The following is a 115343-nucleotide window of genomic DNA, read 5'->3' as shown; positions in this document are numbered from 1 at the left end:
CGGCGCTCCCGACAGCATCGAAACGAGCATCGGCACACTGGATTTCAAGGACGGCGCGCCAAGTGCCGAGACCGCTCGGAAGGTCTTTGACGCACTCGACTTCACCCGTGCCCTGAACGTCTACAACAACAGCTTTCGCGGTGCCTCGGCCCTGGGATTCCACAAGGGCTTCCAGAGCATCGGCGCCAACTACAACGATGTTGTCATCACGTCCGAACTGCTGGATTCGACGTCGCTCTTCCTGACCGGCAACGCCGACACCGTCTATTACCTCTCCGTCGTCGATCTCTCGAAGGGACCCATGGTAATCGAGCAACCTTCGGACGGCGTGGGCACCATCAACGACATGTGGTTCTCCTGGATCATCGATGTCGGCGGGCCGGGACCTGACCGCGGTCAGGGCGGAAAGTACCTGATCGTCGGGCCTGACTATGATGGCCCGCTGCCTGAAGGCGGCTACTTCGTCGCGCATTCCAAGACCAACCGTATCCTCTATGCCTCTCGCGCCTATCTGGTGGACAACGACCCCAAGCCTGCGGTCGAGAACATCAAGACGCACATGAAGATCTATCCCTATGCCGAGGGCGCCTACGGGACGAGCATCGCCGAGGCGTTGACCGGTGCGGTGCGTCTTGGGGAAGATCCGAAGGTCCCCGACACAAAGTTCATCGAGGCGAGCGACCTCTCGTTCAACACCATCCCGCCCAGCGGTTTCGGCTTCTATGAGTGGATCAACGAGAACGTCCAGGCCGAGCCCGCCACCAGCTACGACGTGGAGCTCTCCGGACAGCTCGCCGCCATCGGCATCGTCAAGGGCAAGGAGTTCGCGCCCGACGAGCGGATGAAGAAGATCCTCGCCGATGCCGCGGCTGTCGGCCAGGCTGCCGGCCGGGTGCTGAACTGGCTTCCCTACAGCGCGCATCCGGACTGGGCCTACTACCCGGGCTCAATGTGGGGAAGCATGCTCTGGGAAGGCGGAGCCTTCTTCGAAACCCCGCCGCCGGCCTTCGTGGACGGAAAATTCAAGCCGCTGGCGCCGACCGGTGCCCGCACGCTGGATTCGCGCACGGCCTTCTACTACGGCTACACGCTCGACAGCCCCGGCATGATCATGAACATCCCCGGCGTTGGATCGCAGTATCTGATGGGCTTCACGGATGCCGACGGAGAGCCGTACGACGGTGCGAAGACCTACAAGGTGACGCTGCCCAAGAATATCCCGGCAAAGGCGTTCTGGTCCCTCACAGTCTATGACAACCAGACACGGTCGATGCTGCAGACACCGCAGAAGTACCCTCGCGCCGGATCGCAAAGCTATCCCTCGCCTGCGTCGACTGCGGCCGAGGACGGCTCCACCACGGTCTGGTTCAGCCCGCAACAGCCTGATGGCGTCGAACGGGGCAACTGGATCCAGACAGACCCGGAAAAGGGGTGGTTCACGATCCTGCGCCTCTATAGCCCGCTGCCGTCCTTCTTCGACAAGTCCTGGCGGCCGAGCGAGATCGAACTGGTGCAATAGGATTGCACCCGGAGGCACCGGCCCATCGACGGTGCCTCCAAATTCCCAGCCTTTCATGGAGAAACAACCCGAATGAAATCCCTTCCCACGCTTTCGCTGCTTGCCGCGATGGCGGTCCTGTCGGCGCCGCTGGCGGCCGTGGCCGAACCTGTCATCGTCAATGTCGATAATTTCGACAGAGCGCAGACCGACTTCGAGTTCGCCGGCATCGTCAAGCTGGCAGACGGCGTCAACAAGCTGCACCACAACCGGACACCGACGCCGATCGACAAGCAGAACGTCATCCGGATGAACCGCGACACGCTGTACAGCCTCGGCGTCGTCGATATTTCAAAGGGAGCGACCGTGACCATGCCGGATGCCGGAAAGCGATACATGTCGCTGATGGTCATCAACAACGACGGCTATGTGAACAAGGTTTTCTACGGCGCCGGCGCGCATCAGCTCACCGTTGAGGAATTTGATACGCCGATGGTCGGACTCGTCATCCGGACGCTGGCCGATCCGGAGAGCGAAGCCGATCTCGCCGAAGCCCACAAGCTCCAGGACATGATCGAAATCTCGGCCGGTTCCGATACTCCGTTTTCAATGCCCGACTACGACAAGGCAAGCTACGAGGCGACCCTTGAGCCGGTTCTCGACCTTGCCAAGGGGCTGAAGAGATACATCAACACCTTCGGTTCCAAGGAAGAAGTCAATCCGGTCCATTTCCTGATCGGCTCGGCCTCCGCCTGGGGAGGACTGCCGGACAAGGATGCCGTCTATGTGAACGTCGAACCCGGCCTGCCGGTCGGCGAATACGAACTGACCGTCAAGGACGTGCCGGTCAAGGGCTTCTGGTCGATCAGCCTCTATAATGCCAAAGGCTATTTCCAGCAGAACGACCTGCACGCCTACAGCCTGAACGATCTGACCGCAAAGCCGAACAGCGACGGGTCCTACACTCTCCGCTTCGGAGGCTGCGGAGCGGGCGTGGAGAATTGCCTGCCGATCATGGAAGGCTGGAACTATGCGGTGCGCATGTACGAGCCGGGCGAGGCAATCCAGAACGGAACCTGGACATTCCCAAGTCCGCCGACACCGCGGACAAAGTGACCGGATTGGCCGGTTGCCCGATCAATCTCGTGATTGGGGCCTGTCCGGCACAAGAAAGATGCCCCGAACGAAACACGGTCGCGGCAGGAAATCATTCGGGCCCTGATATCAGGGCCCGATCCGAAACGAGCGGCGATTGCGGCTCAGTATCAAACCTGGCGGGAGATTTCCGATGAAAAAGCAGGAACTTGCAGTAAACAGACGAACACTGGTCATGAGTCTCGCCTCAACCGCCGTGATCGCGGCAGGATCACACTCCTCCGCACATGCCGCGGAAGACCATGCCGACTTTCTTTTCGTGCAGACCTCAAAAGGCATGACCTTCGATGCGGCGACAAAGACGCTGACACTCAAGGACGTCAGCCCGACGACGCTGTTCTTTGCCGACCGACCAGAACGCATCGCCGGCAACATGACCACGGCTGCATTTCTTCCCTTTTGGGGCGAAGGCGCCGACAGCTTTCTGTCGGATCCGCCGAATGCGGATATTTCGGTTCTCGATGGCGAGACGCTGCATCAAACGGTTGCGGTGCTGATGGATCCGCGTCTCGACGGCAGCGATCTGATCTACACGGTAAAAACGATTGAAGGCACGTTCCCTGCCACGGGTGAAAACGTCTCCGTATTCATCGACGTCATCGGCATGCCCCTGACCCCTCTTTCCTTTGCAGGTGCCCGTCGTCGCGGTTTTCGCCGCGCGTATATGTACCGGTAAACGCAACCCGCAGTGTGGCGCGGGCGAGAAGATTGCCTGTGCCCTTGAAACCACCTTGTCCGCCGGACTTGTGATCGCAGGTCATCATGGGGCTGTTCATGAAAGTTGATTTGTTGCAAGGCTTCGATATGTGGAAACGGGTGCTGAAATCGGCTGCGGCGAGCGGTCTTCTGATCTGCCTCGGATCTACCGTGATGGCCGACGAAGGCGGGCCGGACCTGGCACCGGAACCCTTCCACGGATGGCAGTTCGAAGCCGGTCTATACGGCTGGCTCCCGGACATCGACATGACCACGTCCGCCGGGGACAACATTGAACTGCCGCTCTGGCAGATACTGCAAAATCTGAACTTTACCGCGATGGGCCAGGTCTCGGCCGAGAAAGGCCGCTTTGGAGGCTTCTCCGATTTCGTCTACATGAACCTGCAGGGCACGGAAACCTCCACGGCGAAAATTGTCGGCCGGTCGGTCGAAACTGGCGTCGGCGTTGCGATTCAAGCCTTCATCAACACTTCCGGCATCACCTATGCGGCGATTGACACGCCCCGGACCAGAATCAGGGCGCTGGGAGGTTTCCGGTATACCTGGATCCAGTCCCAGTTGAGTTTCAATATCGGCAGGCTGGGCGGCGAAGTGAATGCGGATGGCCACGTCCTGGACGGAATTGTCGGCTTCAAGGGGGAGACGAGCCTGACGGACAGGTTTTACGTTTCCTACTACGGAGACATCGGAACCGGCCAGAGTGATCTGACCTGGCAGGCCTTTGGCGGTCTCAACTACCGTTTTGACCGGTTCGATGCCGTTCTGGGATATCGCTACCTGGACTATGATTTCGGCTCCAATTCAAAGCTCAGCGACATGACCGTAAACGGGCCTCTCGTTGGACTGAAAATGAGGTTCTAGACCGGCCTCTCTGAAGCAAGAACAAGATCTCATCCTTTTAGAAACCCCAAGTGCACATGCCCCGGAACGGAAGCGCTTGACCTCGTCAAGCGGCAGCAAAAGCGCAAGGCGTGTTCCGGCCGTCCTGAAGCAACGCGTCCGCCGAAGGTCCCCCGGCGAGGAGCTGAAAATCGTGCATGCATGAAATGACACCGACAGGAAACAGGGAGTTGCATCCATGGGCAGAAGCCTGATCAAACAAGCCTTGCTGGCAGTCACGCTGCTTTGCAGTGCCGGTTCCTACGCAACTGCGCAAAACGACGACCTGGCAAAAAAGCTCTCGAACCCCGTCGCTGCCCTGATCAGCATTCCCTTCCAGTGGAACTACGATCAGGGATACGGGCCGTCGAAGGGCAGCAAGATGACGCTGAACATCCAGCCGGTGATTCCGATTACGCTGAATGAACACTGGAACGTGATTTCGCGGACGATTGCTCCCGTGGCGTGGCAAAATGATATTGCAGGAAACTCCGGCACCCAGTTCGGATTGGGAGACATCACGCAAAGTCTGTTTCTGTCACCTCAGCAGCCCGGCTTCGGCGGCCTGATCTGGGGCCTGGGCCCGGTTCTGCTCGTTCCGACAGGTACCGACAGTCTCCTCAGCTCGAAGAAGTGGGGCGCCGGCCCAACCGGAGTTGTCCTGCGTCAGCAAGGTCAATGGACATACGGTGCACTGGCCAATCACGTGTGGTCATTTGCCGGGGACGAAGCCAGAAAGGACGTGAATTCGACCTATATCCAGCCGTTTCTATCCTACACGACCAAGGACGCCTGGACATTCACCCTGAACGCCGAGTCCTCCTATGACTGGACCTCCGACGAATGGTCTGTCCCCATCAATGCAATGGTTTCAAAACTGGTCACCGTCGACAAGCAGCCCATCAGTCTGCAGGCCGGTGTGCGATATTATGCGGCCAGCGCGGACAACGGCCCCGACGGCTTTGGTGCAAGGGCGGCCGTGACGTTCCTTTTTCCAAAATAGATTTTTCCTCCACCGTTGATTGGACCCCGCCCCAACTCGAGAACGGAGAATGAAGCGAACGAGATTCACGGACGGGGGAAAAGACGAAGATCGAATGCACCAGTAAACTCTCCGATGAAATCAGCCAGAAGGTCACCCAGGAGCGTGTGAAGTATGATGTTGTGGCCGACTGTGCGAAGCTGATGGATGTTGTGGGGACGACTTCTGCTGCTTGAAAGGGCTGAACAAGTGAGCTGGCTCGGGAAATCTGAACGGCCAGGATAAGTGGAATTCGTGCCTGCGTTTGGCCTGGATGCCGGAAAAAGGAGAACCCATCACGAGACGATGCCATATTGCGCAGACAATTATCCGCGCTTTGGCATCATTCGGGCCGAAAGTGTAAGTATACGCCACTCCTTTGAATGCCTGTATCGTCCAACAGGCTACCGAAAGCGGCCAGTCCACTACCTGCCACTTTTCGGTTATTTGTTCTCATCGCCGTGAACGCTTTCTTCCAGCATTCTGCTCTCCCGCCTGGTCTCAGGGTTCCCGATCAGCACACCGGCAGCGAAGACCAGGGAGCCGCCGAGGACGACCTGAAAGGCAGCGCGCAGGAAGGGGGGCATGAAGCGGTTCTGGATCCAGGCGATCGCCCACAGTTCCACGAAGACCACCATGGCGGCCACCGTCGTGGCGCTCTTCGAATTTAACAGCAAGCGTCTGAAATAGCCTTTGACGTGGCAATGACCCTTTGCTGAACCTCGCGCAGGCTTTTCAGGTCATCATTGTTCCTTCGCGCAAGACAGCCAATCGATCCTATCACGCCGCCGGCGGGGTTTCGAATGGCAGCAGCAAGACTGAATACGTCAGTGCTGTACTCCCCCGCGTCTACTGCAAAACCGTGCCGGCGAACCTGCCGAAGGCTTTCTACAAGATCTCCCAACGAGACGATGGTCAGGTCGGTAAAGCCTGTCAGGCCACGGTCAGCCACAACCCGTGCAATTTGTGGCTCCGGTAGCCATGCCAAAATCGCTTTTCCCAGTGCCGTGGCATGCGGTGCGCGGCTCAGGTGCTGGCGATAGGCGATTATGGAAATGCCGCTTGCGGCTTCAACATCAACGGTAATCGTCAGCTCGGTGCCTGAGAAAACGGCCATGCAGGCGGTATGTCCGGTGTCTTCCGCCAGCCTTTCCAGGTGTGGAATGGCTGTTTGCCTGATTTCGAAATGGGAGCGCTCACGGCGGGACATTTCGTTTATTTTAGGGCCCAGCTGATAAGTGCGGGGATGCTGGTTTCGGGTGACGAAGCCGCGTTTCACAAGCGAATTCAGCAAGTGGTAGCAGGTCGGGCTTTTCAGATCCAAGGCTTCCGCGATTTCCTGAAGCTTGGCCGGTCGTGTTGCGCCTGCCACATGTTCCAGGATCGATAGGGCCCGATCGACCGATTGTATCGTCACCCCTTCGCCGGCGCGTTTGTCATCGGTGGGCAGCTCCAGCCGATTTGTCTTTTCGGGACTGCCATGGTCCAGGACGATCTGTGTCTTGTCATCCGTTATATCGACAGGTTCAATCCGTCTTTGTTCCAGTGCAAGGGCATTTTCGTTCTTGTTCATCCGGCCCAACCGTTCATCCTAATTTGCAGGTCGTGTTTCCGGCCAATCCCGGACCGGAACATGCCGTGGTCTATGGATTACGCATCTGCCGAAGTTGAGCCATAGGCATTGATCAGCAGTGCAATGAGGCAAAAAGAAAATCCGGCTGCACAAACCGTAATCCAGCCACCGTGATGCCAGGAATAGCCGCCAACAATGGTGCCCACGGCGCCGCCAAGAAACCGAATGACCATGTAGGTCGTATTCAACCGGTTTGTTGAATTCCTGTCCAGAAAGAGAATGGTGGACATGCTGGTTACATGGCTCATTTGCATCCCCAGGTCGAGAAGAATCACCGCCGGTATTAACCAGACGAGGGTGTCCTGCGCCAGAAAGAACATCGCAAAGGCTGCCAGCATCAGACTGCCGCTGATGATCAGAACCAGCCTTTCGCTATACCGCTTGGTAAATTTTCCGGAGACGAGAGCGCCCAGAACGCCAGTGGCGCCAATCAGGGCAAATGTTCCCGCGACCTTCGCTGAATAGTGTTCCGGCATCGCATTGAGATGAAAGGCCAGGGTCGTCCAGAACAGACTGAATGCGCCGAACTGAAGTGCTGCGGCGAGCGATATGGTGCGAAGCGTGGCATGCCGCATATATATGTGCTTCAGGCTGAGTATGAGTTGATAGTAGGACCCCCTGAAGGTCGGGGCGACAGGGGAAAGCGATTTTCGCAATACCACCATCAGTATGAGCATCAGGCCTGCAGCAAGACCGTAGACTGCCCGCCATCCAAGCAGGTCACCCAGCCAGCCGCCGACAAACCGGGAAAGGACAATCCCGAGCAGCAGACCGGCCATCACCTTTCCGACAGCATCGGCTGCCTCGTTCGCGGGTACGCTCTGGCTGGCGATCGGGGGCAGCATCTGGGGGACGATACTTGTCAGGCCTATCAGGAAACCGGAGGCCAATACCGAAGGGTAGCTGTTGGAAAGACTGAATAGAACAAGCATCAGCGCTGACAGGAACATCAGGACTGTGATCATGTGGCGGCGGTCCAACCGGTCGCCGAGAGGAAGGAGCAGCAACAAACCCAAGGCGTAGCCGATCTGGGTGATGCTCGCTATCCAGGAAGCTGCCTGCGCGGAGATGTCCAGACTTTCGGACATTTCCTGAAGCAGAGGTTGATTGTAATAGTTGTTGGCAACGACCGCCCCGGCAGCGAACGCCATGAGCCAAATTGTCCGTCCGGAGTTACACGGCCCGTTTCGTGTCATTTTTATTGGCCTTGCGAGAGAGGACACCCCAGCACCTGGGGTGCTGGAGCGACGCCAGTTTCCGTGTTCCTACAGGACCCCGGCTTCGTGGAAGAGATTCCGGATATCGTCTACCGTTTCCTCGAAAAAAGGATCCCGCCTGACGGCAGGAGTCCGCGGCTGCGGCAGATCGATCGAATACCGACGTAAAACCCTGCCCGGTCGGGGGCTCATGACAATCACCTGATCTGCCATGCTGACGGCTTCTTCAATGTCGTGCGTGATAAACAGCACTGTCTTGGTATCTTCCGCCCAAATGCGATTCAGGTCTTGCTGCATTTTTTCTCGGGTCAGGGCATCCAGTGCTCCGAAAGGCTCATCCATCAGGAGGACAGACGGTTTGGCCAGAAGCGCGCGGCAGATGGAAGCCCGTTGCCGCATTCCGCCGGAAAGTTCCCCGGGATAGTGATTGCAGAAGTCGTGCAAACCGACATCGCGCAAAAGCTGCCTGCCTGTTGTGCGCGCCTGTTCCATGTTCAGCTTTTTCACCTTTGCCGGGAGAACCACATTCTCCAGGACCGTCAGCCAGGGAAGAAGCACGTCGCTTTGAAAGACAATGCCAACATCGTGGAATGGTCCTGTGAGCGGATTGCCGTCAAGCGCGATAGTTCCACGAGTAGGGCTGGCGAGACCGGCGACGAGGGAGAGCAAGGTGCTCTTGCCACAGCCGGAGGGCCCCAGCACTGAACAGAAGGTGCCGGCGGGAATTTCCAGATTGACATCTTCCAGGGCAGTTACAACGCTGCCGCGGCGGGCGAAATCCATTCCGACGTTTCGAATGGAAATCGAAGCGCCTTTGTTATCTGCTATGGCAAGAAGTTCATCGGTCTCGCTCATCGGCGTGCCTCGTCGTTTTCTTGGGATCGCAAGGGCGCAGGAAGAATGAGATGTTCGACGAGGACCACTGCGTAATAGATCACTGCCCCGATCAGGGACAGGAGAACCAGGCACGCAAACAGGAGCGGAATTTCAAGGTTGTTGTTGGCAATGAGCTGCAGATAGCCAAGCCCGCTCGTGGCAGCGATGAACTCTCCCACGATTGCTCCAACCACTGCAAAGGCCGAAGAAATCTTGATGCCGGCAAATATGTAGGGCGTTGCCATGGGGATGCGCACCCGCAAAAAGGTCTCGACAGAAGTGCTTCCCAGGGATTGCATCAGGCGGATCATGTCGGGAGGCGTTCGAGATAAACCCACCACCGTGTTTACGACCACCGGGAAAAAGGCAATCGAGAACGCGATCAGGACTTTCGGCAGCAGTCCGAAGCCGAACCAAACGACAAAGATTGGAGCGAGTGCCACCTTCGGTATGGACTGGCTGGCAACAAGAAGGGGGTATATCGTTCTTTCAAGCCAGGGTGAGCAGGAAATCAGAATCGCAAGAGGAAGGCCTACGGCGATCCCCAGGAGAAACCCGAGAACGGCTTCCACAAGAGTGACGCCGCTATGTCGCAGCAGGGATTGCCAATGATCGGCAATTGCAGCGCCGATGGCACTGGGAGCTGGCAGGACGTATTGTGGTACATCGAAATAGTCGACGCCGAATTCCCAAAAGCCAATGAGCGCGAGAAACGCGAAAATAGGTGGGAGCACCTTGTAAATGCTGGGGGGAATCAAGACTGTTTGCTCCTGACGGCGACAAATTCTATTTCCATGTCATCTTGTTGATTGAGGCCCGAGACTTCCACAATGGAGCGCGTGGGCCATTCAGGTCCGAAGAACGCTTCATACGCCTCGTTGATTACGGGGCGCAGCCTGGCCATGTCGGTGACGAATACAGTTGATGAGAGTACCGACATGGCGTCGCTGCCATGGTGGGCAAGTATCAGACCGAGCTGTTCGAAGATGAGCTCAATCCGTTTCTCGACCGTTTCGGCGGGAAGGCCGGTTTCCGTCTCGATCCCGCGGATGCCGGAAATGAAAATCATGCCGTTCCACTCGACGGTACGCGCCCACGGACCAGTTGCCGTGGGTACGCCGTCAATCGCAAAAGTGCGCTTGATCCCGCTCATTTGTCGAGGAACTCATTGGTGAAGTAGGCGGAAGCTTCTTTCTTCGTGTCGATCACCCCCGCGCTTTCGAGTGCGTCAAGTGTCGCCTGCCATCCCTCAATGCTGCCTTCAAAGAGTGTGGAGGGTTCACCCATGTTCAGAAAGCCGACAAGCGCCTCAACCTGTCCTTTTGTTGCTTCCGGTTGAAGAACGTCCGGATAAGCGCTGGTTGCGATGCTTATGGCTTCGTCAGGGTTGTCGAGAGTGAACTGGAACGCTTCCTTCGCACCAGCCAGAAAGGCGCTGACCTGTTCCGGTTGGTTCTCGATCATGTCGGTCGATGTGACCAGGGTATATCCGATGATCCGGAAGCCGTAGTCACCGACCGCGATCGAATTCAAATCTTCGCCGGCTTTCGATTTCAGTACCGGAAGTTCGTTGGTCAGGAAGATGTCAGCCAGGATATCGACCTGTCCGCTCAGGAGCAGATTGAACCGGGCGCCGGGGTTGACGCTGACGACTTCAACCTTGCTGACATCGATGTCATTGGTCGCAGCAAAGGCTTCCCAGATGTTGTTGAAAGTAGAGGCTGACGCAATTTCCACGGTCTTGCCTTCGAGGTCCTTCGGGGACTGGAGCGAGATACCGGGGCGTGCAACCATGCCCATGGAGTCGACCTTCGACACGGTGGCGATAGCCTTGACCGGCATCCCGTTGTTGACGGCCTGGATCAATTGGACAGATGGAACATATGCGAAGTCGTCTTCGCCGGTCGCTACCGACTGCAGGGCAAGCGTTGCACCGCTGCCTTCCTCGACCGAAACGGTTGTTCCATTTCTAGAGAACATCCCTTTGTCGGAACCGACGACAAAAGGCGTGAATTCACCCTTCATCTTCCAATTCAGCCGCAGGCTCAGATCATCGGCCATTGATGGTTGACTGAAGGCAAGCAGCGCCGCACTGACGCCCAGAAGTGCAGAAAGTTTGAATTTTTTACGCTGGATCTGCATGTCTATCTCCGTGTGTGTTCCAACGGATGAGGGGCTTGAAACCGACGGAAGCGGCTGGCAGTTGCGGGGAGGGCAATGCTCTTGGCCGTGTTGGTTCTTCGCTTTAGTCCTGACATCGCGTCTCGTAATTTCATAATGCCAGTATGAGTATTCAGATTATTTCTTCATGTTAAATGCGTAGGGTGCTCAAAATCACTCAATCCTGCGGGTTTGCTCAAAATAAGTGCGTAATGTTCAATGACATAACACCAAATGTTGCCCTGCTGTGCAGAGTGCTATTTGCCCATGTTAATTATTTTATATTATAAAATATCTGTATTTTGACGCTGTTTGTCCTGATGCCCGGATTGTCATCGAAAAAGAAGCGGTTCACGAGGGAGGTGTGAATGCCATTGCGAGCTGGAGTGAAAAGTCCCGCCGTCCCTTGAGGAGGGGCAGCGCTGACGGGATCGAACTCACGTCAAACGCTATGCCCAAATGGCAACAGGGCCGTCGCGTCAGGTAGCGATATATCGCGCCAGGCACAGGCCGGACCGTGAAGAGAAGAGTTAACTTGTAAATCCGGACAATCGGGAAGCAGGTCGCCCCGCTCAGGCGTTCCCGATCAGAACGCCGGCGGCGAAGACCAGGGAGCCGCCGAGGACGACCTGGAAGGCAGCGCGCAGGAAGGGGGTTTCCATGAAGCGGTTCTGGATCCAGGCAATCGCCCACAGTTCCACGAAGACCACCATGGCGGCCACCGTCGTGGCGGTCCAGAATTGCGGGATCAGGTAGGGCAGGGCGTGGCCGAGACCGCCGATGGCGGTCATGATGCCGGAGGCAAGGCCGCGCTTGAGCGGCGAGCCGCGGCCCGACAGGACGCCATCGTCATGGGCCGCTTCGGTGAAGCCCATCGAGATGCCTGCGCCGACCGAGGCCGACAGGCCGACCAGAAAGGTCTGCCAGGTGTCCTGGGTGGCGAAGGCAGCGGCGAAGATCGGTGCCAGCGTCGACACGGATCCGTCCATCAGCCCGGCCAGGCCGGGCTGCACATAGGTCAGGATGAACTGGCGGCGTTCGCTCTGGCGTTCCTCCTCGCGCACATCCTCGGGCGTGTGCTCGTGGCCGAGTCGCTGCGCCAGGCTCTCGTGGACCTTCTCGGCGGCGGCGAGGTCGCCCAGAAGCTTGCGGGTGCCCGCGTCGGACGTCCGTTTGGCGGCCTCGACATAGAAGCGATAGGCCTGATCCTCCATGGTCTCGGCCATGGAGCGGACCTTGTCGAGGCCCAGCGGGCGGACCAGCCAGTCGGGCTTGCGTTCGTAATAGCCGCGCACATGTTCGCGCCGGATCAGCGGGATCGTCTCGCCGAACCGGGCGCGGTGCTGCTCGATGAGGCGCTGACGGTGGGTGTTTTCCTCCCTGGCCATCTCCTCGAAGACCTTGGCGGAATGCGGATACTGCTCGCGCAGCCCTTCGGCATAGGCGGTGTAGATACGTGCGTCGTCTTCCTCGGAGGAAATCGCCAGCGCGAGGATCTCCTGCTCGGAAAGGGTCGCGAAATCCCGTTTTCCCAATCCGAAAACCCGTCCGAACATGCAAGCTCTCCTGTTGCTGCTTCCGTCCCGATTTGCCGCCGGCGCGTTGCCGTGGTCCGGCCCCCCCTCTGCGGTCCGGTCAGTACCGTTCGGGGGATCCCGGTCAAGAATGGCAACAATCCGCGACCCCTGCAGCATGCACATTGACACAGGTCATGCCCGGCCGGATCCGCCCCCCGGTTGTGGCTCTGCTCGTCGCCGATGCCGTTGCCGGCCCCGACGCCGCCGTCAGCCCCCTGCCATCACCCCAGCAGGCCATCCCGCTTCAGGATCTGGAACGTATCGTCCAGGGTCTTCTCGACGGTCTTCACGAGGAGATCCGCCTCTTCGTGGGTGAGCACCAGTGGCGGGGAGATGATCATGCTGTCGCGCACCGCGCGCATCACCATGCCGTTTTCGAAGGAGATGTCCCGGCAGATGGTGCCGGCGTTGCCCGGGTCGCGGAACGGCTTGTAGGGGCTGGTCTTGTCCGGTACCAGTTCCAGCGCGCCCATGAGGCCGGTCATGCGGGCCTCGCCGACCAGCGGATGGCCGGCGAGCTTGCGCCAGCGCTCCTGCAGATAGGGGCCGATGTCGGTTTTCACCCGCCCCACGAGACCTTCCCGCTCGATGATGTCCAGATTGGCGAGGGCCGCCGCCGCGCAGGCCGGATGGCCGGAATAGGTGTAGCCGTGGTTGAAATCCTCTCCGGCCAGCATCAGCCCCTCGGCGATCCGGTCGGAGACCAGGACGCCGCCCATGGGCAGGTAGCCGGAGGTCAGGCCCTTGGCGATGGGCATCAGGTCGGGCTCCATGCCGTAATAGGAGGAGCCGAACCATTCGCCCATGCGGCCGAAGCCGCAGATCACCTCGTCGGAGACGAACAGGATATCGCGCTCCTTGAGGATACGGCGCACTTCCGGCCAGTAGCTGTCCGGCGGGATGATCACGCCGCCCGCGCCCTGGATCGGTTCGGCGATGAAGGCGGCGACCTTGTCCTCGCCGAGTTCGTCGATGGCCTGTTCCAGCTTGCGCGCGGCGGCGATGCCGAAGTCCTGGGGGCTCATGTCATGGCCTTCGCCGAACCAGTAGGGCTGGTCGATGTGATGCACGCCGGGAACGGGCAGGTCGCCCTGCTGGTGCATGCCCTTCATGCCGCCCAGGCTGGCCCCGGCCAGGGTGGAGCCGTGATAGCCGTTCCAGCGGCCGATGATCACCTTCTTGTCCGGCTTGCCGAGCTTGTCCCAATAGGTGCGCACCATGCGGAACACGGTGTCATTGGCCTCGGACCCGGAAGAACAGTAGAACACCCGGTTGATGTGATCGGGCGCCAGCTTCGCGAGCCTTTCGGACAGGGCGACGGCGGGCGGATGGGTCGTCTTGAAGAAGGTGTTGTAATAGGACAGCTCGACCATCTGCCTGTGCACCGCGTCGGCGATCTCGGTGCGCCCGTGGCCCACCTGCACGCACCACAGGCCCGCCATGCCGTCGAGGATCTTCTTGCCTTCCGAATCGCGCAGCCACACGCCGTCGGCGCTGGTGATCACCCGCGTGCCCTCCGCGTTCAGCGACTTCATGTCGGAAAACGGATGCCAGTGGTGGGCGGCGTCGAGGTCCTGCAGGGCCTTGGTCGGATAGACGTTGGAATGGGCCGTCATGGCGGAAGCTCCGGATTGAGGTGGACGGGATCAGACGTTGAGCAGGAGATACTCCCGCTCCCAGGGGCTGATCACGGACATGAAGGTTTCGAATTCCTCGTATTTGATCGCCCGGTAGGTGGCGACGAACTGTTCGCCGAACACCTCGATCATCTCGTCGGACGTTTCGAATTTTCCCAGCGCTTCGGGCAGGCCGCGCGGCAGGGACCGGGCCCTGTCGGTGCAGTCGTCCGCCTTCGGCGCATCCGGCTTCAGGCCGTTGACGATGCCCAGATAGCCGCAGGCAAGGCTTGCTGCGATGGCCAGATAGGGATTGGCGTCGGAGCCGGGAATGCGGTTTTCCAGCCGCCGCGCCTGCGGATTGGAATAGGGTACGCGCAGGCCCACGGTGCGGTTGTCGTAGCCCCAGTAGACATTGACCGGGGAGGTCGAGGTTTTCGAGAACCGCCTGTAGGAATTGACGAAAGGCGCCATGATGCAGGTCGCCTTGGGCAGAAACTTCTGGTGCCCGGCGATGAAGGAGAGAAAGGCGGGAGTTTCCTCGCCATTCTCGCCGGAAAAGATGTTCTGCCCGGTTTCCCTGTCCACCACCGACTGGTGGATGTGCATGGCCGAGCCGGGCTGGTTGGTCATCGGCTTGGACATGAAGGTGGCATACATCTCGTGCCGGAGCGCCGCTTCGCGGATGGTGCGCTTGAACAGGAACACCTGGTCGGCCAGGGCGAGCGGATTGCCGTGGCGCAGGTTGATCTCCATCTGCGCCGCGCCTTCCTCGTGGATCATGGTGTCGATTTCCAGGCCCTGCTTGTCGGACAGGTCGTAGATGTCGTCGATCAGATCGTCGAATTCGTTCAGCGCGGAGATGGAATAGGACTGGCGGCCCACCTCCGGGCGCCCGGAGCGGCCCGTTGGCGGCTCTAGCGGATAGTCCGGGTCGGTGTTGGGCCGCACCAGGTAGAACTCGATCTCCGGGGCGATGATCGGATCCCAGCCCTTGTCCTCATAGAGTTTCAGGACCCGCTTGAGGACGTTGCGCGGCGCGGTTTCCAGTGGTGCGCCCTCGCGCGTGTAGGCGTCGTGGATCAGCTGGGCCGTGGGGTCGGTTTCCCAGGGAACCGTGGTCAGGGTGCTGTAGTCCGGCCGGAAGTACAGGTCGCCGTCCGTGGGGTTGTGCTTGAAGCGCTCGTCGTCTTCCGGATAGTCGCCGGAAATCGTCTGGGCGAAGATCGACGCGGGCATGGTCATCACCGGTCCGGAAAAGAACTTGCCGGTCGGCATCATCTTGCCGCGGGCGACGCCGGCGATATCGGGAACGATGCACTCGATGTCCTGGATATTGCGCGCGTTCAGCCAGTCCCGCGCCGCGTCGACATCGGGGACACCGCGCAGGCTGTCCGTCGGGTTCTGGGGTTCACTGGCAGGCGTGTCAGCAGTCACGGGAGGCTCCATCTGTTTGGCACCGGGAAGGAAATCGGGCTCCCGGCATATAGCCGCTCGCCAATCCTGTGTCCGGTGCCTGTCCTGGTCGCAGGATTTTGTGATCACAAAATGACACGGGACGGGGAAGGGATCAACAGGCTCATGCGCCCGCGAGAATTTCCTTGCCCAGAAGCCCCATGCCGTCGCGGATATCCGCTGCGATGGCCGCGTGCAAGGCGTCCTTGTCACCCAGCTCGATCGCCCGGATGGCTTCCTTGTGCCGGTCCACCAGACTGGCCGTGCCCACCCGGCCGTAGACCGTGCGCATGAAGGGGGCGAATTGCAGCCACAGACTGTCGATCAGCGGCAGCAGGACCCGCGATCCGGATGCCCGGTAGATGCTGAAATGAAAGGCATGGTTCAGCCGCAGATAGGCCTCCGCGTCGCCGTCGACGAGGCAGCGGTCGATGTCGTCATCGATGGTCTGCAGCCGGCCCGCGTCGCCGGCGGCGAGATTCGGCAGCGCCAGTTCCGCCAGTTCCGGCTCCAGGAGCAGCCGGGCCTTGAGTACCTCGTCGAAGCGCGTCGGCGTCATGTCCGGCACCTGGATGCGGCCGTTGGATTTGACTTCCAGCGCGTTTTCCGCCGCCAGTCGCTGCAGGACCTCGCGCACCGGCATGGGACTGACCCCCAGCTCCGCCGCAAGCCCCCGGATCGTCACGGATTTTCCCGGAATGAAACGCCCGGTCAGCAGGCCCGTGCGCACCGCCGCATCCACCTGCTCGCGGGTCGCGCCACGCGACGTGGCCGGGCCGGGTTGCAAAGCGGAGCGCCGATGGGGCAATGAGGTGATCCTCGCAGTGTTGAAAGACCGATTTGTGTGATCCGCCTTGACAGGCTCAGGGGAAAGTGATCACATTTTTCACAGTCAAGCAAACAAAAGCCGACGACCGGGCGCGACGTATCGTCCGGCCGGTGCCGGCAGAGGCAGGGGTTAAACGGACTCTCAATGAACGAGCTTCCCCACCAGACTCTCGAACATCCGGCCGAACCCGGATGGCAGACCGACTTCAACTCCTTCATGGCCGCGCATCCGGATCTCGACACGCTGGAGGTCGTTCTTCCCGACACCAACGGGGTCCTGCGCGGCAAATGGCTGCCCGGCAATGCGCTGCCCAAGGTGTTCGAGGGCGGCGTCGCCTTTCCCTATTCGCTTTTCGGGCTTGATGTCTGGGGCCGCGAGGTCGAGGCCACCGGCATGCATCTGGAAACCGGCGACAAGGACGGCGTGTGCTGGCCGATCCCCGAAACCCTGAAACTCGTGCCCTGGGCCGACCGCAAGACCGCCCAGGTGCTGCTGTCCATGTACGACCGGGACGGGCAGCCCTTTCTCGCCGATCCGCGCCACGTGCTGGAGAAGATGGTGGGGCGGCTGCAGGACGAGTTCGGCGTCACCGCCACCTGTGCCTTCGAACTGGAATTCTATCTTTTCGAGGAAAGCGACGGCGACTGGACGGAGCCACCCAAACCGCTGTTTTCCACCCATCTGGGCCCGGCGCGCCAGAACATGTACGCATTGTCGGACCTGGAGGCGCTGCTGCCGGTGGTCGACGATCTGCGCCGGGCCTGCGAGGCCCAGGGCATTCCCGCCGATGCGGCGGTCTCCGAGGCAGCCCCGGGCCAGTTCGAGCTGAACCTTCATCACCGGCGCAATCCGCTGCTGGCGGCCGATGACGTGGTGCTGCTGCGCCGCCTGGTGGCGGGCGTGGCCCGCAAGCACCAGCTGAAGGCCTCCTTCATGGCCAAGCCCTTCGTCGAGTGGCCTGGAAACGGCATGCATGTGCATGTGTCCATGGAAGACGGGAAGGGCAATCTGTTCGCCGATCCGGACAAGGGCGGCGAGCGGCTCGGATATGCCATCAACGGCCTGCTCAAGACCATGCCGGAGTCGCTGCTGCTGTTCATCTCCACCTTCAACGGCTTCCGCCGCATGCAGCCGGGGTCCTACGCGCCGGCGTCCATCTGCTGGGGCTACGACAACCGCTCGGTCGCCCTGCGCGTCCCGGCCTCCACGCCGGAAGCCGCCCGGGTGGAGCACCGGATCGCGGGCGCCGACGCCAATCCCTATCTGGTGCTGACCGGAATCCTGGCGGGCATGATGGAAGGCCTGCGCCTGAAGAAGGACCCGCCGGCTCCGGTCACCGGCAACGCCTACCAGAAGCGCAGAAAGCGCCTGACGCCCTGGATGGACGAGGCCATCGATGCCTTCGAGGCCTCCAAGCTGATGAAACAGGCAGTCGGCAAGGAAATGCACAAGGTGCTGACCGAGATCAAACGGGACGAACTGAACGAATTCGGCCGGGAGATATCCTCCCTGGAACGACAGACCTATTTGTGATGCAGACGGTGCCCAAAATCGGCGCTGGACAAAATCCCGGACCATCGCCAAGGTTCGGGAAAGACAAGGTGAGACAAGCGGCTACGGCCGTTTGCAAACAGGAAAAGGGCCCGGATCGGGTCACGGAAAACCTCTGAGGGGAGTTTCAGAATGTCATACAAATCCATGTTGACCGGAGTCGCCGTGCTCAGCCTTCTGGGCAGTGCGGCTGTCGCCCAGGACCGGGAGGTCCGGGTCTACAACTGGTCCGATTATATCGATGAGTCGATCCTGGAGGAATTCACCGAGGAAACGGGCATCAAGGTCGTCTATGATGTCTTCGACAGCAACGAAGTGCTGGAAACCAAGCTGCTGGCCGGCGGCACCGGCTACGACATCGTCGTGCCGACCGGAACCTTCCTGGCCCGCCAGATCCAGGCCGGTGTCTTTGCCGAACTGGACAAGTCCAAGCTTCCCAATCTTTCCAACATGTGGCCGGAAATCGAGGAACGGGTTCAGAAATACGATCCGGGCAATGCCTATTCCATCAATTACATGTGGGGCACCACCGGTCTTGGCTACAATGTCGAAAAGGTGAAGGAAGCTCTTGGCGAGGACGCGCCGGTCGACAGCTGGGACCTGTTCTTCAAGCCGGAGAACATGGAAAAGCTGGCAGATTGCGGCGTTCATGTCCTGGACGCGCCGACGGAATTGTTCCCGGCCGCGCTCAAATATCTCGGCCTTGATCCGGACAGCAAGGATCCGGCGGAAATCGAAAAGGCGGGCGAACTGCTCAAGACCATCCGCCCCTATGTGCAGAAGTTCCATTCTTCCGAATATATCAACGCCCTGGCCAACGGCGACATCTGCCTGGCGATCGGCTGGTCCGGCGACGTACTGCAGGCCCGTGACCGCGCAGCGGAAGCCGACAATGGCGTGACCGTGGAATACGCGATCCCGAAGGAAGGCGCCCTGATGTGGTTCGACCAGATGGCGGTTCCGGCCGATGCCCCGCACCCGGACGAGGCACATGAGTTCCTGAACTACATCATGCGTCCGGACGTCATGGCGAAGGCCTCCAACTATGTCTATTACGCCAATGGCAACAAGGCGTCCCAGGAGCTGCTCAACGACGACGTCATCGGCGATCCGGCGATCTATCCGAGCGAGGAGACGGTGGCCAATCTCTACACCGTGACCTCCTATCCGCCGAAGGTGAACCGGATTGTCACCCGCACCTGGACATCGGTGAAAAGCGGTCAGTAGGCCGCTGCCCGACCGCCGGGCCTGCAGCAGCGGGCCCGGCGGACCGGTCACTTGGGGTTTCTCTTGGGGTGGGGGTGTGTTTTGGCGAAAAAATCGATCGGGCCCGTACGGCGGGAATTCACGCCCTGGGAAAGCCCGGACCATCCGCCTTTCATCGAGTTCCGCAATGTCACCAAGAAATTCGGTGACTTCACGGCCGTCAACAACCTCTCCCTGAAAATCTACGAGCGTGAGTTCTTCGCGCTGCTCGGCGGCTCCGGCTGCGGCAAGACCACCCTCATGCGCATGCTCGCCGGCTTCGAAACGCCGACAACGGGGCAGATCTTTCTGGACGGCCAGGACCTTGCAGGTATTCCGCCCTTCCGCCGCCCCTCCAACATGATGTTCCAGTCCTATGCGCTCTTCCCGCATATGAGTGTGGAGAAGAATATCGCCTTCGGCCTCAAGCAGGACAGGCTGGCGCCCTCGGAGATCGGCGACCGGGTTGCCGAGATGCTGCGGCTGACCAAGCTGGAGCAATTCGCCAAACGCAGGCCGCATCAGCTGTCAGGGGGCCAGCGGCAGCGGGTCGCGCTCGCCAGGTCCCTGGCGAAACGCCCCAAGGTGCTGCTGCTGGACGAACCGCTCGGCGCGCTCGACAGAAAGCTGCGCGAGGAAACCCAGTTCGAGCTGATGAACATTCAGGAAGAGCTCAAGACGACCTTCCTGATCGTCACCCATGACCAGGAAGAGGCGATGACGGTCGCCGACCGCATCGCGGTGATGGACAAGGGGGAACTGGTCCAGGTGGCCACACCGGCGGAAATCTACGAGGCGCCGAATTCCAGGTTCGTGGCCGATTTCATCGGCGACGTGAACCTCATCGAAGCCACGGTGGTGCGGAAATCCGAGGCGGGCACGCGGCTCGACTCCGTTTGCGAGGGCTTCGCCATCGAGACCAACCAGACAACGGATGCCGGCATCGGCGACCGGGTCTGGTACGCCATCCGGCCCGAAAAGGTCCGCATCGCCCACGGCCGCGGCGAACCGGACGCCGCCAACCAGATCGATGGTCTTGTCTGGGACATCGCCTATCTCGGCGATGTGTCCATCATCCATTCGAAAGTCGGCAAGGGGGACAGGGACACCATCCTGCGGGCCACTTTCGCCAATGTGTCGCGCATGGTGGAAAATCCCATCACCTGGGACGATGAGGTGGTGCTGTCCTTCGACCGCGACGCCGGCGTCATTCTGAGGGGATAGGAGCGCGCCATGGACAAACCCGCCCCCGTGAAACGAACCCTTGGAGGCTGGGCGCTGATCGCCGTGCCCTATGTCTGGCTGCTGATCTTCTTCCTGGCGCCCTTCCTGATCGTCTTCAAGATTTCCCTCTCCCAAGTGGCGGTCGCCATTCCGCCCTATGTCCCGACCTTCGATCTCGCCGGCGGCTGGCAGGCGTTCGTCGAAAACCTCGGCGACCTCTCCCTGGAAAACTATCTCTGGCTGACGGAAGACGATCTCTACTGGAAATCCTACCTGTCCTCGGTCGTCATTGCCGGCATCTCGACCTTCCTGACATTGCTGATCGGCTATCCGATCGCCTATGGCATGGCCCGCAGTCCCCAGTCGCTCCGCCCGACGCTTCTGATGCTGGTGATCCTGCCGTTCTGGACCAGCTTCCTGATCCGCGTATATGCTTGGATCGGCATCCTGAAGAACGAGGGCCTGCTCAATCAGCTTCTCATGGCAATCGGTATCATCGACGAGCCCCTGGTCATCCTCAACACCAACACGGCGGTCTACATCGGCATCGTCTATTCCTATCTGCCGTTTCTGGTCCTTCCGCTCTACGCGAGCCTTGAACGGCTGGACGGCAGCCTGCTGGAAGCCGCCGAGGATCTCGGCTGTCCGCCGTGGAAGGCCTTCTGGAAGATCACGCTGCCCCTGTCGCTTCCCGGCGTGATCGCCGGCTGCTTCCTGGTCTTCATCCCCGCCGTCGGCGAGTTCGTCATCCCCGATCTGCTCGGCGGATCCGACACGCTGATGATCGGCAAGACCCTGTGGACCGAGTTCTTCAACAATCGTGACTGGCCGGTCTCCTCGGCGGTTGCCGTGATCCTCCTGATAATCCTGGTAATCCCGATCGTGCTCTTTCAGAACCAGCAGCAGAAAATCGCGGAGAAACAGGCATGACGCGCGGCCCGACCTGGTTCAACATCACCTCTCTCGTCATGGGCTTTTCGTTCCTTTATCTGCCCATCGTCCTGCTGGTGATCTATTCCTTCAACAAGAGCCGCCTGGTGACCGTCTGGGGCGGCTTCTCGACCGAATGGTACGTGTCGCTGCTTCACAACGATCAGCTTCTGGATGCGGCCTGGGTGACGCTGCGGGTGGCCTTTGTCTCCGCCAGCGTCGCGACGGTGCTCGGCACCGCGGCCGCCCTCGTTCTGGTGCGCTCCGGCCGCTTCATCGGACGCTCGCTGTTTTCGGGCATGATATTCGCGCCGCTGGTGATGCCCGAAGTCATCCTGGGCCTGTCGCTGCTGCTGCTCTTCGTGGCGATGGACCAGTCGCGCGGGTTCTGGACCGTGATCCTGGCCCATACGACCTTCGCCATGTGCTATGTGGCCGTCGTCGTGCAGTCGCGGCTCGTGGGCTTCGACAAGTCCATCGAGGAGGCTGCGGAGGATCTCGGCTGCCCGCCGGTCAAGACCTTCTTCCTGATCACCCTGCCGATCATTCTGCCGGGGGTCGTGGCCGGCTGGATGCTGGCCTTCACCCTGTCCCTGGACGATCTGGTGGTCGCCAGCTTCACCACCGGTCCGGGGGCCACCACCCTGCCGATGAAGATCTATTCCCAGGTCAGGCTAGGCGTGACGCCGGAAATCAACGCTGTCTGCACCATTCTCGTTGTCCTGGTCACCTGCGCCGTGATCGCCGCTTCCCTCGTGACCCGGCGACAGCAGGTGCAGAAGGAACGCGACGAGCGCACGGCGTTCGGGGCCGAGGGCTGACGTCAGGCGCTGGGCGGCCTGAAGAGATTGAGATAGATCCACAGCGCCTCGGGACCGAGGCCGACCGTGCTCAGGATGTCTTCCGCGGAGATGTCGATCAGGGACAGGCCCGCGCCGGCAAGCAGCGAAATGACCGCCATCTTGATAATTGTCGACAGGAACTGGTACACGGGCCGGAGTGTCTTTCTGGAAGGCGTTCCTGGCCGGTGAAAAGCTCATGCCATATTCTGCCGGGCAGAAAACCGGGAAGACTTCGCAATGACTGACGGACGGCCCGGGTTCTGAATGTGCATTCATGTTTTTCGCTGCAATGCATCAATGAGATCTTGACCGCAGGGGGGCAAGCGGTAAATGTGCCGGTCATGCGCCTAACGACACTGATTGGGAGTGACAGATGAACAAAATCTACCCGGATGCGAAGGCAGCCTTGGAGGGGCTGACCTTTGACGGCATGACGGTGATGGCCGGAGGGTTCGGTCTTTGCGGTATCCCGGAAAACCTGATCACCGCGCTTCGCGATTCCGGAGCCGGGAACATCACCGCCATTTCCAACAATGCCGGCGTGGATGATTTCGGGCTGGGCCTTCTGCTGCAGACGCGCCAGATCAAGAAAATGGTGTCTTCCTACGTTGGCGAGAACGCCACCTTCGAAAAGCAGTATCTCAACGGTGAGCTGGAACTGGAGTTCAATCCGCAGGGCACGCTGGCCGAACGGATCCGTGCCGGAGGCGCCGGCATTCCCGGCTTCTACACCAAGACCGGTGTCGGTACACTGATCGCGGAAGGCAAGGAACACAAGGATTTCAAAGGCGAAACCTACATCCTGGAAACAGGTCTGGTCGCCGATGTGTCTCTGGTCAAGGCCTGGAAGGCCGACAAGGAAGGCAATCTCGTCTACCGCAAGACGGCGCGCAACTTCAATCCGATGATGGCGACCGCGGGCAAGACCTGCGTGGTGGAAGTGGAAGAGCTTGTCGAGATCGGTGAACTCGATCCGGACAATATCCACACCGCCGGGATCTTCGTCGACCGGATTGTCGTCGGCAATCACGAAAAACGCATCGAAAAGCGCACCACGCGCGCAGCCTGAGGAGGACGCATCATGGCCTGGACACGTGATGATATGGCAAAGCGCGCTGCGCAAGAGCTTGAAGACGGCTTCTATGTGAACCTGGGGATCGGCATTCCGACCCTGGTGTCGAACTATATTCCCGACGGCGTTCATGTGACCCTGCAGTCGGAAAACGGCATGCTCGGCATGGGGCCGTTCCCCACGGACGATGAAGTCGACGCAGACCTTATCAATGCCGGCAAGCAGACCATTACCGAATTGCCGCAGACCAGTTACTTCTCCTCGGCCGACAGCTTCGGCATGATCCGGGGCGGTCATATCGACCTGTCGATTCTCGGCGCCATGGAAGTTTCGGAGTCGGGCGATCTTGCCAACTGGATGATCCCGGGGAAGATGGTCAAGGGCATGGGCGGTGCCATGGATCTGGTCGCCGGCGTCAAGCGCGTCGTGGTGATCATGGACCACACGTCCAAGGCGGGGGATCCGAAGCTTCTGAAGGAATGCTCGCTGCCGCTGACTGGTGTGAAATGCGTCGACCGCATCATCACCAATTTCGGCGTGTTCGACATCGCCGAAGGCGGTCTGAAGGTGGTCGAGCTGGCACCCGACGTGACACTGGAACAGGCGAAGGAAAACACGCAGGCGACCCTGCTCTAGAACTCTCGCCGGCGACCGCGTGAGCGCGGGGCCGGCTTGAAAGCGGGTGACGATCCCTGACGCGTTTTCGCGCAACCGATCCCGGGCGCCGGTGACAATCACCGGCGCCCTTTTCGTTGGCCCCGATGTCGGGCGAGACCACTGTCGCGGAAATTATGAAGAACCTTCCGGCAGTCCCATCGCCGCAGACCCTTCAGTGTCCCGAATTGGAACGAACTGTTAAATTTACAGATAAAAAACCCGTGTTGATTAACCGTGGCGATTGCGAAAATGACCAATAAAAAGAATAAATTCCGGCTCTTTCCGTCAAAGATCGCTGCGTAAAGTTTTGTCGGCTAACGAGTGCGCTAGCGTTTACGAATCCTGCCTGTCCGTCCACGACACGATCAACCGGCCTTCAAGGATTGTCATGTAATCTCCCGCTGTATTCTCAGGGGGAGCCGCGTGCCGGGAACGCCGAAGACAGTCACAAAATTGCTCGAGGTCCTGTCGTCCTGGCTTCCCAGCCTGAGGACCCGCTTCGTGCTGCTCGTGGCGGGTCTGTTCGTGGTGCTGTCCGTCGTCATGATCATGGTGGCCAGCTATCTGGATCTGAAGGACGAGGAGCAACGGGTCGTCTCCGACGCCAGGGCAATCGGCGCGACCGTCAGCCGCCTGGCTGTTCCCCATCTGACCAATCATCACTATCTCATTCTCGAGCAGGAGCTTGAGAGCATCGCGGCAAGCGGTGTGGTGGAACTTGCGCAGGTTCTCGATCCGTCCAGGGCCGTGACCATCGACAGCGATCCGCAGACCAGCTATTTCGACGACCGGGAAACCCTGCCGCTGGTGCGCAAGGCCTTCGAGACCGGTGCCGAACAGATGCACCGTTCCGGCAAGAGTGTCGAAATCGCGCTTCCGGTAAGGGACATGAAAGCCGATCAGGTTCTGGGCGTTGCCTATGTCTCCGTGACGCGGGCGTCCATGGACGGGATGCTCTTCGCCATCTGGGGCCGGAACATGATCATCACGCTTGTTCTGCTGATGGTTAGCGTGCCGGTCACGTTCCACTTCGCGGAAAGCTTCGTCAGGCCGATCAAGGAACTCACCCAGACGGCCCATACGGTCAGCGCCGGAAATTTCGACGCGCCGTTCCCGGTCGAACGCACCGATGAAATCGGGGTTCTGGCCCGGGCCTATCGCGACATGGTCGCAACGATCCGCAACAACATGGCCCGCATCCACGAACTTGCCTATGTGGATTCCGTCACCTGTCTGCCGAACCGGGAAAGCTTCCGCCAGCACTTCAACGGCTGCATGTTCGCGCCGGACGGCAGGGCGAACCGGCTGTCGGTTCTGTTTGTCGATCTGGACCGGTTCAAGCGCGTCAACGACAGCTACGGCCATGACCATGGCGACGCGCTTTTGCAGGAGGTGGCGGCAAGATTGCGCGATCTGCTGAACACGGTCGGTTCCCCGACCGGGTCCGCACCCGCGTCGGCACAGACCGTGCAGGTTGCGGGTCAGGGCACCTCGGCGCCGGCGCCGCTGGTGGCAAGACTGGGAGGCGACGAATTTGCCATCGTCCTGCCGACCGGCAAGTCGGGTGCCGCCATTCGCACCCTGGCCGAAGATCTGGTGCAATGCGTGGAACAGCCGCTGGAGATCAACGGTCTCACCATGACGGTGGGGGCGAGCATTGGTGTATCGACCTATCCGGATGACGGAGACGATTATACGGCCATCCTGAAGAACGCCGATATCGCCATGTATGCCGCCAAGCGGACCGGGGGCAACCGGGCCTGCTTCTACAACGAGATCGAAGGCGATACCCGCGCCGGAGAGCGCATCCGCCTTGAGGCGGAACTCAAGGTCGCGCTTCTTCGCGACGAGATAACGATCGTCTTCCAGCCGAAAATCGACTGCGCGTCCCTGAAGGTGGTGGGTGCCGAGGTTCTGGCCAGATGGAACCATCCCGAGCGGGGCATGCTGCTGCCCGGCAGCTTCATCGATGTGGCCGAAGAAAGCGACCTGATCACCAGGCTGGGCGACCGGGTCATGGACCTTGCCTGCCGCCAGGGGCGCGTCTGGCTGGATCAGGGACGCTCGGTGCCCATCGCCGTGAATGTCTCGATCCGGCAGCTTGAGAAACCCGGCTTTACTGCGCGGGTTCTGGAGATCCTCGACCTTACCGGCTTTCCGGCGGAGCTTTTGCAGTTCGAGGTGACCGAGACCGTGGCGATGGCGGATCCGGAGCGGGTGACGGCAGCCACCAGGCCCCTTCTGGATGCCGGCATCACCTTCGCCATTGACGATTTCGGCACCGGCTACTCCAGTCTGGCGCATCTGCAGCGTCTGCCGTTCAACACCTTCAAGATAGACCGCAGCTTCATCAGCGGTCTGGCGGAGGACCATCACAGCCGCTCTATCGTCCAGACCATCATCGCGATGGCAAAGAGCCTCAGTTACGAAGTGGTCGCCGAAGGCGTGGAGACCGAAGACCAGCTTGTCTTCCTGAAAGAGAACGGTTGCACGACGGCACAGGGCTTCCTTTTTGCCAGCCCGATGCCCGCGGACCGGTTCGAGAGCTGGTCCGGGGCGTTCCTGCAGCCGTCGTCATCCGCTGCGGGGAATGGCAAGGACGGGGAAACAGGCGCCCATTTCGCAGCCTGAAGCCGGCCGTTCCGTCTATTCGGCAGCCGCCTGCTTGCTGCGTTCGGAAAGCGGGCGTATCGGGGGAAACTCCTGGTCGGTCAGCGTTTCCCTGGCGAGCAGCAGCTGCGCGCCTTCGTCGAGTTCCTTGCGATGGTCGGTCAAAAGCTCCTTGGCGCGCGTGAAGGCGGTTTCAACGCGGGCCTTGATCGCCAGATCGATTTCCCGCTGCGTCTGTTCCGAGACTTCGGTCACGTCTCCGGCGGGCATTCCCAGGAAGTTCTGTCTCTGCGTGGAATAGACCCGGTTGCCGAGAGAGCTTTCCATGCCGTAGCGCATGACCATGTCCCGGGCGACTTCCGTCACTTTCTGCAGATCGTCCGACGCGCCGGTGGAGATTTCTCCGAAGACGATTTCTTCCGCCGCCCGACCGCCCATCAGCACCGTCATGCGGTTCTCCAGGTCTCTGGCGGCAAGCAGGAAGCGGTCTTCCGACGGCCTTTGCATGGTGTAGCCGAGAGCACCGATGCCGCGCGGAATGATGGAGATCTTGTGCACCGGATCGCAGCCTTCCAGATTTGCGGCAACGAGCGCGTGGCCCATCTCGTGATAGGCAACGGTCTTGCGTTCCTTGTCCGAGAGAATCCGGCTGCGCTTCTCAAGACCCGCGACCACCCTTTCGATGGCTTCGTTGAAGTCCTGCAGTGTGACGGCGTCCCCGTTCCGGCGGGTCGCGAGCAGGGCCGCCTCGTTGACGAGGGTCGAGAGATCCGCCCCCGAAAAGCCCGCCGTGAGCTGGGCGACCTGATCGAGATCCGTGTCCGGCGACAGCTTGATCTTCTTCACATGCACGTCGAGGATCGCCCGGCGCCCGGACTTGTCCGGGCGGTCGACCAGGACCTGGCGGTCGAACCGGCCGGCGCGCAGCAGGGCGGGGTCGAGGATCTCCGGCCGATTGGTCGCGGCCAGCAGGATAATGCCGCCGGAAGGGTCGAACCCGTCCAGTTCGGTCAGCAGCTGGTTGAGCGTCTGTTCCTTTTCGTCGTTCGTCCCCATCGGACCGCTGGCCCGGGCCCGGCCGAGGGCATCGAGTTCGTCGATGAAGATGATCGCCGGTGCGGCCTTGCGGGCCTGTTCGAAGAGGTCGCGCACCCTTGCGGCGCCGACGCCGACAAACATCTCGACGAATTCGGAGCCGGAAATGGAGAAGAAGGGAACGCCGGCTTCACCGGCCACCGCGCGCGCCATCAGCGTTTTGCCTGTTCCCGGAGGTCCGACCAGGAGAATGCCCTTGGGAACATGCGCGCCCAGGCGGCCGTAGGCGGCAGGGTTCTTCAGAAAATCGACGACTTCCTGCAGCTCGCGCTTGGCCTCGTCGACACCGGCGACATCTTTGAAGCGTATGGAGATATCGGTTTCGACGAAGACCTTGGCCTTGGACTTGCCGACGGTCATCATGCCGCCGAAGCCCTGTTTTTCCGCCAGCCGGCGAATGAAGAACATCCACAGGCCGAAGAGCAGCAGCACCGGCAGGACCCAGGACAGGATGTCCCTCAGAAGCGTGCTCTGCACGACGCCGGTGAACTTCACATCGTATTTGCTGAGTTCTTCGGCGAGCGCCAGATCGACGCGGGTGGTGATGAAATACAGTTTTCCGTCCTTCAGAGGCTCCTTGAACTTGCCCCTGATGGTGTTTTCCTCGATCGCGATCTCATCGACCTTCTTGTCCTTGAGATACTGTTCGAACTCGCTGTAGGGGATCGGCTCGACGGTCTTGTAGGTGGTCCACCAGCTTTGGAAGAGAAACACCAGCATCATGGCTATGAAGGCATACCAAAGATTGATCTGATGCTTTTTTTCCATCGAATTGCCGTCCTGACGAGATGCAAAAGGAAAGGGTTTCTGCCGTGCCTCATTGGGGCGATTTGATCCGCCGCTGTCAAGGTGCTGCGGTGCAGCAGCCGGTTCAGATCACGCCGCCGGTCTGCCGCTTCGAAAGTCTGGTCCGGAACGAGGTGGCGCTGGAGCGGGCCAGATAGATGACCGGAATGAGACCGACAAGAACGATGGCCAGCGAGGGGAGGGCGGCTTCCTCGAACGCCTCGCGGGAGGCGGCTTCGAAGACGGTGGTCGCCAGGGTCTCGAAATTGAACGGCCGCAGGAGGATCGTCGCCGGCAGTTCCTTCATGCAGTCGACGAAGCTCAGCAGCACGGCCGACAGGAGGACCGGTTTCAGGATGGGCAGATGTATCTGGCCGAGGGTCTGCCGGCTGTCCCGGCCCAGTGTGCGGGCGGCCATGTCCAGATGCGGCGTGATCCGGCCGAAACCGCCTTCCACCTGACCGTAGGAAACGGCCAGGAAGCGGACCACATAGGCATAGACCAGCCCCGTGCCGCTTCCCAGCAGCAGCAGGCCGGTGTTGATGCCGAACCAGGCCTCCATGCGGCCGTCGAGGAAATTGTCGAATTGTGCGAGGGGAACCAGGATGCCGATCGCAAGAACCGTTCCCGGTATCGCATAGCCGATGGACGCAAGGCGCACGGCGGTGCGCAGAGGGCCCTTGTTGTTGAGCCGTAGCGCATAGGCCAGTGCAACCGATATGACGACGGTCAGGAGCGCGGCGACGGCCGCCAGGCTGAAACTGTTCCAGGCGGTCTCCAGAAACCCGCCGGACCAGAAATCGTCCAGCCGCCGGCTTGCCCGGTCGGCCAGGAGCAGGCCCGGAACGACAAAGCCCAGAAGGATCGGCAGCAGGCACAGGCCGAGCGCAAGAAGGGATCGCCCGCCGCGCAGGTCGAAGCGTGTCGGCGGATGGCTCTTGCTGCCGCCGCTGTCGAACCGCTGCTTGCGGCGGCCGAAGCGCTCCAGCCAGAGCAGGAGGAACACCATCAGCAGCATGGCCAGCGCGAGCTGTGCGGCGCCGCCCAGACTGGAGCGGTTCAGCCAGGTGTCATACACGGAGAACGTCAGCGTCCGGACACCGAAAAAGGTGACCGCGCCGATATCGTTGAGGCATTCCATCAGCGCCAGCGAAATGCCGATGGCGATTGCCGGTCGGGCGAGCGGCAGGGCGATGCGGAAGAACAGGCGATAGGGCGAGGCCCCCAGTGTGCGCGACACATCCAGGGTCGAAGCCGACTGGATAAGGAAACTGGCTCTGGTGGTGAGATAGACATAGGGATAGAGCACCACGCCCATGACGAAGATGGCACCGCCCAGGGAACGGATTTCGGGAAACCAGTAGTCGCGCGAGGTCGTGAAGCCGAAGATCTCGCGGATCAGCCCCTGAACGGGGCCGGTGTATTCCAGAACCTCCACATAGGAAAAGGCGACGATATACGTTGGCACGGCAAGCGGCACCAGAAGTGCCCAGTCCAGCACCTTCCGTCCCGGAAAATTGCACATGGTCACGAGCCACGCGGTGCCGACGCCCGTAATGCCGGTGATCAAGCCGACGCCGAGCAACAGCAGCAGCGTGGTCCACAGGGCACCCGGCAGGACGGTCTGCAGCAGGTGGGTCCAGACATCGGCTGCCGGCGTCAGGGAAATCCAGACAATGGCGCTCAGCGGCAGCAGGACGAGGGCCGCGATTAGGATTGCCGCGACCTGCCAGAACCGGTCGACAAAGGAAAGGGTGGGCGTGCGCAGCAAGTCGGGACTGTTCGTTGGGGGTTATCTGCAGAAGCTCTAATAGCTATCGCGTAAAAAAGCAAAAAGCGCCGTGTTTCGATACACGGCGCTTTCCGGCACTGCTTGTCACACTCTAGGACGCGGGACCGTCGTCAAACCCGACCTTGTCCACCAGTTCGCTGGCGGCCTTGCGCTGTTTGGCGATTTCCGCCAGCGGCAATGTGTCGGCCTTCAGCTCGCCCCAGCTCTGAACACGTTCGGCCACGGGAACGCCCGGGGTGACCGGATATTCGAAGTTGGTTTCCGCATAAAGCCTTTGAGCCTCTTCGGACGTCAGGAACTCGATCAGCCTGATGGCATTGTCCTTGTTCGGGGCATGTTTTGTCAGTACCACGCCGGAAAGATTCACGTGGCTGCCGCGGCCGTCGGCATTGGGAAACAGAATGCGTACGCTTTTCGCCCACTCCTGCTGTTCCGGCTCTTTGTCGTTGGTCTCCATCAGACCCATGTAATAGGTATTGCCGAGGGCGATGTCGCACTCGCCGGCATAGATGGCCTGAGCCTGGGCGCGGTCGTTGCCGGCGGGCTTGCGGGCAAGATTGTCGCGCACCTTCGCGAGCCATTCCTCGGTTTCTTCCACGCCGTGATGAGCAATCATCGAGGCGATCAGGCCGATGGTGTAATCATGCTGGCCCGAGCGGGTGCACAGACGGCCTTTCCACTTCGGATCGGCAAGGTCCTCATAGGTGATCGTGTCCTGATCGACCCGGTCCCGGGAGGCATAGACGATGCGTGCGCGGGTTGTCAGGCCTATCCAGTTTCCGTCCGGGTCGCGGAAATGGTCGGGAATATTCGCGGTGACGGTTTCGGAGACCACCGGCTGTGTGATGCCGAGCTGCTTGGCGCCATCCAGACGGCCGATGTCGACGGTCAGCAGAACGTCCGCCGGGGAATTCTTGCCTTCGGCGGCGATCCTTTCCCCGAGCCCCTTCGAAGCGAAGACCACATTGGTCTTGATGCCGGTTTCGGCCGTGAAGGCTTCCAGAAGCGGTTCGATCAGGAAGGGCTGACGGTAGGAATAGATGTTCACTTCGCCGTCGGCGGACGCCGGAGCGGCCGCGAAGGCCGCCGTGGTCAGAGCGAGGGCGCCAGTGAGTGCACGGAGTGTCTTGCGCATGTATTTCTCCCGAAAATCCGGCCTGCTGCCGTCGAGGCATATTGGCTCATGTGTTTGAGCAGGAATATGGCGTGCAGGGTCGGGCAAGTCAATAAATACAGTAAAATCAATAGTTTGGAATGATTCAAAACTAACTGGAGGAATATACTCCACTATTGTCGCGAAAAGTGCCGCAAAAACAGGACTTTAAATCTCAGCTATTATTATCCGCCCGCGGCCGGGTGGCCGGCCTGTTCACGAAAATGTTTGCTCCGGGCCCGGACAACGCGGCAGCAGGCCGCAGGGTCCTGCCGGAATTTATTCCGACAGGACCCGTTGTGTGGGAAAGACGATCTCCACGAGCGTGCCCTGATCCGGCGTGGAGTCGATATGAAAGCTCGCCCGGTTGGCCTCGACCAGCGCCTTGGTGAGCGGCAGTCCAAGTCCCGTGCCACCGCCCCGGCTCGCGGTGTGGAGCTGGCGGAAGGGCTCGAGGGCAGCCGCAAGCTGCTTCGCGGTCATGCCTGTTCCTGTATCGCGGACCCGGAGCGCCACCTCGCCGTTGCTTTCCAGCGCCGTGGACAGGATCACCTGGCCGCCGGACTTGTTGTACTTGATCGCGTTGGACAGAAGATTGAGCACGATCTGGCGCAGGGAGCGCGGATCGGCGACCACGTCCGGCACGGAATCCGGCAGGCTGGCCCGGATGATGACCCGTTCCCGGTTCGCCTGGGGCTGCATCAGCGCCACGCATTCGTTGATCACGTCATTGGTCGAGACCGCCGAGAACTTCAGGTCCAGCTTGCCCGCCTCGATCTTGGAGAGATCGAGAAGATCGTTGATCAGGCTCATGATATGCGAGCCGGACGTGCGGATGTCCTTCAGGTAGTCCTTGTAGCGGTCGTTGCCGATGGGGCCGAAGCGCTCTTCCATCATGACTTCGGAAAATCCGATGATCGCATTCAGCGGCGTACGGATTTCATGGCTGATCTTGGCGAGGAAATCGGATTTCTGCGAGCTGGCATTTTCCGCCTGGCGCTTGGCCTGGGTCAGTTCCTCTTCCGCCGTCTTCCACTGGGTGATGTCCCGCAGGACCGCGCAGTATTTGGGGTCGTCATTGCCGTTGGTGATCCGGCCTATGGTCATGAAAAGCGGAATGAGGCCACCCGACGGAACCTTGCCGAGCACTTCCCGACCGTCATTGAGAATGCTGGCGACGCCGTTGCGTGTCAGTCCGTCCAGATAGTCCGCCGCCGCCCGGTGGCTTTCGGGCGCCAGAAAATCGGTGAACGGCGCGCCGATCATGTCAGAGCGGTTCGCGCTGAACAGGGCTTCGGCGGAGCCGTTGACCTTGAGGATCGTGCCGGTCTGGTCGAGGACCAGCACGCCGTCCGTCGCCGTTTCCAGGATCGTGTCCATTTCGGCGATCTGGCTGCGGGCGCTTTCCAGCTCGGAGCGCACTTCGGCAAAGAAGTTCGGTGCGGTTTGCGGGGCGGCAGCCGCCGGAGCCTGCTTGCCCTGCCGCTCCGTTATGGAAATCATCAGGCCACGGCTCCCGTTCCACGGAACCGAATGCATATGCGCATCGACGGTCAGCACGCCGCCGCCGGCCAGACGCAGTTTCATCGCTTCGTCCAATTCACCGTCCATGCCGATGGCATCGGTCAGGTCTTCGGTGTCGTCAATGAACAGCGCTTCCAGGCCGCCAACCTCGGAAAGCGCGGCGATCGACCTGTAGCCGAGCATGCCGAGAAGAACCTTGTTGGCATAGAGCACTTCGCGGTCATGAACGACCGCGATGCCGATCGGCAGGCGGTCGAGCAGGCTCGGATCGATCGGACCGGCTTCCGGCTCTTCCGGCGGCAGGTCTTCGACCTCGGGACTGTCCGAGCCATCGAAGTCGTCCAGGTCGCCTTCGAGCCGGGCACCGAGCGCTTCGGCGATCTTGCGGAACGCCTGGCGTTCCGGGCGCGAAAGGCTTGACGTGTCGACCGGCACGACCCGGGGGCGTGCGGTCGCAAGCGGAATGACCTGACCGGTCGGCTTGTCCGGCTCCGGTACGGCCGTTTCTTCGTCTTCAGTTCCGTCTTCCTGCGGAATGTCCCTTGCCTCTTCTTCCACCCCGAATGCGGCGGTTTCCTCGTAGAACTCGCGTTCGTCGGCGGAGTCATCCTGGGTATCGAGGGCTGCGGCCACCTCTTCCATCCTGCGGCCCTCTTCCTCGATGATGTCGAAATGGGCATCTTCCAGGGGCGGGACCGGTTCGAACGGGGCGTCATCGACGGCGTTATCGACAGGATCTTCGGCGGCCACTTCCGTGCTGGCGGAAACGGTGTCTTTTTTCGTCGCGGGCGTGTCCTGGTCGAACAGGTCCCGGGACCTCTTTTTCGCCCGGTCGTAGTTTTTCGCCAGCGACCTGACCGCGTTTTCGATTTCCGCAGGCTCCAGGGCTGCGGGGCCGGCAATCCCGGCAGGTTCCTCGCTGTCGGTGGTCTCCGCCCGGTCTTCCTTGACGGCCGCGGGAGCCTCCTGCGTCGGGACATTCGGCACCGGATCCGGGGCATCTGCCTCCGGGCTGCTTTCCGCGACTGTCTCATCGGAAAGCGCGCTTTCGGCAAGCTCCGGCGAAGAGGCCTGCTCTTCAAGGGGCTCCGGCGTGGGCGAGGGGGCGGAGCCGGTCTCGAGGGCTTTCAGCTTGTCGTCCAGGGATGCTGCGATCCGCCGCGTATCTTCGTAATCCTCGGTGCTTTCCTGCCGATGGACCGGCCTTGCCGCCTCTTCCGGTTCGCTTGGCGGCCTGGAGGCGGGCGCTCCGGTGAACCGGGCGAGCGAGCCCACGAGGGCCGCCGCGCTTGCTCCCAGGAATGTCTTGCCGCCGAAGGTGTCGGGCTGGGCCGGTTTCAGATCGGCAAGGCTGTCTTTCGGGACATCGGCGGCTTCCGGCACGGCGCTGTCATCCCCGGTCTCCGGTAAGGCCGTTTCGGCGGATTCGTCTGCCGCCTCATGTAGCGCGCTGTCTTCCCCGGCCGTTTCGTCTTCTGCCGTCGTCTCATCCGGCTCTTCCGCATCCGGGCGGTCGTCCCCTGCAAAACCGGCTTCGGCAGCGGAGGGAACCGTCTCGGGCATATCCGGGGCCAGGGGCATTTCATCGCTGCCGGCGTCAATCTCCGGCGCGGCGGCTTGATTTTCCTCGGCAGTTTCCTCCGGCTTCTCGTCGACAGCCGATGGCTCCGCATCGGGTGCCGTGGCCAGTGTGTCGTCAAAGGCGGTCAGGGCAGGGCTGAGGACGGCGTCCCCGACTTCAACCGCATCGGCGGTGCGGCAGACGCCGAAGCCGCGATAGCCCTCGAATTTCCGGTTCCGGTCGAAGGCGGGCAGGGCCGCCATGTCCACCGGAACTCTCAGAGGCGCACCGCTGACAGGCCAGTCGACCGTCTTGCCGCTCCATGTGTCCCGCCGGTCGAGCGCCCGCGCGATATTGCCGCGCGGATCCAGTTGGAACTTCTTCGAGACGTCCTCCCAGGTCAGGCCAACGATGTCGGTCGCCTCGGGGCCGAGCACTTCGGCAAATTCGTCGGACAGGAAGGTGAAGCGCTGGTCGATGTCCATCTTCCAGGCGAAGCGCACGGGACGGCGGCGTGGCTGAAAGACAAACATGTCGTCCCCGGCTGTGTCCGGCTGGGTCTGTGAAATCTCTGCGCTCTCGCGCAGGTCGTCGTCCTCGGCCGTCAGGTCATCGGGCTCTGGCGCGGCTTCCGCGCGCTCGCCTGTTTGGTCTGAAGGCGTGACTTCGTCCGAAGCGGCCAGGCTTTCGTCCTCGCCGTCCGCCTGGGGGGCGAAGGCTGGCATCTGTTCGGGCAGGTCTCGGTCGCCGGACGGGTCCGTCGGAAGAGGGGCTTCGCTTTCGGACAGCGCGCCGGGCGCGTCCTCCGGATCGGCTCCGGCGGCAGCGTCGCGCGCGGGGCTCGCGGCGGTCTGTAGTGTCGGGCCGTCTTCCGTCTCTGGTATCAGATCCCCGGATGCCGCGCGGACGGTCTCCTCCGCTTCATCGGACACTTCGCCGGCACCGTCTGCCGCATCCGCCGTTTCCGGCATGTCGTCCGCAAGGGGCGCATCGTCCAGGACGATCAGGCGCCGGCCGGACGATACTTCCAGAACAACACCTTCATGGAAGCTGCCGTCAAGCTCGAGCGGGCCGAAGAGGGCCTTCTGGTCTTCCGGCAGATCGGAATCCTCGGGAGTGCCTTTGTGCTCTCCGATGCGCTCTTCGACCGCGCCGTCGCCGGTCAGGAAAACCGTCTCACCGGGAGCGGCCAGCATGTGGGCAAAGGCCGAGACCGGCTCCTGGGGAGTGGAAAGGCCCTTGTCGCCGCACACGATCAGGGCGGCGGACTCGCCGTTTTCCAGATCGATCCGCTTGCACTGGCAGGTCAGCAGCATCACCCGCAGGCCCCGATAGAACCGCAGGCGGTCGATGCTGAACTTGTCGGTGGCGCCCGATTGCGCGATGCGGGCGATGTGCGGGCGCGCGGGCGAACGCTCCAGGGCGCTCAGCCCGGCGAGGTCGGAAACGGTGGCAGCGGAAAAAAACGATGCACCTGCGGCATTGGCCCAAAGGATGCGTGCGCCGTCGGCCGACCAGAGCCAGGCGGCTCTTTTGTCGGCAACAAGCTGAACCAGATCATCCATGGCGGTCAGTTCCAGGAATGATTGGGTCCGATTGTCCATGGCTCTGCTCCAAACTGGTCTGCAACACCCGTTTACGGTGCTCGCGGCTGCCGGATCTGCCTGCGGTGGTAAACAACCCGTTAATACAAGCAAACTCACGCGTCGTCCACGTAAAGCACGGTTGTAAAAGGGCTTACATGAAGGCGTGGTTAATCCGGACGATGAACCTGCGCCGGATCCGGGGTGTATTTCCGCACGATGAGAACGCCCTGTCAGGCGTCCCGAAACGACGTTGCGGAAGCCGAAAGGTCGGGCGGTACGCGTCTGCGGAACGTCCGGTCGTGCAGCCCTGCAAAACGGCCGGCCTGACCCAATCCGCGCCTTGCGTCCGGACGGAAACCGCCTTGCCGTTTCTTTCGCGTTGCGCGGGCATCATCCAAAGGCACAGGTTTGCCGGATTGTCATCTCCATGCTACCTGTTTTTGGCAGGAAACGAGTTCAGGATTTCCACCCACCTATCTTCCTGCAATCCGAGGAGCGCCGATATGAGCACTGACAAGACCGGTTTTGAAATCCCCGAACAGATGCGTGATTTTGCCGACAAGAGCGTCGACCAGGCGCGCAAGGCCTTTGACGATTTCATGGGAGCGACCCAGAAAGCGGTGTCCAATGTGGAAGACAGCGCCAGCGCCGTCCAGGCCGGAGCCGCCGACGTGAACAAGAAGGCCCTGAGCTACGCCGAGGAGCATGTCGACGCGGCGTTCAAGTTCGCGCAGCAGCTCGTCAAGGCCGACAATATCGAAGACATGATGAAGCTTCAGCAGGACTATCTGCGCAGCCAGATGGAAAACATCGGCGAGCAGGCGCGCGAGTTTTCCAACTCGGCGACCAAGGCCGTGCAGGACGCGGCCAAGGCGGCCCAGAAAAAATAGTCCGCCGACGGGAGACTGCTTGACCGCGCGGGGCTCTGGCCCCGCCCGGATGGAGACTGTCCACGCAGGGACAGTCGTCCTGCGTGGTACTACTTAGCGCGACTGTGTAGACTGCATGTTCCAGTTGTAGTAAATTGAACAATGTCTTTTCGGGCCGGGCGGGCCGGAGCTTTCTCCCCTGTCGCGCCTCTGCGTCATCGACGCGGCGAAACCCGATTGCCCGGCACCTCTCCAAATCCCAGTTTATTGTGCAGTGCAAAAAAATGTTGCAATGCAGCATTAGGTGCCTTATGTATAGGCTGCGGATGACGACAGGGTCCGCCGGCAAACGTTCCGGCGGAAAGAAATCAAACCAATGATCGCATCCGACCTCAAGGAGATGAGATCATGACTGAGACAGCTACCAGCACCACCACTGCCAAATCGGCTCCGAAAGCACGTGCCACCAAAGCAAAGGCTGGCCCTGCCGGCGCAGGCTTCCCCGAGTTCGAAGCTTTCGCAATGCCGAAGATGGAAGTTCCCGCCGCATTCCGTGAAGCAACGGAAAAGGGCATCGAGAACGCCCGTGAAGCTTATGCAAAGGTGAAAACCGCTGCAGAAGACGCGACCGACATGATGGAAGACACTTTCGAAACGTCCCGTCAGGGCGTCGTCGAGTTCAACAGCAAGGCTGTCGATGCGGCCAAGGCCAACACCGACGCGGCTTTCTCCTTCTTCAAGGATATCATGTCCGCGAAATCTGTGGCTGAAGCCATCGAACTGCAGTCCACATTCGCACGTGAGCAGTTCGAAGCGCTGAGCGCCCAGACCAAGGAAATGCAGGAACTGGCGACCAAGCTCGGCACCGAAGTTTCCGCTCCGGTCAAGGAAGCCTTCGAAAAGTCCTTCAAGGATATGAAGCTCAACTGAGCCGTTTGAACGGACCTTCAGGACCGCAATCGGATGTCATGCCCGGAGTTTTCTCCGGGCATTTGCTTTTCAACAGGCCGTTTTTTTCGGAAAATTCGGACTTGCCGGTTGAAGGAAACGGCGTTAGAAGACGCCCTTGCAAACGGTGGTCCGGGCCGCTAGGTTCCGCACCGCTTTGAACGCCCTTATGCAGACGTAGCTCAGTTGGTTAGAGCGTCGGATTGTGGCTCCGAAGGTCGGTGGTTCGAACCCACTCGTCTGTACCATTCCCCAGTATATATCATTCCTGAATTCGATACCTTATCGCTCTGCAGGACACGCTTGCGACCACTGATGCGGCTGACTGCTCCGGCAATGGCTGCGGAAGGTGTCTGGTCATGCGCGTGTATGCTGTGGTGCCTGCCAGGACTTCGCAGAGGCGTGCTGCAAGCGCGAGGAACCGCTCATGCTCCGACCCGGGGGGCATGCCGAGGCTCCCCGTAAGGTGAGTATCAAGGTCGTTGGGAGCGACAACAGGTTCGACGAACACCGGCGCTCAATAATGCGCGCGAAATGGCTCCCGCCGTCGATGAGCTCCCACAACCGGATCGAAGCCATCAGGGCCAACTGTCATGCTATCCTGCTGGAAGAGAATGAAGCTGTCCACTTGGAGGGTTTCCGGAAAGATATTGAAAGAAGCCCCAAAGCGGCGTTTGCTTGCAGCTGCAATCGACAAGGCAAGGGTGTGCTTTCTTCGCGTCAGGCACAATTGCGCGACGGATATGGCTATGGCGAGGTGTTTTTCGGGATGCTGAAAGAGAGCGTTCATCAGACCGGATTCTCGCGCATAGACTTTGGTCATCTGAAGAGCAGAGCTCGGTTGCTGACCGCTGACAGCCAAAGGAAAACAGGTGGATAGGCTTGGATTGTGTCAGGTCAGGATACGGTTCGTTGATTCTTGTAGGAGGCAGTTCGGGCAGTTTACGCAGGTGGTGTATCGCTAATTTGGATGCCGCATTACGCGAAGTTTTGTTGCAATACCTAACGTCAGTCGAATACAGTGAACTGCGGTATTAGTAAATTGTATCTGAATGCGAATGTCCATGATCGTCCGAGTCATTACACTGTTGGTTGTCGTCGCTTTTTCATCTGTGGGAAAAGCCGAACTGTACTTCAAGGCCGATGAGGGTGAAGATGGCCTCAGGTTTGTAATTGTTGCTGGCACGTTTTCCATTGACGATGACCTTGCTGACTTTGAGAGCGTCATTCGCGCTCATAGACCCAAGATCGTCGGCTTCGACAGCGAAGGAGGCAGCATTTTCAAGGCCATGGAGCTTGGCCGAATGATCAGGCAACATGGCTTAGCCACCGTGCAGTTGCGCGAGCTTGAATGTGCATCCGCTTGTGCCTTAGCATTCATGGGGGGCAGATCGCGCTATGCCGCGCCTGGTTCCATTGGCGTCCACAAGTCGTCTTTCGCGCCAACAACGCCCTTCAACAAGGAAGAGGCGGTTTCTGCCGTTCAAGACGTCACAGCAGACATCATCGGCTACATGGTGGAGATGGGAGTAGACCCGGCACTCTTGCAACTCGCGTTCAAAACTGAAGCAGATGACATCAGATATCTCTCCGGACGGGAGATGGCTGACTTTGGAGTGACACTGTCTGAAGGGCGCACAGACACCGGCGTGATCTCAAGGCCATCGGGCCAAGTAGCACCTGGTTTCTCTTCTCCAGCGCCACAAGTATCGACGGACCCAAAGGTTTTTGCACCAAGCAGGACTTCCATTCCTGTCGCTCGATCTGGACGCGTCCGACACCCCAAGGGATCTGTTCTGATGAAGGCGGCACCCGACGCCAAAGCCCAGAGCATTCGTCGCCTCTCCAACGGCGCAGCTGTGCAGATCATCGGTGAAAAAGACCGTTGGTATAGCGTGAGTGTTTCCGGCGTAACCGGTTATATGCACCATACCTGGATACGAGTTGATCAGTTCGATGCCACACCCGGGCAACTGCGGCTCATACAGATCAAAAGTTTCGACAACATCGAGGATGCTGTTGGCTATGCGACAGCAAGGGATCTTCCTTTGTCGGTCTACCTTGCGACCAATGGATGGTACGCGGTGACGATTGCGAAGCCGTTCGACAAAAAACAGGCTCTCTATTTCGCCAAGGGCTTGAAACGCGAAGGCGCCATCCCGCAGGACAGTTTTGTCACCTTGGGGAACACCTATGTGATGAAGATTTGTTGCGGAACAGATACATCATATGCCCGGGCATCGGGTTACAGCCAGTAAATCCAGAGGCTGCGTCAGTTTCGAGGCTCGTTGTCATCGTGGTTGAGGGGCGGCTTGTGTGCGGGTGCTCCTTCCGTCGGTGGCCACATCAGGCCAGCTCATGGGTCATCTTCCCGTACTTCTAAGGTGCCAACATGGTGACCTATAGGCGAAGGCGACACGTAGTTGTTCTGAACCGCAGCGACCTCGCCGGAAGGTCGGCATCTCGACGAGATCGGGCAAGTCCTGTTCAAAGTCCGGAACGATCCAACGCGGTCGTTTGGCCGCGATAGTCGGTTGGCGTCATGCCGGTGAAGCGGCGGAAGGCGCGGGTGAAATGTTGCGGGCTCTCGTAGCCCACACTCATGGCGACATCTATGATCTTCAGTCCGGGGTCTCCCAGGCGGATACAGGCAAGCTCGAAGCAGGCTTCCTGGAGGATCTGCGAATAGGAACTTCCGCACAGCTTGAGCCGCCGTTGCAATGACCGGGTGCTCATTCCGGCCATCTCGGCGGTGAAAGCGATATCGGCGCGCCCCTCGCTCAGATAGGGCTGAAGCATCTTTCTTAGCAGTTTGACGAACTCCCAGCTCTCTGATCGGCCCAATTGCTTATCTTCTGAGGTTTCGGTGGTCGCCCGGCAGGGTGTCGACCGGCTCGTTGAGAGTGCGAGATACGCGCTTTCGACGACAACAGAAGTCTGCGGCTGGCCAACAAGTATGCGCGTATCGGGGAGCGCCGCATGCACGGCCGCGGGCGGACAGTTCGATGAGAAGAAACACATCTCGCTCGGCTGCCAGGATGGCCCCGCAACACTGCGTACGACCGAAATGATGGCCTGAAGGTTCAGCCATTCGGCGAGGCATAACAGTGGATGGTGATCCAAACCTGCCATGGTGCAGATAACACGAACATTCCCGGCCTCGCGCCGGACCCGCATTTCGAGAACGCTGTCTTCGAACCGCGACACGTCGGCCAGCGCCCTGAGACGTGTCAGGCCGGTTTGCGCCGCCATCACGGCAGCTTGCTGCGGTGGACGCAAAGTGGACAGGGACGCTGCCTGCGCACCCAGCAGGCCCAGTTCCATGAGGTCCAGGTCGCGGCCGGTCCGTGCGACCCAGTCCATTGCGATTGGCACACTGACGTAGAGATCCGGTGTCTCTTCGATATAGCTGGGCAACTTCGACCGATCGAGTTCGCGGTCAACCGGTGCTCCGATATCGCGCAACACCGATATGTAGCTGTTCAGATGTGTCGCCCGGACCAGGGCAAGCCTGTTTTCCAAACGCAATCTCCTTGGTCCCCCCGCCAGTGATCTGGCGCGAAATGGGCAGAAGCGATGCCGAAATCAGGCAACATATCTGCAAGACGTACTGCAATGGGATGTAAGTAACATGAACCATTCAGCAAAGGTAGATGCCCTTGGACTAATTGCGGACAGGTCACTGTTCACCGGGCTTTCCCTGACCGGATGGGTCGCGCCTGTTCCGGTGGCAAGATGCCTCGGGCCGTCCGGGAACGCCGCAGCGAAGGGCGAATGGTACCAGCGTCGACTTGCGCAGATTGGTTGAGCAAAGCCGTTACAAGCCGGTCGGAGCCTTGCTGTGAAAGGTGGATCAGAATGCGCAGGCCATTGCCGCTCCAGACCATGCTCCGGCGCAGCAAGCGTCTTTTCCCGCGCCCTTGTGCGGTGGCCGGTTGCACATCGACTGCCTGCAGGAGCACCTGCGCGGGACCATTCAAAAGGACGCAAATTTGGCGCGAAATGGGCAGAGAGGGTGCGCAGGCTTGTGTAATTTTCGCTGAAAACAAAGACCTGACCGGAGGTGGTGACAAATGACATATTCGGCTTCCCTGAACATATCTGAATTTGTCCTTGCCGTGAAACCTGCGGTGGAGGACATTACCTCTGCGGAATTCGATTTGATCCACATTCCCGACAAGATAAAAACCTTCTGCCGGCGTGCTCGAATTCTTGGGAAACATGCCAAAAAGGGACGGCCTTTGCCGCGGTTTGTCACAATCCGGACTGCATGCGCTCGGGTCTGGCGACCGGGTGAAGTCGAGTAGGCAGGGGGCGGGCCAGGTCCGCGGGATGACCGCGCAGACAACTGTTTTTTGGAAAAAGGAAATTTGCAATGCACAGACTCTCCCTAAGTTGCGGGCTGGTTCTGGCCATGTCCCTGTCGGGGGCCTCCCAGGCTGAGGTCTCCAAAGAGGTCGTCCAGTCGCTGGGCGCGCCCGACAGCATCGAAACCTCGGTTGGCACGCTGACCTTCAAGGACGGCGCACCGAGTGCCGAAACCGCGCAGAAGGTTTTTGACGCGCTCGACTTCACCCGGGCGCTGAACGTCTACAACAACAGTTTTCGCGGGGCGTCGGCACTCGGCATCAAGAAAGGGCTCGCAGGTATCGGCGCCGAGCCCAATGATGTCGCCATTACATCCAAGTTGATGGATTCGACCTCGCTGTTCCTCACCGGGAACGCCGACACGGTCTATTACATCTCGATCCTGGACCTTTCCAAGGGACCGATCGTGATCGAACAACCGTCCGATGCGGTCGGAACCATCAATGACATGTGGTTTTCCTGGATCATCGACATTGGCGCTCCGGGGCCGGATCGCGGTGAGGGCGGCAAATACCTGATCGTGGGGCCGGACTATGACGGTCCGCTGCCCGAGGGGGGCTACTTTGTCGCGCATTCCAAAACCAACAGTGCCCTCTATGCGTCGCGCGCCTACCTGGTGGACAGTGATCCTGCGCCGGCCATCGCGAACGTCAAGGACAACATGAAGATCTACCCCTATGTGGAAGGCGCCTTCGGAACATCCATTGCCGAGGCACTGACCGGGAAGGTCAGGCTGGCCGGTGAACCGAAGGTTCCGGAGATGAAATTCGTTGAAGCCAGCAACGTGTCCTTCAACACGATCCCGCCCAGCGATTACGGCTTCTTCGAGTGGATCAACGAAAACGTCCAGAATGAACCCGCCACCAGCTATGACGTGGAACTCGCCGGGCAACTTGCCGCCATCGGCATCGTGAAGGGCAAGGAGTTCGCGCCCGACGACCGGATGAAGAAAATCCTCGCCGACGCTGCCGCGGTCGGCCAGGCCGCCGGCCGGGTGCTGAACTGGCGCCCGTTCGATGTGCATCCGGACTGGGCCTATTACGAGGGGTCGATGTGGGGCAACATGCTCTGGGAAGGCGGCGCGTTCTTCGAAACACCGCCGCCTGCGTACAAGGACGGCGGGTTCACGCCTCTGGCTCCGACGGGTGCCCGCACGCTGGATTCGCGTACCGCCTTCTACTATGGCTACACGCTCGACAGTCCGGGCATGATCATGAGCATTCCCGGTGTAGGATCGCAGTACCTGATGGGCTTTATCGATGCCAAGGGCGATCCCTTCGATGGTGCGAAAACCTACAAGGTGATCCTGCCCAAGGATATTCCGGCCGCGAAGTTCTGGTCCTTCACCCTCTATGACAACCAGACCCGCTCGATGCTGCAGACACCGCAGAAATACCCGCGGGCCGGATCCCAGAGCTATCCCTCACCGGCGGCAACTGCAGCCGAGGACGGCTCGACGACCATCTGGTTCGCCCCCGAGCAGCCCGAAGGCGCGGAGCGCGGCAACTGGATCCAGACCGATCCCGAAAAGGGCTGGTTCACGCTCCTGCGTCTCTACAGCCCGCTGCCGTCCTTCTTTGACAAGTCCTGGCGGCCGAGCGAGATCGAGCTGGTTCAATAGGACAGGCACCGGGAGGCACAGGCACATCGCCTGTGCTTCTCCTATCCGGGCCGTTCACAGCGAGCGGGCTGGAATGAAAGCCCTGTCTGCGCCGTCATTGCTCGCTGCGGTGACGGCCAGGCCGGGGCAAGGGCTCCACCCGACATGCACCCTCAATTCGACCGGTAGACATACATCGGGCTCGTCCAGGCGCGGGTGCCATCCTCGAGCTCGACGCGGACATATATCGGATTGTCGCCCTCGGCCTTCAGTGCAACGGGGCGAGAGAAGGCGAGGGAGCGGTGCGGGTTGCTAAGTGGAAGCCGGCAGATCTTCAGGAAACGCGGCAACTCTCCGGAGGCATCGAAGGTCAGTTCGTCCAGTCCGATGTCGGCGATGGGCAGAACGAAGGACACAAGCGGCGTCTTCACCGAAATCGTCCCTGCGTCTGCTGAGGTCAGATAGAGATCGGCCCCGCCGAAATTGCCGGTCGTCAACGCCTTCCAGCTGATCTCCGTCGCACTGAGCGCATCGATCCTCTTGTCCGGGTTGAAGAAATTGACCGGCGTGAAGTCCGTGATGCTGTTTCCGGAGACCGACGCCTTGCCGTCCCAGATGACTTCCCGGAACCGGCCCCGGTATTCCGCCCCTTCCCAGTGCAGCCTCAGACGCGCGCCCAGGTCCTCCTGCGCGTAGGGTCGTATGGTCTCCACCAGGTCGAGACCGTTGAAGAGGTCGATCTTCAGGATCGGGGAATTGCTGTCGACGGAAACCTTCAGCTCCATCTCGCCGGCGGGCAGGTGAACGATATCGCCCATCATCGCCGTGCGCGCGGCAACCGGCGCGCTGTCGAACAGCTTCGGATCGTCGTGATACAGGGCGGCCTCCTCGCTGAAACAGGCCTCCAGGCTGATGGCCATGCGTCCGCCGTCGCCGCCGGTGGTGCCGTAATGGCGCCGCTTGCGCATGCAGTCGAGAAGCGCCTCCCGGCTCAGCTCCGCGGTGTTGAAGCAGGTGAGGCCGCCGATTGCGCCGAATTTGCCCGCCCCGGGGTAGCTGGCGCCGGGACGGCCCTTGTGCCCGTCCGAATTGCACACCACACCGACGCGGTAGCCGAATTTCAGCGCATCATGCAGCAGCCATTCGAAGGTTCCCCAGGAGGAATGGACCTCGACGGATCTTTCGAAACGCCCGTCGTGAGCAAGGCCGATATCCGCATAGCGTCCGCCACAGTGGGCGTAGCACACCACGTCGGTCTCACCGTTCTCGGCGAAGGCCTGAAACAGCTCGCCGGCGGTGAAACAGTCGGTATCGGCTGTGGTCGTGTCCTCGACCAGCGCGTGGGAGGAGCGCCGGATAATGCGGTCGTCGGTGGGAAAGAAGACGTTCCGGTCGCCGCCCAGGGCGGTGTTGCCGGACCATTCGTAGCCCGGCATGGCGACGAATGTGCCCGGGTCATCGAACTCGGCGGTGATCCGGTTCAGTTCGGCCCAGAACCTGTCGGTGATCTGGAAATCATTGCCCTGGTGGCCGCAGGCATCCACCCAGGCCCTGTCGCGGGCGAAGGCGAAATAACCATAGGCGCTGTTGGTGCCGATGGTCTCTTCCGACTGGCCATGCATGTCGCCCCAGAAGTGCACCAGCTCGCGGTCTTCGGCGATCACCGGGCTGGTCCGCGCGACGATGCTGCCGCTTTCATCCCTGATGATCACGGCCGCCTTGCCGGGCTCTTTCAGGGAAAGGCCGCCGATCGTGATGCCGAAGGTGCCGTCTGTCATGTCGACGCTGTCCGGAAGCCCGGCAAGCGGGCCGTCGGCTTCCAGATATAGTTTCCCGGACCAGCGGTCCGTCGGATTGCCCCATGTGTCCTCGCCCTTGATCTTCAGCGAAAACGTCTCGCCAGGCCGGCGCAGGGTCGGCATGACGGCGGCATATTTGACGGCCGGTCCCGGAACGATGGAGATCATCGGCTGGACCGGAAGGGTCTGGAAATTGAATGTGGCGATCGGGTCGACCAGCACCCTGAATTCGAACGTCTCCTCGCAGAAGGTCTGCAGCCGCATGCCCGGCCCGCCGTGATCCGTGACGCCGAAGCGGATGGTGATGCTGTCGCCCTCCTGCAGGAAGCCCTTCACCACCTTGATCCAGAGCGTGCGGTCCCAGGGGCGCACATTGCCCTTCGGATCCCAGCGGAGCTGCAGCACGGCTCCGTTGGAGGCTTCCACGGTGCAGTAGTTGGCGCCGGACGGATTGTCGAACTGGGGATTGCCCTGATCGGAGGCGAAGCGGAAGCACACCCTCAGACTGCCGGAATCGTCGACGCCGAAGGTCCCTGCCGTATAGACGAGGGTGAAGGACGCATAGGACCCCGCAACGAATTCGCCGGCCGGCGCGATGGTCGCATGTCCGAGAAGGGAAGGGCTGATCGGGTCGCGGATCACACCGCTGTTCATGGCCTCCCAGGGACGGTCCTGGAAATCGGTCGCTGATGGGCTGGCAGACATTTGACACCTTCTTTTTGTTGATCGGTTGGCCGAGGGGTGCGTCAGGTCACGCTCAGCCGAACAGCCAGACAGGAAACAGGGAAACGGACGGGTAGTAGGTGATGATCAGAAGATCGAGGAGCAGCACGCCGATATAGGGCCAGATCGTGGTCACGATCTTCTCGATGGGGACCTTGGTGATGGCCGAGGCAATGAAGAGGTCGACGCCGAGCGGCGGCGTGACGGTGCCGATGCTCAGGTTCACCGAGACGATGATGCCGAAAAGCACCGGATCGATGCCGAAGCTCATCGCCGCCGGATAGAGGATGGAGGTGAAGATGACGATGGCGGCGGCGGCATTCATGATGCAGCCCACGAACAGCAGGAAGACGTTCACCAGAAGCAGATAGACGATCGGCCCGCCTGCCACTTCGGCCAGATAGGCGGAAATGCTTTGCGGGATCTGGTTGATCGTGACCAGCCAGGCAAAGACACCTGCGGAATTCATGATGAACATCACCACGGCGGAGGACAGCACCGCCTTGTAGAACGCCCTGTAGAGATCGGTCAGCGTCAGTTCCCTGTAGAGGCAGCCGACGACCAGGCCGTAGAGCACGGCAACGATGGCCGCTTCGGTCGGGGTGAAGATGCCGCCGTAGATGCCGGACAGGATGATGACCGGCATCAGGAGCGGCAGGAAGGCGGCACGGAAACTGTCCCATATGCCCGGCAGTCCCTGAAACTCGGTCTTCTCGATGCCTTCCCGCCGGGTGATGAACCAGTTCAGGGCCAGCATGCTGGCGCAGATCACGATCCCCGGCACCATGCCCGCGAGGAACAGGTCGGCGATGGAGACCCCGGTGACGACACCGTACAGAATGAGCAGGATGCTCGGCGGAATGATCATGCCGGTGACGCCGGCCGCGGCGATGGTGGCGGCGGTGTACTGGGGGCGATAGCCCTTTTCCTCCATCGGCCCGTTCATCACGCCGCCAATCGCCGCGACCGTGGCCGCGTTCGATCCGGACAGGGCGGCAAAGAAGCTGGAGCCGAGAATGGCGACGGCGCCGAGACCGCCGGTCAGATGCCCCACAAGCGATCCGGCGAAGTTGACCAGCCGGCGGGACATGCCGCCGGTCGACATGATTTCGCCGGCAAGGATGAAAAAGGGAATCGCCAGCAGCGGGAAGGAATTGTTCGTCGACAGCATGCGCTGTGCGGCGATCTGCAGATCGATGCCGCTGAGCACCAGCCCCAGGACGCTCGACAGGCCCAGCGCCACCGCGATCGGCGTGCGGATGAGCATGAGCAGGATAAGGGATCCGAAAATCGCGGCTGTTACCATGGCTGTCTGACCGTCCCGGCTGAAATGGGCTTACTGGCTTTCCGCAAGCAGCTCGGCGGCGGGCGCCCTGAGCTGCTTCACGGCAAGTTCCAGCGAATAGAGAATGAGAAAGGCCATCCCGACCGGAATGGCGCCGTAAACCCAGGCCATGGAGATTTCCAGCGCGGGTGAAATCTGCGTCTGGACCCGCAGGGTCAGCCGGAGGCTGTTGACCAGGATCAGCGCGAAGAACACGATGCCGAGCAGCGTGGCGCTCACCACGGCCGCGCGGTGCAGCGCGAGGGGGAGACGCGAAACGACCACCCCGATCGCCGCGTGAAGTTTCCGCCGCAGCGCGACGGCCGACCCGAGGCTGATCATCCAGATGAAGAGATAGCGGATGAGCTCGTCGGGAAAGGCCAGCGAACTCTCGATGATGAAGCGGAAGACCACGGTCGCGATGCCGAGAACGAACATCGCGACGAAGCTCAGGACGCATACCACCGACAGGGTGGTTTCGGAGAGGTCGAGGATTTTCCTGATGACCTGCATGACGTGAATTTCCCTGCCGGTGGTTTCGCCGATTACTTCGTGTCGACTGCGGACTGGATCAGCTCCGCACCGATCTTCTCGCGGTATTCGTTCCAGACCGGCTCCATGGCGGCCTGAAAGGCGGCGGCCTGCTCCGGTGTCAGGCGGGTGACGGTCATCCCGTCGCCTTCCATTTCCTTCAGGTAGGAGGCTTCCACCGCATTCAGGGCCTCGCGCTCCCAGTCCTGGGTCTCGAGGGCGGTCTGCGAGAACAGCTCCTTCACGTTGTCCGGGGCGGACTGCCACAGCCTGTCGCTGGCGAGGAACATGATACCGGCCCACTGGTGGCGGGACAGGGTGATGTTGCCCTGTACCTTGTCGAAGCCGAAGGCCTTGACGTTGCCCACCGGGTTGTCCTGCCCGTCGACCGTGCCCTGCTGCAGCCCGGTGAAGACTTCCGAAAGCGCCATCGGCGTCGGGTTGGCACCAAGGGCCTTGAAGGTGGCCACGTTGAGCGGGTTGTTCACGACGCGAAACTTGATGCCCTTCATGTCGTCGGGCATTTCGACTTTTGTTTCGCGCGTCGTGATGGTCCGGAAACCGCTTTCGTACATGGCGAGCGTGTGGATGCCGGTTGCCTTCTGCAGGCCTTCATAGAGCGACTGGCCGACCGGTCCGTCGGAGACCGCATAGGCGTGCGCGCTGTCACGGAAGAGGAAGGGGAGATAGAAGATGTCCAGCGGCGAGTAGAAGCTGGCCACATTGGTGGTCGGCACAAGGGCGAAGTCGACCACACCGATCTGCGCCGCTTCCACGAGTTCGCGGGACGAACCGATCGTGCTGTTCGGATAGACTTGGATCTTGATCTTTCCGTCGGTCTTTTCGCCGATCTCGTCCGCGAACTTCTGCGCGCCCTGGGCGAGCGGATGATTTTCGTTATAGGGATGCCCGAATTTCAGGGTCATATCCGGATAATCGTCGGCGCCTGCCGCGCCCAGGGTGATCAGGCCGAGGCAAACAGCCGTGACGGCGGTTCGTGCGCTGCGAAACAGTTTGCCGGTCAAGCTGCCGGAAGAAGGGTATGTCAGGTTCATGGAAGGTGCTCCTGTCTGCGTTTGAAAAATCCGCATGATGGGCTTCAGTGCCCATTCTCGTTTTTCTCCCCGGCGCCCGGACGGGCGCCGTCATGTCAAAACACTTCCTGCAGCGGCGATTGTTCGGCCGCGTTCGTGGGGACGATCTCGATGACCCTGTCGCTCGGCGGCACGAAAATCCGCTGCCAGGTTATCGGGGTGTTGCGATAGCTCAGTCCGCCAATGGACCAGACGATGCCGTATTGGCCGTGCGGCACATTCAGCGCCCGTGTCACCCGTGGCGGCAGGGGCTGGCAGGCCATGGTCTGATGCGTGTTGATTGTCGGTGCGTTGAAACGTTCGGTCAGGAAGTCGCGGAAGGACACGCCGTTCAGGGTCGCTTCGCTCATGCCGGCGATTTCGGAAAAACGGCTGGCGGGCAGATAGATCTCGCTGAAGACATCGAACTCGTCATTCACGTTCACCAGGCGGTGGATGTGAATGTAGTTGTCCTCGCGCTTGCCGAAAAAACTGCTCCAGGGGCCGCTTTCCCGGACGGTCTCGATGCCGACGATCTTGAAATAGACCGGCAGAAGCTGCGTGCCGCCCTCGGCGGTGAAGCGGAAGTGCCGCAACTGGCCCTCCTGGGCGCGTGCTCCGGTCACGAAAGTGCCGCGGCCGTGATGGCGCTCGACCACACCCATCTGAACCAGGGAGCGCAGGGCCCGCTGCACGGTGCCCAGGCTGGCCTGCATTTCCACGGCCAGCTGGTCTTCCGCGGGCAGGCGGTCACCAGGCAGCCAGCGCCCGCTTTCGATGGCGCTCAGGATCTCTTCGGAGATCCTGCGGTGCTTGGCCTTTGCGCCGCCCGATTTGCTTGCGGGAACGACTTGCAGCGATTTTTGCATCATGAACAATGTCCTCTCTAGGACTTCCTTGAAAGAACTATAAATCAGAACAGAACCGTATCAAGTCCTATATAGGAATAGAGGTGATTTGAATATTTTATAATCATGAAGGTCAAAAATGATGCGGATTTTCGGCCGGAAGTGGCCAACTGCTATGCAGGAAGGAACGAAAAAGGTTGCTCCTCTATAGGATGTGGGGCGAATGTCTGCGACCCTGCGCTGCAGACGGGCGGTTTCCGGTGTGCCAAACGGTTCCAGCCGGTGCCGTCCGTCCGCAGCCGCCTTTCCGGAAACCGTGTCCGCAACTCTTATGCAAACGGAGTTGTATGCCGGCGCCCCTTGGGGCTGAATGAGCTCGGCAGACCGCTGCTCACAAGACGGGACTGCTTCGGATGAAACCTGTCCCGACAAAAGGAACGCATATGCAACAGGATGCAGGAAGCTTGAAACACAGACTGATTAGGCTGCCCGTCCAGTTGCTGGTGGCCTTGATCAATGCAATGGCGGTGTTGCTCATAGTCGCCTGCGTTCTGGTGATCGTCGTGCTGAACCGCGTGGATACCGCAAGTGAACGGATCACCGCGGAGGTGACCGGTGCAGCCCTGGCCCGACTGCAGATAACACCCGCCGCGTTCAAAAGCCGCCTGGACTCCCTGGAAGGGCAGATCGCGACCCTGTCCGCGCAGCTCGCCGACCCGGATCTGGGAAATCGCGGCGACCTGACCCGGCAACTGGTGGAGCTGAACGGCAACCTGTCCGGCATCCGGCAGGCCGCCAAGGGTCTGGGGGCCGCCGGACCGCAGATTACCGCGACCGCCTTCGAGCAGGCCGGCGATCTGCTGACCAGAGCCCTGTTCGCCCTGCGCGGCTGCGCGCCCGTGTCGGGGCCGGATACTCCCTCAAGCTGAAGAGGCGACGTGCCGACCGGCGGAGGTCCGGCACTTTACCGCGCTCTCACGACACATTGCCCGCAATGACGGCTGGAAAAATTCCGCGCGTTGGGCTAAGCGCTGGAGACGGAATTTGGCGGGTCGGGCTTGGGTGAACCGCCGTGAACAAGGATTTCAGCGTGGAAGATCTCAGTCTTTTCTCCCTTGGCCTGCTGGCCGCCGCCCTTCTGGCGACAGGTCTGGTGGCGGGGCTCATCGCGGGACTGCTCGGTGTGGGAGGCGGGATCGTCATCGTTCCGGTGCTCTTCTACATGTTCACCGCGCTGAAGATCGACTCCTCGGTGCTGATGCATGTGGCGGTCGGAACATCGCTCGCCACGATCCTGGCAACCGGCACCTCCTCCGCCCGTGCCCATTACAAGCGCGGCAGTGTGGATGTGGATCTGCTGAAACGCTGGTGGTGGGCCATCGCTCTGGGCGTTCTCGTCGGCGGCACCCTGGCGGGCAACATCTCCGGAGGTGCGCTGACCTTCGTTTTCGGTATCGTCGCCCTGGCCGTCTCCGCCAACATGATGTTCCGCAGGAACAGCGCCGCCCTGGCCGATAGCCTGCCGGGAAGTCCTCTGAAGGAAGTGCTCGGTTTCCTCATCGGCGGTATCTCGGTGATGATGGGCATCGGCGGCGGCACGCTGGGCGTTCCGACACTCACCCTTTTCAATTATCCGATCCACAAGGCGGTCGGGACCGCGGCTGCCATCGGCCTGATCATCGCCATACCCGGGACCTTGCTGTCGATCTATTTCGGCTGGGGCGTGGAAGGCCGTCCGCCATTGTCCCTCGGCTACGTCAACCTGATCGGTCTGCTGCTGATCATCCCCGTCTCGAGCCTGACGGCTCCGCTCGGCGCCAGAATCGCCCACGCGATCGATTCCTCCAAACTCAAGCTGGTCTTTGCCCTGTTCCTCGGCGTCACCGGTGTGCGGATGATCTACGGCGTTCTTTCCTGAGGGCACTGCCCGGGGACCCGGTATCGGACCTCTTGTCCCGACGTAAGCATCGGTGATGGGTGGATCAAAAGGTTTCATTGGTCCGGAGAGACGATTTGCGGAATAGTGAGTGTTCCTTCCGCGGCCAGTCCGCGGTCTTCTCAACTCATGGACAGCAATGCCTGAGCAAAATGTCACTGTCAGCCTGAAGGGCTGCCTGCGGGGCGCCATGATGTGCGTCCCGGTCTTCCCCGGCATCATCGCGCTTGCCGCCGTCTTCGGAACCGTCGCGGCGCAAAAGGGGCTGACCTTCCTGGAAACGGTGATGATGAATTCGCTGGTCTTTGCCGGCGCCAGCCAGTTCGTCGCCATGGAAGTCTACGGCGACCCGCTGACCCTCGGCACGCTTGTGGCCATGGTCGGGGTCACGGGGGCGGTCAACATGCGCATGCTTCTGATCGGGGCAAGCCTGCGGCCGTGGCTCGGCAAGGTTCCTGCGTATCAGACCTATCCGGCGCTGTATCTCCTGACCGATCTCAACTGGCTTCTGGCCCTGTCCGAATACGGCAAGGGAGAGCGGGACTGGGGCATCTACCTCGGCAGTGGCGTGATTGTCTGGACGGTGTGGTCGCTCGCCGTCATTCCGGGATATTTCGCCGGAAGCCTCATTTCCGATCCCAAAGCCTTCGGACTGGATGTGGTCCTGCCTGCCTTTTTCGCCGCGCTCCTGGTGCCCCTTTGGAAGGGCAAGCGCCAGACGGTGAGCTGGCTGGCGGCAGGCATTGTTGCTGCCGGGACCTGGTATCTTGTCGGCGGCTACTGGAGCATCTTCACCGGCGCTCTGGCCGGCGCGTTCGCGGGAGCCTATCTCGATGACTGATGCCGCGTTTTCCGCCGACCGGTTGTTTGTCCTGGCCGTGTTATGCATGTCCGTCGTCACCTATGCGCTGAGAGCGGGCGGCTACTGGGTCATGGGGCGCCTGCCGATCACGCCGAGAATGCGCCGGGGCCTGGAAGCCCTGCCGGGAGCGATCATCGTGTCGACGGTGTTGCCCATCGTTTTGCAGGGCGGTCTTGCCGTCGGCCTCTGCCTCATCGTGGCCGCAGCGGTCCAGGTGCGGCTGCGCAAGGAATATATTGCAGTCTTCTGCGCTGCCGCTGTGGCGGCCGGACTGAGGGCCACGGGTCTCTAGGGTATGTATCGGTCCAGGCAGGCGCGTGCCTTCTGCGTTGTCTCCTCCATGCTGCCGCCGGCGTCGATCTCCGTCCATGTCATCCGGCCCAGATCGTAGCCGAGCTGCTTGTCGACGACATCCGTGGTGGCATCCGAGGCATCGCCAGCGCGCGCGCCGACCCGTGCCTTGAGGGTTGCCGGCGGAGCCGTCAGCCACAGGCCCTTGAAGCCGGCCTCCGCATGGCGCGCGATCGTCTCGATCCGTGTCCGTTCGTCCTGGGCGGCGAACACGGCGTCGTAGATGGCGCAATGACCGGCCGCCAGCACGTCCCGGATCGTCTCGTCCAGAGCCTCGTAGACCCGGTGGCTTGCCTTCTTCGTATAGGCTTCCGCCGGTGCCTTTTCCGTCTCCGGGAGCCCCAGCAGCCGTTTGCGCATCACGTCCGTGCGCAGAACCCTTGCACCGGGTGCGCGGCCGATTCCCGGCGCGAGACTGTAGGCCAGGGTGGTCTTGCCGGTGCCCGAAAGGCCGCCGATGGCGACAAGATGTGGCGGGCAGGGATCCAGGAACCGGAGAGCATATCTGAAGTAGGTGCGCGCCTGGTCCCTCTGGGCCTCTCTCTGGTCCGGATCCTGCTGGTTGAGCGCTGCGCTTGCGGCGATCTTGGAGCGGATCGCCGCGCGCATCATCAGATAGAATGGCAGGGCCGCAAGTCCGTCCGGACGATCGTCCAGCCGGGTCTTGTCCAGATAGCGGTTGAAAATCCGGTTGGCGCAGCGATGCTGGCCGCGCTCCCAAAGGTCCATCAGCAGGAAGGCGAGATCGTACAGCACGTCGCCGGTGGCAATGGCATCGGAAAATTCGACCGCGTCGAACAGGACCGGGTTGCCGTCGATCAGGACGATATTGCGCAAATGTGCATCGCCGTGGCAGCGTCGCACCAGACCCCGCTCGCCCCGTTTCAGGATCAGTTCGCGCAGCGTGGACAGGACCGCCCGGGACATTTCGCTCAGGTGGCGCACCTCCTCGGAGGGAAACAGCTCCGGAAATTCGTGAAATGCCGCATCGTTCTGCTCGACATAGGAGGCGAGTTCGTCATGAAAACCGGCGCCGCCGCGCACGGGCGCCGCGTCATGGGCATCCGCCATCATTTGCGCGAGCCTGTCCGACAGATCGTCGGAAATCGGAGCCTTTTCCGCCAGAACGTCCAGCTCGTTGCTCCGGTCGAAGCGGTTCATTTCAACGGCCCATTCCACCGGTTCTCCTTCCCCGTCGAGCGCCAGCCGGCCATCGCTCTGGAGGGTTATCGGCAGGGCCCTGAGGTAGATCTGCGGCGCATTCTTCCTGTTGCAGCTGATTTCGGCCCGGCAGGCCTCCTCGCGCAGCTTCAGGGTGGAGTAATCGAGAAAGGGGAATTTCACCGCCCGCTTGACCTTGTAGGCCTTGCTGCCGGTCAGGAAGACGATGTTGGCATGGGTATCGATCCGCTTGACGCCGCCGGAGCCTTCCGGGGGCAGGGTTTCCAGGAATTTCAGGACCTCGTCCTGGGAGGGGGGCGGAACCATGATGTGTCCTTCTGCTGACATCGGCAAGACTGTGCCCTGCGGGCGCCGTCACCGGTTTGATCCTGCTCAATGTGACGTTCCGGCGATGTGGCACATATAAACCGGATTGTCAGCAAAGGAGGAAACCATGGGCGACTATCCGGCTTTGAAAAAGATCAGGCTGAACCTGGCCAGAACGAAAGAATTCCCGCAAGGCTCGGCGCGCCATGGCTACGAGTTTACCGCTCCGCTGGATGACACCGGCCACATCGACGCCACGCAGTGGAAGAAAGACCGCGATCACTGCCGCGTGCGCCGGTTCTGGGGCGGAGAGGAAGAGGAAATCGGCCATCTGATTCACCGCCCCGGCGGGTCCTGGGCCTTTCGCTATGACATTGACGGCGATGACGACGACGAGTCGGGCTACCGCTTCGGCGCGCATGCCTTCAATCCTGGCGAATATGTCTCCATCAAGGATGAGGACGGTGAATTGCACACATTCCAGGTGGTGACGGTTCAGCCAGTCTGACCGTCTTCGCGTGGAGTTCGATCAGCCTGCCTTCACATATGCCCCCTGGATGAAGGTGGAAGGGTTGATCGGTCGTGAAGTGCCCGAGGCACTTTGTCTGTAAACTGCGAGAAAATTGGAGGACGTTGAAATGAGTTCCTTGATTCCGACTCTGTGGAATGATCAGAACAGTCCGGTCTTCTCTCTCCAGAAAGAGATGGACAAACTTTTTGAGGATTTCGGCCGGAAACTTCCGGCGGGCAGTCCGTTCGGGAATTTTCCGTCGATCAATGTGGCGGAAACGGAAACAGGCCTGGAACTGACTGCCGAACTGCCGGGCGTGGCGGAAAAGGATATCGATGTTTCGGTCTCCGACCGCACCTTGACCCTCAAGGGCGAGAAGCACGAGGAAAAGACGGTCAATGAAAAGGACCGGCACGTGAGCGAACGCAGCTTCGGATCGTTCCGCCGGGTCATGACACTGCCTTTCGCTCCGAAGAAAGAGGGCATCGAGGCCCATATGGAAAACGGAGTGCTGACGGTCACGCTGCCGCGTCCGGAGGATGCCGGTCCGCAGCCCCACAAGATCGAAGTCAAGCGCAAGTCCTGATTGCGGGATGATCCTGACCGGATATCTGTCCGGTCGAAAGGCGCCGGGAGACCGGCGCCTGACTTCTATTGAACGTTCAGACCCCGGCATTTCCCGAAGCTTCTTCCATATCGGAATGAAGTCATTGCCAATTAATGTGGTTTTGTCCTCTGACGGGCAGGTCTTCCATACGCTATAGAATGATCCGTGGTTTATTCGAGCAGGAAACGGGACATGGACCAGAAGACCGGCGGCGAATTGTTGGTGGAGGCGCTTGAGCTTCACGGGGCGGAGCGGGTGTTCTGCGTGCCCGGCGAAAGCTATCTGGCGGTCCTGGATGCACTTTACGACGCATCCATCCCGGTCACCGTGTGCCGTCAGGAAGGCGGTGCGGCGATGATGGCCGATGCCCACGGCAAGCTGACGGGCAAGCCGGGAATCTGCATGGTCACGCGCGGGCCGGGGGCGACCAATGCTTCCGCGGGCGTTCATGTGGCCGCACAGGATTCCACGCCGATGATCCTTTTCATCGGACAGATCGATCGCAGCATGCGCGAGCGGGAAGCCTTTCAGGAGGTCGACTACCGGCAGATGTTCGGCGGCATTGCCAAATGGGTCGCCGAGATCGACCATGCCGCCCGTGTTCCCGAGTTCATTTCCCGCGCCTATCACGTTGCCACCTCCGGCCGTCCCGGACCGGTGGTCCTGGCCTTGCCGGAAGACATGCTGACGGAACTAGCGGCCGCGCCCCAGCCGCCGGCGTGGAGCCAGGTGGAAACCCATCCCGGCCTGACGCAGATGGCCGACCTGCAGAAGCGGCTCTGGGCGGCCGAGCGTCCCGTGGCGATCCTCGGCGGCAGCCGCTGGTCGCAAGAGGCAGTTGCCGCCTTCACGAGATTTGCTGAACGCTTCGACCTGCCCGTCGCCTGTTCCTTCCGCCGCCAGATGCTGTTCGACAACCTGCATGCCAATTATGCCGGCGATGTCGGCATCGGCATCAATCCGAAACTGCTGGCGCGCATAAAGGCGTCCGACCTGGTTCTGCTGGTCGGCGGGCGGATGTCCGAAATGCCGAGCCAGTCCTATTCGCTTTTCGACATTCCGGCGCCGGCGCAGCAGTTCGTGCATGTTCACGCAGATGCCGAGGAACTGGGCAGGGTCTACCGCCCCGCGCTGGCGATCCACGCCAGTCCGACAGCCTTCTGCAAGGCTGCGGAAGGTCTCCAGCCGCCGGGCGAGATCAAGGGTGCCGGCGAAGCCGCCGCAGCCCATCGGGAATATCTGGACTGGTCCGGCGCACGTCCGGTCACGCCCGGCAGCCTGCAGATGGCCGGTGTCATGGACTGGCTGGAACTCAATCTCGGCGAGGATGCCATCTGCACCAATGGCGCGGGCAACTACGCCACCTGGCTGCACCGCTTCCACCGCTTCCGCCGCTTCGGCACCCAGGCCGCGCCGACTTCCGGCTCGATGGGCTACGGCTTGCCCGCCGCGGTTTCGGCCAAACTGGCGTTTCCGGAACGGGAAGTCGTCTGTTTCGCCGGTGACGGCTGTCTGCAGATGACCCTGCAGGAATTCGGCACCGCCTGCCAGGAAGGCGCCAACATCATCGTGCTGGCCATCGACAACGGCATGTACGGCACCATCCGCATGCACCAGGAACGCCACTATCCCGGGCGGCCCTCCGCAACACGGCTGGTGAACCCGGACTTCGCCGCGCTCGCCCACAGCTATGGTGCTTACGGTGAAACGGTGGAGGCCACGGATGCCTTCGGTCCGGCGTTCGAGCGCGCCCGCGCCTCGGGGCGTCCGGCCATTCTTCACCTGAAGCTCGACCCGGAAGCGCTCACGCCATCCGCTTCCCTGTCCGATATCCGCGCCGCGGCAATGGAACGGGGCTGAGTCCAGTCACCGTCCAATCGGGGGCCCTGTGGGCTGGTCTGGCCCGAGCCGCGTTCCGGCCGGTCCTCCCGGTGCCGCAGGCCGGTGTCAGGCGTCTTCCGGCAGGTCCGCGACCGACAGGGTGACCAGCGCGATGCCCGGGTCGTCCGGCGAGGTGCCGACGGTGAAACCGAGGTCCCGGCACATGGAGATCATCTGGGTGTTGTCCTTCAGGACTTCCCCCTTGATCGTGGCGATGCCATCGGCCTTCGCATAGCGGATGATGAGTTTCATCAGCGCCCAGCCGAGCCCTATTCCCTTCAGGTCGGAACGGACCATGATCGCATATTCGCCGGTCTGGTGATCCGGGTCCGCATGAAGGCGCACGGCTCCCAGCAGGGCGCCGTCCTTCGGATCGAGAGCGGCGAAGGCGATGGACCTTGCATAATCGAGCTGGGTCAGCCGGGCGAGGAAGCGATGGTTGAAATCGCGTACCGGGGCAAAAAAGCGCAGACGCAGATCTTCCGGTGAAACCGCTTCGAAGAACGTCTTGAAAAGCTCCTCGTCTTCCGGCCGTACCGGACGGATGAAAATATCGCTGCCGTCCTTCAGGGTCTGTCTGAGTTCCCATTCCTGGGGATAGGGCGCAATGGCCAGACGGGAGCCGCCGGTGCGCCCGGGGCGCATCTTCGGTTTGCGCAGGGTCATGCGGGCATCGAGTGCGATCAGCCCGCTGGGAAGCGAGACCATCGGGTTGATGTCCAGTTCCAGAATTTCGGGAATGTCGATGGTGATCTGCGAGAGCTTGACCAGAGCCTGGGAGAGAGCCGCCTTGTCCAGCGCCGGACGGGCGGGGCCGCCGTCCAGAAGGCGCGCGATCCGCGTCCGGTCGATCTGCGCTTCCGCCAGATTGAGGTCGAGCGGCGGCAGTTCCAGGGAGATGTCCCGGCTTTCCTCTATGGACGTTCCGCCCTGGCCGAAAACCAGCACCGGCCCGAACTCCGGCGTTTCGGCCAGCCCCATGTAAAGTTCCAGCCCGTGCCGGTCCTCCAGCATGGGATGAATGGAAATCCCATCGATCCGGGCCTGGGGATAGTCCTTGAGCGTCTTGGCGATCAGTTCGGCGGCGGCGTCCCTGACCGCATCGGGGCTTTCCAGTCCGAGCCTGACACCATCGATGCGGGACTTGAAAGGCTTGTCCGGGGAGATCAGCTTGGCCACGCAATGTCTCGCGGTCTCGAAGAACGGCCTGGAGAGCTTTGCCGCCTCTTCCGGCGTGGCCGCCAGGGCCGTTGCCATGATCGGCAGCTCGTAGGCTTCAAGGACGGTACAGACTTCCGGCGGACTGAGCAGGCTGCGGCCTTCGGCAAGAGCTGCTTCCACGACGGCGCGGGCGCTGGCGACATCCGGAGTGAAGTCGGCCGGCAGGCTCGGCGGCGCCGCCATCAGGAACTTGCGGGCCTTGGCGTCACGCGCCAGATGCATGAGGCTGCGGGCTGCTTCGGCGGGACTGCCGTAATTGGGGATCCGGGCTTCCAGCAGTTGCTCCCGGATGCTTTCGTTGGCGCCGACAAGCCCGGCAACCAGAGCCTTGCGCCGGCCGGTCCGTTTCCGCTCGATTGCAGCCGCCCTGGTGATGGCTCCGGCGATGGCGGGCAGGGACTGGAAGGCGCTGGCCGCCTGCAGCACCAGGACCCCGTCGACGGCGGGATCCTTCAGGACGGTCGTGACGGCGGTGGTGATATCTTCAGGGGAAACGGTCTCCCGCAGCACGACGGTTCCGCCCGCTGCCGGGGTCACCTCGAGATCGGCATAGTCGCGGCTCATGCCGGCAAGGGCTGCGCGTGTCTCGGCGCCGAGTTCCGCGAACTGCCCGCCAAGATCCATGAGCCGGTCGATGGCTAGGCTCGCCAGGCTCCGGCCGCTGGCGATCACCGCAAGCGTCTCGCAACGTGGTATGCGCACATTCGAAAGGGTCTCGAGCGCCTCGAACATTTCATCGAGGTCGTTCACCCGCAGCAGACCGGTTCTGCGAAAAACCGCTTCATAGACCAGGTCGGTCCCGGCCAGGTTGCCGGCATGGGTCAGGCCCGTCCCGCCCGTGTCGCGGCTCTTTCCTGACCGGATGACGATCACCGGCTTGCTGCGCGCCGCCGCGCGTGCCGCCGAAATGAAGCCGCGGGGAAAGGCGATGCCTTCCACATGCAGCATGATCGACCGGGTCCGGTAGTCCTGCGCGAAATAATCGATCAGGTCGCCGACATTCACATCCATGCGGGCACCGAGCGAGACGACGGCGGAAAAGCCGGCATTGTGGGATTTGGCCCACGAAAGGGTCGCGTTGAGCACGGCTCCGGAACGGGAAAAGAAGGCGATATCTCCCTTGTCCGGCCGTTCGGCGCTCAACAGCGCATTCAGTCCGCTTGCCGGCACCGCAAGGCCGAGACTGCCGGGCCCGATCATGCGGATCGTGAATTTCTTTGCAGCATCCCGGCAGGCCTGCATCAGCTCTGCCGGCCAGACTTCATAACCTGGTGAGGGAATGAGGATCGAGCGGGTCCCGCCCGCGCCGAGCTTTTCGATCATGTCCGGCAAGGCTTCGGCCGCGGCCAGATAGATGGCCAGGTCGGGCATGGTTTCCAGGTCTTCCAGCCTGGCGGCCTTCGTTCCCTTGAAGGGGACATCCTCGTCGATCCCCACCAGGGTCACGCCATGTCCGGTCTCGATGTCCTTGAGACAGTCGATCAGCTTGTCCGTCAGGACGCCCGGATGCCTGCACGGTCCGACGACGGCAATGGAGCGCGGTGCGAAAAATCCTTCGATATTGCGAATGGTCACGACGGCGGTCCTTTCGAAAAAGCCGGAGACAATGCCAAACGTAATGAAGTTTCAGGACAACTTGGAGACAAAAATACCCGCGGGTCCGAAACAGCTCCGGAGCCGCGGGTTTCTCGCATTCTGGATTTTGCTCAGTGGGCCATCAGAATGGGGACCGTCATGGCCTCCAGAATTTCCCGGGTGGCGCCGCCGAAGAGGAATTCCCGCATCCGGCTGTGCCCGTAGCCGCCCATGACAACGAGGTCGTTGCTGTTTTCGGACACGTGGTTCAGAACCGCGTCGGCAACACCCGTCTGCGGGTTGGTGAGCACGTCGACCGTGACATCCATGTTGTGACGGGCAAGATAATTGGCGACATCGGCACCCGGCTGGCCGTTTTCCGGTGTCGATTTCTTCTCGATCACCAGCACGGTGATCTTGTCGGCCTTTTCCAGGACGGGCAGGGCGGCGTGGATCGCGCGGGTTGCCGTGGAACTGCCGTCCCAGCCGACCAGCACGTTGCGCGGCTGATAGGCCTCGCTGCCGATGTAGGGCACGATCAGCACCGGTACGCCGCTTTCGAACAGGAGGGTCTCTATCAGAAGTTCGCGCATGGGCTCCGGCCGGTCCGGATTGGCCTGACCGATGACCACGAGGTCCGTCGGACGGCAATGGGCGAGAACGTTTTCCAGCGGGCCGCCCGTAAGGATTTCCGCCATGCGGCTTTCATTTCGTGTGCCCGCGATTCTCGCGAGCTCGTCGAACTGCGACTTGGCGCTCTTGGCGGCCGCAACGGCCTGCTCATGTGCAGCCTGCAGATAGTCCACAGGCATGGGCGCGGCCGCGAAGGCAGGCACCACGGGCTCGAACGACACTGCAAGGCCCGTGACGTGGGAATCATGGATGCGGCCGAATTCCAAGGCGTATTTGGCTGCCGGCTGATCGCCGGCAAGATCCAATACGGTCAAGATATCTTTGATAGGCATTTATCTCTCCTGCGGCTGGAAACACCGTTACCGACCAGCCTTGTCAAAATTCTAGAGGACACGCAAGCCATGTTCCTTGACGCGTATCAAATGGCACGAGAGTTCGGAAACGGTCCGGTTGCCTCCGGAAAGGGCAGGGTTCTGCCGAACAGACAGGCGGTAAGCAATTTGCGCGATTGCACTAAATAGTAAATGTTCAACGAACCTGTCGTCTAGTCGAACTGGCATGAGTCATGCTAAGGGATCAACAACTTGGTACGGGTCCGCTGCGCATTATGCGTCCGGGCTCAGGGACCAGGGAATCGAGTTCATGACCTAAACTGATCTGGGAGGATTTCATGCTCTGTTCACTCAAGACGGCAACCGCGGTTTCTGCGGCAGCGCTGTCTCTTGTTTTCGCGACGGAAACCTTTGCCGCCGACGTCACCTGGAACGTTTCGCTCTGGGGCAAGCGTCGCGCCTTCACCGAACATGTCGAGAAGCTGGCCGAGGAAGTGTCGGCGAAAACCGACGGGAAGTTCGAGCTGAAGCTGAACTACGGCGAAGCACTGTCGAAGTCGCGCGAAAATCTCGACGGCATTTCCTTCGGTGCCTTCGAAATGGCGCAGATCTGCGCCTCCTACCATCCGGACAAGAACCCCAGCCTGACCGTACTGGAACTGCCGTTCCTGGGCGTCAAGGATCTGGACCAGGAAATCAAGGTGTCGATGAAGCTCTATGAGATTCCGGCGGTGAAGGAAGACCTTGCCCGCTGGAACGCCATGGCGCTGATGCCCTCGCCGATGCCGCAGTATAATTTTGCCGGCAAGGGCGACGCACCCAAGACCGTTTCCGATTTCGAGGGCATGCGTGTGCGCGCACTCGGCGGGATCGGCCAGCTGATGAACGCCGTTGGCGCCGTGCCGACATCGGTCACTGCGTCGGAAACCTATCAGGCGATCGATTCCGGTACCGTTGCCGCGGCCAGCTTCGCACCGCACGCGCATCTGTCCTTCAAGGTGGTGGAAGTTGCAGACTGGTGGACCAAGAACCTCAATCCGGGAACGGTCCAGTGCCCGGTGATCGTCAATATCGACGCCTACAACGCCCTGCCGGACGACTTCAAGGCAGCGCTGGACAGCTCCGTCAGCCCGGCGCTGGCCCACTACCTGGAAACCTATGACAAGGTCTACGAAAAGTGGTGGCCGGAACTGGAAAGCCGTGGTGTGACCCAGATCGAATTCTCGGAAGAAGATCTGGCCGCCTTCAGCGAAAAGGCCGGTGCGATCCATGCCGCCTGGGTTGAGGAGCAGACCGCCAACGGACTTCCTGCCCAGGAGATCCTCGACGAGGTCAAGAAGACCCTCTCCGAATAAGCCCGGACCCTTAGGCTTTTGATCCATACGCTCCCCGACGCATCTTGCGCCGGGGAGTCCTTTCTTGGGGCTGACACTCATGACTATGACTGATCCCGGTGGACGGTCCGCTTCGGAACGACCGGTGACCTACATTCGCTTCGACGGCTGGCTCGGCCATGTCGAAAATTTTTTCAATATGATTGCGGCCTTTTCCATCCTGGCCCTGATGCTGCTGGCCGTGGCTCAGGTGATCGGGCGGCTGCTTTTCAACATACCGGTACCCGGTTTCATCGACATTACCGAGCAGGCCATGGCGATCTTCGCTTTCGCAGGCGTGGCCTATTGCCAGCGTGTGGGCGGACATATCCGCATGGAAATCGTGCTCGGCAAGCTGAGCGGACGCACGCTGTACTTCTGCGAGATGCTCGGGGTCCTGCTGGTCGCCCTGACAGTGGCGCTGCTGATCTGGGGATCCCTGTACCATTTCGAACGGTCCCTGATGATCGGCGACAGCACCATGGATATCCGGCTGGCGACCTGGCCCTCCAAGCTGGTGATCCCGGTCGCGCTGGCCCTGCTGCTGCTGCGCCTGCTGATGCAGGTCTACGGCTATGCCCGTCTGGTTGCCGACCCCACACGCGAACCCGTCGCCGTTCCGCTGATCGCGGACGTTGAGGAAACCGCCCGTCATGAAATCGAGGATGCCCTCGGCGAGGATGCCGTTAAAGGAGATGCCGGATGACGCCTTTTGAAGTTGGCCTCCTGATGACCGGCGTCCTGCTGGTCCTTGTCATCATCGGTGTGCGCGTGGCATTCGCCGCCGCCTTCACCGGGCTCGTCGGACTGATTGTCCTGTTCTCCATGAAAATGGGATTTGAGCGCGGCTTCTTCGTCGCCCTGAAAATGGCGGGCACCATCCCGCATTCCAAATCGGTCACCTACTCCCTGTCGGTCCTGCCGACCTTCATCCTGATCGGCTTTCTGGCCTTTTATGCCGGCTTCACCAAGCAGCTGTTCGAGGCGGCCAAGCGCTGGCTCGGCTGGCTGCCGGGCGGCATGGCCGTGGGCACGGTCTTTTCCACCGCCGGCTTTGCCGCCGTCTCCGGCGCTTCGGTGGCGACCGCAGCGGTCTTTGCCCGTGTCGCCATCCCCGAAATGCTTGAAGCGGGATATTCGAAGCGTCTGTCCGCGGCCGTTGTCGCCGCCGGCGGAACGCTGGCCTCCCTGATCCCGCCCTCGGCGATCCTGGTGATCTACGCCATCCTGGTGGAACAGTCGGTCGGCAAGCTGCTGATCGCCGGTTTCCTGCCGGGCGTCTTTTCCGCACTGATCTATGTCGGCATCATTGTCGCCGTGGCCTCCTGGCGCGGCGATGCCCCGCCGGTGAAGGGCTACACGTGGGGGGAACGCTTCGAGAGCGTTCCCGGCACGCTGCCGATCTTCGCGGTGGTGGCGATCATCTTCTGCTCGTTCTTCTTCGGACTGGCTACGCCCACCGAGGCCGGCTCGCTCGGCGCCTTCGTGGTGCTGGTGGTGGCCTTCATGAAGGGCATGAGGACGCGGCAGCTCGGTCAGGCGCTGCATGAAACGGCGAAACTCACCGTGATGATCTTCACGCTCATCTGGGGGGTGCTGCTCTATGTGCGCTTCCTCGGCTTCGCCGGGCTTCCCGATGCCTTCAAGGCCTTCATCGTCGGCCTGGAGTTCTCGCCCTGGATCGTGATGATCTGCATTCTCCTTGCCTATGCGGTGCTCGGCATGTTCATGGATGCGATCGGCATGCTGATCCTGACGCTGCCAGTGGTCTATCCGGCCGTGATGGCCCTCAATGGCGGCGAAGGCGTCTCGGCAGCCGACAGCGCCTTCGGCATGTCCGGCGAAGCCTGTGCCATCTGGTTCGGGATTCTGGTGGTCAAGATGGCGGAGCTCTGTCTGATCACGCCACCCATAGGACTGAACTGTTTCGTGGTCTCCGGCGTGCGGCCGGATATCCCGGTCCAGGAAGTCTTCCGGGGCTGTGTGCCGTTCTTCGTGGCGGACGTCCTGACGATCGGTGGCCTGCTGGCTTTCCCGTCGATCATCACCATCCTGCCGGAGCTGATGGGCTGACCTGACCGGGCGCGGGCAGACCGCGCGCCGGACCTGCAAAAGAAAACGCCGCCGGAGACCTTTCTCCGGCGGCGTTTTCTGTTTGTTGCGGGGACAACAATCTCCAGGATGTGTGTCACGTTCAAGCGGACGCCTGGGGTCGGGCGATTTGCTGCATTTCAATTCAACGCGGCATGCTCTCCAGCCTCTTCTCAGTCGAAGATCGGCGCCATGCCCTGTGCGGTGTCGAACCGGTTGCTTCCCGAGGTTCCCGGGAAAAAGCCGTTCATGATGAAGATATACACGGCGAAGAAAGCGCCGATAACCGGTATGAACATGATGAGCAGCAACAGGCCCGAGACATTCCTGTCGTGGCAGCGCCGGACTTCCAGCGACCAGTAATTGACGAGTCCGGCAATGAAGATCGCGGTGTAAATCAGGCCGGTCCCCGACATCAGAAGGGCGTTGAGGACACTGGCCTGGGTCATGTCCTCCATCCCGGGCTGTGTCGTGCTGACAAACGCGAAGAGCAGGACCGTCATCAGGACAAAGCGGGCAATTCCGATGGTCCAGTATTCCAGTCGTCCGATCCGGCCCTGAAAGCCGAAAAACAGCTTCAGGGTGTGCGTGAACGCCGTCCAGAGAGAAAAGCCGTCGTCATCAAGGGAAAGGGCATTGCCACCCGGTGAGGCATAGCCGGTTGCGACGCCACGGGCGGGCGAAAACGGCGCCTGCCGCTGCCCCCGCTGCGGTGCGGTGTTCTGGGAAAGGCCGCGCCTTCCGAATTCCTTGCGCTGGGTCGACATTCTACCTCCGTAACGGGTGCCGGTTGACCGAATGGAGGTAACGTTACGGTATGTCGCTTGAATATCGCGTAAGGGAGTTCGTTAAAACTGAAGGTAATTGGCAAATTGTGCCCGGAAACCACTAGAAAAGCGTGCCCTGGTCTGTCCGAACCGGTTTGCCCGTCCCGCTTTTCCTGGTCTTCGCCGGTTTCGGGGCGGCGCTTTCACTCATGGCCACCGCGTCGATGCTGCCGTCTGCAAACTCGATCGACAGGGCCGTCCCGGAGGCGACCGTGGCTGCGGAGCGCACCGGTTGGCCGCCTGCGTCGCGCACCACCGCATAGCCGCGCGCCAGAACGTCCTTGTAGGAAAGGGACTTCAGCAGTTTCTGCAGGCCATCCAGCCGCGCTTTCTCCTGACCGAGGCGCGCGAGATAGGCCCGCTCCAGCCTGTCCGTCAGGCCGTTGAGGCGTTCCTTGCCGAGCGCGCTCTGCTGCGCGAGACGGGCCGGTGTCAGGCGGACCGCCAGGGCGGCGAAGGCCTGGCGCTTCTGGGTGACCGCGACATGCAGCGCCCGCTGCTGGCGTTCGCTGTGGGCGGCAAGATCCTGCCTGGCTTTCGACGTCAGCCGGGACAGCAGGACGGGCGACAGGCGGCTCGCCAGGTTCTGGTGGTGGGTGCGGTGGGTCCTCGTGCTGACGATCAACGCCCGCCCGAGGCCGTTCGCCAGATTGTCGAATCTCTGGCGCGGCAGGGCCAGAAGGTCCTGCGGGGCGGGCAGGGCCGCGCTGGCCGCACGCAACTCGGTCCGCCGGCTGGTCACGAAACGCACGAGACCGGAATTCAGCCGCCGGGACCGGTCGTCGACAAGGGCCATCAGCTCGGCCTTGACCGGTACGGCGATTTCCGCCGCGCCCGTCGGGGTCGGCGCGCGCACATCGGCGGCCAGATCGATCAGCGTCCAGTCGGTCTCGTGGCCGACGGCGGATATCAGCGGGATTTGGCTTTCTGCGGCGGCGCGCACCACTGCTTCCTCGTTGAAGCCCCAGAGATCCTCGATGCTGCCGCCGCCACGCGCGACGATCAGCAGGTCCGGTCGCGGGATCGGTCCGCCGGGGGGCAGCGCATTGAAGCCGCGAATGCCGTTGGCGACTTCCGCGCCGCTGGTTTCGCCCTGGACCCGTACGGGCCACACCAGCACATGCAGGGGAAACCGGTCGTCGATCCGGTGCAGGATGTCACGGATGACGGCGCCTGTCGGGGAGGTCACCACGCCGATGACCCGGGGAAGCGGCGGCAGGGACCGCTTGCGTTCTTCGGCGAACAGACCTTCCGCGGCGAGCTTCTTCTTGCGCTCTTCCAGCAGCGCCATCAGCGCTCCGGCCCCGGCCGGTTCCAGCGCGTCGATCACCATCTGGTATTTTGACTGGCCGGGGAAGGTGGTGATCTTGCCCGTGGCTATGACCTCCAGGCCCTGTTCCGGCTGGATCTTCAGCTTGGAGGCGACACCGCGCCAGATCACGCCGGAGAGCACCGAGCGGTCGTCCTTGAGGTCCAGATAGATATGACCGGACCCGGGCCGCGAGATCCGCCCCAGTTCGCCGCGCACCCGCACGTAGCCGAACGCGTCTTCCATCGTGCGCTTGATGGAAAAGGAGATTTCGGAAACGGTGAATTCGGCGGCGTTGGACTTGGTTTCGCTCACGCAGGTGATTCCTTCTGACCGGAGAAAACTGGCCATAAAGCGGAAGGGGGTCAAGAGGCGGCAGGCCCTGAGCCCTGTCTTGCACGGGCGCGCGCGTGATCCGCGCAAATGCGTGGTCCGGTTTCGGGACCGTGCAACGCCCGCCAAAGGCCGGGGCGGAGCCTGTCGCGATGACGCTGGGGCAAAAATTCAACACGGGTGGGGACAGGGAAGGGAATCGAATAGTGTGAACAGCGCCGCGTGCGCCACGATGCGCCTTGAAACCCACACATTCCAGCGACTACCTGAAAGCCATGGCAAAATACGAGTTCAAAATGCAGCGGTTGTTCTTACGGCATATTCTTGCGGACGGAGCGCGGATCGAGGCCGATCGCGGTCAGGCCAACTATCTCCTGAACGTCCTGCGCCTGAAAGACGGCGACTTCGTTCTGGTGTTCAACGGCAGTGACGGCGAATGGCTTGCCAGGATCGTCAGCAACGGACGCAGGGACTGCGCCCTGCAGCTCATGGAGCGCATGCGTGACCAGACCGAACCCAACGATCTTATGTATATGTTCGCGCCGCTCAAGCACGCCCGTCTCGACTATATGGTGCAAAAGGCGGTGGAAATGGGCGCCGGCAGCCTGAAGCCGGTCATCACCCGGCATACGCAGTCGACCCGGGTGAATCTGGAGCGCATGGAAGCCAATGTGATCGAGGCTGCCGAACAATGCGGTGTGCTCTGCGTGCCCGAGGTGCTGGCGCCGCAGCCCCTGAGCGATGTTCTGGCGGTCTGGCCGGAAGCCCAGCCGGGCCGCAGGCTTCTGTTTTGCGATGAGGCGGAAGGCACCCAAAATCCGCTTCTGGCCCTGGCCCAGATGAAGGAGAAAGGCACGCCGCCGCTCGCCGTCCTGATCGGTCCCGAAGGCGGGTTTTCCGAAGAGGAGCGCGCCGAATTGCGTGCCCTGGATTTCGTCACGCCGATACCGCTCGGTCCGCGCATTCTCAGGGCCGATACCGCCGCGGTCGCCGCGCTGACGATCATTCAGGCCACGTTGGGCGACTGGAGATAATCGCGGGAAGCGGGATATTCCTGTCGCCCGACGAACCCACCGGCATCGAACACGCAGGCGACACACCCGATTTCCCGTGTTCAGAATAACTTGAACGCCGGCAGCAGGTGTATTTCCCGGCTTGCATTCTGTGGTCAACAAACCTAAATCACCCAAGCTCGAAAGCGTTTTCGGACGCGCCGGATACATGCGGTTCGCGGGGTGTTGCAAGACTCCGGCTGACGCGCCGCGCAGCAACTAGGACGGCTTCATGGCCCGCGATACGGTCGATACGACACCGATTGAAACTGTTGCGGATCTGGCCGCGACGCTCGACGAGGGCTCGAAGCCGGAAGACCGGTTCCGGATCGGCACGGAGCACGAGAAGTTCGGCTTCTGCCTGAAGGAACTCACCCCCATTCCCTATGAAGGTCCGAACGGCGTCGAAGCCGTATTGACCGGCATGGAAAAACTGACCGGCTGGGAGCGGATCGAGGACGCAGGCCGGATCATCGGCCTTTCGGACGATCAGGGCGGCGGTGCCATTTCCATCGAGCCCGGCGGCCAGTTCGAACTGTCCGGCGCGCCGCTGGAGACCCTCCACGAGACCTGCCGCGAAGCCAACCAGCACCTGGCACAGGTGCGCCAGGTGGCCGAACCGATGGGTATCGGCTTTCTGGGCATCGGCATGGCGCCCACCTGGGCACGTTCCGACATGCCGCGCATGCCGAAGTCCCGCTATGACATCATGACCAACTACATGCCGAAAGTCGGCGGGCTGGGTCTCGACATGATGTACCGGACCTCCACGATCCAGGTGAATCTCGACTTTTCCAGCGAAGCGGACATGGTGACGAAGATGCGTGTCGGCCTTGCGCTGCAGCCGATCGCCACCGCCATCTTCGCCAATTCGCCTTTCACCGACGGCAAGCCCAACGGGTTCAAGTCCTTCCGCGCCCATATCTGGACCGACACCGATGCGGACCGGACCGGCGACATGCCTTTCGTCTTCGAGGAAGGTTTCGGATTCGAGCGCTACGTGGAATGGGCGATGGATGTGCCCATGTATTTCGTCAAGCGTGGCGAGACCTATTACGATGTCACCGACACCACATTCCGCCAGTTCATGAACGGCGCCCTCAAGGGCAGGGTGCCGGATGCCACGCCCACTCTTGGTGACTGGAACAACCATCTGTCGACCCTGTTCCCGGATGTCCGGCTGAAGAAATACATCGAGATGCGCGGCGCCGACGGCGGCCCCTGGCGGCGGATCTGTGCGCTGCCGGCGCTCTGGGTGGGGCTGCTTTACGACAAGGGGATCCTCGATCAGGCCTATGAGCTGGTCAGGGACTGGACCCGCGAGGAGCGCGCCGCACTGCGGAGCGACGTTCCCGGAACGGCGCTGCAGACCCCGTTCCGCAACGGAACGGTTCTCGATGTCGCGCGGGAGGTGCTGGCGCTCTCCCAGGAGGGCCTCAAGCGCCGCAACCGGATGAGCGACGGCGATCTGGACGAGCGGGTACATCTCGCGCCCATCGAGGAAGGGCTCGCCTCCGGCATGTGTCCGGCCGATGTCTTGCTGCAGCGATATAACGGTTCCTGGAACGGCGACGTCACCAGGGTGTTCGCCGACTACGCCTATTGAGGTCGAAACCGGCACGTCAGCCCCCTCGCCGTCACGCTTCCCGCGGGCGGGGGAGATACCCTCTTTCATGCGAGAATTGACCTCGCGCTCGCAAAGGGCCACTCTGCTCAATGTTGGTCTTGTTTCTCAAGGCCTTGCGACACCCCGAGCGGAGCAGTGCGATGACTGGCAGCGAAACGGCAGCTCCCCCTTTTGATATCTTCTCGTTGTCGGAAGATGTGCGCGAGCGGTTCGGCTGGTCGAATCAGGATCTCAACCGGGTCATGGAACAGCTCATGCCGGCCGCGCTCAACGGCTTTCGGTATTTCGGCGGCACGATTCCCGGCTTTGGTGATTTCCTCGGCCAGTCGCCGGCCTCGGCGCCGGGAGCGCATAATCCCTTCGCCGGTTACGGCGGCCTGTTCCAGGGACCTTCGCAGGCGGCGCTAACGCCGTTTTTCGGCCCGGAGGCCGTCCAGAAGGCGCTTGCCGGACAGATCGCCGGCCTGACCGGCCTGCAGGGTGACGCCATTCAGGAAATGATGCCCGTGGCCGCGACTCTCGCCATGGGGCAGGTGGCCCGGCCCTTCGTCCACGGCGAGGCGCGCAACCTTCTCGACGCCTATCTGCGCGGCTTCGCCCGCGGGCGGCCCAAGCCGCAGCCGACACCGGCCGACTATCTGCAGGGCTACGCCGAGGCCATGCAGGCCTTCTGGGGCGTCTTTCTGCAGCCCGCCAGGGTCGTCGAGTCCCCGGATGAGTCCGAGGAAGAGGCGGAGCCGGAGGAAGAGGACCTTCCGCAGGAGAGCGATGCTGCTGAAGGCGATTCGGACGAACCTTCGGAATTCGACGGAATGGTCTCCGACTGGATGGCCGCCGGACGTGACTTCCAGTCCAGTCAGTTCAACGCCTTCGACAGTTTCTTCAAGAAGGCGGCCAGGGATTTCGGGGAAACCTGATCCGGCCGCCACTCGCGCGCAAAAAAAGACCCGCCGGAAGGCGGGTCAGTTGCGTCAGCAAGGCTAATTGCCGACAGGGGCTGCATATCAGGTGTTCCGGACGGGATCAGGCGGCCAGCTGGCCGTTGTCCCTGGGGGCGTCGGTCTCCACGAGGGTGAGATCCGCCCGGGCCCGGGGCGCATTCGCCGGCTGCAACTGCCGCCTGCGCAGAGGCGCCGGGGACGCGTTCAAAAGGGAGGAAGTCGGGTCGCGATAGAAAGGCTCGGCCATGGCTCGGCGAACGTCGCTCCGGGTCAGGCCGACGTCCTCCAACTGCTCGTCCGACCAGTCCTTGAGTTCCGCAAACTGGCGCCGGTTGTTGAAAACACGCCATGCACGGGCAACCATCTGCCCGAAGAGCGCGAAGGACGGAGTGCTTGTGGTCTGTGTCATGGCATAGATCTCCTGTGAGCGGCCGGAGGAATTTCCGGCAGCCTGTTCCCGGCCAGCGATTGGCGGTCCTGTGTGTGGAACACCCTGTAGATGGCGGCTTTTCAAATATTATTCCAACGAATGTTTTTGATGCGATTGATCGAAAACCGTGATGTTATGAGGCGGAGCGTTTCGCCACTCCCGCACCGGCTGTCGGCGAAACGAAGCATTTCGCATTTGAATAGGTTTCGTGGTAAACATCAGTATGGCTTATATTTGAGGCGCTTATGCTCGATCTAGATCAGCTCCGGACATTTGTGGCGATTGCGGAAGGTGGCAGCTTCACCCGTGCCGCGGATAATGTGCACAAGACCCAGTCGGCGGTCTCCATGCAGATGCGCCGTCTGGAGGAACGTGTCGGAAAGCCGCTTTTTGTCCGGGTCGGCCGCCAGTCCCGCCTGACGGAACACGGCGAGCGGCTGTTGCATTACGCGCGCCGGCTGGTTCAGCTCAATGACGAAACCCTTGCCGCCTTCGACGACACGGAACTCGCCGGTCTGGTGCGGCTCGGCACGCCGGACGATTATGCCGACCGGTTCCTGCCGGAGATCCTGGCGCGGTTTTCGAGATCCAATCCCAAGGCGGAGGTGAGCGTGGTCTGCGCACCGACGCCCAATCTTGCCGACATGATCTCCGAAGGCGAGCTGGATGTGGCCATCATCACTCATGTCCAGAGGAAGGGCCGCAAGAATGTCGATCTGGTTCGCCGCGAGCCGCTGTTGTGGGTCGCCTCGGCCCGTCACGCGGTCGAGAACGAATCCCCGCTTCCTCTTGCGCTCGGCCGGGCGACCTGTGACTGGCGCAAGGCGGCGATCAACGCCCTGAGCGACCAGATGCGCGACCACCGGCTCCTGTATTCAAGCTGGAATTCGACTGCGGTCGGCGCGGCGGTACTTGCCGGCCTGGCGATTTCGGTGCTGCCGGAATCCGCCTTGAGGTCGGGCATGCGGGTTCTGACGGAAGCCGAAGGGTTTCCGCGCCTTCCCGATTGCGAGATCGGCATCATGCGGTCCTGGCACAACAGCTCCAGGGTCACCGACGCGCTGGTCGAGCATATCGTGTCCTCGCTCGATAACCTCTCGGTCCCCCTGGCGGCTGAATAGTTTACGTTCCGACTGGCTATAGTCTTGTATTTCAGAGGCTTACCGAAGCCGGTCGCTTTCGGGAGCGCGTAGATTGGCATTGAACTGTAAATGTTTGTGATGTATCGTCACAAGATCAATTCCAATCTCAAATCATCCGGACGGGCCGTGCGCCATCCCCAGGGTCCTAAATGAGTCACGCACTAGACATAGACCAGCTGCGCACGTTTCTGGCGATTGCCGAGCTGGGCAGCTTCACCAAGGCGGGTGAAGCCGTGCACAAGACCCAGTCGGCGGTCTCCATGCAGATGCGTCGTCTCGAGGAACGTGTGGGACAACCGATCTTCATCAAGGACGGCCGCCAGTCCAGGCTGACGGAGGACGGTCTCCGGCTGGTCGAATTTGCCCGGCGGATGATTCTTCTGAACGACGAGACCCTGTCGGCCTTCAATGGCGACAAGGAAGTCGGCCATGTGAAGCTTGGCGTGCCGGACGATTATGCGGACAGGCTGCTGCCGCAGGTCCTGGCAGCCTTCAACCGGCTCAATCCTTCCATCGAGGTTCAGGTGGAATGTTCGAGCAGTGCCAAGCTCACCGAAGCGATCCGGGAAGGACAGCTGGACGTGGCGATCACCACCTCCGGAGACACCCTCAACGTACGCGGGGAGATCATCCGTCGCGAACCGCTCTACTGGGTCACCTCGACCGAGCATTGCGCACACACCCAGGAAGTGGTTCGCCTGGCGCTGGGGCCCGCGTCCTGCAGTTGGCGCCGCCTTTCCATGGATGCGCTCGACCGTGCCGGTCGGCGCTATCGGGTGTCCTACACCAGCGCGAGTGCCGCCGGTCTCGTGGGCGCGGTCCAGACCGGTCTGGCCGTCACGGTCTTTCCGGAAAGCGCCATTCGGGACGGCATGCGCATCCTGGACGAACGGGACGGGTTTCCCTCCCTGCCGTTCTGCGACATTGCGTTGCTGCGCTCCGACGATGCCCGCGAGGTCATGCACGACACGCTCTGCAATCACCTGATTGCGGCCATCGGCAATGTCGGCAATGGGGTGGCCCAGATGGCGGCGGAATAGGTTCCGGCTCTTCGTCCGCGGGAATGTCCTGTGATCCGGCAAACTGCCCTCAGCGGGCGCGCAGCATGATCAGGTTTCCACCCAGAACGCAGAGCACTCCGGCGATCGCCAGCGGCGTCCAGTGATAGCCCTCGAAAATCGTCGACAGGGTCAGGGCGACGACCGGGAAGAGCACGGTCGCATAGCCGGCCCGCGCCGAGCCGATCCGCCCCAGCAGCCTCAGATAGGAGGCGAAGGCGATCACCGAGGCGATGATGGCCAGATAGACAAGACCGCCGAGATAGGTGGCCGACCACTCGATGGCGAAGCTCTGTCCCCTGAGAAGCGACACGATCCCCAGGAACACCATGCCGTAGACCATGCCCCAAGCGGTGGCCGGCGTGACGCCGATGCCGCGTTTCTGTGTGTCGGCGGAAAGCATGTTGCCGAAGCAGAAGGACAGCGTGCCGCCGACGCAAAAGGCCAGCCCGATCGCTGCCTGTGAATTGAATTCGGCGCCTGCGAGCTGCGGCCAGAACATCAGGCCGATGCCGATGAACCCCGCAAGGCCGGCGGTCAGTGCCAGCGGATTTGGCCGCTGACCGAAAAGAAGCAGACCCAGGAACAGGTTGAAGATGGACGTGGTGGAAAAGATCACCGCGAGCAGGCCGGAGGGCAGGTAGGAAGCCCCGTAGTAGAAGAGCGTGAAATTGGTCGAAAACAGGAACGCTCCGAGACCGGCGAAACGCAGATGGTCCCGGAACGGGAAGGACATCCGGTGTCCGCGGGCGGTGGCCCAGACCATCATCACCGCGGCCGCCAGAACGAACCGCCAGAAGACCGAGACTTCCGGCGAAACGTTGATCACCTGGCCTTTCATGGCGATCCAGCTGAATCCCCAGGCGAGCACCGTGGTGGCGTAAAGACCGTAATCGGCCGGTGTAAAGCCGGCGGTTTCCCTGCGCAGGGCAGGTGTTGCAACGCTCATGTGATACCGTCCAGACTGCGATACCGGCAATCTGGTCGCCGCTCGGCTTCAGAACAAGTGATTGTTTTTGATGTTCTCATCAGCAAATGCAATGTGTCATAAGCGACGGCAGCCGGAATGAACTCGAGATCCTCATGACCTTCCTTGTCATCGAAAACTACCCGGAAACCGGGCTCGGTCTTTTCGGAAGAACCGCGGCTGAGGCCGGAAAGGACTGGACATCGGTTCAGGCCCATCTCGGCGAACCGCTGCCGCGCGATGTCGACGGGTTCACCGGGCTCGTGGTGCTTGGCGGGGCACAGGATGCCCTGGCGGACGACGCCTGGCCGCATCTGCCGCTGGTCTGCGACCTGATCCGGACCTTTCACGCTCAGGACAAGCCCGTCCTGGGCATCTGCCTCGGATCCCAACTCATCGCACGCGCCTTCGGCGGCGGCAACATCCTGGGACGTCCCGTCGAGTTCGGTTGGCGTGAGGTCGTTCCGACCGAACAGGGCCGGGAAGATCGGGTGCTCAAGGCCCTGGGCGACGGCGGCCCGCAGTTTCACTGGCACAGCGACACGGTCACCCTGCCGGACGGAGCGGTGCACCTGGCGAAAAGCGCCATGACGCCCCTTCAGGCGTTCCGCATGGGCAGGGCGACCTATGCCATCCAGTTCCATCTGGAAATCGGGCTGGAGGACGCCCGCGCCTGGACGCGCGTCTTTGCCAAGGATATCCGCCGGCACACGCCCGACTGGGACAGGCGGTTCGAAACGCAGGCCCGTCTCCATGCTGCGCGGGCCGACAGCATCGGCACCGCGCTCTCCTCAGCCTGGCTTGCGTTGCTTTAGCGGATCTCCTTAGAGAACCAGATTGTGCCGGCCGACCTTGGTGATGTCGGTCTCGCCGCAAAGGCCCATGGTAATGTCGAGTTCCTTGTGCATGATCTCCAGAACCCTGGTGACACCTTCCTTGCCCATGGCTCCGAGACCGTAGATGAAGGCGCGGCCGATATAGGTGCTGTGGGCGCCCATGGCCACGGCCTTGAAGACGTCCTGACCGGAGCGGATGCCGCCGTCGAAATGAACCTCGATCCTGTCGCCGACCGCATCGACGATATCGCGCAACACGTCGTAGGACGCCAGCGCGCCGTCGAGCTGGCGGCCGCCGTGGTTCGACACCACGATGGCGTCCGCACCGATGTCGGCGGCGATCCTGGCGTCCTCGACATCATTGATGCCCTTGAGGATCAGCTTGCGATCCCAGTGCTTCTTGACCCACTCGACAGAGGACCAGTCAAGGGACGGATCGAACTGGCTCGCCGTCCATTCGGAGAGCGACGACATGTCGTCCACCCCCTTCACATGCCCGTGGATGTTGCCGAACTGGCGGCGGTTGGTCTTCAGCATGTTCCAGCACCAGCGGGGTTTCAATGCCAGATCGGCCAGAACCAGAGGCTTCGGCTTGGGGGGGGCGCTCAGGCCGTTCTTAATGTCCCGGTGACGCTGGCCGAGAACCTGCAGGTCGAGTGTCAGCACCAGGGCGGAACAGCCGGCTGACGTCGCGCGCTGCATCAGGCTTTCGGAAAAGCTCCGGTCGCGCATCACATAGAGCTGGAACCAGAAGGGCGCGCTGGTGTGCTCGGCGATGTCCTCGATGGAACAGATGCTCATGGTGGACAGCGTGAAGGGAACGCCGAACGCCTCTGCGGCCTGGGCCGCGAGGATTTCGCCGTCGGCATGTTGCATGCCGGTCAGGCCGACCGGGGCAAGCGCGACAGGCATTGCCACATCCTGACCGATCATTGTCGTCTTGACGGAGCGGTTGTCGATGTTGCGGGCCACGCGCTGGCGCAGCTTCTGGCGCTGGAGGGCGGCTTCATTTTCCCGGTAGGTGCTCTGGGTCCAGGAGCCGGTGTCGGCATAATCGTAAAACATCTTCGGCACCCGGCGTCTCGCCAGGGCTTGCAGATCCGCGACATCGGTCACAACTGTCATGGGAATTCCTCCAGAGCGTTCGGTTGGCTCAAAATGGATCAGTCTTGGGGCTTCCTGCCGGTTTCGACCGGAGGCCTGCTGATCTTGCGGGTTTCGATAGTCTCAGGCCGGCGAGCTGTTCCCGCCGGTCGGATGCTTCCGTGTCGGCCAGCGCGCCGCGCACATAGTCGATATGCGCTTCCGATGCCCGGCACGCGCTTTCCGGATCCTGGCCGGCAATGGCCGCCACGATGGCCTTGTGCTGTTGCAGCAGTTCGGCCCGGGCGGTCGGAAAGCGGTAGAGGCGGCCGCGATTGTAAAAGACGCCGTTCTCCAGCAGCCGGTAACAGGATCTCAGGGTGTGCAGCATCACCACGTTGTGGGCGGCTTCGCCCACGGCATGATGAAACTCCACATCCAGCCGCGCCTCGGCGGTCAGATCCTCGGTGTCATGGGCGGTCTGCATCCGGGAGACGATATCCTCGAGACGCGCCAGGTCGGAGGGGGCGGCCCGCAGGGATGCCAGCTCCGCAGCCTGGCTTTCGATGCTGCGGCGGAATTCGAAATAGTCGCTGACGGCGGATGGGTGTCGTGAAATCAGCTGGACGATCGCTTCGGAAAAGATCGGGCCGATCAGGTCGCAGACAAAGGTGCCGCCGCCCCGGCGCGATTCGATCAGGTCCCGTTCCTCGAGGCGTCTCAGGGCGTCCCGCAGAACGGGCCTCGACACCTTCAACTGGTCGGCAAGCTCCCTTTCCGGGGGCAGACGGTCACCGGATTGCAGCACACCCTTGAGGATCAGGTCCTCGATCTGATCCACCACCGCATCGGCGGTCTTCTGATGTTCGACGGGCTGAAACACGCAGCACCCCTTTCCTTCACGGGGAAAATAGTCCCGAAACCACAATTGGTCAATTTTCTTATCCAATTTTTCGCTGCGCAAATGTCGCGCCTGTGGCCCATCGCGGCGGGTACCGCAATCGGATAAGCTTTCTGCCGTTTCCGACAGGTGAAGCTGAAGGAGACCGGCTATCGGGATGAATGGGGGGGACCATTTGAAACAGCGCTCAGAAAACGGATCGTCCTTTCCCGCGTTCCGCACGTCTCCATTGCGGGAAAAGGTTCTGGGAGAGGTGCATGCCCGCCCGTTCCGGCCGCTTGCCGGTCCGCGAACCGTCCTTCATTACGCCTTTCTGACCAATGCCGAGCAGGCGGCGGAGGATCACGCCTGGCTCATCGAATTCTGCATTTCCAGGGGAGGTCACGGGCCGGCTGCCGGTGCGCGCCATCACCGGCTGTCTTTCGGTGGCGGCACGCTCAGCTGGGAACAGCATGCGGAATTCACCACCTATACCTGGGACGGTGCGGCCGGACCCGAAACACTTTTCGGCGCAATTCCGGCGTCTCACCCTTTCGGGGCGGCCTTCCGGGCGCCCGGCGATCTGCTGGTTGCGGTCCGACTGGAAGTGCGCGAGGACACCGAGGGTCCGGACTGGCGGGAAGGCTTTGACGCGACCAGTCTGACCGTCTCCGATGTGGAGGACCGGGCCGCCATGGTGGCGACCGACTTCCGCCAGGACGGCGATGGCCTCACCCGTTTCCTTGTGTTCAACCGCGCACTCAGCGACGTGCGCCTCGGGGCGGTTGTCCAGCGTCTTCTCGAGCTCGAGACCTATCGCACTCTGGCCATGCTGGGCCTGTTCGAAGCCACGGACCTGCAGCCGGAAATCCGGCGGTTCGAGATCGAACTGGCGGAATTGACGGGGCGGATAAGGGAAACTTCCGGACTGGGGGCGAACCAGGAGCTGCTCGGCAGGCTCAGCGAAATGGCCGCTGCCCTGGAGGCCGGGGCAACCGCAAGCGCCTTCCGCTTCGGTGCCAGCCGCGCCTATGACGGGATCGTCAAGGCAAGACTCACTGCGCTGAAGGAGGAGGCGGCGCCCGGAGACCTGTCGATGGCTTCGTTTCTGACCCGCCGCCTGACGCCTGCCATGCGCACGTGCCAGGCGATCGAGGACCGGCAGGCGATGCTGTCGCGCAAGCTCGCAAGAGCCACAACCCTGTTGCGTACCCGGGTGAACGTCGAACTGGAGGATCAGAACCGCAGGCTGCTTCAGTCAATGAACCGCCGGGCACAGCTGCAGTTGCGCCTGCAGCATACCGTCGAGGGCCTGTCGGTCGCGGCCGTGAGCTATTATGTGGTCGGGTTGATCTCGTATCTGGCCAAGGCTGCCAAGCAGAGCGGACTGCCGCTGCCCGATGCCAATGTCACCACCGGACTTGCCGTTCCCGTCGTCGTGCTGCTGATCTGGTGGTTCGTGCGGGGCATTCACAAGAAACACGGCGATCACTAGGCTCATGGAACCACGGGACACGGATCGCCGAGTGGGCAGGAACGCAATTGGAAGCGGACCGGCAGACCTGGGCGCATCCAGTGGAAGGGGTCTGCCGGTCCGGTCGTCGTAAAACGGGAGTGAACCTTATTTGGTCGTGCCGTCCGCGTTGAACTGCGCCAGATAGGCAATCACGTTCTCGCGGTCCTTTTCCTTCTTCAGGCCGGCGAAGGCCATCTTGCCCTTGGGGATGAGCTTCTTCGGCTTGGTCAGGTAGAAATCCAGCGTCTCCACATCCCAGACCTTGCCGTCCCCCACTTCAAGGAGAGACTTGGAGTACTTGTAGTTCTCGATTGAGCCGAAGGGACGGTCGACGATGCCGTTGAGCTCCGGTCCGACCTTGTTCTTGGCGCCTTCACCGACTGCATGGCAGGCTGCGCATTTCTTGAAAACCTTCTCGCCCTTGGCGGGGTCTCCGTCGGCACTTGCCTGAACGGTCAGTGCCAGAAGCGCCGTTCCGGCGATCATCAGCAAACGCTGCATGGTATTCTCCCTCAGTATTGTAAACTCGGCCCAACAGAACAGGATGTCGGGATGCGATGCAAGCGACGCACGGTCGCAGGCAGTTGTATCGCGGTCAGCTTGCCTGTGCGTTGTTCGGCAGCTGAAGCCAGTCTTCCAGCCCCGCATCCCAGTACGGGGACGAGCCGTAGAGGCGGGCGAGAAAGTCGATGAAAACCCGGACTTTCGCCGGCAGGAACTGGCGGCTCGGATAGACCGCGTAGAGACCGACATCCTTCGAGGCCCTGTAGTGCGGCAGCAGGATCTGCAGCTGGCCCGCCCGCAGTTCCGGCCCCACATCCCAGGTGGAGCGGAGCGCGATGCCGACGCCGGCCAGAAGACATTCCCGAACCACCTCGTTGGAGTTGGTCTTGATGGGGGCGCGGGTGCGGACGGTCACGATGCCGTCGGGACCGGCCAGCCGCCAGGGGTCCTGATTGGTTGCGGCCAGGGTGACGTGGTCGGCGGTCAGGTCATCGATGCTTTGGGGGAAGCCGTGTTTTTCCAGATAGGCCGGGCTGGCGCACAGGATCCGGTGCACGGGGGCAAGACGGCGGGCGACGAGACTGGAATCGGACAGTTCGGCGATACGGATCGCCAGATCATAGCCATCTCCGACAATATCAACGAAATCGTCGGAAAGATCGAGATTGACCGAAAGATCCGGGTTTTCGGTCAGGAATTTTCCCATGTGCGGGGCAATATGCAGGCGACCGAAGGAGGTCGGAACGGCGACCTTGAGAATGCCGCGGGCCCGGGCGGACCCGCGCGACACGAAGGATTCGGCTTCCTCCACCGAGGCCAGGATCGCAATGACACGCTCGTAAAATCCCTGTCCGGCTTCGGTCATGGCGATCTGGCGGGTCGTGCGCTGCAGCAGCCGCGTTCCCAGTTTTTCCTCAAGTCGGCGGATGCGCTTTGAGACGACCGCTGGCGACAGGTTCATTTCGCGCCCGGCCGCGGACATGCTGCCGGCGCTCACCACCCGGGCGAAAATTTCCATGTCGGTCAGATTGCTCATTTTCAATCTCTCAGAAAGACATCTATTATTTCCCGGACGTTTCCCTTCGCCGTGATACTTGCCAGACTTGGGGAAAGGCGTTGACCTACCACTTCTTGCTGCGTCAGGGCAATTTTCGTGGATCGGCAAACGTAGAATTGAAAGGAGTCCACTCTGTGACCGCGATCGCCATGCCTGCCCCGGACCGGGACGTTATTGCCCGGCGCCGGGAAATCCTGAGCGCGCTTCAGGCGATTGTTCCCGGAGAGGGCGTGATCCACGACGAACGCGAGATGCGCGCCTATGAGACGGACGCCCTCACGGCCTATCGCCAGCTTCCCCTGATCGTGGTTCTTCCCGAAACGGTCGAGCAGGTTTCCAGGGTTCTCAGGTACTGTCACGACAACGATGTCAAGGTGGTGCCGCGCGGGGCAGGGACCTCGTTGTCCGGCGGCGCCCTGCCGCTGGAGGATGGCGTGCTGCTGTCGATGATGAAGTTCAACCGGGTCCTGGACATCGATTTCGCCAACCGGGCGGTGGTCGTGCAGCCGGGGGTGACCAATCTCGGCATCACCCGGGCGGTGGAACAGGAGGGCTTCTACTATGCGCCGGATCCGTCCTCCCAGATCGCCTGTTCCATCGGCGGCAACATCGCGGAAAATTCCGGCGGGGTGCACTGCCTGAAATACGGTCTGACCACCAACAATGTGCTTGGCCTGGAAATGGTGCTGATCACCGGCGAGGTGATCCGCCTCGGCGGCAAGCACCTGGACAGTGAAGGCTATGACTTTCTGGCGCTGATGACCGGGTCCGAAGGCCTGCTGGGCGTGGTGACCGAGGTGACCGTCCGCATCCTGCAGAAGCCGGAAACCGCACGGGCCCTGCTGATCGGCTTTCCGGCCAGCGAGGCAGGCGGCCGCTGTGTTGCGGAAATCATCGCCGCAGGCATCATTCCCGGCGGCATGGAAATGATGGATCGACCCGCCATTCATGCCGCGGAGGATTTCGTCCATGCCGGCTATCCGCTCGATGTCGAGGCCCTGCTGATCGTCGAGCTTGACGGGCCGGAGGGCGAGGTCGACTACCTGATCGGCCGGGTCGAGGAAATCGCCCGGGCCAATGAGGCCAGCCATGTGAGGATTTCGCAGAGCGAAGAGGAACGCATGACCTTCTGGGCGGGCCGCAAGGCGGCATTTCCGGCGGTCGGGCGTATTTCGCCGGACTATCTGTGCATGGACGGTACCATCCCGCGCCGCGAACTGCCGAAGGTTCTCGCGCGGATGCGCGAACTGGGCGAAAAGCACGGGCTTCGCGTCGCCAACGTCTTTCACGCCGGTGACGGCAATCTGCATCCGCTGATCCTGTACGATGCCAACAAGCCGGGAGAACTGGAGGCCGCCGAAGCCTTCGGCGCCGACATCCTGCGCCTGTGCGTCGAGGTCGGCGGCGTTCTGACCGGCGAACATGGTGTGGGCATCGAGAAGCGTGACCTGATGCCGGCGATGTTCTCCGAGGACGATCTCAAGCAGCAGCAGCGGGTCAAATGCGCCTTCGATGAAAAGCATCTGCTCAATCCGGGCAAGGTGTTTCCCCTGCTACATCGCTGCGCTGAACTCGGCAAAATGCACGTGCACAAGGGCCAGCTGCCTTTCCCCGACATCCCGCGCTTCTGAGGAATTCCCCAAATGGATGCAACGTTCAAACCGCGCGACACGCGGCAGGTCGAAGACGCGGTGAAATGGGCGGCCGGCGAGGAGCGGCCGCTGGAAGTCGTCGGGCAGGGATCCAAAAGGAAACTCGGACGTCCGGTCCAGGCGGCCCATGTTCTGGACCTGTCGGATCTCACCGGCATCGAGACCTACGAACCGGCGGAGCTTGTTCTGACCGTGAAGGCCGGCACACCGGTCGCCGAGGTCGAAAAGCTGGTCGCCGACAACGGCCAGGAGCTTTCCTTCGAGCCGATGGATTACGGTCCTCTGCTGGGCGGAGATCCGGGCAGGGGAACCATCGGTGGCGTTCTTGCCGCCAACCTCTCCGGCCCGCGCCGTATCAAGTCAGGCGCCGCGCGGGATCACGTGCTTGGCATGGAAGCGGTCTCCGGGCGCGGGGAAATCTTCAATTCCGGCGGCAAGGTGGTCAAGAACGTGACCGGATACGACCTTCCCAGAGCGCTTTGCGGGGCCTTCGGCACCCTGGCCGTCGCAACCACGGTCACCCTCAAGGTCAATCCGAAACCGGAAACCGCGGCGACCTTTGTGCTCGGCGGTCTGAATGAGGCGGATGCCATCGACGCCCTGTGCCGGGCGATGGGCTCCTCGGCGGAGGTTTCCGGCGCCGCCCATCTGCCGCAGGATGTCGACGGCGAGGCCGGCAAGACGCTCCTTCGGCTGGAAGGCTTCGAGGCTTCGGTCGACTACAGGTTCAGGACGCTGGAAAAGCTGCTCGCGGACTTCGGCACGCCCGTCCGCCTCGCTCAACCGGAGACCGAGACCCTGTGGCGGAGCATCCGCGATGTCCTGCCGTTTGCGCAGGCCGAAACACCTGTCTGGCGGCTGTCCGTGGCACCGGCATCCGGTCCCCGGCTCGTGGAGCTCGTGAAGGAGAAGGTCGACGCAACGGCGTTCTATGACTGGAGCGGCGGTCTCGTCTGGCTGTCGTGCAACGATGGCGCAATTCATCACACGGAAATCCGTGCGGCGCTCGAGGAAGCGGGCGGGGGGCACGCGACACTCGTGCGGGCCGATCCCTCGGTCCGTTCGACCGTGCCGGTGTTCCAGCCTCAGGCTGCTCCCCTGGCGGCGCTCACCCGGCGTCTGAAGGAACAGTTCGATCCCAAGGGCATTCTAAACGCTGGACGAATGGTGGCGGGTGTGTAGTCTGACCGGTGCCTTTTTACGCGAAAATTTTCAGCGGAGACTGTTATGAATGAAAAATCGGATGTTGCAGGTTACCTGGAACCCGGCGGAAAGAATGTCAGCCTCGTTTACATCCTTTATCTCGTCAGTATTCTGATCGGCTTCACGTCACTGATCGGCATTATCTTCGCCTATCTGAACAGGGGAAAGGCCGGGGGCTGGGTCGACAGCCACTATACCTTCCAGATCCGCACCTTCTGGATCGGTATCCTCTTCGCGCTGATCGGTATCGTCCTGACCTTTGTCTTCATCGGCATCTTCCTGCTGATCGCGGTGCTGATCTGGATGATCATTCGCTGCATCAAGGGTCTCCAGCTCGCCGCGCGCGGTGAACCGGTACCGAATCCGCAGACCTGGATGTTCTGAACAGCCCGAGAGCGTTGAGAATGTTGTTGCGAGGTCCGTCCGCAGTCCAGCGGGCGGGCCTTGTGCGTGTGTGCGACAATTCATTCCGCTCCGATGTTGCTCTTGTTCCCGAAAGGCGCCTTGTGCGCGGATGGTCCACCCCCTACGATCCGCGTCATTCGGAAGGAGAGACCCACGGGAAAAGCGGGTAGTTGAGGGGCGTAGGACACCATGCAGACCAATTTCACCGCAGAGCAGCTGAAGGACACTCATGTCGCGGAATCCGAAAAGATCCTGCGCAAATGCGTTCATTGCGGTTTCTGCACGGCGACCTGTCCGACCTTCACGCTTCTGGGGGATGAGCTCGACAGCCCGCGCGGCCGGATCTACCTGATCAAGGACATGCTGGAAAACGACCGGCCTGCCGACGAGAAGATCGTCAAGCATGTCGACCGGTGCCTGTCCTGCCTTGCCTGCATGACCACCTGTCCGTCCGGGGTGCATTACATGCATCTCGTTGACCATGCCCGTGCCCATATCGAAAAGACCTACAGGCGACCGGTTGCCGACAGGCTGCTGCGGTCCGTCCTTGCCCTCATCCTGCCCTATCCGAAACGGTTCCGCCTTGCCCTGGTCGGCGCCTTTTTCGCCCGTCCGCTCGCCGGAGCCTTCAAGGCGCTGGGCGGTCCCTTGGCAAAGATCGGCGCGATGCTGGAACTGGCGCCTGCAAGAGCGCCCGGCCGGGGGCAGCATGAAGGACCCGGCGTGTTCAGCACCGAAACGGCTGTCCGCAAGGGCCGTGTGGCCCTGCTGGGCGGCTGCGCTCAGCCCGTGCTGGATCCGGGAATCAATGACGCCACCATCCGGCTGCTCGGCCGGGCCGGCTATGAGGTCGTCCTGCCGGAAGGCGAAGTCTGCTGCGGTGCGCTCGTCCATCACATGGGCCGGGAGGACTCTGCCCTGGAAAACGCCCGCCGCAATGTGGACGTCTGGACGCGTGAATTGGAATCGGGGGGACTGGACGCCATCCTGATCACGGCGTCCGGCTGCGGCACGACGATCAAGGATTATGGCTACATGCTCAGAGAGGACCCGGCCTATGCACAGAAGGCCGAAAGGGTTTCCGCGCTGGCGAAGGATGTGACCGAATTTCTGGCGGACATCGAGCTTGGCGTGCCCGCTCTCAGGCCGGATCTGACCGTTGCCTATCATTCCGCCTGTTCCATGCAGCACGGCCAGAAGATCACCCGTCAGCCGAAGGAGCTCCTGACCGCCGCCGGCTTCAGGGTCCGGGATGTCCCAGAAGGGCATCTGTGCTGCGGATCGGCCGGCACATACAATATTCTTCAGCCGGAGATCGCCCGCCGCCTGCGCGACAGGAAGGTGGCCAACATCGCGACAACACGGCCGGACGTGATCGCCACCGGCAATATCGGCTGCATGACCCAGATCGGGCTGGGGACCGACATCCCGATCCTGCACACGGTCGAACTGCTGGACTGGGTCTATGGCGGACCGCAGCCGGAGAGCGTATCGGCTGGCGCATCTGTCGAGGCCCCTTCGCAGGAAGCCTGACCGGCCTGCCGGGTCAGCCTTCGCGTGTTCCCAGTTGCACCGGTGTGGACTCGGGGGTGGTGTCCGGCGACGCGCCCGAAAGCCGGAGCGTGCGTTCCAGGAGCTGTTCGTAGATCGGCCGCCCGCCCAGATGATGGGCGGTGAGGGATGCGGTGGTGCAGGTAACGAGAACCGGCATGATCAGCGCATAGGCACCGGTCAGTTCCATCACCAGCACGACCCCGACAAGCGGTGCGCGCACCGATGCGGCGAAAAAACCGCCCATGGCGGCGATCGCGCAGGCGACCCGGAAGTCATCGTCCACCGAAGGCAGGATCTCTCCCGTTGCGGTGCCGAAGGCAAGGCCGGCGCAGGTCGCGATGGACAGCATGGGCGCGAAGATCCCGCCCGGGACGCCCGAGGCATAGGAAAACAGAACGCCGCTGAAACGCAGCAGCGTGAGCAGCACCAAGGCCAGCACGCCATAGTGGGAGGTGACGAGTTTGTGCACCAGGTCCTCGCCGCCGGTGGTCGCGGCCGGAAAGGCAATCAGAAGGGCGCCGGTGACCCCGCCGACAGCAAGTGCCGGCAGCCAGCGGAACCTGGATGGAATCTTCTGGAAAAGGTCCATGACCGCGATCAGCACCCAGTTGAAAAACACGCCGAGCGCGCCAAGAAGAATGCCCAGGCCGGCGAGCAGGGCGAAGCTCCAGACCGGAACATAGGTCACCTTGACCAGCAGCGGCGGACCGATATGAGTGAGCTGCACCGTGACTGCCGCGCTCACGATCGAGGCGATGATGACTGCCATGTAGGTGCGGTAGCCGAAGGGGAACTGCCGTCTTGTTTCCTCTACGATGAACAGGATGGCGGCCAGCGGCGCATTGAAGGCGGCGGCAAGACCGGCGGCAGCGCCAGCAGCCAGAAGGCCCTTGTGATCGGACGGCGAAAGCCCCTGCGATCTGGAGAACGCTTCGGCCGTCATGGCGCCCATGTGGATGGTCGGACCTTCCCTGCCGAGCACCAGGCCCGATCCGAGGGCGAGCAGCCCGCCGAAGAACTTGACGATCAGGACCCGTGACCAGTGGAGAGGCCGCTTGTCCTCCATTGCGCCCTCGATCTCCTGGATACCGCTGCCCGCCGCTTCCGGCGCGACGCGCTGGACCAGAACAAATGCCGCGGCGACCCCTGCGCCGGATATGGCGATCGACACCGCATAGGGCAGAAAGCCTGTCCCGAGCGATGTTCTGAGCGACGCATATTGCGCGAAGAGGAACTCAACGCCGGAGTGGAAGACGGTCGCGAGCCCCCCGACGAGCAGCCCGACGAGGGCCGCCTTCAGGAAATAGCCCGCATCTGGTCCCAGGGAAAAGAGTTTCATGCGTTCTGTCATGCCTCGGACCGGCTTTTTTCAGGGGAAGGGGAAAAACTGGGAAGATGGCCGCAGCAGATAGCAAAGAAACCGGACGCCGTGCAAGAGACGCCCTCCGTCATTGGCGGCCCCTGTTCGAGCCGCCCGGTTTCCGGAAAGCTGTTACAGCGGTAACGGCCGGCTCACATCACGATGACCTTGGTGCCGACGCCGACCCGTTCGTAGAGGTCCGTCACGTCTTCGTTGCGCATGCGGATGCAGCCGGAGGAAACGGCGTGACCGATGGTCCAGGGCTGGTTGGAGCCATGGATGCGGTACAGCGTCGAACCGAGGTAGAGGGCGCGGGCCCCGAGCGGGTTCTGCGGACCGCCCGCCATGAACGTCGGCAGATCCGGCCGGCGCTTGCGCATTTCCGCGGGCGGACGCCAGTCCGGCCATTCCGCCTTGCGGGTGACCTTGTGCGTCCCGGCCCATTCGAAACCGGGTTTGCCGACGCCGACGCCGTAGCGCCGGGCGGTGCCGTCATTCTGGACGAGGTAAAGATACTTGGCGTTGGTGTCGATCACGATCGTGCCGGGTTTCTGCTTGCCGTCGTAATCGACGATCGTCGGCAGGAACTGGGGGGCTATCTGACGGCTCTTGGGGGCGCTTGCCTGCGGCTGCGGCCGCTGGCGCACCGGCTGCTGGCGGGGAGACCACCAGTTGGCACGACGGACCTGCGGCTGCACCACCTGACGCCGCTGAACCGGGGCGGCCGTGCGCCGGGTGCCCCGGGGCTGCAATTGCAGAACCCATGGTTCCGTCAGATTGGGACTGAGGACGAGCGGCGGCGGAGACACCTGCCCGGCAACCGCCAGGGAACCGGCAAGACCGGTATTGAGGACCAGGGCTCCGGCCAGAACCAGCACCCTGGAAGAGGCAATGCGTAATTGGAACATGGTTGTACTCTTGAAACTTGTCATCGGCCAGGTTCAGCGGATTTTGAGTCCGCCAGTTAACGGATTGGAAATGATGATAAGCGTGCCGGCTCTTTCAAAAGTGAATCTGGATCATAGTATTCCGGCAATCGTTTCTTATGGTTAGCTTATGGTTGAGAAACAGCCTTAATGAAATACTTTCCGCAGGGGCAAGGCGCAGGCCGCCGCCATCGGCTGCATTGAAATCCCTGGTCTTTCGGGCGAGCCTTGGTTAACGCACGCGCTGGCGGGCGTCGCGCACCACCAGCGGCAGGACGGCCCGCGCCTGCTGCAGCGACATGCCCGGCCGGATGCGCGGATCGTAAAGCATGTTCAAAATGAGCTGGTCGAAGACCGTAAACCGGCTGTGACGCGAGGAATCGTTAAACACCGAGTGGGTGAGCGCCTCGTCGTCATTCATCGGCCCCAGCCCCTGCAGGATTTCCTCCACCAGACAGCGCTTGAAGAGGAATTCCCCTTCATCGGAAACGATCACCGCGGCGGAACGTTTGATACCCTTTCGGCCGGAGACGACCCGCACAAGGCAGCGCCCGGGGACCTTCGCGCGCTCGCTCTTGTAGATATTCTGTTTGACGACCCGCTCATACTGGGCGCGGTCGACCACATAGACCTCGAAATTCGCTTCGGCGGGATCGCGCGCGATCCCCGTCGTCAGTCCGGCGACCCGCTTCCCGATCTCCTGAACGAAACGGTGGACCGTCCGTGTCCGGTCGATGGCGGAAAGATTGTGAATCCGGAACAGGACCGGCCGGGTGAATTTCTTGACCAGATACGGCCGCCAGCTCCAGCTGCGATACTCCAGACCGAATACGGTCTTCTCGAACCCCTGCAGAAGCTCCTCGGTGGAGAAAGTGTTGTTTCCTGCGGCCGCGGGATGGACGGCCAGAAACCCCGCAAGGAGGAATGTTGAAAGAAGACGCATGGCTCTCATTCAGGTCGATGCGCCGTCTGCGGCGAATGCAGGATATGTCAGCTCGGTGATTTGGCAGGTGGTGACTGGCTTTGGCATGCGGCGAGCTGTTCCGTTGATTTGGCCGGAGGATAGCCAATGGCCCCGAAAGAGGGAAGCCAAGAAACGGTTACCAAAGGTCAAAAGGCAGCTACCGCTTGGGCAAGCATTGGAAAAACAATTCTTTAAGCTTCCCGGGCTATAAACGTCGCACCATATGAATTGAATACGCCAGCACTGGCGCGGGACGGGAGTAGGCATGGCCGCGGTAAAGAGATCCTTTCGGGCGGAGAGCTTGATACGCATGAATTCCGGGGCCACCGAGAACCCCGCTTTTGCTGAAGAACGCCGCCATCAGGAGCTCCTGACAGAATTGGCCAGCGTAAAATCCCTGATCCAGAATGGAGACGGAGAGCAGCAGACGAAGGCTTCGCTGGACCCGGAGGCCATGAGCGCCAAGCTGATGGCGGAGTTCCGCAAGGAAATGTCCGAAGCGGCCAAGCTCAAGGTTGAGCTCGACGCCATCTATGAAGCCATCGCGCAGACCAAGAAGGAAATCGCGACACTTCATCAGACCACCGGCTCCGAAAGCCAGGAAATGGCGCGCGTCACCAACGAGCTGGATGCGGTCGTTGACGGGACGGAGGGGGCAACGGATTCAATCCTCTCCGCGGCCGAATTCATCGACGAGACTGCCAACACCCTGTCTGCCAGGGTCGACGGTCCGGATTCGGAACTCGCCGTGGACATCCGGGACAAGGTCGTCGAGATTTTCGAGGCCTGCAATTTTCAGGATCTGACCGGACAGCGCATCTCCAAGGTGGTCGGAACCCTGCGCTTCGTGGAGGACCGCATCACGCAGATGATGGATATCTGGGGCGGCATCGAGAGCTTCAAGGACATTGAAGTGGAACAACGCGACCAGAAGGAAGGCGACGCCGCGCTGCTCAACGGCCCGTCGCTGGACAACGATGTGGACGTTGCCTCCCAGGACGATATCGACGCCCTGTTTGCCTGACGCCTTCAGGACATGTTTCGAAAGACCCGGCCCTGTGCCGGGTTTTTTGTTTCCCGCAGGGAAGCCGCCATGGCAATTCTCCTTGCGCCCGGGTCATTTCGGCCTTACCAGAAAGAGAACAAAAAGGGAATAAAGGCAGGATTATGGTGGAGCAGGACAGCGGCAGCACGAGGAAGGCGGAGCGCGATCCGGTCACCGGATTGCTCGTGGGAAGCGACGGCCAGGCGCGGTGCTGGTGGCACGGCAATCTGGAGGACTACCAGCGTTATCACGATACCGAGTGGGGCTGGCCGGTCGACGAGGACCGTCGCCTGTTCGAGAAAGTCTGTCTGGAAGGCTTTCAGTCGGGCCTGTCCTGGCTGACCATCCTGCGCAAACGCGACGCCTTCCGCGCGGCCTTCGCCAATTTCGAGTTCGAGACCGTTGCCGGCTTCACCGAAGCGGATGTCGAGCGTTGCCTGGGCGATGCCGGTATCGTGCGCCATCGCAGGAAGATCGAATCCACCATCAACAACGCCAGACGCGCTCTGGAACTGAAGGCCGAATTCGGCACCCTGGCGGCCTATTTCTGGTCTTTCGAGCCACGCCCGGAGAACCGCCCGGAAAAACTCGATTTCGCCACGGCAAGAACGCTCGGCAAGACGGAAGAGAGCACGGCGCTGTCGAAGGATCTGAAAAAACGCGGCTGGAGTTTCGTCGGCCCCACCACCATCTACGCCTTCATGCAATCCATGGGAATGGTCAACGATCACCTTGAAGGCTGCTGCTGCCGGGAGCAGATCGAACAGGCGCGGGCGGATTTCAAAAGACCGCGGTGAGGCGGAGTGCGTCGCTTCCCACAATCTGACCCGCAATCTCCGGACGGCATGCCTCAGCACTGAATTGATCGAATTGTCCGTACGCTCGCCGCGAATGCCTCACCGGACGCAGCGAAGCGGAGATCCGGGGGCCACTGGCAGTGCGGCTTTCCGAAGCAAGGGTCATCTGCGCAGCAGGTTCAGCCCCCGCTTTGCAAGTGTCCGCGATACCGCATGTCCGGGCCTGCATTGAGCGGAGCGATCCCTCCCGACGCTCTGGAAACGAGTAGGCCCCGGCTCGGCGCTGCGCTTGGCCGGGGAGGCAGGGAGAAGCAGCCGCCGGCGCGCCAGAATTGCGAAAGGCCTTAGCCGCGCACCTTGTCCTTCAGCGGGGTGAAGAGGTGGTTGTCTCGTGAAAAGACATAGTCGAGCGTTTCGACGGTGACCGTTTCCGCGCCTTCCTGAATGAGGCGCTGGGCGCAGTCGGCGACGGCGTCTTTCGGGCACAGCACGCTGACATGATGGCTGTCGGCCACGTCGGAGAATCTCTGCAGGGCACCGATCTGGCTGACGGATCTGAGTGCCTGCATGCGGTCGTCGACAACGGCCTTGACCAGCTTGACGTCGCGCGCGGCTTCCTCGGCCGCGACCCGGTCCAGAATGGCCCGTGCCGCCGCAAGGGCGGTCTGCGACCAGTCGGCGCCGAGCGAGGCGACCAGATTGGCCTGGCTCTTCAGGATCACGCCATCGGGCAGGATCTTGAGGTTGTTGGCCTGCAGCGTTGCTCCGGTCGTGGTGATGTCGACGATCAGTTCCGCCGACCCGGCGGCGGGGGCGCCTTCCGTTGCGCCGGCGCTTTCCACGATCCGATAGTCGGCAATGCCGTGCCGGGCGAAAAAGGCCCGCGTGAGCGTGACATATTTGGTCGCGACCCTGAGGCGGCGGCCATGGCGGTTGCGGAAATCCGAGGCGACATCGGACAGGTCCGCCATGGTTTCCACATCGATCCAGGCCTTCGGCACGGCAACGACCACATCCGCGGAGCCGAAGCCCAGCGGCGTGACGATGTGCACCGAAGTCTCCGGAGCGGTGATGTTCTCATGCACCAGATCGAGCCCGGTGATGCCGAAATGGACGGAGCCGTCGGCAAGGGAACGGGCGATCTCCGAGGCCGACAGGAAGGCGATCTCCACATCGGCGAGGCCCTTGATGGCGCCCCGGTAATTGCGCGCGCCCCCCGGTTGCAGCACCTTCAGGCCCGCCCGGCCGAAGAACGCGTGGGTGTTTTCCTGAAGGCGGCCCTTGGAGGGAATGGCAATGATCAGTTTGCTCATGGGTCAGCCCTTCGCGCTCTTGGCAATGCGGTCAAGCCACATGGAAAAGCCGATGGCCGGAACATCCTGTTCGGCGCCCAGCAATGTCACCAGCTTGTCGTAGCGGCCGCCGCCGACAAGCGGTCCCTCGACCGTGCCGGACGTTGCGTGAATCTCGAAAACGAAGCCGGAATAATAATCGAGGCGCCGGCCGAACTCGGCGGCGAAGCTCAACCGTGCCGGATCGATTCCGCCGGCATCGAGCGCCGCGAGACGTTGCTCGAAGGCGGCCAGGGGCGTGTCGAGCCCGAGGCCGAAGTCGCGGCTGAAGTCGCGCAGCACCTTCGGGGCCATGGCGCCATCCGCCTTCAGGGCGAGATAGGCCCTCAGGGTTTCGGCCGCCTTGTCGTGGCCGCGCGCGCCACTGGCCAGGGCCGCCTGTTCCAGGAACCGGTCGGCGATCTCGCCCGGCGTGCGGCCGCCGACGGCGGAGATGCCGGCGATGGACAAAAGGTCCTCGACAACCGCATGGGCCGCTTCCGGATCGGCGCCTTCCAGCGCCGACAGGAAGCCGAGACGCACGTCGCGGCTGTCGTCATCGGAGGATGCGCCTCCGGCCATGCGGCCGATGGCGTCGGCCAGCCGGTCGGTCTCGCCGAAGAGATCGCGCAGGCGGCGGCGCCAGACGGACGGCAGGTCGAGGCCTTCCAGGATGGCGGCGAAGAGGGTCTCGTCACCGATCCGGATGGAACAGCCGTCGAGGCCGAAGATTTCCAGAGCGCGGACGGAAAGCGCCAGCAGGTCCGCGTCCGCCTGTGCGGTATCTGTCCGTCCGAGGCTTTCCGCGCCCAGTTGCGGAATTTCGCCCAGACCGTCCGGGCGCTGGCGGAACACCGGGCCGTTGTAACAATAGGCGGCGGGCAGTTTCGCGTGATCGCGGGCCAGGTGATGGCGGCAGACCGGAATGGTGAAGTCGGGCCGCAGGCACAGGTCGATGCCGTCCGTGCCGCTGGTCAGGAACAGACGGCGGCGGATGTCCTCGCCGGTCAGGTCCAGAAAGACATCGGCCGGCTGCAGGATCGGCGGGCTGACAAGGTCATGGCCCTGTGTCCCGAACAGCTCCAGAACCGCCTCGATCTGTGCCGGGTCCATGCCGGCCGTCTGTGCCGTCGTCATCGATCAGCCCTCGCTCGCCCGTTTGCGGTCGTCCGCCTGACCGTCCAGAATGCCGCGGACCGTTTCCAGCAGGTCCGCTTCCTTGACGGTGACCTGTGCCGGGCGGCTTTCGCGCCAGGTGACGTTGTCGGCGATTTCCTCGGACAGGCGCTTGCCCTCGATCAGGTCCTTGATCTGGACCTCACCGGCTTCCCGCTCGTCCGATCCCTGGATGATGGCGATCGGGCAGCCGCGCCGGTCGGCGTATTTGAGCTGGTTGCCGAACTTCTTCCAGTTGCCCTGATACATCTCGGCGCGGATGCCTGCATTTCGCAGGTCCTGGGCCATCTTCTGGTAGCGTCCGAGCGCTTCCACGTCGCCGTCCATGACGGTGACCAGCACCGGGGCGGTCACGTCGGACGTGTTCAGCTTGCCGAGGTTCTTCAGCGCCGTCATCAGGCGGGAAACGCCGATGGAAAAGCCGGTGGCCGGAACGTCGCGGCCGGTAAAGCGCTTGACCAGCCCGTCATAGCGCCCGCCGCCACCGACGGAGCCGAACTGGACCACTTCGCCTTTTTCATTTGTCACGTCGAACAGGAGTTCAGCCTCGAATACCGTTCCCGTATAGTACTCTAGTCCACGGACGCAAGAAGGGTCAGCAATAATGCGGTCAATCCCGTATCCACAAGATTGCACCAAATTAATCAGATTCCCGATTTCAGCGCCTGCGTCTAAAATATCTTGGTGGTCATCAAAGATATAATTCAAGTGTTCGTTGAAACTCTTGCGGTCTTGAAGCTCACCTTTCACATCGACCAAATTTGCGATCATATCGATTTGGTTTGTGTCGAGCCCTGCCCCCTTGGTGAAGTCGCCGCTGTCGTCCTTGCGGCCCTCGCCCAGGAGAAGCTTCACACCTTCAACGCCGAACTTGTCCAGCTTGTCGATCGCCCGCAGCACGGTTAGCCGCCGTTCCGCCTGATCTTCGCCGCCGAGGCCGATCGCTTCCAGAACCCCGTCCAGAACCTTGCGGTTGTTGACCCGGATCACATATTGCCCGCGCGGAATCCCGAGGGCTTCCATGGTGTCGGCCATCATCATGCACATTTCGGCATCCGCCTGGACGCCCGGCGCGCCGACCGTGTCGGCGTCGAACTGCATGAACTGGCGGAAGCGGCCCGGGCCCGGCTTCTCGTTGCGGAACACCCAACCGGCCCGGTAGGTACGGTAGGGAAGCTGGATCTCGTTGATGTTCTCCGACACATGACGGGCAAGCGGCGCCGTCAGGTCGTAGCGCAGGCTCATCCACTGTTCGTCGTCGTCCTGCACGGAAAACACGCCCGCATTCGGGCGGTCCGTGTCCGGCAGGAACTTGCCGAGGCAGTCGGTATATTCGAAGGCGGGCGTTTCTACCGGGTCGAAGCCGTAGCGCTCGTAGACGGCGCGGATCCTTGCCAGCATCTCGTCCGTGGCGCGGATGTCCTGTGCGGAGCGGTCAACGAAGCCGCGCGGCAGGCGGGCCTTCAGTTTGTTCGGTTTCTTGGCCATGAAGTCTTACAGGTCCTGGCAGGTTCCATGCCGGGCGTGCGCGCGTCGAGGCGTCGGGCAACCGGCATTGTGCATTGTGCGGTTTTCCTAGACGAAACAGGGGCTGAGAGCAAGGCGGTCAAGCGCGTGCGGCCGGGCGCCCTGTTGCTGCCGGTGCCGATTGCATTCGGCGCTGGTTCCCGATGGCAGCAAAAGCGGTCGTCGTGCCTTGTTTGCGGCACAGTTGACCGTGAAAAGGCTGCGCGGTGTGAAGAATTTCCGCTTCCGTCTTTTCTTGAATTTAATCTCTGGCGGGCTATGGTCCGCGCGAATTGCGGTCCTGATGGACCGGCCCGGCATCACGCCGCCGGGAGAGGCCGGCGGAACGAAGGTGGAACAAGGGTTGACGATGGACGGAGCGGTGCGCATGGCGGAGACGGATGCCGGAGAAGACGGAATGCCGACCGGTCCGGGAACGGCGACAAGGGCCGCCGAACTCAGCGTGATCCTGCCGAGCTTCAATGAAGCCGCCAATATCCCGATCCTCGTCCAGCTGCTCGACACTGCTCTTGCCGGCATCGCATGGGAGGCGATCGTCGTCGACGACAATTCTCCGGACGGCACCACCGAGGTGGCGCGCGCCATCGCCCTGAATGACCCCCGGGTCCGGGTGATCCGGCGCATCGGCCGCCGGGGACTTTCCGGTGCCTGCGTGGAAGGCATCCTGGCCTCTTCGGCGCCCTATGTCGCGGTGATGGACGCGGACCTGCAGCATGACGAAACCATGCTGCCGAAGATGCTGGCCGAACTGAAGGCCGGGGACACCGATCTGGTGGTCGCCAGCCGCAAGGTCGAGGGCGGCACCTCCGGCGAAGGCCTTTCCTCGGTTCGCGCCTGGGGGTCCGATGTGGCCAACGGTCTGGCGCAGAAGCTGCTCAACGTCACCTTGAAGGACCCGATGAGCGGTTTCTTCATGATCCGCCGGGAAAAGGCGGAGGCCCTTGCGCCGAAACTGTCACCACAGGGCTTCAAGATCCTGCTGGATCTGGTTTCCAGCGCCGGCGGTACGCTCAGGATCAAGGAACTGCCGTTCACTTTCCGCGAACGCCAGCATGGCGAAAGCAAGCTGGACAGCCTGGTCACCCTGGATTATTTCGGCCTGCTGCTGGCCAAATATTTCGGCGATGTCGTCTCCGTCCGTTTTCTGATGTTCGGCCTTGTCGGCGCTAGCGGCCTGATCGTGCATCTCGTGGCCCTGCGCATATTTCTGCTTTCGGGCATGGAATTCAATATCGGCCAGACAGTGGCCTCCTTTGTCGCCATGACCTCGAACTTCTTCCTCAACAACCAGCTCACCTATCGTGATCGGCGCCTGCGCGGGATGCGGGTGCTGATCGGCCTTCTTACCTTCTATGCCGTCTGCTCGGTCGGGGTTCTGGCGAATGTCGGCGTCGCCAATCTGGTCTATGCGGACCCGGCCTACTGGTGGTTCGCCGGCTCCGCCGGTGCCATCATGGGAGCGGTATGGAACTATGCGGCCAGCTCCGCCCTGACCTGGCGCAAGACGTAGAAGAAGCATCATGAGGACTGTGACAAAGATACAAGACCTGCCGCCGCTGCTGCGGCCGGGCGGACTGATCCTGATCGTCGGTCTGCTGACCGCCCTGAAGCTTTATGCGGCCGGCCATGCCCATTTTGTCGAGGATGAAGCCTATTACCGGATCTGGGGGCTTTATCCGGCGGTGAGCTATTACGATCATCCGCCGATGATCGGCTGGTGGATTGCGGCCGGACAGGCCGTTTTCGGCGATACGCTGTTTGCGGTCCGGGCGCTGGTGATCGCCTCGGGTGTGATCGGTTCCCTGGCCCTGTGGCGCACCGCCTCGATCCTGTTCGATGCGCGGGTGGCCGGCTGGGCGGTCCTCTTCCTCAACGCCAGTCTTCTGGTCGGCATCGGCGGCATTCTGGCGACACCGGATGCGCCGTCCGTCTTCTTCTGGGGGCTGAGCCTCTGGGCACTTGCCGAACTTTCCGTTTCCAGAAACGCCAACTGGTGGCTGGTGGTCGGTCTCATGGCGGGCTGCGGCCTGCTGGCCAAATATTCCGTCCTGTTCCTCGGCGCGGGGATCGTGCTGTGGCTGTTCTGGGTGCCGGAAGCGCGGCGCTGGTGGCGCGCCTGGCAGCTCTGGGCCGGCGGCCTGATCGCGCTTGTGTGCTTTTCACCGGTTCTCTACTGGAACCATGCCCATGAATGGGCGAGCTTTTACAAGCAGTTCGGCCGGGCGGGCGGCGGCGGCTACACGGCGAAATACATCTTCGAGTTCCTGGGCGCGTTGATCGGCCTGCTCAATCCGTTGATCGCCCTTCCGGCGATATTCGCGGCGCCATCGCTGTTCGCATCCCTGCGCAGAAGGGAGAACGCCGCCTCCCTTCTCCTGCTCACCGTGCTGCCCTTCCTTGTCTACCTGCTTTACCACGCGCTGCACGCCCGCGTTCAGGCCAACTGGCCCGCCCCCCTCTTTCCGGCGTTCGCGATGATGGCCGCCGTCTTCGTGGCCGGACGTGCGCCGGGCAGCCGTGTGTGGCGCGGCATCGCCACCGGCGGCGTGGTCCTGGGCCTGATGGTGGCCTTTGTGGTGCAGGTCCATGCGGTTCATCCGCTTACCGGCCAGTTCGCCCGCAAGGACCCGACCTTCCAGCTGCGCGGCTGGCCGGAAATCGGCGCCCGGATCAGGGACCTTGCGGCAGGGGAAGAGGCCGCTTTTGTCGTCACGACCAGCTACGGACTGAACGGTCAGCTCGATTTTCTCCTGAGCGATGCGGTGCCCGTGGTGCAGATCACCGAGCGCATCCGCTATCTGATGCAGCCGGACCCGGAAGAGACCCTGTTCGACAGGCCGGGGCTTTATGTGACCGAGAAGCGTCGCGACAAGGCGGGGCAGGTGGAGAAATCATTCCGCACCGTCGAGAAGATCGCCGAGCTGGAACGGACCGTCAAAGGTGTCCGTCTGGAAGACCTTGTGGTTTACAGGGTCGAGGGCCGGACAGGGCCGGTTTTTGAGCCGATCCGCTACAGATAAGCTGGCGAAGACGTGGCGTCTTCCTGAGAAGAGACTTGCAATGCCCGAATGAATGCCGCAGGGAAGGTATCGTATTTTCGGATCTCTCGGACTCGCCTGCGGAATTTCATGAAGCGAATTACACTTGGAGCCCTGGACTACGGCCTTGCTTTCGGGGTGGATCGCGCCGTGCGCGAGCTGGTCGAGATGGGGCGCCTGAGTGCCGTCGGAGCGATTGTCGCCGGCGAGCTCTGGCCGCGGGAATTCCGGCCGCTTCAGGAAACGGCGGACAAGGTCGGCAAGAGAGTGCTGTTCGGCGTGACGCTGGCCTTCAGCGGCGACAGGGTGTTTCCCGTCAGCGCCCGCATGCAGGAGGCCTACGGCGAGCGCATGTTCTCCCGCGCAAAGCTTCAGAGGCGCGCGCTTCTGCGGCTTTTGCCGGACGAGGTCCTCTTCGAGGAAGCCCATGCCCAACTGGTGCGCTACAGCATCCTGATGGCCCGCCCGCCCGACTTCGTCGCCGTGCGCGAGGGGCTGCTGGCCAGAAGCTCGCTGGCGCGCATCGTCTTCAGGGCCATCGATCACGCGGATTTCGAAGTGCCGCCGCTGGTGGTGTCTCCGGTGCGCTCCGGCCTCAAGGCCATGCGTCTGGCCCGTCTGGCCAGGGCGCATAGTCTCCAGATGCTGCCAAAGGCGGATCCCCTGCCGGAAACCGCCGATCGGGAAGAATTGCATCGGCTGTTGCACAATCATTTCGACGGCATGAGCGACGGCAGTTTTGTCGCCGCGATTCCCGGACGCTCCGATGACCGGCTCAGACGGGACGAACCGCGCAGGAAAATCGCCATACGCGAATGCCAGTACGAGGTCCTGTCCAGCGAGCGCTTCTTTCACACGCTCGACAAGAAGGACGTCTTTTTGCATTGAGGCCTGGCGGCAGCCTGGGGCAAGGTCCGGGATTTATCGGGTAGAAACGAAAAAACGGCTCTGCGGGGAACAGAGCCGTTTTTCGTGGAGGTCTGAAAGGGGGAGGGGCAACCCCGCTTCCATGACTAACTATATAGGCATATTTTGCTTGATTGCACGTGATGGACATCACAGGATTGCGCTACGTGCATTTGACGACGGATCTGGATCATTCGGCCCCGGCCGGTCTGCTGTTGGCCGGCGCCGCGGGGCTCCTGCCGCATATGGTTCCCGCAGGCAGGAAAACGAGGTCAGGTGACTGGTATCGGTCGTCATTGTGGTAATCTCCGAAGGTTCGGAACGGCAGCGCTCGCTGGCAGGGGGAATGCGTGACGGAAATCAAGGATTTTTTGAAAAACAGCTTTTCGCTGGAAGGACTTGATCCGGAACTGGCGGTGGGCCTGTCGCGTCTCGCCAGAGCGATGAAAATGCCCGCGGGCACGATCCTGTTCGAAAATGGCGACCCGGGAAACGGCTGTTACGCGGTGCTCGAAGGCTCGCTGAAGGTCTCCCTGCTGTCCGTTGACGGCGACGAGCAGCTTCTGGCCGTCCTCGGTCCGGGCGATCTGGTCGGCGAACTGGCGCTGCTCGACGGGCGCCCGCGCTCGGCCACGGTCATTGCCTTGAAAGAGGCCCATGTCGCCTTCATCGACAAGGCGGCCTTCCAGAGGTTCTCCGACGAGAACCCGGCGGTCTACCGTCACATGCTGTCGATCGTCGGCAAGCGGCTGCGCCACGCCAACGACGTCCTTGCAGCGCGCTCCTTCCTGCCTTTGCCGGGCCGTGTCGCCCAAGCGCTGCTGCAGCTTTCCGAAACCTTCGGCAAGCCTCTCGACAACGGCCGGGTGCTGATCCACTATAAGCTCTCTCAGGCCGATATCGCCAATATGGCCGGGGCGGCACGTGAAAATGTCAGCCGCGTGCTGAACGACTGGAAACGCTCCGGCACGATCAGCCGGATTTCAGGCTATTACTGCCTGGAGCAGGTGGACTTTCTGCAGCAGGCGTCAACGCTTTAGGAGTTGATGTGCAAGGAGTAATCCCTTCCGTCTTCAAGACCGCGCCGTGGCGTTGCTGCCGGAAATCTGTATGCAAACTGGGAATACTCCTTTCTCTGATACTCCTGCCTGGTCTGTTCTCACCTGTGCTTGCCCAGCCGGCCGCCTGTAACGAAAATGAAGATGCGCAGACATACCAGGCAATTTTGGATTCCGACGGGACAGTTGGAGAGACGAAAAAGAAGCTTGGCAATCTGCAACCGTTCGGCCAGGCGGTCGCCAACTACATTGACTTTCTTTCCGAGCTTGATAGCGCCTTGGGCGAGGAAGAAGAGCCAAGCGAATTCCTTCGGGATTTCAGGCCTGAGGGTGTCGTAAATCTGAACAGGCTTGAACTCGCTCTTATATTGGCGAAAAGAAAAGCTCCCGCAGACGTGCAACTTTTTCTGAGTCGTTACGTAACGCTTCGCAACCTTCGAAGGCTGTTTTGCACTGCGGACGATCCTGATATCCAATTCCTTTCTTTAACCCTGACGTTCCAGGAATTGCAGCAATCGCGCTGGGAAACTCCGTCCAGTGAGCATGTACGTGCGGCAAGAGAGCTTGCGTGGGCTGGCGCGCTTTCGAAGGGACTTGAACCTTATGCGAGTCTGCTGACGGAGACAGCTCCGACTGTTCGCGAGGATGAGTTTGAATGGATGTATAACATTACCGGGAACGAAGCGTGCCGGGACCAGCAGCATTCCGATTGTCTGAAAGCGCTTGAAGACACGATTTCAGTGGAACAAAGCAAATCGACCGAAGCGCTTCTGGAAATCGGTCTTTGTGTCTTGAAACTGGTTAAGGATGGAAAGACCTTGTCGGTGAATATCTGCGAACTGCAGCTTTCGCGATAGTCTCAGCTTTACTGTCCCACTTCCGGCATTGACGCCAACTGCGTCCCCTCCAGAATAGTTTCCAGCGTCTGCGTATTGAGACTGTCGACAAACGCCTCGGCGGCCCGCGCCATGGCGCCCTTCAGCGCGCAGCGGGGCAGGAAGGCGCAGGTTGCCGGCTCCGGCCTCAGGCAGGCCACCACACCCAGATCCGGTTCCATCAGGCGGACGACTTCGCCGATCCTGATCTCGGACGGATCCCTGGCAAGCCTTATGCCGCCGCCACGACCACGGGTGGTCTCCAGGTAGCCGCCCCTGGCCAGATTGGCGACGATCTTCATGACATGCGATTGGGCCAGCCCCAGCCGTTCGGTCAACCCGCCGACCGTTTGCGGGTCATCGGACTGGCAGGTCGCCATCAGGATTCTCAGGGCGAAGTCGCTGGCCTGACTGAGGCGCATGGCTGGATCCGTTAAATATTCATCTGATATATTGATTTTAGCGCCGCAATGTGGGATTTAAAAGATGCAAAATAGATGAATGTTTGGAGTCGGCCATGAAAACCCGAAATTCCGATCCTGAATCCGGCCGGTATGGGCACCTGACGGGGATGGCCGGTGGAGACCGGCTTCTGCGCTATGAAAGCGTGAGCGAAGACTCCATCCGGGTCATGGTGCAGACCTTCTACGGCTGTATCCGGGAACATCCCCGGCTGGGGGAAATCTTCTCGCGGCGGCTGGAAGGCAGGTGGGACGAACACCTGCTGAAAATGGAAAGTTTCTGGCAATCCGTTCTCCTGAAGAACGGCGCCTACAAGGGAAAACCCGTGCCGGCCCATCTGAAGCAGAAGGAGCTGCTGGGGTCCGACTACGGGCAGTGGCTGGGCGTGTTCCGTCCTGTCGTGCGGGAGCTTTTTGTACCGGATCTGGCCGACGAAATCATCGTACTGGCCGAACGCATCGCCCAGAGCCTCTGGCTGGCCACCTTCGGTCACGCCGGATCGGCACCGCCACCGGAACTGTCGGCAACGACCGCGCAATGCGGCGGGGCGGCGTGGTGACCCACGTGCTCTTCACCGAAGTTGACGGATCGGCGGCGCCATAGGCGATAATCGGGGTCACGCACCCGGACGACCGTTTCCGGGGCGGGCGGACCCATCGACCCGTGACGTGTCTCTCTCCCGCTGTGGATCATGGCCGTTCTGCGGCCAATGAGGTCCCGGGACGTCTTGTGATCTTGCGGTCTGACGTTAGTCTTCCCTGATTGATCGAATAAGAGGGATTTCAGACGTGAGCGATGACCAGCCGAGTGGCGAATTGACACTGCGCACCATGGCAATGCCATCCGACACCAACGCATCCGGGGATATCTTCGGAGGCTGGGTGCTGTCGCAGATGGACCTGGCCGGCGGCATCGCCTCCGGACAAAGAGCCCAGGGCCGGGTGGTGACCATCTCTGTCGACAAGATGAAATTCATCCGCCCCGTCCATGTCGGCGATGTTCTATGCGTCTACGCGGAAGTCATCCGTGTCGGAAATACCTCCATGGAAATCAAGCTGGAATGCTGGGCCTTGCGCCACCGCTACGGCCATCGGGAAAAGGTCACCCAGGCGGTTTTCACCATGGTTGCCGTCGACGACAGCGGCAAGCCGCGGCCTGTTCCCAAGCTGACCTGAGCGGGATCAGCGCTTGCGCCGGTTGACGATATCGGCAACGAGGTCCTCGTCCACCGTGCAGGTGCAACCGTTGGCCCACAGCCGCAGCAGGCACTTCAGGCGCTCGATCCGTTCTTGCGGCCCGAGCGGGGTCTTGTGACGGGGAAGCCCCCCGATGAGGCGCATGGACCGGAGGCGTGACAGGACACAATCTTCGGCGGCCCTTTCCCAGTCTTCGGAATCGGCGTGTTCGAGCGGTGGATGTCCGGTGACAAGATCCGCCGCACGTCCGGCAAAAGGCTGTTGAGACAAAAAATCCTCCTTCGGTTGCCCGAGGAGGACTGGCGCATGAAAGTAAACCGCTTCGTTGCCGGTCAGCCTCTCGTGAGGGTCAGTCCGGCCGCATCCCTGTTGCGGAACCACCTTGCCCGGTCTGGCAGGTTGGCGAGGGCGCCAGCCCTTCTCTTGATGAGGGTGCGCTTATGTCATGACTTCCCTTGCGTGACAAGAGGCTCTTGGCAAGTGCGGCAAGGCATGGCACTTCTTGCGAAGGGACATGCCGCAGCCGGATGGCCGGTCCGCAAGCCGCTGTGAGATGAAGGCAAGGATACGCGTGTCGGACAAGTCAGCCTCATATGCCAGCCACTCGCTCGTGCCGGTCCTGCTCGCCTTTTGCGCCTGCTTTGTCGATGTGGTCTGCATTATCGGCCTCTTCCACACCTTCACGGCCTTCATATCCGGCACGCTGGTGGTGCTCTGCGTGGAGGTATTCCATCAGAGCGAGAATGCGCTGCTCAAGGTCTTCGTGCTGGCGATGTTCCTTGCTGCCACCCTGTTCTGGTATGTCGTCGTCACACAGCTGGTCCGCCGGGAAAAGGTCGCCATCAGGCATCTGTTCGCACTCGAAGCCTGCATCGTGGCGGCGTTCATGCTGGTCGCCGGACTGGGCGATCCGTCCGGGGCCGGGCCGCTCGCACCGGTCACCCTGGTCGCTGTCGGTCTGTCCACAATCGCAATGTCGCTTCAGAATGTGATCATGCTGACCATTTTGAACCATCACGTGCCGACCACCATGATGACGGGAAATTCGCTGAAGCTCGTCCTGGGGCTGGCCGACTATTTCGCCCATCCGGAAAGCCGTACAGGCAGCCGGATGATTGTCATCTACCAGATGCTGGTCATTTCCGCCTTTGCGGTGGGCGGACTGCTGGCCAGTTTTCTGTTCAGCTATCTGGGCTTCTGGATCCTGGGCGTGCCGGTGGCAGTGCTTCTTCTGCTTGCAGTCCTGCCGGCCGCTTTCGAAGGCCTCGACTATGAACAGGCGATGAGAAACAACGATACCCCCGCTGCCACGGGATAGCAGCGACCGGGTTCGATTGCGGTCCATTGGCGGAAACTTGTGATCTCACGCCTGCTGACGGTCCCAGTCGATCTGTCCGTCGACCAGGTGGATCCGCCGCTCCATGCGGGCTGCGAGGTCCATGTCATGAGTGACCGCCACCACCGTGGTCTTCTGCGTCTCGACAATTTTCCGCAGGCTGTCGAAGACCTGTTCCGTTGCTGCGGAATCCAGGCTGCCTGTCGGCTCGTCCGCCAGTATGAGATCCGGTGAATTGGCCAGTGCCCGGGCAACGGCCACCCGTTGGCGCTGTCCGCCGGAAAGCTGCGCCGGCCGCCGGTGCAGGAAGTCCTCCAGCCCCAGATCCGCCAGCAGCGCCGTTGCTTGGGCCAGCTGATCGCTTGCGGACAGCTTGCCGAGCTTGCGCATGGGGATCATCACGTTTTCCAGCGTGGTGAATTCGGGCAGCAGGAAATGAAACTGGAAGACGAAGCCGAGTTTCTTCAGGCGAATATGGGCCATCTCCGCCGGGGAGAGGGCATCCGTCGGTTCCCCGCCGATAAGCACCTGGCCGGAGGTCGGCCGGTCGAGAAGTCCGAGCAGATAGAGAAGCGAGGACTTGCCGGACCCGGAAGGGCCGGTGATCGCCACGAATTCCGACTTGCCGATCCGGAAGCTGACATCCTTCACGAGGGTGACCGGCACCACCGCCGGCAGGATGCGCGTCAGCGCCCTGGCTTCCAGAAGCGGCGGCTCCGGGGGCGTGTCCGTGCGGGCGGGGGAAGTCATGTCGCGCCCCTGATGATGTCTACCGGGTTGAGCCGCGCCGCCTTGCGCGCCGGGATATAGCCGGCGATGGCGGAGGAGAAAAGCGCGAGCAGGCAGGCGATGAGGTAATGGGCCAGGGAGAAATAGATCGGCAGATGAGTCACTTCCACGTCCTGGGAGAACTCGAAGCGGATCGTCGCCAGATAGCTGGACAGGGCGAAGCCGAGCGCGGATCCGGCCAGGGCGCCCAGAATGCCGATGACAAGCCCTTCCAGGACGAAGATCTGCTGGATATCGGATTCGGGAAATCCGAGCGACTTGAGGATGGCGATGTCGCGGGCCTTTTCGTGAACGATGGTCGACACGATGTTGAAGATGCCGAAACCGGCCACGACCAGAATGGCGCCGACCACGGTGTACATGATGACGTTGCGCACGAAAAAGGCCTCCATCAGGCCTTCATTGGCTTCCTCCCACGAAACGGCCTTGTAGCCGAGCTGCCGTTCCGCCCGGGCGGCGACCTCGTTGGCCCGGCTGATGTCGTCAAGCCGTATGGCGATGCTGTTGATGATGTCCGGTTTTTCCAGAAGGATCTGCACCGCCTTGAGCGGCGCATAGGCCAGCCCTTCGTCGCTTGTCGTGATACCGGTATGAAACAGCCCAACGATCTTGAACCGCTTCGCCACACCGCTCGCCGACGTCAGGGTCACCGTATCGCCCACGTCTGCCCCCAGCCGTTCGGCGGCCTTGTCGCCGATGGCGATGCCGTTCGACGTGGTTGCCAGGTCCTCGAAGGACCCTGCGCGCATGTCTTCGCGGATCTTCGACACGCTGAGTTCGCGCTTCGGGTCGACGCCTGTCAGTGTCATGCCGATGTCCTGGCCGCTGTAGCGCAGCACCGCCTGTCCGCTCAGCCTCTGGGCCAGTTTGCCCTGCACCCAGTCCCGCAGCGCCGCCAGCGCCTCCGTCGGGTTGCGGATGCCGCGCAGATCCTCCTTCGGACGCAGCCCGTGGTAGGCCACGGCGTCGTAGACCGCGCTGGCCGGCTGCTCGGCGGGGGCGCGCTGCTCGTCGATGATTTCAACATGTGGTATGGCGTCGATCAGCGACGCCGTGAAATCGCGCTGCGAGCCCTCCATCAGGCCCGCCATGGCGACCGAAAACCCGACCCCCAGCGCCACACCGAGAACCGAGACCACCGTCTGCCGCATCCGGTTCCTGATATGGGTCGCCGCGATCCGCAACAGAAGCATCATCGCGCTCCTTCTGCCGCCGGCACCACCTTCTGCCCCCCGGTCAGCTCAGCATCGAAAGGGAAGACCACGCGGCTGTCCGGCGTCAGGCCCTCAAGCACCTCGATGGCCCGCGTTCCCCGGATGCCGGTCTTGACCTCGCGGGAGGCCACCCGGTTGTCCGCGTCCACCACCTGCACCCGTGAGCCGTTGAATGCGGCGGGCGGCAGCAGGAGGCTGCCGTCGTTCTCGGCCGTGACAATGTTGATTTCCGCGGTCATGCCGATGCGCAGGGGCGTGTCCTGCGGGAGATCCAGATAGACCCGGTAGTTCTTGAGGACCGGGTCGCCCTTGGGCGTGATCCGCCCGACCGTCGCGCTCAGTTCCCTGTCCGGAAAGGCATCGGCCAGGATCAGGGCCTGCTGGCCTTCCCGCACCTTGGGAATGTCTTCCTCGTTGACTTCGGCGACCAGTTGCAGCGGCCTCGGCTGGCCGATCCAGAACAGGATCTCTCCCGGTTCGGCCACTTCCCCGACCGACCCGTCCTGCCTGAGGACCATGCCGTCCATCGGCGCGACGATGCTGTAGTCCCGAAGCCGTTCCTTCTGGGCGGCGATGATGGCGTTGATGCGGATCAGCTCGCTCTGCGCCCGGTCATAGACCTGCTGGCTGGCCACCCGCCGCTCCAGAAGCTGCAGGGCCCGGTCGCGCTCGGAGCGGGCCAGGTCCTGCCGCGCTTCCAGTTCGGCAAGCGTCGCCCGCGCGTCGCCGCTGTCGAGCTCGGCCAGTCTGTCACCCTGCTTCACCTGCATCCCCTCGCAACCGCACAGGGAAACGATCCTCTCCCGGACGATGCTGGTGACCTTCGCCCATCGGACCGGCTCGACGACCGCCGTCGCATAGACGACCTCGGCGGCCCGGCCCCTGTAGGGCTGGACCACATTGACCATCGGCGGACGGATCGCCCACCAGTACCCGCCGCCAATGATTGCGGCGAGGGCACACAGCAGAAGCAGATAACGCAAAAATCGCATGATGCACCTGTTCAAGAACCGGCATCAGACTACCGGTTCCCCGCCACTATGCCATGCCCTGTGTCAAAACACGCGGGGAGGGGGCCGGAAGCGGTTGCGGGAGGCGCCGTTTGTCGCCGGCTGAACTCGAGCTGATCGTTCACGTGATGGGAGGCAGGGCAGAGCGCTCCCATGGTACAGTTGCCGGGCAGGGCCCGCTCCTGGCCCGGACAGGACATCGCATTGGTGATGTCGCGGGCACTTGCGGCAACCTCCCGGCCGGAAAACCTTTGCCCGTCAGCTGCCCCGGCCCCTGGCGGGCCGCCGGCGATCAGTAATGCGGCGGTTTTTCGATCTGGTGGCCGGGCAGGACGTTTTCCATGAGTTCTTCCACCTGATCGTTCATGGTGTCGAAGAGCCGCGTCAGCCTGTCGATCTTCTTGCCCTGGTCGACGATGACGGTGTTGAGTTCATCGATCGTGTGCGTCGCGTGGGCGAGCATGATCTCGAGCTTTTCCAGCCTCTGTTCATGGTCATTCGCCATGAGCACCTCCTGATGGTTGGGTCGCGGAACACGATGGAAACGATCGGCTTTTCCGCATCCGTTCGAAAGCGGTCCGATCCGGGACGGCAAATCCCCGGCGACCTTATATGGTGTCTGCAGCGACACGACAATTTCAATCACCGGATTTTGCCGAGAGTTTGAAAATGTCACCTGCCTTGCCCGGAATACCGGAACCGTTCCCCCGTGCCGCAAAGCGGCACAAAACGAAGTGATGGGCGGCGGGCATGCAAAAAGGGCGGCCCGAGGACCGCCCTTTCCGTAAGACTTGTGAGCCTGGGGCTTCTTAGAAGCCCATACCGCCCATGCCGCCCATGTCGCCGCCACCCGGCATTGCCGGAGCGTCTTTCTTCGGAAGCTCGGCAACCATGGCTTCGGTGGTGATCAGCAGACCGGCGACGGAAGCTGCGTCCTGCAGGGCAGTACGGACAACTTTGGTCGGGTCGATGATACCGGCTTCGATCATGTTGACGAATTCTTCGGTCTGGGCATTGAAGCCAAACGTCGGATCTTCGTTTTCCTGGATCTTGCCAACAACGATGGAGCCTTCGACACCGGCGTTTTCAGCAATCTGGCGGATCGGAGATTCCAGAGCGCGCAGAACGATCTTGATGCCGGCGGCAATGTCAGGGTTGGTGGAAGACAGACCGGAGACAGCCTTCTTGGCACGCAGCAGGGCCACGCCGCCGCCCGGGACGATGCCTTCTTCGACAGCAGCGCGGGTTGCGTTCAGAGCGTCGTCGACGCGGTCTTTCTTTTCTTTCACTTCGATTTCCGTTGCACCGCCAACGCGGATGACTGCAACACCGCCAGCGAGCTTGGCAAGACGTTCCTGCAGCTTCTCACGGTCGTAATCGGAAGTGGTGTCCTCGATCTGGGCCTTGATCTGGGAAACGCGGCCCTGGATGTCGTCCTTGGAACCGGCGCCATCGACGATGGTGGTGGTTTCCTTGGTGATGGACACCTTCTCGGCGGTGCCGAGCATGTCGAGGGTGACGTTTTCGAGCTTGATGCCGAGATCTTCGGAGATCACGGTACCGCCGGTCAGGATGGCGATGTCTTCAAGCATTGCCTTGCGGCGATCGCCGAAGCCCGGAGCCTTGACGGCAGCGATTTTCAGGCCGCCACGCAGCTTGTTGACGACGAGGGTCGCCAGGGCTTCGCCTTCGACGTCTTCGGCGATGATGAGCAGCGGACGGGAAGACTGAACAACAGCTTCCAGGATCGGCAGCATGGCCTGCAGGTTGGAGAGTTTCTTCTCGTGCAGCAGGATGTACGGCTTTTCCAGATCGGCCAGCATCTTGTCGGCATTGGTGACGAAGTAGGGAGACAGGTAGCCGCGGTCGAACTGCATGCCTTCGACGACTTCCAGCTCCGTTTCCAGAGACTTGGCTTCCTCGACGGTGATCACGCCTTCGTTGCCGACTTTCTGCATGGCTTCGGCAATGTCCTTGCCGACCTGCTCGTCGCCGTTCGCGGAAATGGTGCCGACCTGGGCAACTTCAGCGGAGGTGGTGATGGTCTTGGAAGCGGATTCCAGAGCCTTGACGGCTTCTGCAGCGGCCATGTCGACGCCGCGCTTCAGGTCCATCGGGTTCATGCCGGCGGCAACAGCCTTGGCGCCTTCCTTGACGATGGACTGGGCCAGAACGGTTGCGGTGGTGGTGCCGTCGCCAGCGATGTCGTTGGTCTTGGAAGCCACTTCGCGCACCATCTGGGCGCCCATGTTTTCGAACTTGTCTTCCAGTTCGATTTCCTTGGCAACGGAAACGCCGTCCTTCGTGATGCGCGGTGCGCCGAAGGACTTGTCGAGGACAACGTTACGGCCTTTCGGGCCGAGGGTCACCTTGACGGCATTGGCAAGGGTGTCCACGCCGCGCAGCATGCGCTCACGGGCGTCGGAACCGAATTTTACTTCTTTAGCAGACATGGAGTCGTCTCACTTTTTTATGGAACTGGTTGAGATCAGAAGCGGTTCGCTGGAACTTAAGCGATCACGCCCATGATGTCGGATTCCTTCATGATCAGGAGGTCTTCACCATCGATCTTGACTTCGGTGCCGGACCACTTGCCGAACAGGACGCGATCACCTGCCTTGACGTCAAGCGGGATCAGTTCACCGCTGTCCTTGCGGGCGCCGGTACCGACGGCGATGATTTCACCTTCCTGCGGCTTTTCTTTTGCGGTGTCCGGAATGATGATTCCGCCTGCGGTCTTCGCTTCGGAGTCTACGCGGCGAACAACGACACGGTCGTGCAGTGGACGAAATGCCATAAGACTGTTTCCTCTCATGAGCGCGCCCCACGCATTAGGCAGCGCGCGAGACATGATAATTAGGTTGAATTGCACGGGAGGCTGCTTGCCTCCCGTCACGCATTAGCACTCCCACACGGCGAGTGCCAACGGCGCCTTGGATTTATGCATCCGCGTGCCTGTTGTCAATGCTTCGTGAGGAGAATTCATGCGCCGCTGGTCGCGGCAGCCGGTGAAACACCCGCTGGGATATCAATAAGCCCAGACTGCCTTCAAAAGATGGCAGTAATATGCATGGGCTGGCAGTGCCGGATCAGTTTGCCGCCGTCACGGTAAAGGGCAGGGTAAAGCCGGCCTGCTTGCCACCGACCGTGTCGGTGAAATTGGCTTCCAGCCTGTATTCGCCCGCAGGCAGGCCGCTGAACTGGAAATTGAGCGAAGCCGACAGTTCCCGCTTTTTCGAGCGACCGCTGCCGGCAAAGGTCGCGAAGTTGCCCTGTTCGGCCAGAACCTGGCCGGAAGGGGTCAGCAGCCGGTAGCTGGCCGTCAGCTCGTAGGCATATTCGTCGCCGTTCTGCCGGAAGCCGTAGCCGACCGGTTCCGCATAGACGGAGAGGGTCTCGCCATCCGCAAAGGACGCATTGGCGCGCGGTGTGTAGTGCCCGTAGCCCTGGCTGGCACCATCGGTGAGGGTGACCGTGTCGAAGGCGAGTTCGGAGCTTTCCCACGCCTGGTCGAAGGCGGCGCGGGCCTGCAGGAATGGTTGTGAAGGGGCAGGGGCGGTTCCCGACTGGGCCTGCACGGACAGTATACCTGCCAGTGTTGCAGCCGCAATGAGAGCGGTGGATAGGATCCACCGGGAGGCAAGTCTTCCAGCCAGCAATGTCATAGGTCCCCGCACGCCCTTAAGTCTTGTCTTTTCTTAGCGATTTTGCCGATATAGACAGAATTCTCGCTCATGACAAGAAAATGCGTGCGATGCGGTAAACGCCAGGGCGTCCGGTACGGGAATATTTACCCGCGAAACCATTGTCGCGGTCGATACGGCGGTTCCGAAGGGCAAATCATGACTGGAGCGGCATGAGGCTGCGTTCCATCCAGGACTGCCGCTTGCGGTAGATTGTCGACGGGCTGATTTCCAGCGCGGCCGCCGCCATGGCGATATTGCCGTCGAACGCATCCAGGGCGTCCTCGATGATCCGCCGTTCCTGAGCCCAGAGCGGCTCGATCGAGCCGAAGGGGCGGCTCGGGGCGGCGGTGCGGGAGCGCTCGCGGGACAGGTCGATGATGGCGTTCGGACGGCTGCTCTGGTCGCGAATGACCATCGGCAGCATGTCGAATGTCACGGCGGCCCCGTCGTTCATCACCACCATCTGCCGGATGGTGTTTTCAAGCTGCCGCACGTTTCCCGGCCAGGAATAGGAGACGATCCGCGCTTCCGCATCTGCGTCAAAGCCCTTGAAGCCGCGCCGTTCCTCCCGGGAATAGCGGTCCAGAAACGCTTCCGCCAGCGGCAGGATGTCCTCGCGGCGTTCCCGCAGCGGGGGAAGGTGGAGCGGCAGCACGTGAAGCCGGTAGTAGAGATCTTCCCGGAACCGGCCCGCGGAGATTTCCGTGACCGGATTGCGGTTGGTCGCGCAGATGATGCGCGCGTCCACCTTGCGCGATTGCGTGTCGCCAAGACGCTGGAACGTGCCGGTCTGGAGGAAGCGCAGCAGCTTGCTCTGCAGCAGAAGATCCATTTCGCCGATTTCATCCAGAAACAGCGTGCCGCCGTCGGCCTGTTCCGCGGCACCGGCCCGGTTGTCGACCGCCCCGGTGAAGGCGCCCCGGACATAGCCGAAGATTTCGCTTTCGATGAGATCGCGGGGAATGGCGGCGCAATTGAGTGTCACGAAGCGGCTCGGGCGACGCTCCGACAGATCGTGAACGGCCTTTGCGCACAGTTCCTTGCCGGTGCCGGATTCGCCGGTGATGAAGACCGGAGCCTGCGAGGGCGCCATGCGCCTGATCTGGTCGTGAATATCGCGCATTTGCGGCGAGTGACCGATTAGATGGTTCATTCCGCCCTGGGCCTCGTCGTCAGGACGGTTCGCCGGACGCGGCTCGGGAGTTGCGGCGGCCTGCCGAAATTCCTGAGGCGCGCTGCGAGCGGGGGCGGCGGGGGCCGGAACGGGGCGGCGCTGTTCGAGCTGGAAGGTTATCTTCGTGGCAAGCGCGTCCAGCGAAAACGGCTTGGTGAGGAAATCATGTGCCCCGGAGCGCATGGCGCTGACGGCGCGTGACACCGATCCTCTTGCGGAGACCGCGATGATAACCGCCTTGGGACATCTGACGGCATAGGCTTCCAGTGCCTCGTCGCCGCCGATGGTTTCCAGATCGATGACCAGGATGTCGGTCGATTTGTCGGCCAGATCCTGCAGGCAGGACGCCGAGTCCGTATAGAGGATGGGGTCCGTGGAGGGATGAGACAGTTTCGCACAAACCGCGGACGTGCGGGCGGCCTCAGAAGCCGATGCGTCCAATACGCGTACAATCACAGGCAAGGCATTGCCTTCTTTACTCCCCATTGCTGGGTAACTCCCATCGCTCGACCGGTCATTCGGAAATCGAAAGATTCGTCAATCTGATAATTCTCCGAACAGGGTAAACAAAGCGTTGTCAGTTCGCGCATTTTGCATTTTCCCCCGGGACAAAGTGCGAAACCGGTGAAAATTACAGGGCCCGGGCCAGATAGCCGGCCAGCAAACAAGCGGCGGCGATGGCCAGCACCCCGGGCAGGGGAACGCGCAAGGCCATGGCGGACGCCAGCCGGCCTTCCGCCTTCCGGCCGGGGGCGGCAAGGTCAGGCGGGCCTGGGCGCGGCGGGTCAGGATCTGGCGGGGCCCGGTCCGCTGCGTCCGGGGATACGGCCTGCCCACGGCTCTGCAAGGAGCGGAATTCGGGGGCATAGCTCCCCTTGGGGATAACGATGCGGACGGGGTCCCGCGATCCGGAGCCGGCATAGTATTTTTCCAGCCGTCTGCGCAGCCGTGCGGCTTCCACGCGCACGATCGGATCGGTGATCGGGTTGAATTCTTCCGGACGGCCCAGGGCTTCCACGGCAATCGTGTAGCCTTTCAGCGTGTTCCTGTCATTTTTGAGCGTGGCCGTGCCGACAAACCTGAGAAAGGCACGAAGTTGGGGCGCGGACTGAAATTCCGGGCTTTTCAGCGTCCTGGCAAGAGCCCTGCGGATCTGCTGGTCGGAAAGGCCGTCGCCGCCGGATTCCGCCGTCTGTGGCATGTAACGCGGGTCATCCATGGGCCTGCATCAGCGGTTCTCCCACCGGGAGGTCCCGCGCCTTTGCATTGCCTCTACCGCGTTTCCATGCAAATGAAGCGATGTCTTTTGGCCGGCCTTTTCCATACCGGTCTCCCCTGAACGACGTGCTGCTTTCGATGCAATCTTACCTAGCGGAAGTTTAGCGAGGGGCGATGTCGAATGCAAAGCTCAAAAGAGGGTGCTTCGAGGGGGCTGGAGCTTTATACGTGCGGGACTGGAGACGATGTGAGCGTCCGCAGCGGCAATTGAAATGGGGGAAATGTCCACTTGGCCGACCATAGTAGGGGACAAGTCACGGATTCTACACTGCAAAGCAGATTGCGGATTCGGAGGCCGCCGTTTCTTAAGGCATGATTAACGGGTAACTTTTGATTCGAGTTGGAACAGTCACGCTCCATGGGCCGCACAGGGACCATTTTCGTAGCAATCTGCATGGCCGTAATCGCGCTGTCATCGGCAACGGTTCTGGTATTCCAGTTTGGCCGTCCTTTTGGCGAGGCCGTCTCGCTCTCGCTCGCCCTCATGTGCACCATGATCCTGATGCATCTCCTGATCGGCCGGGCGCGCGACCGCAGCGCGGTCAGCGAGGCGGTTGACCGTCTGGAAGACCGGATGGCCGATCTGGATGAGGATGTGGGCAATCTTGAGGGCCGGCTGACCGGTATGGAACATGCGGTTCCCCGCCGTACCCGTGCTGAAATCGATCCCCTGTTTGCCGAAGTGGAGGTTCTGGGCACCCTGGTGAAACAGATGGCCGAAGCCATGGCCGACCTGGAAACCAAGGTGGAGGACCAGCAGGCACTGGTGCCGCCGCCCGCGATGCAGAGCCTGCCGCGCTATCCGCAGGGGCCCCAGCCGGTACAGGGCGGTTTCGCGCAAGGAGCCCAACCCGCACACCAGCCGGGATATCCTGCCACTTCCTATGGGGCGCCGGACCACACGGCCGAGCCGCAGCAGGGATACGGACAGTTTCCCTCCGCCCGTGACGGAAATGGCGCGACCGCACCAGCCTATCCCGGCGGTCCCGAGACCGGGCACCGCGACATGGCCGAACTGGACCGTCGCTATGGTGTCCATGCGCCCAGGGATCGGGAAGATGCTCCCCGCGCACCGGAAGTTTACGCCAACGGTGTTCGCGATCCGGAGCCGCTGTCCACGGACCGGCCGGTGGCGCGGCCGAACCGGACAGGTCCGGACATGGCTATGCGCGAGCTGGTCGCCTCGGCCCTGAATGCAAATCGCGTCGAACTGCACCTGCAGCCGATCGTCTCCCTGCCGCAGCGCCAGGTCAAATACTACGAGGCTTACACGCGCCTGCGGGACACCTCCGGCAATCTTGTCGAGGCCGCCCGGTTTCTGCCGGAAGCCGTTCAGTCCGGCCAGGTCGCCCGTATCGACAACCTGTTGCTGTTCCGCTCGATCCAGGTTATCCGCCGACTGACCTCGCGCAACCGCAATGCGGTCCTGTTCTGCAATATCTCCTCGCAGTCGCTGGTCGACGAGACCTTCTTCCCGGGCTTCCTGGAATTCGTCAAGGCCAACCGGAATTTCGCCGATGCGCTTGTTTTCGAGTTCTCCCAGTCCGATGTCGCCGACATGGGACCGCTGGAGCTGGAAAGCCTGAGTTCGCTTTACGACGTCGGCTTCCGGTTCTCCATCGACCGGATTTCCGACATGAAGATGGACTTCAATTCACTCGCGGGACGCGGCTTCAAATACGGCAAGCTGCACGCGGACTATCTCATCGGCCGCCGGGAAGCCAAGCACGGCCATATTCACCCTTCCGATTTCGGCGATCTCCTGCACCGCTACGGCATGGAGCTGATCACGGACCATGTGGAAACCGAGTCCCAGGTTCTCGAGCTGCTCGACTATGACGTGAGGCTGGCTCAGGGCAACCTGTTCTCGCCGCCCCGGCCGGTCAAGGCGGAGGTCCTGCAGGGCACGCCTGCACCAGGCCCCAGAAAGTCCGCCGCAGGCTGACATCGGCGGGGACACACGTCCGCTGGAAGGTTTCCGATCATTGCAATGGCCTGATGTCGGGGAAGCCGATGGCCCGGTGCCGCGGGCGGACGCCATCTGCGCGACGGCGGTCAGGAACCGCTTGTATCGGCTCGCCGGGACCCGGCGAAACGTGAACGGCCAACCGGGCCGCCCACTGCTTCCGGCAATCCAGCGGATCCCGAGACTGCCCGCAAACTCAGCCTTCCTGCTTGGGGCCGACCATTACGATGGTCGGTTTCTTGTCCGCGAGCAGGCGCTTTGCCACACGCTTGACATCTTCCAGCGTCACCGCCTCGATTTCACTGTTGCGCCGGTCGAAATAGTCGATGCCGAGACCGGCATTCTGCAGGGCCACCAGCTGACGGGCGATCTTGCCCGAGCTGTCGAAGCGCAAGGGATAGGATCCGGTGATGAACTGTTTCGCGGAGATGAGCTCTTCTTCGCTGGGGCCTTCTGCCGCCATGCGCCGGAACTGGTCCAGCATGACCGTGACGGTCTCCCCGGCGCGCTCGGCCTTGGTGGCTGCCGAGCCGATCAGGAGGCCCGCGTGGCGGTAGGGCGAGAGCGACGTGCTGGCACCATAGGAGAGGCCGCGTTTTTCCCGCACTTCCTGGTACATCCAGGAGGTGAAGGTACCGGCACCCAGAA

Annotated in this window: 100 protein-coding genes, 1 tRNA gene, 1 pseudogene and 1 riboswitch (2 of these 103 running past the window's edge); of the genes and pseudogenes, 50 read left to right on the top strand and 52 right to left on the bottom strand. The window is 61.7% G+C overall.

The genetic code is table 11. The features are described 5' to 3' along the window. From DCO57_RS04855 to DCO57_RS04835, 5 genes are all read left to right on the top strand, one after another. Positions 1–1519: the 3' portion of a DUF1254 domain-containing protein gene (locus DCO57_RS04855; protein WP_116697698.1), read on the top strand. The gene continues 95 nt to the left of window position 1, outside the view; 1519 of the gene's 1614 nt are visible here — the last part of the coding sequence; its start codon lies off the left edge, out of view; its stop codon occupies positions 1517–1519. A gap of 72 nt (positions 1520–1591) precedes the next feature. Next, positions 1592–2614 carry a DUF1254 domain-containing protein gene (locus tag DCO57_RS04850; protein ID WP_116697697.1) on the top strand — a complete coding sequence of 341 codons (1023 nt, stop codon included), beginning with the start codon at positions 1592–1594 and terminating at the stop codon, positions 2612–2614. 172 nt (positions 2615–2786) lie between these two features. Further along, the gene (locus tag DCO57_RS04845) at positions 2787–3329 is read left to right on the top strand and encodes a hypothetical protein (RefSeq protein ID WP_116697696.1); all 543 of its coding nucleotides are present in this window, start codon (positions 2787–2789) and stop codon (positions 3327–3329) included. A gap of 98 nt (positions 3330–3427) precedes the next feature. Further along, entirely contained in the window at positions 3428–4231 is an 804-nt protein-coding gene (locus DCO57_RS04840; protein ID WP_133192630.1) for a hypothetical protein, read from the top strand. Between the two features lie 217 nt (positions 4232–4448). Next, on the top strand, positions 4449–5252 hold the full coding sequence (locus tag DCO57_RS04835) for a transporter (RefSeq protein ID WP_165814641.1): 804 nt from the start codon (positions 4449–4451) through the stop codon (positions 5250–5252). Positions 5253–5776: 524 nt separating this feature from the next. Here the strand turns inward: DCO57_RS04835 and DCO57_RS04830 are convergent. The 11 genes and pseudogenes from DCO57_RS04830 to DCO57_RS04780 form a co-directional block, all read right to left on the bottom strand. Continuing rightward, a pseudogene (locus DCO57_RS04830) lies at positions 5777–5929 on the bottom strand (rubrerythrin family protein); the annotation flags it as partial. Between the two features lie 8 nt (positions 5930–5937). After that, on the bottom strand, positions 5938–6843 hold the full coding sequence (locus DCO57_RS04825; protein WP_116697694.1) for an IclR family transcriptional regulator: 906 nt from the start codon (positions 6841–6843) through the stop codon (positions 5938–5940). 77 nt (positions 6844–6920) lie between these two features. Beyond that, the gene (locus tag DCO57_RS04820; RefSeq protein WP_165814640.1) at positions 6921–8054 is read right to left on the bottom strand and encodes an MFS transporter; all 1134 of its coding nucleotides are present in this window, start codon (positions 8052–8054) and stop codon (positions 6921–6923) included. Between the two features lie 114 nt (positions 8055–8168). Beyond that, positions 8169–8975 carry an ABC transporter ATP-binding protein gene (locus DCO57_RS04815; RefSeq protein WP_116697692.1) on the bottom strand — a complete coding sequence of 269 codons (807 nt, stop codon included), beginning with the start codon at positions 8973–8975 and terminating at the stop codon, positions 8169–8171. Beyond that, positions 8972–9754: an ABC transporter permease gene (locus DCO57_RS04810; RefSeq protein WP_165814639.1), complete on the bottom strand. Its 783-nt coding sequence runs from the start codon at positions 9752–9754 to the stop codon at positions 8972–8974. The genes DCO57_RS04815 and DCO57_RS04810 overlap by 4 nt, the downstream gene beginning before the upstream one ends. Next, on the bottom strand, positions 9751–10149 hold the full coding sequence (locus tag DCO57_RS04805) for a RidA family protein (protein WP_116697690.1): 399 nt from the start codon (positions 10147–10149) through the stop codon (positions 9751–9753). The genes DCO57_RS04810 and DCO57_RS04805 overlap by 4 nt, the downstream gene beginning before the upstream one ends. Further along, a complete protein-coding gene (locus DCO57_RS04800; protein WP_116697689.1) occupies positions 10146–11138 on the bottom strand; it encodes an ABC transporter substrate-binding protein in 993 nt (330 codons plus the stop codon). Before DCO57_RS04800 ends, DCO57_RS04805 begins: the two co-directional genes overlap by 4 nt. 590 nt (positions 11139–11728) lie before the next feature. Continuing rightward, entirely contained in the window at positions 11729–12712 is a 984-nt protein-coding gene (gene mbfA / locus DCO57_RS04795; RefSeq protein ID WP_116697688.1) for an iron exporter MbfA, read from the bottom strand. A gap of 242 nt (positions 12713–12954) precedes the next feature. After that, positions 12955–14349, bottom strand: coding sequence for an aspartate aminotransferase family protein (locus DCO57_RS04790; RefSeq protein ID WP_116697687.1), 1395 nt, complete (start codon positions 14347–14349; stop codon positions 12955–12957). Between the two features lie 30 nt (positions 14350–14379). Beyond that, positions 14380–15798, bottom strand: coding sequence for a glutamine synthetase family protein (locus tag DCO57_RS04785; protein ID WP_116697686.1), 1419 nt, complete (start codon positions 15796–15798; stop codon positions 14380–14382). Positions 15799–15928: 130 nt separating this feature from the next. Then, complete coding sequence (locus DCO57_RS04780; RefSeq protein ID WP_165814638.1) at positions 15929–16591, bottom strand: GntR family transcriptional regulator; 663 nt, start codon at positions 16589–16591, stop codon at positions 15929–15931. A 186-nt stretch (positions 16592–16777) separates the two neighbouring features. Here DCO57_RS04780 and DCO57_RS04775 point away from each other — a divergent pair, with 186 nt between their 5' ends. The 5 genes from DCO57_RS04775 to DCO57_RS04755 all read left to right on the top strand — a co-directional run bounded on the left by DCO57_RS04775 (position 16778) and on the right by DCO57_RS04755 (position 22404). Then, on the top strand, positions 16778–18166 hold the full coding sequence (locus DCO57_RS04775; RefSeq protein ID WP_116697684.1) for a glutamine synthetase family protein: 1389 nt from the start codon (positions 16778–16780) through the stop codon (positions 18164–18166). Between the two features lie 150 nt (positions 18167–18316). Beyond that, entirely contained in the window at positions 18317–19411 is a 1095-nt protein-coding gene (locus tag DCO57_RS04770) for a polyamine ABC transporter substrate-binding protein (protein WP_116697683.1), read from the top strand. Positions 19412–19492: 81 nt separating this feature from the next. Then, positions 19493–20653, top strand: a complete 1161-nt coding sequence (locus tag DCO57_RS04765; RefSeq protein WP_116697682.1) for an ABC transporter ATP-binding protein — start codon at positions 19493–19495, stop codon at positions 20651–20653. Positions 20654–20662: 9 nt separating this feature from the next. Next, positions 20663–21583 carry an ABC transporter permease subunit gene (locus tag DCO57_RS04760; protein WP_116697681.1) on the top strand — a complete coding sequence of 307 codons (921 nt, stop codon included), beginning with the start codon at positions 20663–20665 and terminating at the stop codon, positions 21581–21583. Continuing rightward, positions 21580–22404 (top strand): ABC transporter permease, encoded by an 825-nt coding sequence (locus DCO57_RS04755; protein WP_116697680.1) that lies wholly within the window; start codon positions 21580–21582, stop codon positions 22402–22404. The genes DCO57_RS04760 and DCO57_RS04755 overlap by 4 nt, the downstream gene beginning before the upstream one ends. 2 nt (positions 22405–22406) lie before the next feature. Here the strand turns inward: DCO57_RS04755 and DCO57_RS23490 are convergent, their stop codons facing one another. Beyond that, a complete protein-coding gene (locus DCO57_RS23490; protein WP_165814637.1) occupies positions 22407–22574 on the bottom strand; it encodes a hypothetical protein in 168 nt (55 codons plus the stop codon). A 224-nt stretch (positions 22575–22798) separates the two neighbouring features. Here DCO57_RS23490 and DCO57_RS04750 point away from each other — a divergent pair, with 224 nt between their 5' ends. From DCO57_RS04750 to DCO57_RS04740, 3 genes are all read left to right on the top strand, one after another. Beyond that, the gene (locus DCO57_RS04750; RefSeq protein WP_116697679.1) at positions 22799–23494 is read left to right on the top strand and encodes a CoA transferase subunit A; all 696 of its coding nucleotides are present in this window, start codon (positions 22799–22801) and stop codon (positions 23492–23494) included. A 12-nt stretch (positions 23495–23506) separates the two neighbouring features. Beyond that, positions 23507–24133, top strand: a complete 627-nt coding sequence (locus tag DCO57_RS04745; RefSeq protein WP_116697678.1) for a CoA transferase subunit B — start codon at positions 23507–23509, stop codon at positions 24131–24133. A 444-nt stretch (positions 24134–24577) separates the two neighbouring features. Beyond that, positions 24578–26785 (top strand): EAL domain-containing protein, encoded by a 2208-nt coding sequence (locus tag DCO57_RS04740; RefSeq protein ID WP_116697677.1) that lies wholly within the window; start codon positions 24578–24580, stop codon positions 26783–26785. A 15-nt stretch (positions 26786–26800) separates the two neighbouring features. Here DCO57_RS04740 and ftsH read toward each other — a convergent pair whose 3' ends face one another. The 4 genes from ftsH to DCO57_RS23885 all read right to left on the bottom strand — a co-directional run bounded on the left by ftsH (position 26801) and on the right by DCO57_RS23885 (position 36279). Next, entirely contained in the window at positions 26801–28627 is a 1827-nt protein-coding gene (gene ftsH, locus DCO57_RS04735; RefSeq protein ID WP_116697676.1) for an ATP-dependent zinc metalloprotease FtsH, read from the bottom strand. Positions 28628–28730: 103 nt separating this feature from the next. Further along, positions 28731–30416: an iron ABC transporter permease gene (locus DCO57_RS04730; RefSeq protein WP_116697675.1), complete on the bottom strand. Its 1686-nt coding sequence runs from the start codon at positions 30414–30416 to the stop codon at positions 28731–28733. A 112-nt stretch (positions 30417–30528) separates the two neighbouring features. Beyond that, on the bottom strand, positions 30529–31572 hold the full coding sequence (locus DCO57_RS04725; RefSeq protein WP_116697674.1) for a Fe(3+) ABC transporter substrate-binding protein: 1044 nt from the start codon (positions 31570–31572) through the stop codon (positions 30529–30531). A 297-nt stretch (positions 31573–31869) separates the two neighbouring features. Next, complete coding sequence (locus DCO57_RS23885; protein WP_116697673.1) at positions 31870–36279, bottom strand: ATP-binding protein; 4410 nt, start codon at positions 36277–36279, stop codon at positions 31870–31872. A 485-nt stretch (positions 36280–36764) separates the two neighbouring features. On the opposite strand from DCO57_RS23885, the gene DCO57_RS04715 reads away from it, so the two are divergent. The 3 genes from DCO57_RS04715 (at position 36765) to DCO57_RS04705 (ending at position 38326) form a co-directional block, all read left to right on the top strand. Continuing rightward, positions 36765–37151 carry a phasin gene (locus DCO57_RS04715; RefSeq protein ID WP_116697672.1) on the top strand — a complete coding sequence of 129 codons (387 nt, stop codon included), beginning with the start codon at positions 36765–36767 and terminating at the stop codon, positions 37149–37151. Between the two features lie 387 nt (positions 37152–37538). Continuing rightward, complete coding sequence (locus tag DCO57_RS04710; protein ID WP_116697671.1) at positions 37539–38060, top strand: phasin; 522 nt, start codon at positions 37539–37541, stop codon at positions 38058–38060. A gap of 189 nt (positions 38061–38249) precedes the next feature. Next, positions 38250–38326 (top strand) — tRNA-His (locus DCO57_RS04705). A 269-nt stretch (positions 38327–38595) separates the two neighbouring features. On the opposite strand, the gene DCO57_RS23250 is transcribed toward DCO57_RS04705, so the two are convergent. Continuing rightward, complete coding sequence (locus tag DCO57_RS23250) at positions 38596–38901, bottom strand: hypothetical protein (RefSeq protein ID WP_133192629.1); 306 nt, start codon at positions 38899–38901, stop codon at positions 38596–38598. A gap of 235 nt (positions 38902–39136) precedes the next feature. On the opposite strand from DCO57_RS23250, the gene DCO57_RS04695 reads away from it, so the two are divergent. Next, positions 39137–40336, top strand: a complete 1200-nt coding sequence (locus DCO57_RS04695; RefSeq protein ID WP_165814636.1) for an SH3 domain-containing protein — start codon at positions 39137–39139, stop codon at positions 40334–40336. Positions 40337–40565: 229 nt separating this feature from the next. On the opposite strand, the gene DCO57_RS04690 is transcribed toward DCO57_RS04695, so the two are convergent. After that, positions 40566–41600, bottom strand: coding sequence for an AraC family transcriptional regulator (locus DCO57_RS04690; protein ID WP_133192628.1), 1035 nt, complete (start codon positions 41598–41600; stop codon positions 40566–40568). Between the two features lie 853 nt (positions 41601–42453). On the opposite strand from DCO57_RS04690, the gene DCO57_RS04685 reads away from it, so the two are divergent. Beyond that, complete coding sequence (locus tag DCO57_RS04685; RefSeq protein WP_116697667.1) at positions 42454–44067, top strand: DUF1254 domain-containing protein; 1614 nt, start codon at positions 42454–42456, stop codon at positions 44065–44067. A 152-nt stretch (positions 44068–44219) separates the two neighbouring features. On the opposite strand, the gene DCO57_RS04680 is transcribed toward DCO57_RS04685, so the two are convergent. The 5 genes from DCO57_RS04680 to DCO57_RS04660 all read right to left on the bottom strand — a co-directional run bounded on the left by DCO57_RS04680 (position 44220) and on the right by DCO57_RS04660 (position 50368). Further along, positions 44220–46550, bottom strand: a complete 2331-nt coding sequence (locus tag DCO57_RS04680) for a DUF3604 domain-containing protein (RefSeq protein WP_116697666.1) — start codon at positions 46548–46550, stop codon at positions 44220–44222. Between the two features lie 52 nt (positions 46551–46602). After that, positions 46603–47874 (bottom strand): TRAP transporter large permease, encoded by a 1272-nt coding sequence (locus DCO57_RS04675; protein ID WP_116697665.1) that lies wholly within the window; start codon positions 47872–47874, stop codon positions 46603–46605. A gap of 30 nt (positions 47875–47904) precedes the next feature. Continuing rightward, positions 47905–48405 (bottom strand): TRAP transporter small permease, encoded by a 501-nt coding sequence (locus DCO57_RS04670; protein ID WP_116697664.1) that lies wholly within the window; start codon positions 48403–48405, stop codon positions 47905–47907. Positions 48406–48437: 32 nt separating this feature from the next. After that, complete coding sequence (locus DCO57_RS04665; RefSeq protein ID WP_165814635.1) at positions 48438–49478, bottom strand: TRAP transporter substrate-binding protein; 1041 nt, start codon at positions 49476–49478, stop codon at positions 48438–48440. Positions 49479–49573: 95 nt separating this feature from the next. Then, the gene (locus DCO57_RS04660; RefSeq protein WP_116697662.1) at positions 49574–50368 is read right to left on the bottom strand and encodes a GntR family transcriptional regulator; all 795 of its coding nucleotides are present in this window, start codon (positions 50366–50368) and stop codon (positions 49574–49576) included. 440 nt (positions 50369–50808) lie between these two features. Here DCO57_RS04660 and DCO57_RS04655 point away from each other — a divergent pair, with 440 nt between their 5' ends. The 4 genes from DCO57_RS04655 to DCO57_RS04640 all read left to right on the top strand — a co-directional run bounded on the left by DCO57_RS04655 (position 50809) and on the right by DCO57_RS04640 (position 53434). Continuing rightward, entirely contained in the window at positions 50809–51273 is a 465-nt protein-coding gene (locus tag DCO57_RS04655; protein ID WP_208977792.1) for a hypothetical protein, read from the top strand. 161 nt (positions 51274–51434) lie between these two features. Continuing rightward, entirely contained in the window at positions 51435–52262 is an 828-nt protein-coding gene (locus DCO57_RS04650; protein WP_116697758.1) for a sulfite exporter TauE/SafE family protein, read from the top strand. 157 nt (positions 52263–52419) lie between these two features. Next, positions 52420–53121 (top strand): AzlC family ABC transporter permease, encoded by a 702-nt coding sequence (locus tag DCO57_RS04645; protein ID WP_116697660.1) that lies wholly within the window; start codon positions 52420–52422, stop codon positions 53119–53121. Next, a complete protein-coding gene (locus DCO57_RS04640) occupies positions 53114–53434 on the top strand; it encodes an AzlD domain-containing protein (RefSeq protein WP_116697659.1) in 321 nt (106 codons plus the stop codon). Before DCO57_RS04645 ends, DCO57_RS04640 begins: the two co-directional genes overlap by 8 nt. On the opposite strand, the gene DCO57_RS04635 is transcribed toward DCO57_RS04640, so the two are convergent. Next, the gene (locus DCO57_RS04635) at positions 53431–54981 is read right to left on the bottom strand and encodes a bifunctional aminoglycoside phosphotransferase/ATP-binding protein (protein ID WP_116697658.1); all 1551 of its coding nucleotides are present in this window, start codon (positions 54979–54981) and stop codon (positions 53431–53433) included. The two genes, DCO57_RS04640 and DCO57_RS04635, sit on opposite strands and share 4 nt — an antisense overlap. Positions 54982–55108: 127 nt before the next feature. Between DCO57_RS04635 and DCO57_RS04630 the strand changes: the two genes are divergently transcribed. The 3 genes from DCO57_RS04630 to DCO57_RS04620 all read left to right on the top strand — a co-directional run bounded on the left by DCO57_RS04630 (position 55109) and on the right by DCO57_RS04620 (position 57959). Next, positions 55109–55489, top strand: a complete 381-nt coding sequence (locus DCO57_RS04630; protein WP_116697657.1) for a hypothetical protein — start codon at positions 55109–55111, stop codon at positions 55487–55489. 130 nt (positions 55490–55619) lie between these two features. Continuing rightward, on the top strand, positions 55620–56078 hold the full coding sequence (locus DCO57_RS04625; protein WP_116697656.1) for an Hsp20/alpha crystallin family protein: 459 nt from the start codon (positions 55620–55622) through the stop codon (positions 56076–56078). Between the two features lie 213 nt (positions 56079–56291). Then, complete coding sequence (locus DCO57_RS04620; RefSeq protein WP_116697655.1) at positions 56292–57959, top strand: thiamine pyrophosphate-binding protein; 1668 nt, start codon at positions 56292–56294, stop codon at positions 57957–57959. Between the two features lie 87 nt (positions 57960–58046). Here DCO57_RS04620 and DCO57_RS04615 read toward each other — a convergent pair whose 3' ends face one another. Together DCO57_RS04615 and DCO57_RS04610 are read right to left on the bottom strand one after the other, a co-directional pair. Further along, on the bottom strand, positions 58047–60776 hold the full coding sequence (locus tag DCO57_RS04615) for a GNAT family N-acetyltransferase (protein WP_116697654.1): 2730 nt from the start codon (positions 60774–60776) through the stop codon (positions 58047–58049). Positions 60777–60907: 131 nt separating this feature from the next. Further along, positions 60908–61741: a universal stress protein gene (locus tag DCO57_RS04610; protein ID WP_116697653.1), complete on the bottom strand. Its 834-nt coding sequence runs from the start codon at positions 61739–61741 to the stop codon at positions 60908–60910. 338 nt (positions 61742–62079) lie between these two features. Here DCO57_RS04610 and DCO57_RS04605 point away from each other — a divergent pair, with 338 nt between their 5' ends. From DCO57_RS04605 to DCO57_RS04595, 3 genes are all read left to right on the top strand, one after another. Continuing rightward, a complete protein-coding gene (locus DCO57_RS04605) occupies positions 62080–63096 on the top strand; it encodes a C4-dicarboxylate TRAP transporter substrate-binding protein (protein WP_116697652.1) in 1017 nt (338 codons plus the stop codon). Positions 63097–63220: 124 nt separating this feature from the next. Beyond that, entirely contained in the window at positions 63221–63820 is a 600-nt protein-coding gene (locus DCO57_RS04600) for a TRAP transporter small permease (RefSeq protein ID WP_208977791.1), read from the top strand. Beyond that, positions 63817–65187 carry a TRAP transporter large permease gene (locus DCO57_RS04595; RefSeq protein ID WP_116697650.1) on the top strand — a complete coding sequence of 457 codons (1371 nt, stop codon included), beginning with the start codon at positions 63817–63819 and terminating at the stop codon, positions 65185–65187. Before DCO57_RS04600 ends, DCO57_RS04595 begins: the two co-directional genes overlap by 4 nt. 191 nt (positions 65188–65378) lie before the next feature. Here DCO57_RS04595 and DCO57_RS04590 read toward each other — a convergent pair whose 3' ends face one another. Then, a complete protein-coding gene (locus DCO57_RS04590; RefSeq protein ID WP_116697649.1) occupies positions 65379–65972 on the bottom strand; it encodes a DUF805 domain-containing protein in 594 nt (197 codons plus the stop codon). 121 nt (positions 65973–66093) lie between these two features. Continuing rightward, the gene (xseA, locus tag DCO57_RS04585; protein ID WP_208977790.1) at positions 66094–67692 is read right to left on the bottom strand and encodes an exodeoxyribonuclease VII large subunit; all 1599 of its coding nucleotides are present in this window, start codon (positions 67690–67692) and stop codon (positions 66094–66096) included. A gap of 257 nt (positions 67693–67949) precedes the next feature. On the opposite strand from xseA, the gene DCO57_RS04580 reads away from it, so the two are divergent. The 3 genes from DCO57_RS04580 to DCO57_RS04570 all read left to right on the top strand — a co-directional run bounded on the left by DCO57_RS04580 (position 67950) and on the right by DCO57_RS04570 (position 71270). Further along, positions 67950–68708, top strand: a complete 759-nt coding sequence (locus tag DCO57_RS04580; RefSeq protein ID WP_116697648.1) for a 16S rRNA (uracil(1498)-N(3))-methyltransferase — start codon at positions 67950–67952, stop codon at positions 68706–68708. Between the two features lie 250 nt (positions 68709–68958). After that, complete coding sequence (locus tag DCO57_RS04575) at positions 68959–70332, top strand: glutamate--cysteine ligase (RefSeq protein ID WP_116697647.1); 1374 nt, start codon at positions 68959–68961, stop codon at positions 70330–70332. A 161-nt stretch (positions 70333–70493) separates the two neighbouring features. Further along, on the top strand, positions 70494–71270 hold the full coding sequence (locus DCO57_RS04570) for a hypothetical protein (RefSeq protein ID WP_116697646.1): 777 nt from the start codon (positions 70494–70496) through the stop codon (positions 71268–71270). A gap of 106 nt (positions 71271–71376) precedes the next feature. On the opposite strand, the gene DCO57_RS04565 is transcribed toward DCO57_RS04570, so the two are convergent. Next, entirely contained in the window at positions 71377–71703 is a 327-nt protein-coding gene (locus tag DCO57_RS04565) for a DUF1127 domain-containing protein (RefSeq protein ID WP_116697645.1), read from the bottom strand. Positions 71704–71969: 266 nt separating this feature from the next. Between DCO57_RS04565 and DCO57_RS04560 the strand changes: the two genes are divergently transcribed. Further along, positions 71970–72845, top strand: coding sequence for a LysR substrate-binding domain-containing protein (locus tag DCO57_RS04560; RefSeq protein WP_116697644.1), 876 nt, complete (start codon positions 71970–71972; stop codon positions 72843–72845). 170 nt (positions 72846–73015) lie between these two features. Continuing rightward, positions 73016–73906 (top strand): LysR substrate-binding domain-containing protein, encoded by an 891-nt coding sequence (locus tag DCO57_RS04555; RefSeq protein ID WP_116697643.1) that lies wholly within the window; start codon positions 73016–73018, stop codon positions 73904–73906. A gap of 49 nt (positions 73907–73955) precedes the next feature. On the opposite strand, the gene DCO57_RS04550 is transcribed toward DCO57_RS04555, so the two are convergent. Continuing rightward, a complete protein-coding gene (locus DCO57_RS04550; protein WP_116697642.1) occupies positions 73956–74873 on the bottom strand; it encodes a DMT family transporter in 918 nt (305 codons plus the stop codon). A 134-nt stretch (positions 74874–75007) separates the two neighbouring features. Here DCO57_RS04550 and DCO57_RS04545 point away from each other — a divergent pair, with 134 nt between their 5' ends. Beyond that, positions 75008–75706 (top strand): type 1 glutamine amidotransferase, encoded by a 699-nt coding sequence (locus tag DCO57_RS04545; RefSeq protein WP_116697756.1) that lies wholly within the window; start codon positions 75008–75010, stop codon positions 75704–75706. 9 nt (positions 75707–75715) lie between these two features. On the opposite strand, the gene DCO57_RS04540 is transcribed toward DCO57_RS04545, so the two are convergent. Both DCO57_RS04540 and DCO57_RS04535 read right to left on the bottom strand, forming a co-directional pair. Beyond that, on the bottom strand, positions 75716–76852 hold the full coding sequence (locus DCO57_RS04540) for an alpha-hydroxy acid oxidase (protein WP_116697641.1): 1137 nt from the start codon (positions 76850–76852) through the stop codon (positions 75716–75718). Between the two features lie 28 nt (positions 76853–76880). Then, positions 76881–77693 (bottom strand): FadR/GntR family transcriptional regulator, encoded by an 813-nt coding sequence (locus DCO57_RS04535; RefSeq protein ID WP_116697640.1) that lies wholly within the window; start codon positions 77691–77693, stop codon positions 76881–76883. A 193-nt stretch (positions 77694–77886) separates the two neighbouring features. On the opposite strand from DCO57_RS04535, the gene DCO57_RS04530 reads away from it, so the two are divergent. Next, positions 77887–79185, top strand: coding sequence for a DUF3422 domain-containing protein (locus tag DCO57_RS04530; RefSeq protein ID WP_116697755.1), 1299 nt, complete (start codon positions 77887–77889; stop codon positions 79183–79185). A 126-nt stretch (positions 79186–79311) separates the two neighbouring features. Here DCO57_RS04530 and DCO57_RS04525 read toward each other — a convergent pair whose 3' ends face one another. Both DCO57_RS04525 and DCO57_RS04520 read right to left on the bottom strand, forming a co-directional pair. Continuing rightward, the gene (locus DCO57_RS04525; protein ID WP_116697639.1) at positions 79312–79707 is read right to left on the bottom strand and encodes a cytochrome c family protein; all 396 of its coding nucleotides are present in this window, start codon (positions 79705–79707) and stop codon (positions 79312–79314) included. Positions 79708–79801: 94 nt separating this feature from the next. After that, positions 79802–80746 carry a LysR family transcriptional regulator gene (locus DCO57_RS04520; RefSeq protein ID WP_116697638.1) on the bottom strand — a complete coding sequence of 315 codons (945 nt, stop codon included), beginning with the start codon at positions 80744–80746 and terminating at the stop codon, positions 79802–79804. A gap of 155 nt (positions 80747–80901) precedes the next feature. Between DCO57_RS04520 and DCO57_RS04515 the strand changes: the two genes are divergently transcribed. From DCO57_RS04515 to glcF, 4 genes are all read left to right on the top strand, one after another. Beyond that, complete coding sequence (locus DCO57_RS04515) at positions 80902–82398, top strand: FAD-linked oxidase C-terminal domain-containing protein (protein ID WP_116697637.1); 1497 nt, start codon at positions 80902–80904, stop codon at positions 82396–82398. A gap of 12 nt (positions 82399–82410) precedes the next feature. Beyond that, positions 82411–83601 carry a glycolate oxidase subunit GlcE gene (gene glcE / locus DCO57_RS04510; RefSeq protein WP_116697636.1) on the top strand — a complete coding sequence of 397 codons (1191 nt, stop codon included), beginning with the start codon at positions 82411–82413 and terminating at the stop codon, positions 83599–83601. 45 nt (positions 83602–83646) lie between these two features. Beyond that, positions 83647–84006, top strand: a complete 360-nt coding sequence (locus DCO57_RS04505) for a DUF4870 domain-containing protein (RefSeq protein WP_116697635.1) — start codon at positions 83647–83649, stop codon at positions 84004–84006. Positions 84007–84216: 210 nt separating this feature from the next. Further along, positions 84217–85560 (top strand): glycolate oxidase subunit GlcF, encoded by a 1344-nt coding sequence (glcF, locus tag DCO57_RS04500; protein ID WP_116697634.1) that lies wholly within the window; start codon positions 84217–84219, stop codon positions 85558–85560. Positions 85561–85573: 13 nt separating this feature from the next. Here the strand turns inward: glcF and clcA are convergent, their stop codons facing one another. The 3 genes from clcA to DCO57_RS04485 form a co-directional block, all read right to left on the bottom strand. Continuing rightward, a complete protein-coding gene (gene clcA / locus DCO57_RS04495) occupies positions 85574–86920 on the bottom strand; it encodes a H(+)/Cl(-) exchange transporter ClcA (RefSeq protein WP_116697754.1) in 1347 nt (448 codons plus the stop codon). Positions 86921–87093: 173 nt separating this feature from the next. Continuing rightward, positions 87094–87849: a L,D-transpeptidase gene (locus tag DCO57_RS04490; protein WP_116697753.1), complete on the bottom strand. Its 756-nt coding sequence runs from the start codon at positions 87847–87849 to the stop codon at positions 87094–87096. 250 nt (positions 87850–88099) lie between these two features. Further along, a complete protein-coding gene (locus DCO57_RS04485) occupies positions 88100–88810 on the bottom strand; it encodes a DUF2927 domain-containing protein (protein WP_208977789.1) in 711 nt (236 codons plus the stop codon). Between the two features lie 331 nt (positions 88811–89141). On the opposite strand from DCO57_RS04485, the gene DCO57_RS04480 reads away from it, so the two are divergent. Next, the gene (locus DCO57_RS04480) at positions 89142–89855 is read left to right on the top strand and encodes a protein phosphatase CheZ (protein WP_208977788.1); all 714 of its coding nucleotides are present in this window, start codon (positions 89142–89144) and stop codon (positions 89853–89855) included. A gap of 143 nt (positions 89856–89998) precedes the next feature. Further along, positions 89999–90673 (top strand): DNA-3-methyladenine glycosylase I, encoded by a 675-nt coding sequence (locus tag DCO57_RS04475; protein WP_116697631.1) that lies wholly within the window; start codon positions 89999–90001, stop codon positions 90671–90673. A 344-nt stretch (positions 90674–91017) separates the two neighbouring features. Here the strand turns inward: DCO57_RS04475 and hisG are convergent, their stop codons facing one another. The 3 genes from hisG to hisS are packed head-to-tail and all read right to left on the bottom strand — an operon-like array spanning position 91018 to position 94668. Beyond that, positions 91018–91986, bottom strand: coding sequence for an ATP phosphoribosyltransferase (hisG, locus tag DCO57_RS04470; protein WP_116697630.1), 969 nt, complete (start codon positions 91984–91986; stop codon positions 91018–91020). Positions 91987–91989: 3 nt separating this feature from the next. Then, a complete protein-coding gene (locus tag DCO57_RS04465) occupies positions 91990–93141 on the bottom strand; it encodes an ATP phosphoribosyltransferase regulatory subunit (RefSeq protein WP_116697629.1) in 1152 nt (383 codons plus the stop codon). 3 nt (positions 93142–93144) lie between these two features. Then, entirely contained in the window at positions 93145–94668 is a 1524-nt protein-coding gene (gene hisS, locus DCO57_RS04460; RefSeq protein WP_116697628.1) for a histidine--tRNA ligase, read from the bottom strand. 436 nt (positions 94669–95104) lie between these two features. Here hisS and DCO57_RS04455 point away from each other — a divergent pair, with 436 nt between their 5' ends. The 5 genes from DCO57_RS04455 (at position 95105) to DCO57_RS04435 (ending at position 100566) form a co-directional block, all read left to right on the top strand. Beyond that, positions 95105–96217: a glycosyltransferase family 2 protein gene (locus DCO57_RS04455; protein ID WP_116697752.1), complete on the top strand. Its 1113-nt coding sequence runs from the start codon at positions 95105–95107 to the stop codon at positions 96215–96217. Positions 96218–96227: 10 nt separating this feature from the next. After that, positions 96228–97727 (top strand): glycosyltransferase family 39 protein, encoded by a 1500-nt coding sequence (locus tag DCO57_RS04450; RefSeq protein ID WP_116697627.1) that lies wholly within the window; start codon positions 96228–96230, stop codon positions 97725–97727. A 108-nt stretch (positions 97728–97835) separates the two neighbouring features. Further along, entirely contained in the window at positions 97836–98633 is a 798-nt protein-coding gene (locus DCO57_RS04445) for a ChbG/HpnK family deacetylase (RefSeq protein WP_116697626.1), read from the top strand. 368 nt (positions 98634–99001) lie between these two features. After that, positions 99002–99691, top strand: coding sequence for a Crp/Fnr family transcriptional regulator (locus DCO57_RS04440; RefSeq protein ID WP_116697625.1), 690 nt, complete (start codon positions 99002–99004; stop codon positions 99689–99691). 8 nt (positions 99692–99699) lie between these two features. Continuing rightward, a complete protein-coding gene (locus tag DCO57_RS04435) occupies positions 99700–100566 on the top strand; it encodes a hypothetical protein (protein ID WP_133192627.1) in 867 nt (288 codons plus the stop codon). Positions 100567–100574: 8 nt separating this feature from the next. Here DCO57_RS04435 and DCO57_RS04430 read toward each other — a convergent pair whose 3' ends face one another. Beyond that, positions 100575–101006, bottom strand: a complete 432-nt coding sequence (locus DCO57_RS04430; RefSeq protein ID WP_116697623.1) for an Rrf2 family transcriptional regulator — start codon at positions 101004–101006, stop codon at positions 100575–100577. Between the two features lie 95 nt (positions 101007–101101). Here DCO57_RS04430 and DCO57_RS04425 point away from each other — a divergent pair, with 95 nt between their 5' ends. Beyond that, a complete protein-coding gene (locus DCO57_RS04425; RefSeq protein ID WP_208977787.1) occupies positions 101102–101605 on the top strand; it encodes a group III truncated hemoglobin in 504 nt (167 codons plus the stop codon). A 271-nt stretch (positions 101606–101876) separates the two neighbouring features. Further along, positions 101877–102221: an acyl-CoA thioesterase gene (locus DCO57_RS04420; protein WP_116697622.1), complete on the top strand. Its 345-nt coding sequence runs from the start codon at positions 101877–101879 to the stop codon at positions 102219–102221. 6 nt (positions 102222–102227) lie between these two features. On the opposite strand, the gene DCO57_RS04415 is transcribed toward DCO57_RS04420, so the two are convergent. Then, the gene (locus tag DCO57_RS04415) at positions 102228–102512 is read right to left on the bottom strand and encodes a hypothetical protein (RefSeq protein ID WP_116697621.1); all 285 of its coding nucleotides are present in this window, start codon (positions 102510–102512) and stop codon (positions 102228–102230) included. Between the two features lie 41 nt (positions 102513–102553). Further along, positions 102554–102677: riboswitch (SAM-I-IV-variant riboswitch) on the bottom strand. A 136-nt stretch (positions 102678–102813) separates the two neighbouring features. Between DCO57_RS04415 and DCO57_RS04410 the strand changes: the two genes are divergently transcribed. After that, positions 102814–103560: a YoaK family protein gene (locus DCO57_RS04410; protein WP_165814633.1), complete on the top strand. Its 747-nt coding sequence runs from the start codon at positions 102814–102816 to the stop codon at positions 103558–103560. Between the two features lie 45 nt (positions 103561–103605). Here DCO57_RS04410 and DCO57_RS04405 read toward each other — a convergent pair whose 3' ends face one another. From DCO57_RS04405 to DCO57_RS04365, 9 genes are all read right to left on the bottom strand, one after another. Further along, positions 103606–104328, bottom strand: coding sequence for an ABC transporter ATP-binding protein (locus DCO57_RS04405; protein ID WP_116697619.1), 723 nt, complete (start codon positions 104326–104328; stop codon positions 103606–103608). Further along, entirely contained in the window at positions 104325–105563 is a 1239-nt protein-coding gene (locus DCO57_RS04400; RefSeq protein ID WP_165814632.1) for an ABC transporter permease, read from the bottom strand. The genes DCO57_RS04405 and DCO57_RS04400 overlap by 4 nt, the downstream gene beginning before the upstream one ends. After that, complete coding sequence (locus DCO57_RS04395; protein WP_116697618.1) at positions 105560–106573, bottom strand: efflux RND transporter periplasmic adaptor subunit; 1014 nt, start codon at positions 106571–106573, stop codon at positions 105560–105562. Before DCO57_RS04395 ends, DCO57_RS04400 begins: the two co-directional genes overlap by 4 nt. A gap of 310 nt (positions 106574–106883) precedes the next feature. Beyond that, positions 106884–107096, bottom strand: coding sequence for a SlyX family protein (locus DCO57_RS04390; RefSeq protein WP_116697749.1), 213 nt, complete (start codon positions 107094–107096; stop codon positions 106884–106886). A gap of 304 nt (positions 107097–107400) precedes the next feature. After that, positions 107401–109044 (bottom strand): chaperonin GroEL, encoded by a 1644-nt coding sequence (groL, locus tag DCO57_RS04385; RefSeq protein ID WP_116697617.1) that lies wholly within the window; start codon positions 109042–109044, stop codon positions 107401–107403. A gap of 56 nt (positions 109045–109100) precedes the next feature. Then, a complete protein-coding gene (gene groES, locus DCO57_RS04380) occupies positions 109101–109388 on the bottom strand; it encodes a co-chaperone GroES (RefSeq protein WP_068407444.1) in 288 nt (95 codons plus the stop codon). A gap of 292 nt (positions 109389–109680) precedes the next feature. Continuing rightward, on the bottom strand, positions 109681–110169 hold the full coding sequence (locus DCO57_RS04375; protein ID WP_116697616.1) for a hypothetical protein: 489 nt from the start codon (positions 110167–110169) through the stop codon (positions 109681–109683). A 262-nt stretch (positions 110170–110431) separates the two neighbouring features. Beyond that, complete coding sequence (locus DCO57_RS04370) at positions 110432–111937, bottom strand: sigma-54 dependent transcriptional regulator (protein WP_116697615.1); 1506 nt, start codon at positions 111935–111937, stop codon at positions 110432–110434. A gap of 145 nt (positions 111938–112082) precedes the next feature. Further along, on the bottom strand, positions 112083–112652 hold the full coding sequence (locus tag DCO57_RS04365) for a hypothetical protein (protein WP_133192626.1): 570 nt from the start codon (positions 112650–112652) through the stop codon (positions 112083–112085). Positions 112653–113123: 471 nt separating this feature from the next. Between DCO57_RS04365 and DCO57_RS24050 the strand changes: the two genes are divergently transcribed. Next, positions 113124–114674 carry an EAL domain-containing protein gene (locus DCO57_RS24050; RefSeq protein ID WP_116697748.1) on the top strand — a complete coding sequence of 517 codons (1551 nt, stop codon included), beginning with the start codon at positions 113124–113126 and terminating at the stop codon, positions 114672–114674. Between the two features lie 217 nt (positions 114675–114891). On the opposite strand, the gene DCO57_RS04355 is transcribed toward DCO57_RS24050, so the two are convergent. Then, positions 114892–115343 carry the end of a pitrilysin family protein gene (locus tag DCO57_RS04355; RefSeq protein ID WP_116697613.1) on the bottom strand. The gene runs 877 nt beyond the window's last position, so only the last 452 of its 1329 coding nucleotides appear in the window; the start codon falls outside the window, past its right edge; its stop codon occupies positions 114892–114894.

Origin of the sequence: Labrenzia sp. 011, from assembly GCF_003075075.1 — a bacterium.
GTDB lineage: Bacteria > Pseudomonadota > Alphaproteobacteria > Rhizobiales > Stappiaceae > Roseibium.
This window is presented reverse-complemented; position numbering and strand designations above follow the sequence as displayed.

What these genes read in the sequence shown, in the direction of transcription:
- DCO57_RS04645 (WP_116697660.1), top strand. Translation starts at nt 52,420, where the DNA reads ATGCCTGAGCAAAATGTCACTGTCAGCCTGAAGGGCTGCCTGCGGGGC.
- DCO57_RS04425 (WP_208977787.1), top strand. Translation starts at nt 101,102, where the DNA reads ATGAAAACCCGAAATTCCGATCCTGAATCCGGCCGGTATGGGCACCTG.
- DCO57_RS04610 (WP_116697653.1), bottom strand. Translation starts at nt 61,741, where the DNA reads ATGCCTATCAAAGATATCTTGACCGTATTGGATCTTGCCGGCGATCAG.
- clcA (WP_116697754.1), bottom strand. Translation starts at nt 86,920, where the DNA reads ATGAAACTCTTTTCCCTGGGACCAGATGCGGGCTATTTCCTGAAGGCG.
- DCO57_RS04725 (WP_116697674.1), bottom strand. Translation starts at nt 31,572, where the DNA reads ATGCGCAAGACACTCCGTGCACTCACTGGCGCCCTCGCTCTGACCACG.
- DCO57_RS04450 (WP_116697627.1), top strand. Translation starts at nt 96,228, where the DNA reads ATGAGGACTGTGACAAAGATACAAGACCTGCCGCCGCTGCTGCGGCCG.
- DCO57_RS04520 (WP_116697638.1), bottom strand. Translation starts at nt 80,746, where the DNA reads ATGAGCAATCTGACCGACATGGAAATTTTCGCCCGGGTGGTGAGCGCC.
- DCO57_RS04620 (WP_116697655.1), top strand. Translation starts at nt 56,292, where the DNA reads ATGGACCAGAAGACCGGCGGCGAATTGTTGGTGGAGGCGCTTGAGCTT.
- DCO57_RS04715 (WP_116697672.1), top strand. Translation starts at nt 36,765, where the DNA reads ATGAGCACTGACAAGACCGGTTTTGAAATCCCCGAACAGATGCGTGAT.
- groES (WP_068407444.1), bottom strand. Translation starts at nt 109,388, where the DNA reads ATGGCATTTCGTCCACTGCACGACCGTGTCGTTGTTCGCCGCGTAGAC.
- DCO57_RS04365 (WP_133192626.1), bottom strand. Translation starts at nt 112,652, where the DNA reads ATGCCACAGACGGCGGAATCCGGCGGCGACGGCCTTTCCGACCAGCAG.
- DCO57_RS04675 (WP_116697665.1), bottom strand. Translation starts at nt 47,874, where the DNA reads ATGGTAACAGCCGCGATTTTCGGATCCCTTATCCTGCTCATGCTCATC.
- DCO57_RS04550 (WP_116697642.1), bottom strand. Translation starts at nt 74,873, where the DNA reads ATGAGCGTTGCAACACCTGCCCTGCGCAGGGAAACCGCCGGCTTTACA.
- DCO57_RS23885 (WP_116697673.1), bottom strand. Translation starts at nt 36,279, where the DNA reads ATGGACAATCGGACCCAATCATTCCTGGAACTGACCGCCATGGATGAT.
- DCO57_RS04760 (WP_116697681.1), top strand. Translation starts at nt 20,663, where the DNA reads ATGGACAAACCCGCCCCCGTGAAACGAACCCTTGGAGGCTGGGCGCTG.
- DCO57_RS04640 (WP_116697659.1), top strand. Translation starts at nt 53,114, where the DNA reads ATGACTGATGCCGCGTTTTCCGCCGACCGGTTGTTTGTCCTGGCCGTG.
- DCO57_RS04560 (WP_116697644.1), top strand. Translation starts at nt 71,970, where the DNA reads ATGCTCGATCTAGATCAGCTCCGGACATTTGTGGCGATTGCGGAAGGT.
- DCO57_RS04850 (WP_116697697.1), top strand. Translation starts at nt 1,592, where the DNA reads ATGAAATCCCTTCCCACGCTTTCGCTGCTTGCCGCGATGGCGGTCCTG.
- DCO57_RS04480 (WP_208977788.1), top strand. Translation starts at nt 89,142, where the DNA reads ATGAATTCCGGGGCCACCGAGAACCCCGCTTTTGCTGAAGAACGCCGC.
- DCO57_RS04405 (WP_116697619.1), bottom strand. Translation starts at nt 104,328, where the DNA reads ATGACTTCCCCCGCCCGCACGGACACGCCCCCGGAGCCGCCGCTTCTG.
- DCO57_RS04625 (WP_116697656.1), top strand. Translation starts at nt 55,620, where the DNA reads ATGAGTTCCTTGATTCCGACTCTGTGGAATGATCAGAACAGTCCGGTC.
- DCO57_RS04390 (WP_116697749.1), bottom strand. Translation starts at nt 107,096, where the DNA reads ATGGCGAATGACCATGAACAGAGGCTGGAAAAGCTCGAGATCATGCTC.
- DCO57_RS24050 (WP_116697748.1), top strand. Translation starts at nt 113,124, where the DNA reads ATGGCCGTAATCGCGCTGTCATCGGCAACGGTTCTGGTATTCCAGTTT.
- DCO57_RS04565 (WP_116697645.1), bottom strand. Translation starts at nt 71,703, where the DNA reads ATGACACAGACCACAAGCACTCCGTCCTTCGCGCTCTTCGGGCAGATG.
- DCO57_RS04695 (WP_165814636.1), top strand. Translation starts at nt 39,137, where the DNA reads ATGTCCATGATCGTCCGAGTCATTACACTGTTGGTTGTCGTCGCTTTT.
- DCO57_RS04465 (WP_116697629.1), bottom strand. Translation starts at nt 93,141, where the DNA reads ATGACGACGGCACAGACGGCCGGCATGGACCCGGCACAGATCGAGGCG.
- DCO57_RS04785 (WP_116697686.1), bottom strand. Translation starts at nt 15,798, where the DNA reads ATGGAGCCTCCCGTGACTGCTGACACGCCTGCCAGTGAACCCCAGAAC.
- DCO57_RS04835 (WP_165814641.1), top strand. Translation starts at nt 4,449, where the DNA reads ATGGGCAGAAGCCTGATCAAACAAGCCTTGCTGGCAGTCACGCTGCTT.
- DCO57_RS04770 (WP_116697683.1), top strand. Translation starts at nt 18,317, where the DNA reads ATGTCATACAAATCCATGTTGACCGGAGTCGCCGTGCTCAGCCTTCTG.
- DCO57_RS04605 (WP_116697652.1), top strand. Translation starts at nt 62,080, where the DNA reads ATGCTCTGTTCACTCAAGACGGCAACCGCGGTTTCTGCGGCAGCGCTG.
- DCO57_RS23250 (WP_133192629.1), bottom strand. Translation starts at nt 38,901, where the DNA reads ATGACCAAAGTCTATGCGCGAGAATCCGGTCTGATGAACGCTCTCTTT.
- hisG (WP_116697630.1), bottom strand. Translation starts at nt 91,986, where the DNA reads ATGAGCAAACTGATCATTGCCATTCCCTCCAAGGGCCGCCTTCAGGAA.
- DCO57_RS04660 (WP_116697662.1), bottom strand. Translation starts at nt 50,368, where the DNA reads ATGATGCAAAAATCGCTGCAAGTCGTTCCCGCAAGCAAATCGGGCGGC.
- glcF (WP_116697634.1), top strand. Translation starts at nt 84,217, where the DNA reads ATGCAGACCAATTTCACCGCAGAGCAGCTGAAGGACACTCATGTCGCG.
- DCO57_RS04815 (WP_116697692.1), bottom strand. Translation starts at nt 8,975, where the DNA reads ATGAGCGAGACCGATGAACTTCTTGCCATAGCAGATAACAAAGGCGCT.
- DCO57_RS04590 (WP_116697649.1), bottom strand. Translation starts at nt 65,972, where the DNA reads ATGTCGACCCAGCGCAAGGAATTCGGAAGGCGCGGCCTTTCCCAGAAC.
- DCO57_RS04545 (WP_116697756.1), top strand. Translation starts at nt 75,008, where the DNA reads ATGACCTTCCTTGTCATCGAAAACTACCCGGAAACCGGGCTCGGTCTT.
- DCO57_RS04825 (WP_116697694.1), bottom strand. Translation starts at nt 6,843, where the DNA reads ATGAACAAGAACGAAAATGCCCTTGCACTGGAACAAAGACGGATTGAA.
- DCO57_RS04490 (WP_116697753.1), bottom strand. Translation starts at nt 87,849, where the DNA reads ATGTTCCAATTACGCATTGCCTCTTCCAGGGTGCTGGTTCTGGCCGGA.
- DCO57_RS04595 (WP_116697650.1), top strand. Translation starts at nt 63,817, where the DNA reads ATGACGCCTTTTGAAGTTGGCCTCCTGATGACCGGCGTCCTGCTGGTC.
- DCO57_RS04680 (WP_116697666.1), bottom strand. Translation starts at nt 46,550, where the DNA reads ATGTCTGCCAGCCCATCAGCGACCGATTTCCAGGACCGTCCCTGGGAG.
- xseA (WP_208977790.1), bottom strand. Translation starts at nt 67,692, where the DNA reads ATGGCCAGTTTTCTCCGGTCAGAAGGAATCACCTGCGTGAGCGAAACC.
- ftsH (WP_116697676.1), bottom strand. Translation starts at nt 28,627, where the DNA reads ATGGAAAAAAAGCATCAGATCAATCTTTGGTATGCCTTCATAGCCATG.
- DCO57_RS04485 (WP_208977789.1), bottom strand. Translation starts at nt 88,810, where the DNA reads ATGCGTCTTCTTTCAACATTCCTCCTTGCGGGGTTTCTGGCCGTCCAT.
- DCO57_RS04525 (WP_116697639.1), bottom strand. Translation starts at nt 79,707, where the DNA reads ATGCAGCGTTTGCTGATGATCGCCGGAACGGCGCTTCTGGCACTGACC.
- DCO57_RS04555 (WP_116697643.1), top strand. Translation starts at nt 73,016, where the DNA reads ATGAGTCACGCACTAGACATAGACCAGCTGCGCACGTTTCTGGCGATT.
- DCO57_RS04575 (WP_116697647.1), top strand. Translation starts at nt 68,959, where the DNA reads ATGGCCCGCGATACGGTCGATACGACACCGATTGAAACTGTTGCGGAT.
- glcE (WP_116697636.1), top strand. Translation starts at nt 82,411, where the DNA reads ATGGATGCAACGTTCAAACCGCGCGACACGCGGCAGGTCGAAGACGCG.
- hisS (WP_116697628.1), bottom strand. Translation starts at nt 94,668, where the DNA reads ATGGCCAAGAAACCGAACAAACTGAAGGCCCGCCTGCCGCGCGGCTTC.
- DCO57_RS04845 (WP_116697696.1), top strand. Translation starts at nt 2,787, where the DNA reads ATGAAAAAGCAGGAACTTGCAGTAAACAGACGAACACTGGTCATGAGT.
- DCO57_RS04580 (WP_116697648.1), top strand. Translation starts at nt 67,950, where the DNA reads ATGGCAAAATACGAGTTCAAAATGCAGCGGTTGTTCTTACGGCATATT.
- DCO57_RS04455 (WP_116697752.1), top strand. Translation starts at nt 95,105, where the DNA reads ATGCCGACCGGTCCGGGAACGGCGACAAGGGCCGCCGAACTCAGCGTG.
- DCO57_RS04685 (WP_116697667.1), top strand. Translation starts at nt 42,454, where the DNA reads ATGCACAGACTCTCCCTAAGTTGCGGGCTGGTTCTGGCCATGTCCCTG.
- DCO57_RS04430 (WP_116697623.1), bottom strand. Translation starts at nt 101,006, where the DNA reads ATGCGCCTCAGTCAGGCCAGCGACTTCGCCCTGAGAATCCTGATGGCG.
- DCO57_RS04395 (WP_116697618.1), bottom strand. Translation starts at nt 106,573, where the DNA reads ATGCGATTTTTGCGTTATCTGCTTCTGCTGTGTGCCCTCGCCGCAATC.
- mbfA (WP_116697688.1), bottom strand. Translation starts at nt 12,712, where the DNA reads ATGTTCGGACGGGTTTTCGGATTGGGAAAACGGGATTTCGCGACCCTT.
- DCO57_RS04665 (WP_165814635.1), bottom strand. Translation starts at nt 49,478, where the DNA reads ATGAACCTGACATACCCTTCTTCCGGCAGCTTGACCGGCAAACTGTTT.
- DCO57_RS04670 (WP_116697664.1), bottom strand. Translation starts at nt 48,405, where the DNA reads ATGCAGGTCATCAGGAAAATCCTCGACCTCTCCGAAACCACCCTGTCG.
- DCO57_RS04750 (WP_116697679.1), top strand. Translation starts at nt 22,799, where the DNA reads ATGAACAAAATCTACCCGGATGCGAAGGCAGCCTTGGAGGGGCTGACC.
- DCO57_RS04745 (WP_116697678.1), top strand. Translation starts at nt 23,507, where the DNA reads ATGGCCTGGACACGTGATGATATGGCAAAGCGCGCTGCGCAAGAGCTT.
- groL (WP_116697617.1), bottom strand. Translation starts at nt 109,044, where the DNA reads ATGTCTGCTAAAGAAGTAAAATTCGGTTCCGACGCCCGTGAGCGCATG.
- DCO57_RS04505 (WP_116697635.1), top strand. Translation starts at nt 83,647, where the DNA reads ATGAATGAAAAATCGGATGTTGCAGGTTACCTGGAACCCGGCGGAAAG.
- DCO57_RS04400 (WP_165814632.1), bottom strand. Translation starts at nt 105,563, where the DNA reads ATGATGCTTCTGTTGCGGATCGCGGCGACCCATATCAGGAACCGGATG.
- DCO57_RS04420 (WP_116697622.1), top strand. Translation starts at nt 101,877, where the DNA reads ATGGCAATGCCATCCGACACCAACGCATCCGGGGATATCTTCGGAGGC.
- DCO57_RS04805 (WP_116697690.1), bottom strand. Translation starts at nt 10,149, where the DNA reads ATGAGCGGGATCAAGCGCACTTTTGCGATTGACGGCGTACCCACGGCA.
- DCO57_RS04800 (WP_116697689.1), bottom strand. Translation starts at nt 11,138, where the DNA reads ATGCAGATCCAGCGTAAAAAATTCAAACTTTCTGCACTTCTGGGCGTC.
- DCO57_RS04630 (WP_116697657.1), top strand. Translation starts at nt 55,109, where the DNA reads ATGGGCGACTATCCGGCTTTGAAAAAGATCAGGCTGAACCTGGCCAGA.
- DCO57_RS04570 (WP_116697646.1), top strand. Translation starts at nt 70,494, where the DNA reads ATGACTGGCAGCGAAACGGCAGCTCCCCCTTTTGATATCTTCTCGTTG.
- DCO57_RS04840 (WP_133192630.1), top strand. Translation starts at nt 3,428, where the DNA reads ATGAAAGTTGATTTGTTGCAAGGCTTCGATATGTGGAAACGGGTGCTG.
- DCO57_RS04635 (WP_116697658.1), bottom strand. Translation starts at nt 54,981, where the DNA reads ATGGTTCCGCCCCCCTCCCAGGACGAGGTCCTGAAATTCCTGGAAACC.
- DCO57_RS04820 (WP_165814640.1), bottom strand. Translation starts at nt 8,054, where the DNA reads ATGGCGTTCGCTGCCGGGGCGGTCGTTGCCAACAACTATTACAATCAA.
- DCO57_RS04445 (WP_116697626.1), top strand. Translation starts at nt 97,836, where the DNA reads ATGAAGCGAATTACACTTGGAGCCCTGGACTACGGCCTTGCTTTCGGG.
- DCO57_RS04370 (WP_116697615.1), bottom strand. Translation starts at nt 111,937, where the DNA reads ATGGGGAGTAAAGAAGGCAATGCCTTGCCTGTGATTGTACGCGTATTG.
- DCO57_RS04790 (WP_116697687.1), bottom strand. Translation starts at nt 14,349, where the DNA reads ATGACGGCCCATTCCAACGTCTATCCGACCAAGGCCCTGCAGGACCTC.
- DCO57_RS04710 (WP_116697671.1), top strand. Translation starts at nt 37,539, where the DNA reads ATGACTGAGACAGCTACCAGCACCACCACTGCCAAATCGGCTCCGAAA.
- DCO57_RS04475 (WP_116697631.1), top strand. Translation starts at nt 89,999, where the DNA reads ATGGTGGAGCAGGACAGCGGCAGCACGAGGAAGGCGGAGCGCGATCCG.
- DCO57_RS04540 (WP_116697641.1), bottom strand. Translation starts at nt 76,852, where the DNA reads ATGACAGTTGTGACCGATGTCGCGGATCTGCAAGCCCTGGCGAGACGC.
- DCO57_RS04755 (WP_116697680.1), top strand. Translation starts at nt 21,580, where the DNA reads ATGACGCGCGGCCCGACCTGGTTCAACATCACCTCTCTCGTCATGGGC.
- DCO57_RS04775 (WP_116697684.1), top strand. Translation starts at nt 16,778, where the DNA reads ATGAACGAGCTTCCCCACCAGACTCTCGAACATCCGGCCGAACCCGGA.